85 protein-coding genes, 1 tRNA gene, 2 pseudogenes and 1 riboswitch (1 of these 89 running past the window's edge) are annotated in these 115,343 nt (G+C 46.6%); of the genes and pseudogenes, 33 read left to right on the top strand and 55 right to left on the bottom strand.

The window, feature by feature from the left end:
* The coding region (locus NDA03_RS14580; protein ID WP_348238395.1) for a hypothetical protein at nucleotides 1-249 on the top strand (249 nt) is incomplete at its 5' end.
* Between the two features lie 44 nt (nucleotides 250-293).
* On the opposite strand, the gene NDA03_RS14585 is transcribed toward NDA03_RS14580, so the two are convergent.
* The 7 genes from NDA03_RS14585 to NDA03_RS14615 all read right to left on the bottom strand — a co-directional run bounded on the left by NDA03_RS14585 (nucleotide 294) and on the right by NDA03_RS14615 (nucleotide 7,920).
* The gene (locus NDA03_RS14585; protein ID WP_190529036.1) at nucleotides 294-803 is read right to left on the bottom strand and encodes a TniQ family protein; all 510 of its coding nucleotides are present in this window, start codon (nucleotides 801-803) and stop codon (nucleotides 294-296) included.
* Nucleotides 803-1,639: a TniB family NTP-binding protein gene (locus NDA03_RS14590; protein ID WP_348233326.1), complete on the bottom strand. Its 837-nt coding sequence runs from the start codon at nucleotides 1,637-1,639 to the stop codon at nucleotides 803-805. The genes NDA03_RS14585 and NDA03_RS14590 overlap by 1 nt, the downstream gene beginning before the upstream one ends.
* A 2-nt stretch (nucleotides 1,640-1,641) precedes the next feature.
* Complete coding sequence (locus tag NDA03_RS14595; RefSeq protein WP_348238397.1) at nucleotides 1,642-3,303, bottom strand: Mu transposase C-terminal domain-containing protein; 1,662 nt, start codon at nucleotides 3,301-3,303, stop codon at nucleotides 1,642-1,644.
* A gap of 318 nt (nucleotides 3,304-3,621) precedes the next feature.
* Nucleotides 3,622-4,467 carry a class I SAM-dependent methyltransferase gene (locus NDA03_RS14600; RefSeq protein ID WP_190415939.1) on the bottom strand — a complete coding sequence of 282 codons (846 nt, stop codon included), beginning with the start codon at nucleotides 4,465-4,467 and terminating at the stop codon, nucleotides 3,622-3,624.
* 426 nt (nucleotides 4,468-4,893) lie between these two features.
* A complete protein-coding gene (gene kaiC / locus NDA03_RS14605; protein ID WP_190415940.1) occupies nucleotides 4,894-6,459 on the bottom strand; it encodes a circadian clock protein KaiC in 1,566 nt (521 codons plus the stop codon).
* A gap of 94 nt (nucleotides 6,460-6,553) precedes the next feature.
* Nucleotides 6,554-6,868: a circadian clock protein KaiB gene (gene kaiB / locus NDA03_RS14610; RefSeq protein ID WP_190415941.1), complete on the bottom strand. Its 315-nt coding sequence runs from the start codon at nucleotides 6,866-6,868 to the stop codon at nucleotides 6,554-6,556.
* A 104-nt stretch (nucleotides 6,869-6,972) separates the two neighbouring features.
* Entirely contained in the window at nucleotides 6,973-7,920 is a 948-nt protein-coding gene (locus NDA03_RS14615) for a circadian clock protein KaiA (RefSeq protein ID WP_190437320.1), read from the bottom strand.
* Between the two features lie 371 nt (nucleotides 7,921-8,291).
* On the opposite strand from NDA03_RS14615, the gene NDA03_RS14620 reads away from it, so the two are divergent.
* From NDA03_RS14620 to NDA03_RS14630, 3 genes are all read left to right on the top strand, one after another.
* On the top strand, nucleotides 8,292-11,681 hold the full coding sequence (locus tag NDA03_RS14620) for an ATP-binding protein (protein ID WP_348238399.1): 3,390 nt from the start codon (nucleotides 8,292-8,294) through the stop codon (nucleotides 11,679-11,681).
* A gap of 288 nt (nucleotides 11,682-11,969) precedes the next feature.
* Nucleotides 11,970-12,977 (top strand): hypothetical protein, encoded by a 1,008-nt coding sequence (locus tag NDA03_RS14625; RefSeq protein WP_348238401.1) that lies wholly within the window; start codon nucleotides 11,970-11,972, stop codon nucleotides 12,975-12,977.
* A 56-nt stretch (nucleotides 12,978-13,033) separates the two neighbouring features.
* Entirely contained in the window at nucleotides 13,034-14,110 is a 1,077-nt protein-coding gene (locus tag NDA03_RS14630; protein WP_190676543.1) for a hypothetical protein, read from the top strand.
* Between the two features lie 122 nt (nucleotides 14,111-14,232).
* Here NDA03_RS14630 and NDA03_RS14635 read toward each other — a convergent pair whose 3' ends face one another.
* From NDA03_RS14635 to NDA03_RS14645, 3 genes are read right to left on the bottom strand one after another with little or no spacing between them, the layout of a single operon-like run.
* Nucleotides 14,233-14,763: an isochorismatase family cysteine hydrolase gene (locus tag NDA03_RS14635; protein ID WP_190415946.1), complete on the bottom strand. Its 531-nt coding sequence runs from the start codon at nucleotides 14,761-14,763 to the stop codon at nucleotides 14,233-14,235.
* A gap of 33 nt (nucleotides 14,764-14,796) precedes the next feature.
* On the bottom strand, nucleotides 14,797-15,003 hold the full coding sequence (locus NDA03_RS14640) for a hypothetical protein (RefSeq protein WP_190415947.1): 207 nt from the start codon (nucleotides 15,001-15,003) through the stop codon (nucleotides 14,797-14,799).
* Nucleotides 15,004-15,013: 10 nt separating this feature from the next.
* On the bottom strand, nucleotides 15,014-15,151 hold the full coding sequence (locus tag NDA03_RS14645) for a hypothetical protein (protein WP_190415948.1): 138 nt from the start codon (nucleotides 15,149-15,151) through the stop codon (nucleotides 15,014-15,016).
* Between NDA03_RS14645 and NDA03_RS14650 the strand changes: the two genes are divergently transcribed.
* Nucleotides 15,150-15,740, top strand: a complete 591-nt coding sequence (locus tag NDA03_RS14650; RefSeq protein WP_190415949.1) for a Crp/Fnr family transcriptional regulator — start codon at nucleotides 15,150-15,152, stop codon at nucleotides 15,738-15,740. The genes NDA03_RS14645 and NDA03_RS14650 overlap by 2 nt on opposite strands.
* An 85-nt stretch (nucleotides 15,741-15,825) precedes the next feature.
* Nucleotides 15,826-16,017 (top strand): annotated as a pseudogene (locus NDA03_RS14655) (DUF202 domain-containing protein); the annotation flags it as partial.
* Nucleotides 16,018-16,063: 46 nt separating this feature from the next.
* Here the strand turns inward: NDA03_RS14655 and NDA03_RS14660 are convergent.
* Entirely contained in the window at nucleotides 16,064-17,080 is a 1,017-nt protein-coding gene (locus NDA03_RS14660; RefSeq protein ID WP_348238403.1) for a sulfate/molybdate ABC transporter ATP-binding protein, read from the bottom strand.
* A 328-nt stretch (nucleotides 17,081-17,408) separates the two neighbouring features.
* Here NDA03_RS14660 and NDA03_RS14665 point away from each other — a divergent pair, with 328 nt between their 5' ends.
* Nucleotides 17,409-17,723 (top strand): hypothetical protein, encoded by a 315-nt coding sequence (locus NDA03_RS14665; RefSeq protein ID WP_190415951.1) that lies wholly within the window; start codon nucleotides 17,409-17,411, stop codon nucleotides 17,721-17,723.
* Here NDA03_RS14665 and NDA03_RS14670 read toward each other — a convergent pair.
* From NDA03_RS14670 to cysK, 7 genes are all read right to left on the bottom strand, one after another.
* Nucleotides 17,702-18,865 (bottom strand): sulfate ABC transporter substrate-binding protein, encoded by a 1,164-nt coding sequence (locus tag NDA03_RS14670; protein ID WP_348238405.1) that lies wholly within the window; start codon nucleotides 18,863-18,865, stop codon nucleotides 17,702-17,704. The two genes, NDA03_RS14665 and NDA03_RS14670, sit on opposite strands and share 22 nt — an antisense overlap.
* Nucleotides 18,866-18,917: 52 nt before the next feature.
* Nucleotides 18,918-19,727, bottom strand: a complete 810-nt coding sequence (gene pstB / locus NDA03_RS14675; protein ID WP_190415953.1) for a phosphate ABC transporter ATP-binding protein PstB — start codon at nucleotides 19,725-19,727, stop codon at nucleotides 18,918-18,920.
* A 133-nt stretch (nucleotides 19,728-19,860) separates the two neighbouring features.
* Nucleotides 19,861-20,763, bottom strand: coding sequence for a phosphate ABC transporter permease PstA (pstA, locus tag NDA03_RS14680; protein WP_190415954.1), 903 nt, complete (start codon nucleotides 20,761-20,763; stop codon nucleotides 19,861-19,863).
* A gap of 5 nt (nucleotides 20,764-20,768) precedes the next feature.
* Nucleotides 20,769-21,710, bottom strand: a complete 942-nt coding sequence (gene pstC, locus NDA03_RS14685) for a phosphate ABC transporter permease subunit PstC (protein WP_190415955.1) — start codon at nucleotides 21,708-21,710, stop codon at nucleotides 20,769-20,771.
* Between the two features lie 76 nt (nucleotides 21,711-21,786).
* Nucleotides 21,787-22,773 carry a PstS family phosphate ABC transporter substrate-binding protein gene (locus NDA03_RS14690; RefSeq protein ID WP_190415956.1) on the bottom strand — a complete coding sequence of 329 codons (987 nt, stop codon included), beginning with the start codon at nucleotides 22,771-22,773 and terminating at the stop codon, nucleotides 21,787-21,789.
* Nucleotides 22,774-24,032: 1,259 nt separating this feature from the next.
* On the bottom strand, nucleotides 24,033-24,560 hold the full coding sequence (locus NDA03_RS14695) for an MgtC/SapB family protein (RefSeq protein WP_190415964.1): 528 nt from the start codon (nucleotides 24,558-24,560) through the stop codon (nucleotides 24,033-24,035).
* Nucleotides 24,561-24,965: 405 nt separating this feature from the next.
* Complete coding sequence (gene cysK / locus NDA03_RS14700; protein WP_348238407.1) at nucleotides 24,966-25,937, bottom strand: cysteine synthase A; 972 nt, start codon at nucleotides 25,935-25,937, stop codon at nucleotides 24,966-24,968.
* 32 nt (nucleotides 25,938-25,969) lie between these two features.
* Between cysK and NDA03_RS14705 the strand changes: the two genes are divergently transcribed.
* Complete coding sequence (locus NDA03_RS14705) at nucleotides 25,970-26,098, top strand: hypothetical protein (protein WP_348238409.1); 129 nt, start codon at nucleotides 25,970-25,972, stop codon at nucleotides 26,096-26,098.
* Between the two features lie 11 nt (nucleotides 26,099-26,109).
* On the opposite strand, the gene NDA03_RS14710 is transcribed toward NDA03_RS14705, so the two are convergent.
* Nucleotides 26,110-26,397 carry an Rrf2 family transcriptional regulator gene (locus tag NDA03_RS14710; RefSeq protein ID WP_348238411.1) on the bottom strand — a complete coding sequence of 96 codons (288 nt, stop codon included), beginning with the start codon at nucleotides 26,395-26,397 and terminating at the stop codon, nucleotides 26,110-26,112.
* Nucleotides 26,398-26,612: 215 nt separating this feature from the next.
* Between NDA03_RS14710 and cysE the strand changes: the two genes are divergently transcribed.
* Complete coding sequence (gene cysE / locus NDA03_RS14715; protein ID WP_190415958.1) at nucleotides 26,613-27,347, top strand: serine O-acetyltransferase; 735 nt, start codon at nucleotides 26,613-26,615, stop codon at nucleotides 27,345-27,347.
* 87 nt (nucleotides 27,348-27,434) lie between these two features.
* Here the strand turns inward: cysE and NDA03_RS14720 are convergent, their stop codons facing one another.
* Together NDA03_RS14720 and NDA03_RS14725 are read right to left on the bottom strand one after the other, a co-directional pair.
* Nucleotides 27,435-30,920: a GAF domain-containing protein gene (locus NDA03_RS14720; RefSeq protein ID WP_348238413.1), complete on the bottom strand. Its 3,486-nt coding sequence runs from the start codon at nucleotides 30,918-30,920 to the stop codon at nucleotides 27,435-27,437.
* Between the two features lie 151 nt (nucleotides 30,921-31,071).
* The gene (locus NDA03_RS14725; protein ID WP_348238415.1) at nucleotides 31,072-33,081 is read right to left on the bottom strand and encodes an AAA-like domain-containing protein; all 2,010 of its coding nucleotides are present in this window, start codon (nucleotides 33,079-33,081) and stop codon (nucleotides 31,072-31,074) included.
* Between the two features lie 1,264 nt (nucleotides 33,082-34,345).
* Here NDA03_RS14725 and NDA03_RS14730 point away from each other — a divergent pair.
* The 5 genes from NDA03_RS14730 to NDA03_RS14750 all read left to right on the top strand — a co-directional run bounded on the left by NDA03_RS14730 (nucleotide 34,346) and on the right by NDA03_RS14750 (nucleotide 46,342).
* Nucleotides 34,346-35,176 (top strand): Npun_R2479 family HD domain-containing metalloprotein, encoded by an 831-nt coding sequence (locus tag NDA03_RS14730; RefSeq protein ID WP_190533654.1) that lies wholly within the window; start codon nucleotides 34,346-34,348, stop codon nucleotides 35,174-35,176.
* A 472-nt stretch (nucleotides 35,177-35,648) separates the two neighbouring features.
* Nucleotides 35,649-42,404 (top strand): HAMP domain-containing protein, encoded by a 6,756-nt coding sequence (locus NDA03_RS14735; protein ID WP_348238417.1) that lies wholly within the window; start codon nucleotides 35,649-35,651, stop codon nucleotides 42,402-42,404.
* A 91-nt stretch (nucleotides 42,405-42,495) separates the two neighbouring features.
* Complete coding sequence (locus tag NDA03_RS14740) at nucleotides 42,496-43,332, top strand: protein-glutamate O-methyltransferase CheR (protein ID WP_190411949.1); 837 nt, start codon at nucleotides 42,496-42,498, stop codon at nucleotides 43,330-43,332.
* A gap of 164 nt (nucleotides 43,333-43,496) precedes the next feature.
* Nucleotides 43,497-44,111 (top strand): chemotaxis protein CheB, encoded by a 615-nt coding sequence (locus NDA03_RS14745; protein ID WP_190411999.1) that lies wholly within the window; start codon nucleotides 43,497-43,499, stop codon nucleotides 44,109-44,111.
* Nucleotides 44,112-44,293: 182 nt separating this feature from the next.
* Complete coding sequence (locus NDA03_RS14750) at nucleotides 44,294-46,342, top strand: response regulator (RefSeq protein ID WP_190533788.1); 2,049 nt, start codon at nucleotides 44,294-44,296, stop codon at nucleotides 46,340-46,342.
* A 409-nt stretch (nucleotides 46,343-46,751) separates the two neighbouring features.
* Here the strand turns inward: NDA03_RS14750 and NDA03_RS14755 are convergent, their stop codons facing one another.
* From NDA03_RS14755 to NDA03_RS14780, 6 genes are all read right to left on the bottom strand, one after another.
* Nucleotides 46,752-46,886, bottom strand: a complete 135-nt coding sequence (locus tag NDA03_RS14755; protein WP_277877538.1) for a hypothetical protein — start codon at nucleotides 46,884-46,886, stop codon at nucleotides 46,752-46,754.
* Between the two features lie 24 nt (nucleotides 46,887-46,910).
* Nucleotides 46,911-48,395, bottom strand: a complete 1,485-nt coding sequence (gene gatB / locus NDA03_RS14760; protein ID WP_190437282.1) for an Asp-tRNA(Asn)/Glu-tRNA(Gln) amidotransferase subunit GatB — start codon at nucleotides 48,393-48,395, stop codon at nucleotides 46,911-46,913.
* A 72-nt stretch (nucleotides 48,396-48,467) separates the two neighbouring features.
* Nucleotides 48,468-48,875 (bottom strand): hypothetical protein, encoded by a 408-nt coding sequence (locus tag NDA03_RS14765; RefSeq protein WP_348238419.1) that lies wholly within the window; start codon nucleotides 48,873-48,875, stop codon nucleotides 48,468-48,470.
* Nucleotides 48,876-48,933: 58 nt separating this feature from the next.
* The gene (locus NDA03_RS14770) at nucleotides 48,934-49,116 is read right to left on the bottom strand and encodes a hypothetical protein (RefSeq protein ID WP_348238421.1); all 183 of its coding nucleotides are present in this window, start codon (nucleotides 49,114-49,116) and stop codon (nucleotides 48,934-48,936) included.
* 463 nt (nucleotides 49,117-49,579) lie between these two features.
* On the bottom strand, nucleotides 49,580-52,231 hold the full coding sequence (locus NDA03_RS14775) for a M48 family metalloprotease (protein WP_348238423.1): 2,652 nt from the start codon (nucleotides 52,229-52,231) through the stop codon (nucleotides 49,580-49,582).
* Between the two features lie 102 nt (nucleotides 52,232-52,333).
* A complete protein-coding gene (locus NDA03_RS14780; protein ID WP_348238425.1) occupies nucleotides 52,334-58,438 on the bottom strand; it encodes a CHAT domain-containing protein in 6,105 nt (2,034 codons plus the stop codon).
* 211 nt (nucleotides 58,439-58,649) lie between these two features.
* On the opposite strand from NDA03_RS14780, the gene NDA03_RS14785 reads away from it, so the two are divergent.
* The 3 genes from NDA03_RS14785 to NDA03_RS14795 all read left to right on the top strand — a co-directional run bounded on the left by NDA03_RS14785 (nucleotide 58,650) and on the right by NDA03_RS14795 (nucleotide 62,584).
* Complete coding sequence (locus tag NDA03_RS14785) at nucleotides 58,650-60,728, top strand: prolyl oligopeptidase family serine peptidase (protein ID WP_348238427.1); 2,079 nt, start codon at nucleotides 58,650-58,652, stop codon at nucleotides 60,726-60,728.
* A gap of 138 nt (nucleotides 60,729-60,866) precedes the next feature.
* On the top strand, nucleotides 60,867-61,304 hold the full coding sequence (locus tag NDA03_RS14790) for an NUDIX hydrolase (RefSeq protein ID WP_190667546.1): 438 nt from the start codon (nucleotides 60,867-60,869) through the stop codon (nucleotides 61,302-61,304).
* A gap of 161 nt (nucleotides 61,305-61,465) precedes the next feature.
* The gene (locus NDA03_RS14795; RefSeq protein WP_348238429.1) at nucleotides 61,466-62,584 is read left to right on the top strand and encodes a phosphodiester glycosidase family protein; all 1,119 of its coding nucleotides are present in this window, start codon (nucleotides 61,466-61,468) and stop codon (nucleotides 62,582-62,584) included.
* 133 nt (nucleotides 62,585-62,717) lie between these two features.
* On the opposite strand, the gene NDA03_RS14800 is transcribed toward NDA03_RS14795, so the two are convergent.
* The 5 genes from NDA03_RS14800 to NDA03_RS14820 all read right to left on the bottom strand — a co-directional run bounded on the left by NDA03_RS14800 (nucleotide 62,718) and on the right by NDA03_RS14820 (nucleotide 67,324).
* Nucleotides 62,718-63,200 (bottom strand): hypothetical protein, encoded by a 483-nt coding sequence (locus NDA03_RS14800; protein WP_348238431.1) that lies wholly within the window; start codon nucleotides 63,198-63,200, stop codon nucleotides 62,718-62,720.
* An 85-nt stretch (nucleotides 63,201-63,285) separates the two neighbouring features.
* The gene (locus NDA03_RS14805) at nucleotides 63,286-64,635 is read right to left on the bottom strand and encodes a glycoside hydrolase family 3 N-terminal domain-containing protein (RefSeq protein WP_348238433.1); all 1,350 of its coding nucleotides are present in this window, start codon (nucleotides 64,633-64,635) and stop codon (nucleotides 63,286-63,288) included.
* A 36-nt stretch (nucleotides 64,636-64,671) separates the two neighbouring features.
* Nucleotides 64,672-65,769: an FAD-dependent oxidoreductase gene (locus NDA03_RS14810; protein ID WP_348238435.1), complete on the bottom strand. Its 1,098-nt coding sequence runs from the start codon at nucleotides 65,767-65,769 to the stop codon at nucleotides 64,672-64,674.
* A gap of 153 nt (nucleotides 65,770-65,922) precedes the next feature.
* The gene (gene psbQ / locus NDA03_RS14815) at nucleotides 65,923-66,393 is read right to left on the bottom strand and encodes a photosystem II protein PsbQ (RefSeq protein ID WP_242029085.1); all 471 of its coding nucleotides are present in this window, start codon (nucleotides 66,391-66,393) and stop codon (nucleotides 65,923-65,925) included.
* Between the two features lie 79 nt (nucleotides 66,394-66,472).
* Complete coding sequence (locus tag NDA03_RS14820; protein WP_348238491.1) at nucleotides 66,473-67,324, bottom strand: alpha/beta fold hydrolase; 852 nt, start codon at nucleotides 67,322-67,324, stop codon at nucleotides 66,473-66,475.
* 435 nt (nucleotides 67,325-67,759) lie between these two features.
* On the opposite strand from NDA03_RS14820, the gene NDA03_RS14825 reads away from it, so the two are divergent.
* A complete protein-coding gene (locus NDA03_RS14825) occupies nucleotides 67,760-68,191 on the top strand; it encodes a hypothetical protein (RefSeq protein WP_190411960.1) in 432 nt (143 codons plus the stop codon).
* Between the two features lie 24 nt (nucleotides 68,192-68,215).
* Here the strand turns inward: NDA03_RS14825 and NDA03_RS14830 are convergent, their stop codons facing one another.
* Nucleotides 68,216-68,716 carry a hypothetical protein gene (locus tag NDA03_RS14830; RefSeq protein WP_190429707.1) on the bottom strand — a complete coding sequence of 167 codons (501 nt, stop codon included), beginning with the start codon at nucleotides 68,714-68,716 and terminating at the stop codon, nucleotides 68,216-68,218.
* A gap of 332 nt (nucleotides 68,717-69,048) precedes the next feature.
* Nucleotides 69,049-69,465 carry a DCC1-like thiol-disulfide oxidoreductase family protein gene (locus tag NDA03_RS14835; protein ID WP_190986947.1) on the bottom strand — a complete coding sequence of 139 codons (417 nt, stop codon included), beginning with the start codon at nucleotides 69,463-69,465 and terminating at the stop codon, nucleotides 69,049-69,051.
* A gap of 615 nt (nucleotides 69,466-70,080) precedes the next feature.
* Here NDA03_RS14835 and NDA03_RS14840 point away from each other — a divergent pair.
* A complete protein-coding gene (locus NDA03_RS14840; protein WP_348238437.1) occupies nucleotides 70,081-71,769 on the top strand; it encodes an NAD(P)-binding protein in 1,689 nt (562 codons plus the stop codon).
* A 101-nt stretch (nucleotides 71,770-71,870) separates the two neighbouring features.
* On the opposite strand, the gene NDA03_RS14845 is transcribed toward NDA03_RS14840, so the two are convergent.
* The 6 genes from NDA03_RS14845 to NDA03_RS14870 all read right to left on the bottom strand — a co-directional run bounded on the left by NDA03_RS14845 (nucleotide 71,871) and on the right by NDA03_RS14870 (nucleotide 78,813).
* Nucleotides 71,871-73,004, bottom strand: a complete 1,134-nt coding sequence (locus NDA03_RS14845; protein WP_348238439.1) for a hypothetical protein — start codon at nucleotides 73,002-73,004, stop codon at nucleotides 71,871-71,873.
* Nucleotides 73,005-73,175: 171 nt separating this feature from the next.
* Nucleotides 73,176-75,206 carry an iron uptake porin gene (locus NDA03_RS14850; protein WP_348238441.1) on the bottom strand — a complete coding sequence of 677 codons (2,031 nt, stop codon included), beginning with the start codon at nucleotides 75,204-75,206 and terminating at the stop codon, nucleotides 73,176-73,178.
* 213 nt (nucleotides 75,207-75,419) lie between these two features.
* Complete coding sequence (locus NDA03_RS14855; protein ID WP_190676591.1) at nucleotides 75,420-76,292, bottom strand: MBL fold metallo-hydrolase; 873 nt, start codon at nucleotides 76,290-76,292, stop codon at nucleotides 75,420-75,422.
* A gap of 287 nt (nucleotides 76,293-76,579) precedes the next feature.
* Entirely contained in the window at nucleotides 76,580-77,290 is a 711-nt protein-coding gene (locus NDA03_RS14860; protein WP_190533717.1) for an SDR family oxidoreductase, read from the bottom strand.
* 210 nt (nucleotides 77,291-77,500) lie between these two features.
* Nucleotides 77,501-78,391, bottom strand: coding sequence for a hypothetical protein (locus NDA03_RS14865; RefSeq protein ID WP_348238443.1), 891 nt, complete (start codon nucleotides 78,389-78,391; stop codon nucleotides 77,501-77,503).
* Nucleotides 78,388-78,813, bottom strand: a complete 426-nt coding sequence (locus NDA03_RS14870) for a pirin family protein (protein WP_190429735.1) — start codon at nucleotides 78,811-78,813, stop codon at nucleotides 78,388-78,390. Before NDA03_RS14870 ends, NDA03_RS14865 begins: the two co-directional genes overlap by 4 nt.
* Before the next feature lie 343 nt (nucleotides 78,814-79,156).
* Here NDA03_RS14870 and NDA03_RS14875 point away from each other — a divergent pair, with 343 nt between their 5' ends.
* Nucleotides 79,157-79,717 carry an opioid growth factor receptor-related protein gene (locus NDA03_RS14875; protein ID WP_190676594.1) on the top strand — a complete coding sequence of 187 codons (561 nt, stop codon included), beginning with the start codon at nucleotides 79,157-79,159 and terminating at the stop codon, nucleotides 79,715-79,717.
* A 263-nt stretch (nucleotides 79,718-79,980) separates the two neighbouring features.
* Here the strand turns inward: NDA03_RS14875 and NDA03_RS14880 are convergent, their stop codons facing one another.
* Nucleotides 79,981-80,766 (bottom strand): DUF3891 family protein, encoded by a 786-nt coding sequence (locus NDA03_RS14880; RefSeq protein WP_190435943.1) that lies wholly within the window; start codon nucleotides 80,764-80,766, stop codon nucleotides 79,981-79,983.
* A 343-nt stretch (nucleotides 80,767-81,109) separates the two neighbouring features.
* Complete coding sequence (locus NDA03_RS14885) at nucleotides 81,110-82,006, bottom strand: alpha/beta fold hydrolase (RefSeq protein WP_190411973.1); 897 nt, start codon at nucleotides 82,004-82,006, stop codon at nucleotides 81,110-81,112.
* 132 nt (nucleotides 82,007-82,138) lie between these two features.
* Here NDA03_RS14885 and NDA03_RS14890 point away from each other — a divergent pair, with 132 nt between their 5' ends.
* Nucleotides 82,139-84,199, top strand: coding sequence for an S-layer homology domain-containing protein (locus NDA03_RS14890; RefSeq protein WP_348238446.1), 2,061 nt, complete (start codon nucleotides 82,139-82,141; stop codon nucleotides 84,197-84,199).
* 86 nt (nucleotides 84,200-84,285) lie between these two features.
* On the opposite strand, the gene NDA03_RS14895 is transcribed toward NDA03_RS14890, so the two are convergent.
* A complete protein-coding gene (locus NDA03_RS14895; protein WP_190411975.1) occupies nucleotides 84,286-85,326 on the bottom strand; it encodes a mechanosensitive ion channel family protein in 1,041 nt (346 codons plus the stop codon).
* A 164-nt stretch (nucleotides 85,327-85,490) separates the two neighbouring features.
* Nucleotides 85,491-86,021 carry a hypothetical protein gene (locus tag NDA03_RS14900; protein ID WP_190435928.1) on the bottom strand — a complete coding sequence of 177 codons (531 nt, stop codon included), beginning with the start codon at nucleotides 86,019-86,021 and terminating at the stop codon, nucleotides 85,491-85,493.
* Nucleotides 86,022-86,386: 365 nt separating this feature from the next.
* Between NDA03_RS14900 and NDA03_RS14905 the strand changes: the two genes are divergently transcribed.
* The 6 genes from NDA03_RS14905 to NDA03_RS14930 all read left to right on the top strand — a co-directional run bounded on the left by NDA03_RS14905 (nucleotide 86,387) and on the right by NDA03_RS14930 (nucleotide 94,371).
* A complete protein-coding gene (locus NDA03_RS14905) occupies nucleotides 86,387-87,748 on the top strand; it encodes a hypothetical protein (protein ID WP_348238448.1) in 1,362 nt (453 codons plus the stop codon).
* 59 nt (nucleotides 87,749-87,807) lie between these two features.
* Nucleotides 87,808-88,725: a histone deacetylase gene (locus NDA03_RS14910; protein WP_190429743.1), complete on the top strand. Its 918-nt coding sequence runs from the start codon at nucleotides 87,808-87,810 to the stop codon at nucleotides 88,723-88,725.
* 737 nt (nucleotides 88,726-89,462) lie between these two features.
* Nucleotides 89,463-89,547: riboswitch (cyclic di-GMP riboswitch) on the bottom strand.
* Entirely contained in the window at nucleotides 89,538-89,969 is a 432-nt protein-coding gene (locus tag NDA03_RS14915; RefSeq protein ID WP_190411979.1) for a hypothetical protein, read from the top strand. It overlaps the preceding riboswitch by 10 nt.
* 274 nt (nucleotides 89,970-90,243) lie before the next feature.
* Complete coding sequence (locus NDA03_RS14920; protein WP_190411980.1) at nucleotides 90,244-90,708, top strand: tRNA (cytidine(34)-2'-O)-methyltransferase; 465 nt, start codon at nucleotides 90,244-90,246, stop codon at nucleotides 90,706-90,708.
* Nucleotides 90,709-91,568: 860 nt separating this feature from the next.
* Nucleotides 91,569-94,172, top strand: a complete 2,604-nt coding sequence (locus NDA03_RS14925; RefSeq protein WP_348238450.1) for a peptidoglycan DD-metalloendopeptidase family protein — start codon at nucleotides 91,569-91,571, stop codon at nucleotides 94,170-94,172.
* A 126-nt stretch (nucleotides 94,173-94,298) separates the two neighbouring features.
* Nucleotides 94,299-94,371: transfer RNA gene (locus NDA03_RS14930), tRNA-Met, on the top strand.
* Between the two features lie 83 nt (nucleotides 94,372-94,454).
* On the opposite strand, the gene NDA03_RS14935 is transcribed toward NDA03_RS14930, so the two are convergent.
* Nucleotides 94,455-96,539, bottom strand: coding sequence for an amylo-alpha-1,6-glucosidase (locus NDA03_RS14935; protein ID WP_348238452.1), 2,085 nt, complete (start codon nucleotides 96,537-96,539; stop codon nucleotides 94,455-94,457).
* A gap of 145 nt (nucleotides 96,540-96,684) precedes the next feature.
* Here NDA03_RS14935 and NDA03_RS14940 point away from each other — a divergent pair, with 145 nt between their 5' ends.
* Nucleotides 96,685-97,290, top strand: coding sequence for a peroxiredoxin (locus NDA03_RS14940; protein ID WP_190411983.1), 606 nt, complete (start codon nucleotides 96,685-96,687; stop codon nucleotides 97,288-97,290).
* A gap of 83 nt (nucleotides 97,291-97,373) precedes the next feature.
* Here NDA03_RS14940 and NDA03_RS14945 read toward each other — a convergent pair.
* A pseudogene (locus NDA03_RS14945) lies at nucleotides 97,374-97,634 on the bottom strand (tetratricopeptide repeat protein); the annotation flags it as partial.
* A gap of 360 nt (nucleotides 97,635-97,994) precedes the next feature.
* Here NDA03_RS14945 and NDA03_RS14950 point away from each other — a divergent pair.
* Nucleotides 97,995-98,537, top strand: a complete 543-nt coding sequence (locus NDA03_RS14950) for a peroxiredoxin (RefSeq protein WP_190435908.1) — start codon at nucleotides 97,995-97,997, stop codon at nucleotides 98,535-98,537.
* 70 nt (nucleotides 98,538-98,607) lie between these two features.
* Here NDA03_RS14950 and NDA03_RS14955 read toward each other — a convergent pair whose 3' ends face one another.
* Complete coding sequence (locus NDA03_RS14955) at nucleotides 98,608-99,213, bottom strand: hypothetical protein (protein WP_190534850.1); 606 nt, start codon at nucleotides 99,211-99,213, stop codon at nucleotides 98,608-98,610.
* 296 nt (nucleotides 99,214-99,509) lie between these two features.
* On the opposite strand from NDA03_RS14955, the gene NDA03_RS14960 reads away from it, so the two are divergent.
* Together NDA03_RS14960 and NDA03_RS14965 are read left to right on the top strand one after the other, a co-directional pair.
* The gene (locus NDA03_RS14960) at nucleotides 99,510-100,943 is read left to right on the top strand and encodes an efflux RND transporter periplasmic adaptor subunit (protein WP_242033173.1); all 1,434 of its coding nucleotides are present in this window, start codon (nucleotides 99,510-99,512) and stop codon (nucleotides 100,941-100,943) included.
* 100 nt (nucleotides 100,944-101,043) lie between these two features.
* Nucleotides 101,044-104,292: an efflux RND transporter permease subunit gene (locus NDA03_RS14965; RefSeq protein WP_190676617.1), complete on the top strand. Its 3,249-nt coding sequence runs from the start codon at nucleotides 101,044-101,046 to the stop codon at nucleotides 104,290-104,292.
* Nucleotides 104,293-104,451: 159 nt separating this feature from the next.
* On the opposite strand, the gene NDA03_RS14970 is transcribed toward NDA03_RS14965, so the two are convergent.
* From NDA03_RS14970 to NDA03_RS14985, 4 genes are all read right to left on the bottom strand, one after another.
* Nucleotides 104,452-107,910 (bottom strand): GAF domain-containing protein, encoded by a 3,459-nt coding sequence (locus NDA03_RS14970; protein ID WP_348238455.1) that lies wholly within the window; start codon nucleotides 107,908-107,910, stop codon nucleotides 104,452-104,454.
* A gap of 266 nt (nucleotides 107,911-108,176) precedes the next feature.
* On the bottom strand, nucleotides 108,177-108,635 hold the full coding sequence (locus NDA03_RS14975; RefSeq protein ID WP_348238457.1) for an NADAR domain-containing protein: 459 nt from the start codon (nucleotides 108,633-108,635) through the stop codon (nucleotides 108,177-108,179).
* Between the two features lie 432 nt (nucleotides 108,636-109,067).
* Nucleotides 109,068-109,913 (bottom strand): tetratricopeptide repeat protein, encoded by an 846-nt coding sequence (locus tag NDA03_RS14980; protein ID WP_348238459.1) that lies wholly within the window; start codon nucleotides 109,911-109,913, stop codon nucleotides 109,068-109,070.
* 229 nt (nucleotides 109,914-110,142) lie between these two features.
* Nucleotides 110,143-111,276, bottom strand: a complete 1,134-nt coding sequence (locus NDA03_RS14985) for a geranylgeranyl reductase family protein (RefSeq protein WP_190411991.1) — start codon at nucleotides 111,274-111,276, stop codon at nucleotides 110,143-110,145.
* Nucleotides 111,277-111,704: 428 nt separating this feature from the next.
* On the opposite strand from NDA03_RS14985, the gene NDA03_RS14990 reads away from it, so the two are divergent.
* Nucleotides 111,705-111,881: a family 2 glycosyl transferase gene (locus NDA03_RS14990; protein ID WP_190411992.1), complete on the top strand. Its 177-nt coding sequence runs from the start codon at nucleotides 111,705-111,707 to the stop codon at nucleotides 111,879-111,881.
* A gap of 85 nt (nucleotides 111,882-111,966) precedes the next feature.
* Here NDA03_RS14990 and frr read toward each other — a convergent pair whose 3' ends face one another.
* From frr to speB, 4 genes are all read right to left on the bottom strand, one after another.
* Nucleotides 111,967-112,515: a ribosome recycling factor gene (gene frr / locus NDA03_RS14995; protein WP_190411993.1), complete on the bottom strand. Its 549-nt coding sequence runs from the start codon at nucleotides 112,513-112,515 to the stop codon at nucleotides 111,967-111,969.
* On the bottom strand, nucleotides 112,502-113,230 hold the full coding sequence (pyrH, locus tag NDA03_RS15000; protein WP_190411994.1) for a UMP kinase: 729 nt from the start codon (nucleotides 113,228-113,230) through the stop codon (nucleotides 112,502-112,504). Before pyrH ends, frr begins: the two co-directional genes overlap by 14 nt.
* Before the next feature lie 118 nt (nucleotides 113,231-113,348).
* Complete coding sequence (locus NDA03_RS15005; protein WP_190411995.1) at nucleotides 113,349-113,906, bottom strand: thioredoxin family protein; 558 nt, start codon at nucleotides 113,904-113,906, stop codon at nucleotides 113,349-113,351.
* A gap of 72 nt (nucleotides 113,907-113,978) precedes the next feature.
* Entirely contained in the window at nucleotides 113,979-114,893 is a 915-nt protein-coding gene (speB, locus tag NDA03_RS15010) for an agmatinase (protein ID WP_348238461.1), read from the bottom strand.
* Nucleotides 114,894-115,246: 353 nt separating this feature from the next.
* On the opposite strand from speB, the gene NDA03_RS15015 reads away from it, so the two are divergent.
* Nucleotides 115,247-115,343, top strand: partial view of an alpha/beta fold hydrolase gene (locus NDA03_RS15015; protein WP_348238492.1) — the 5' end (the start) only. 848 nt of this gene lie beyond the right edge of the window; 97 of the gene's 945 nt are visible here — the first part of the coding sequence; the start codon lies at nucleotides 115,247-115,249; the stop codon falls past the right edge of the window.

The raw sequence follows: 115,343 nt of genomic DNA on the forward strand, positions 1-115,343 counted from the left end.
ATTATTCGCCAACAATTAGCGAGTCAACCAAATTATTCGTCTCAACTGGATTGCGGTGCTATAGAGGCGCAGATACAGCGAATTGAAACGGCATTAGACTGTATTACCAAAATTAATACTTACCTAAATAATTTACGGACTAACGCTGACGCAATTCAGACGCAAGCCAAAGCACTCAAAGCTGAAATCCGTAGCGCCCTCGAATCAATCCAAGAAGCTATTCGTGTTGTCTCTGATGAAGGTAAGTGAGCTAAATTAGTTTTCTACAAAAATTATGCAGTTATGGTAAATCATCACAGACTGTTTCTTTTACCCTTTTGCATTTTTCCCATTTCTGCAAAAGTTGTAAAACAACGCTGACACCATCCATCTGCCCACAAAGCCGGAATTTTAAACCTTGCCCCACAGTTGGGACATTCTGAAAGTAAACTTAGCTGGTGGCGATCGCATCCCTGTGTTGTCTTAAACTGCCACTCAATCTTGTGACAAGGGGACTCACCATAACACGCCCCACACAAACGAATTGGTTCGTGCTTCATCCCCACCCCTTCAGGCGGTAACATCTCCCACAAGAGATCCGCATCCACCTGAACCACCTTCGCCAACGCTTCCAACTCCCTGCGCGATGGAAACGGATTGAGATAGAATTTTTCCCATCGTGCTACAACAGCACCGATTCCTGCCTCTTTCCCTAACCTTGAAGTAGATAAATTATTTTCCCGTCGAAAACGCCCTAGAAAATGACTTAAACTCTCGCCTTCTAGTGGTGCGATCGCAAACAACCAAGGTTGAATCTGATCCATCACTTATATTCCTGTGCTACCTGTTGCAAAGTTGCCTGATCGATCTTCATCAATCCCTTCTCTAAAGCTCTAATTCCCGCTTCCCGCAAAATCATATCCATCAACCCGATATAACCACCCGTTGCTTCGCCTAAAATCTTCAACATTTGCTTAGTACCCAGATTTGACGGTACAGGTAAACGCAATACATCTTGTTCCCAAATCTCTACAGTTTCTTGAAACTCATTCCCCTGCAACTTGCCAAAACGATAAGAAGCACGGAAACGGTTATGAACCTGTTCATCACGCTTAATCACGGTATCAAGGCGATCTGTTCCTACTAAAACCACAGAAATACCCAAATTATCAAAAATATCCCGCACATCAGCGAAAGTCTTGGGCTTTAACCGATCCGCCTCATCAATAATCAACATTTCTACACCGCAGCGTTTAAGAACCTGTAGCGTCCGACTACGAATTTCTCCCACCGTTCCCTTAACCATTTTGTATTTCAGATGCTCAATAATCACCCGAAATAATTCGCCTGAAGTACATTCTTGTGGAGGTTGAATATACACTACAGGCACAATCGGCGGTTTTCCTACTTCTTGAATTGGTCTGTGCCTTAATCTATAAGAATCACAAGCTACAGTTTTTCCTGTCCGCGACTCCCCGACAACTCTACAAGATTGACGCGATCGCCTTTTCCCTTCTAACCAATCATGGAGTTTGCTAACTTGCTCCAACTCCACAACGCTTTTGCCTCTTAATCGTTCAATTTCCGCTTGTAATTTGGCATCTAGCGACTTAATTTCTCCTAATTGTTCGGCGACAGATTGAGCTTTATTTTCTGCCATGATTACCACCCATAATCCTCTTTTAACTGGTCATAATTCAATACCCTTGGTTTCTTTTTCGGTACTGGCGTATCTTCAATCTCTGGTTCTGGTTCAACCTCAACAGGCTTGGATTTCAAGACAGCAGAGTGTAATTGTTTTTGTTCTTCCTTCTGTCGTTCCTTCTTGGTCTTTTTCTTGGCAACAAAAATATCTCTGTCTCTTACTTCCTCCAAAATCGAATGATTACTGATGGTTTTCCCTTTTTCCCGAATCTTCTGATTACTTGTCTTAACTTCTTCCAACGATATTTGTTCTGTCTCCAATCCAGTGGCATACGCCCTAGCTAAAAATATTTCTTTATCTTTTTGCCGTTGATAAACCAGCACACTGGTAATATCTCTAGGGTCATAGCGCAAAACCACCCGTTCCCCTGCATATCCTGCTAAATGCTCTCCTTGATACATCAAATTCTCAAAGCGGATATAGCCCTCTCGGTAAATTGAGCGATTGGTTTGCTTCATCAAACAAATATCTAAATCTCGCTCACCAATTAAATCTGGCGTTGCTAATAAACCTGCTTCCCAACGCTGATAGCGCGTCTGATCTCCCATGCGCTTATCTATCCGTTGGTTATAGCTATCTACGATGTAGCGGACAATTAACTTTTCCAATTCCCGCAGAGTTAAACAAGCTTCCTTTTCCGCTTGTTCCGGACGTTGCTGCACATTTGATCCAACGTATCCAGGTAATCCCGAAAATAACTCTGTATTCAGAGTCCCAAACGGACGCTCAACCACACCACCTTCACTAGGGCGATCGCGTAGAATACAACTAAAACCTAACTGTACGCCAATTTGCTTTAAGTGTTCCGAGCGAAAATCTTTGCCGCCATCTGTAAATAAGTATTCTGGTTTGCCATACGTTCCCCACTGGCAATGCAACCCATACTCAGCCCCATAGTTTTTGCGTAACATCGCATGACGCAACGCCAACGCTACTACTTGAGCACTTGGCGCATCAAACCCCACGCGAATGCCCAGAATGCAGCGTGAGTAAGTATCAATTACTGTCGTTAACCAGGGGCGACCTATAATTTCTCCCTCTATATCAACCACCAGCGCATCGACCCAAGTATGGTCACACTGCCACACATGGTTGGTGTACTCCACTGAAATATCCTCACCTGTGCGGGTTTTAACCGATAACTGTGAACCTCGCCACCCTGGACTACGAACCCCTTTCTTTTGCTCTTGCGCTTCAATCAAGGGCTGTAATACTCGATAAATCGTGCGGTAATTCGGATAATCCTCTTGTCCTAATTCCTTAGCTCTAACTTCAACCCTTAAAGCAACCTGCTTGCGGGACATCCGCTTACTACCCTTATTCCCCTCACGGTAGGTTTTGATAATAAAGTCTTGCCACTCTTGAGAAATGCGATGCTTGCCTTTATCTGCCCTCTCTGTGCCAGTTAAGGCTAGTAAACCTTCTGCTTGCCACTTTTCTACCAATCGCTGCACCGTTCTTACTGATTTGCTAAGTTTCTTGGCAGCTTCTTTGAGTCGTTGCCCGTAAGTTTGGCGATCGCACGGTTCCAGCAAACTCTCAATAATGTCTAGCTTCAGTTTCGCCTCATGCGAGAGTTCGGTCACAATTGCAGAGGCATCATGGTTATCTGCCGTCATCTTTCAACAATACTGTTTAATTGCAACATAGTACAATTATACTGATAGCGACAAACAATCTGTCAAAGATGATAAAAATCCTCATTTCCGAACTTGGACAACTAATTTGGCAATTTCCAGAGATTAGACACTTAATTTGTCAATTGACTCCAAATGAGGGTAAAGATAGTAAAATAGCCTGTAACCCTTGTATAGTGATGGTTACAGGCTTTGATTTAACTGCGACAAATAATTTGTCAAGATGACATTTAATTAGTCAATCGACAAAAGCCCTAAAAAGAAGAGGCGCGATCGCGTCTCTTCTTTAGCCTTTAAACTTTAACCTTTCGAGTAAACGCAATAACCACTCGCCAAAATCCCTTTTAAAAATTTGGAAGGATTCACTTCCCGCTCGATATCTGGCGAAGCAGAAATATCAACTCCCCTCAGTTGTTCTGGTAGCAGGGCAGATTTATGGGGTTTTATCGTGTATTGGGGGCATTTTTGCGAGAGTTGGGAATTTTTCAGCAGCCAGTTGATTTCCCGCAACGAGTATTGCTTTAAATCGGCTAAATTGAGTCCGGATTTCCTGACTTTCCTCAAAACGTTATCCAGAATATTTGCCGGACAGTATCGGTTGTAAAATAAATCCTCAAAAATAAAGACTCCCCCTGGCTTGATGACACGAGCAATTTCTGCCAGGTTCTTGCTGAGTTGTTGTTTTTCTAGGTGAAGAAAAACACTACTTGAGATTACAAATTCTATTGAATTGTCCTCAAAGGGCAACTGACCCATTGGCATACAAATCAAAGAAAAATCCGATGAAGAGAATAAATTGTATGCCTTATGAAAGGTCAACATCCGACGCAGCATATTTTCGGAAATATCTATTCCGTAATACTGATTGCAGGTAATTTTTTTTTGTTTTGAAAGATAGGCAGCATGTCTGCCATATCCACAACCCAGATCCAAAATCGAATCAAAATGTTTGCCTGTCGGAATATTCTCCCAAATTTCTTTAGGAGTTTTTTGAGAAAGGGTAGTTTGTTCCCATTGCAGTGAAGCTTTCTCCCAGATTTGCTTCAGATTCAATCTGGAATCAGCTTCATAGTTTTTCGGGAAAAATATCTCATTGAGCAGTTGAAAATTGTTTAACTGAAGTTGAGATTTTTTTAAGGTCGGCATTTGACTCAATCTCCTCCCCTAGGCTGTGGTTGGATGAAAGCGACTATTTTGTATTCTTCAGTACCCCAGCCTTAAAGATTCGGGTAACTCCGTAAATATCCGGACTGATGTTCTTTATATTTAATCTTTCCTTCAAAAATATTGCTATGGCTGAGAGCTTATCTTTACTTAAGCTTTAAATAAAAAGAGAGCTGACCGCAGAAGTATAAAGTTTCTGTAAAGAAGACTGAAATTCTCAAGACAATAAATTCTGGATTTTCTCGTAAAATCAAGGCTTCTAGGCGATTTAACCGTTTTCAATCTGTTTCCAAATTAGGAAAAATGACCGCACTCCGGGTTGTGGGTGAGAAAATGCTTATATCCGTATATCTTCGGATATAAGCCTAAAGATAGAGTCGTTACCGATTCCAGATGCTGAAAGCAGTATTAGATTTCTGTATCGTCAGTGTTTTCCCTCATCCCTCTGACAATTCGGGAGAGTTCGCTCTTTTCATCAACCGCAATCCGAGTAGGAGAACCACTGATAATTCGTTCGTAATTCCGGAACGAATCCTTAATTTCAGCTCCTGCATCACTAATCGTGTACTCGCGGATGCCTTTTTCATGCCACGAACCCCGCATTTTAAAGACATTGATAGCGCGGGACATTTCACCGCGAATTTCCACATATTGCAGCATCAAAATCGTGTCTGTAATGGTGGAAATATGGGAATCCGTAATCGAGTGGGAACCCATAAAGTGGTCTGTGGTATTGGTAAAAAAGCCAGTGATTTCCTCTTGCTTGGCATAACCTGTAACACCAATCACAAACTGCCGGAAGGCGTTGTTGCTGACGCCTCGAGCTAATGCCGAAAGCGAATCAATGGCAATGCGAGACGGCTTGAATTCAGCAATTTCCGACTTAATCATCTGCAAGTGGTCTTCTAACCCAGCCGACTCTGGATAGGTGCAAAGGATTCTCAGCAATCCTTTTTGTTCCATCTCCTCAAAATCAATGCCCCAAGAGTAGGCATTGCGAGACAGTTGGGCACGAGATTCTTCGTAGGCAAACAAAATGGCACGTTCGTTGTTCGTACAGGCAACTTGCAAAAATTTGCTGACTAAAAGCGTTTTGCCAGTACCCGTGGCACCCGTTGTCAGAATGATAGAATCTTTAAAAAATCCACCTCCACACATTTCGTCAAGGGTTTTAACACCCGAAGACACCCGGACATTAGAAGAACGCTGGGTGAGCCGCATCGCTCCTAGCGGGAAAATATTGATGCCATTATTGGTCATGGTGAAAGGGTATTCCCCTTTCATGTGAGTGGTGCCACGAAGTTTAAGAATTTCAATCGTGCGACGACGGCGTTCTCCTTCCAAAACGTTGCGGACAATTGCCACGTTATCGGAAACAAACTCTTCTACTCCGAACCGCGCCACCGGGCCATATTCTTCGAGCCGTTCCGTCGTCATCACCGTAGTGACGCCAATTTGTTTGAGGCGAGCTACTAAGCGAAAAATTTCTCTTCGTACCACAGAAGCAGCATCATATTGCTGAAAAACAGCGGTGACAGAATCGATAGAAACCCGCTTAGCTTTGTATTTACGAATGGCGTACTGAATCCGCTCAATTAGGGCGGAAAGGTCAAAGTTCCCGACGACTTCCTGCCCTTCCGGATCGGGTGAAGCATCCAGAATAAATAACTTTCCTTCATCAATTAAGCGTTGCAGATCCCAACCAAAACTGGAGGCATTTTTGATAATATCGGTAGGAGATTCTTCAAAGGTAACAAATACCCCAGGCTCATCAAAATAGGCAATTCCATGATAAAGAAATTGAACGGCAAATAATGTCTTGCCAGTTCCAGAAGTACCACTGAATAAGGTAGTTCTCCCTAAAGGTAAGCCTCCATGACTAATATCATCGAAGCCTTCAATCATCGTCCGGATTTTTTGTACTCCCACCGGAGCCAATTCGGCTTGTGGCTCAATCGGATTAGTTTTACTCATCGCTCTTCAGTCGCAAAAATTGGCTCTACTTGCAAAAACGGGCTAGGAAACCTACAACAGTTTAAAGTCTAAAGTCTCCAGTCCGAATTAAAGTTTATAAATCCGCTTCGGCTTCAGCAAGTTCTTCATAGAGAATATCTAGCCCTACCAAGACTTTTTCCCGATCTGAAAGATCCCCAATGATTTTGCGGACTGGAGGCGGTAATACTTTTGCTAAGGTGGGTGTGGCTAATATTTTATCTTCCTCTGCCAGTTGCGGATTTTTGAGAACATCGATCACTTTAAGAGCGTAGACACCTTGAAACTCGTGTTCGAGGATATTTTTGAGTGTTGTCAAAGCTCGTACAGAATTGCTAGTATTTCCAGCAACGTAGAGCTTGAGAACATAAGTTTTCTTTAGCGCACTCATAGCTTAGGGATTAGGGTAAGAGTTTTGGAGTGGGAAATCGGGATTGTCTAAAGTCTAAGGTTTTTTTCGGAGTCTGCTTTAAATGAATCGCTTAAAGCGTAGGCTCATGACTCTCTAGGAATGGAACGGCGATACATTTCGCACAAGTGAGCAATGACATCAATTAAAGTCAATCGATAGTCCAGTAAGACTTCTTCACTCCGCCCCTCTAATTTCAGTTTTTTGGAAAAATCATCCATTAATTCCATGTGAATTTCAACAATTTGAGAAACAGAGAGATCGGCAAAAAAAGCCGTTGTCACAAATTGGTCGATTATTTGATTGAGTGTACTCTCTGTGGAAAAGTAACTGAGAACAATTTTGCGGTATTCTGCTCGTAGTTGCTGTAAAAGTTCTTGCTTCTCCGTTCGGGATAGATAGCGGAAAAAAGACTGTGGATTTCGCTTATAGTACACACCCAAGTATCCTAATCGCTCCTTAAGTTTTTCAGACAGCCGTCGCTGCTGTAGCATGAGAAAATTTTGAGTATGCAACTCGGTGATGGGATCGACGGTGATGGAGCGATCTGGCAGGAGACAGGTGGGAGCAAGAGTAAGAAACTGAGCGATCGCCCGTTCAATCAACCGCGCGATCTTGTCCGCTTCGGTTGCAGCTACATAAACTTCCCCAGGGTGGTAGATGTAAGTCTCCAAGGCTTGGGTAGAATTCGGGGCGGTACGGGGGGGATTTTGCCCCTCTAGGGTGGTCGATCCCTGACTGGCTTCGTCTGCTACCCCAGATAAAATCACAACTGGCAGCAGTATGCCTTGTTCGTACAAACGATTGACGAGGGGGCGCAACGATGAGTCTTCTTGTAAAACCAAACAATCAATTTGTTGCTTGTACTGCTCAACCCAGTCAAACAACTCCGGTAAGGACGATATCTGGTTTAGAAGATAGCGATGTTCAACGGCGATCGCTTCTTTGGGGGATTCGCTGCACAATGAATCGCGTAAGGACTGTGCCAGCGACTCCGAGCGCACAAAAGTACAAATAGACAGCGGATGATGCAAAACTTTAACTATTCTAGAGTAGAAATTAAATTACTGTTTGTCTGGAGACATCGCTCAGGAGGAGGATCTCTCACTGGCATTCTTCATTAACTACGTAATATTAATTTAATCATTAATCCAATTGTTATTAATTGTAATTAGTAGGCTCAAGAAGCCCCCTCGACCGAGGCATAATTGAGCAGTACCTTGTTTTTGCTTTTTTAAAACTAGCTCTACGAAATTCAACCTTTGTCAACTCCTTTTTAAATACCTATAGGCTGTAGGCAGGGAAAAACCCAAGCGATCTCCGCACCTACTGAGCCTCAGCGATGAATTCGAGCGGCGACGTACTGCGTGCGTTCTTGTTGCACTTTCCCCTAGCCAGGTTGGTCATGTCCATATCCACTCCCAGTTTAAAGGAATTTATCGAGCCAGTTCCCGTTTGCGAACAAACAGTGGCATTGGTGAGGGTGCTGGAGATTTTTAGCTCTGGTAGTTGCGATCGCCTGGTGGTGGTCAGCGAACAACAACATCCACTGGGAGTCATCAATCTGCGGGCAATGATGCCTCATCTTCTAGTAACAAATTCGTTCAGCCAAAAAAATTATTTAGTTGCTCCTTTGACGCTGGATTTACAGCAACCCCTGTGTCATCTAAATTTTCCGCTGATTGAACGGTTGACAACGTTACCGAGTCAGCTGTCTCTGAAGGAATTTCGCCTGTATTTGCGCTCATGCAATTCCCAAACACCGCAACATTGGGCTGTGGTCGATCCCACTCATCAATTCTTGGGTTTGTTAGATAGCCAGCGGATCTTGAAATTCATGGCAACCGCCGAAGGCAGCGAGGAATGGGGCATCGGCAGTAGTCAGAAGAGAGCTTCCCAAGCCTATACCCCAGGAGAACTCCAAGAAGACGCGATCGCCTTGCGGGAAGCAACCCCGCTCCGAGAAGCCGCCCTCCAGGCATCCGGACATCTACGCAAACCGCCCTTCCCTTGGTCAGTCGCAACAAACACAGTTCAACGCCCTGCTGCGGAGAAGCCGACAGGGGGACAAGTGGGGCAATCGCACGGCGGGCACAGAACCTTAGTGCAACTGTTGGAACAACTGCCATTGCCTTTAAGGTTGCAAACAAGTTCTGGACAAGCGATCGCCCAGAACCTAACTTGGCGTCAGCAGATTGGGGAAAGCTTTAACCCACCCGTAGTACAGCAAGAGGCACCTGCCAGATTAGATTCCTTGCCCTCGGTGTGGAGTGAGATATTCGCCGGAAGTTCTAGCGCCCAGGAAATTCAGCCTGCTCGGCGATGGGAGCCTTCAAAGCAAAGCAACCGATCCGATTTGGGTGCAGATGAAGCCTCTGTTAGCGGTGATTCTGCCAGCGTGATGTCAGCGACAGAAGCCACCCTGACTCTAAATAACCCTCTCGATAATTCCTCAGCAACCCAACCTTCTAGAACCTGGAAAAAGAGCAACGAGCGCATTTGGCAGTTTGTCAAAATTCCCCTGTGGCAGAACGGGGCTGAGTTAGAACTTCTCGAAACCTTAGGCAAAACCCCAGTACAGGAGTTCCGAGGAAATCCTTATCTTCCCGCTTCTTCCTCTTCACTGAATCCTGACCCGCAATCTTCAGCACTCGGCACTGACTTATGGCTGGTGATGGCAACTGATATCACGGAACAGCAGCAGGTTGCCAAGGAACTAACGGCTAAAAATGCGGATTTGGTGCAACTCAACCGGATGAAAGATGAGTTTTTAGCCTGTATCAGCCACGAACTGAAGACTCCCCTAACTTCCGTGCTGGGTTTATCCAGCTTGCTCAAGGATCGGGTACTGGGACAGCTGAACGAGCGACAGGAACGCTATGCAAAGCTGATTCATCAGAGTGGGCGTCAGTTGATGACGGTGGTCAACGATATTTTAGATTTGACCCGCATGGAGACGGGGCAGTTGGAACTGTCGCCAGAACCCGTGAATCTTCTGACAGTGTGCGATCGCGCCTTATCTCAAGCGAGACAACTCCAGACCTTAAAAGACCAACCGGCAACGGGGCATGAACCAGTCAGCAACGCCAAAGAGGAACTGGGTTTTACGCTCAGTATCGAACCTGGATTAGAAACGATTGTGGCGGACGATTTGCGTCTGCGCCAGATGCTCACTCACCTGCTTTCCAACGCCCTCAAATTTACCGAAGCGGGCGGCGAAATTGGACTGAAAGTTAGTCGGTGGGAAGGCTGGATTGCTTTTACTGTTTGGGACACTGGCATTGGTATCCCAGAGGCAAAACAACATTTAATTTTTCAAAAATTTCAACAGCTAGAAGACCCGATGACCCGCCGCTTTGACGGGACGGGGTTGGGGCTGGTTTTAACCCAAGGTTTGGCTCGTCTGCACGGTGGGGATGTTTCCTTTATCTCCAAACCCGGTGAGGGAAGCCAGTTTACCCTGCTACTTCCTCCGATTCCCCCGACGCGCAAGGAGGAAGGAAGCCGGATGAAGGCTCAAAAAAATCGGGATGCATCCTTCACTCCCCATCGTTCATCCTTGAACCGCAATCGGTTGATTTTGATCGTTGAAGCCGCACCCCAGTACATCGACCATCTCACTCAGCAACTCACCAGTTTAGGCTATCGAGCTGCGATCGCTCGTTCCGGGACAGAAGCCCTCGAAAAAGCACGGCGATTTCAGCCACAAGCCATACTGCTCAACCCGTGCTTGCCCCTGCTTTCCGGCTGGGACGTGCTGACTCTGCTCAAATCAGACGACCAAACCTGCCACATTCCAGTCATCGTGACAGCCGCTAACGCCGAAAAAGAGCAAGCCGCCTCCAACCGAGCAGATGGCTTTTTAACGCTGCCAGTCCAGGCGGAAACTTTACGCCACAGCCTGACTTGTTTAACCAAGCCAAAGCAATGCACCAACGTCAGCCTGACGATTTTACATCTCACTTCTCTTGAGCAAGCCGCGATAGAATTTTCGCCCACCGCATTGGGACTCTCGCCAAATCACCGGGTTCTAGAAGCCGACGATCTAGAGCAGGCAGAACTTCTGGCTCGCGTTTGGCAGCCGGATGTCGTTATCCTCGATGGTGGGGGTCTAGAAGATCCGCTTGCCTATCTCCAACAACTTGCCTCACAGACGACCCTAGCTTCTCTACCTTTAGTAACGCTAGATCGCCCGACGACTGAGGCGGCAAATCAAGTGAGCAGTCTTTGTGTCTTTCCCTGTTTGGCAGGAGATGGGAACGATCACACCGCCGCCTTATTGCAGGTGATTCAGATTGCCGTCGGGATGAGCTGTAAGCCAAGCATTTTAGTCGTCGATGCGCGATCGCTGATGGATTTGTCGGCAAGCGTCAATCGCTACCCGACCACCGAAGCCTTCGACCCTCGATTGTTCGCGAAACCCCAGCGGGGCAGCTCGAAGGCATCGCCTCTGATTCACTACCTACAAAAAGCCGGGTTTAGAAGTATACTTTCGCGCTCTTGGACTGAAGTATTGCGGCAACTTCAACAGCAAAACGTTGATTTATTGCTGATCGATCTGGCAGACATGGAGCTAAATCCAGCCTTGATGGAGGCGCTGGCTTCCTTGAGACAGATGCCTTTTCTGCCGCCGATTTTGGTGCTTGAGCATCAAAATGATGGGGTCGATGAACCTACCTTAGAGTTGCCGGAAATCCTCAGCGCGATCGCTACCAAAATTCTGCGCGTGCCCACCCTATCGATGGCAGAAGTGTTAGACCAAATTCACCAAACCCTTACCCAATCAACCTACTAACTCTCATCCCTACCTCACCTTCTCGTTCCCCGGTGCAGGGGTACGGCATTGCCGTGCCTGCTGAAATGTTGGCATGGGCGACTACCTGCTCAGGCCATCTACAGGAAGTAACTTTTTATACACCTGTCTCCCGGCGTATTTTCCCTTGACAATGCCATAATTCCTTGAGTATATTGCACTAAAAATAGAACATTTGTTCTATTTAAAGGCTGTGTTCCCGGTTAGATTGCGACACTCTGCTGTAGGAAATTTACCTACAACCGAGCAACTTTTTTATGGAGAGAAAGCATGAATAAAGTGGCATCCAAAGACAGCAAAGAACAGATTCTAGAAGCCTTCAAACAACTAATTGCAGACAAGAAAAGAATCGAGTCAAAAATCGCAACTAAGGAACAAGAAGCAGAAAAAGAAAAGAACAAAGAAGTTCTTCAAGCAGCTTCCACTTATACCATCGACCGTATTGTCAAAGGTTTAGCCGAGCTGCAATTAGAGTTTGGCAGTATTGTCTCTGGATTGTCCTCAAAATTAACAGGTGAAACTTCAAAGTTAGACGAACTCAAACGAGCGTTAGATATTGAAACGCAGCATTTACAAGAACTTCAGCAAGTCAGAGTCGTCGCAGATGCGCTACACATCTTGACGCAAGAACACCAAGAAAACCTAAAATCCCTTGAACAAAAAACCGCCAGCGAACGGGAAGCACTGGAAAAACAACAGTCTACCATCCGCAAATCTTGGCAAAAAGAGCAGGAAGAATTTGAAACGACACTCCAAGAACAAAATGCTCTATTAACTGCCGAACGCCAGCGGGAAGTTGAAGAATATCAATACGATTTAGAACGTACTCGGAAAATAGAGACGGATGAGTACGAAGAAATTAAGCGGAACCTGGAACGGGAATTGCAACAATCTGAAAAAGAGAAAGAAAAACAGTGGTCAGAGCGAGAAAGTAATCTAACAAAGCGCCAAGCAGAATTTAAAGAGCATCAACAGAAAATAGAAGGATTTCCTAAAGAATTGGAGGACGCTGTTAAAAAAGCTAGGGAAGAGGCAATTAAAGACGTTCAGCAAGATGCTAAAGTGCAAGCTGATTTGTATGAAAAAGAGTGGGAAGCGACTAAACAGGCGAATGAATTTAAAATTCAATCCCTAGAGCAGACAATTCAAAAACAATCGGAACAAATAGCAGAAATGACTGCCCAACTTCAAGCCGCCTTGAAGCAAGCACAAGATATTGCCATGAGAGCCTTTGAAAATTCCTCCGCTAAATTGACAGGTACCGAAAAGAGAAATTAGAAATTCGCTTCTAGCTGGCTCCATAAATAGCGGTTCTCAAAAATAGGAGATTATCAATGGCAAGAAAGCCCAACGACAAAAACACCAAGGCTGAAATCTTAGCGGCGTATGAGGAATTAAGTAAAGAGAAAGCAGCGTTAGACTCGCAACTGAAGCAACTGAATCAAAGTAACCTGCCAGCGATTAAAGATAAACAACCATTGGAATCGAGGATAACAATGAATCAGGCTGCTGCGGATCAACAAAAAATGGATCGAGTAATTGAAAGTCTAGCGAAGCTGCAATTAGGATTCGGGAGTGCTGTCAGCGAGTTGTCAGAGAAACTGACGTTAGAAGCTTCTAAGCTGCAAGAACTCAGGGGTTCTGTCGCTACAGAGGTTCAAGAATTAGAAGAACTGCATAATTTAGAAATCGCAGAAGGAATGTTGGATACGCTCATCCAACAGTATGAAGAAAGTTCCAAAACTTTTGAAGAGGAACTTAGCCAAAGACGTGAAAATTTAGAACAAGAAACACTAGAGCAAAAAAACGCTTGGTTCAAAGAGCAAGAAGAACGTAAACGCTCGATAAAGGAGCGCAATGAGACGCAAGCTAAAACAAGACAGCGGGATGCTAAAGAGTATAAGTACGATCTAGAACTCCAACGCAACATCAACCAAGACGAGTACGATCAAACCAAGAAAGGTTTGTATAAGCAACTGGAAGAATTTCAGCAAGAAAAAGAGAAACAGTGGGATGAGCGGGAGAAAGCGATCGCTGAACGCGAAAAACAATATGATGAGGCAAAAGCTAAGGTAGAAGTATTTCCTAAGGAACTGGAAGCGGCTATCAAAAAAGCCAAGGAAGAAGGCAAAGGCATTGCCCATTACCAAACCAAAATTAAGTCTGATTTGTATGCTAAAGATGTGGAGATGCAAAAGCGTTTGCACGAACAGAGAATTCAGTCTTTAGAGGAGACGATTCGCAATCAGGATGCGCGAATTCTCAGTCTCTCGAAACAACTCGATTCTGCCCTCAAGCAGGTTCAGGATCTGGCTGTTAAAGCGATTGAAGGGGCATCAAATGCTAGTTCCTATCAGTCATTGAAAGAAATCACGCTGGAGCAAGCGAAAACCCTCCAGAAAAATAAATAAGATGATTCGTTCGGTTGCATAGATTGTAGAGACGCGAAGCGGTGCTGCTTCGCGTCTCTCGCGTCTCTATAGAGGGAAAATTCTCGCGTCTTTTTACTAACCGAACTATTTATCTGCTGCTTCTACGGCGCAGCTAGCATGCCTCCTCCAAGACCCGCATCGTGCAACCTTTGGGCACCAATATTGCGGCTGAGTACCGCTAGTCCCGCCAAATGCGCTTGCAAACCGGCTGTACTGGCGCAGCAATCAGTCAGTACAAGTGGTTCAATGCCGATATCGAACAGATCCATTGCAATCTTCAACACGCACATATCGGTATCGATACCGACAACAGAAATCCGCTCAATCGAATTTTCGCGCAGGTAGTTCACCAGTTCTTCTGGCATTCCGCACAGTCCCGACTTTGAGAACACAAGTTCTGGTTTGGCAAAGGATTCGAGTTCCGAGACAAGGCTTGTTTCTGCGTCGCTATCGCAGCCGTGCCAGTTCAGAAAGCGATAGTACGGTCCGTCGGACACATTGATAAAGCGTGTAAACAGAATTGGCGCGTACTCGTGACGCTGGAGAAGGCGGACAACACGCTCCGGGATATGATGCGTGAAGTCGTTGATAAAACCAGATTGCACATCGACGATGAGTAATGGCTCGGACATCTAAACGCTTCCCTTCAACAGCCTTGCTTTCTACTATGAGCCGATTATCTCGTAACCGCCCCCTGTAGCCGCATCGTACATTAGAGCGATCGCGTCATCATCTTTTGACTGCACAGCTTTTGACTGCACAGAGTCAATCAATACAATTGCACCCAAATAATCGGGCAATTCCAGCGAGTCAAGCAATTCTTGTTCGCATACCGTGCTATCAATTGCCGCACAATTTCGGGAATGCGACAATTTTGTTTTTTTAATCCACAGTTTTCCTAGCGGAATATAGTATATTTGGTGAAACCTCTTCAACGCATCCCCGCAACCAGCGTTCGGCAACTGTAATTGCGATCGCTCTGGATTTTCGTAGCTGTTTTAAAATTGGATGACTATCCATGACTGCTTCCCCGTTTTTATTACCTAGCTCTGCTCACCTGAAGCGACGTACATTTTCTCGGCGCTCTCTATTACCCTTAGAGCAGAATTATCTCTGGCAAATTGAGACTGGGGTAGTTCGCACCGTAACCTGGCTCGAAGACGGCACAACCATCACGCTCGGTTTATGGGGACCAGGAGATATTGTTGGCAGAGTGCTATCCAAGGCTAACCCTTATCAAATTGAATGCCTAACGCTGGTAGAGGTAAAAGTTCTGCCGGTTAGCAAGTGTCACGAAGCCACCGAGTCTATGATTCTGCATATTCAGCAATTTCAAGAATTCATAGAGATTCTGCATTGCAAATCGGTGGACGCTTCCCTCCTGCGACTGTTAACTTGGCTGGCGAAAAGGTTTGGGCGTGAAATCGAGCAAGGAAAACAGATCGATTTGCGCTTGACACACCAGGAAATTGCCGAACTCATCGGTTCTACCAGAGTCACGGTGACGCGACTGCTCAATGAATTTGAGAAGCGGGGAATTATTCAGCGCCTGCCTCATCGCTTCATTGTTCTGCAAGAGCAACAACCGTTCTGGCACTACGAAATTTAATCCGATTAAACTACATCCCTTTCAGGGGTATAGAGCGTGAATGGTGAGCGATACAAAAAGTAAAGGGCGGTAGAATTCATCGCGGGTGCGCGATCGCTTGGCAAACGAGCGCACCTATCTGGGGTGGATGCGGACAGCGATCGCTTTGATGGGTTTTGGCGTCGTCATCGTCCGCCTTCGCAACTTCTTTCCGCCCCAGGCGCACCGTCCAGGCAATGGCTGGAAGTTGGGTTTAGCCTTCTCTCTAGTGGGTCTGGTAACGGTGCTACTTTGTACTTGAGTCATTGCAGCACCTAACAGTAACGTTGTTTCTACTTAATTGCTCAATTTAAAGAGTATGCGGGGAAGGTCTTGGCGTGTTGGGGTTTGACATAAACTAGCTGCTGGGGTTGCAGTTGCAACTGGTTTAAGCGATCGCGCGTAATATAAGCTGTGACTTCCTGACCATCCTTAAAACGCAACTCAATTTGAACTTCCCAACCTAGATGCACGATGCGGTTGACCTTGGCTGGGGCAGCATTTTCTTCAGGCACCGTATGGATCGCGACATCGTGGGGACGCAAAAACACATGAGAAGTTGGCGACTCCAAGTTCGACAAGCGAAAAATACCAGCAGAACTTGGTAGAACATTCACTGGACCAACGAAACTCATCACAAACGGGGTTGCTGGATGGTCATAAATCTCTGCGGCAGTCCCTACCTGTTCCACCCGACCTTTGTTAAACACCACAATTTGATCGGCAAGTTCCATTGCTTCTTCTTGATCGTGGGTAACAAACACAGTGGTGACATTTACCCGTTCGTGTAAATGTCGCAGCGAAGCTCGCAGTTCTTTCCGCACTTTCGCATCCAACGCTCCAAACGGTTCATCCAACAGCAAGACTTCAGGATCGACAGCCAAAGTTCTCGCCAAAGCCACCCGTTGCCGCTGTCCCCCAGAAAGCTGAGAGGGGTAGCGATCGCCAAAGCCATTGAGCTGCACTAAGTCTAAAAGTTCCTCTACCCGGTGTCGAATTCTGACTTTGGGCGCTTTGCGTAACTCTAGACTAAAGGCAATGTTTTGGCGAACAGTCATGTGTTTAAACAGCGCATAGTGTTGAAACACAAAGCCGATGCCGCGCGATCGCACGCTTTGCTGAGTCACATCCCGATCGGCAATTCTGATTCTGCCGCTGTCTGGAGCCTCTAAGCCAGCAATCAGCCGCAATAAAGTGGATTTCCCCGATCCAGAAGGTCCCAAAAGCGCCACTAAAGAGCCACTTTTAATATCTAAATTCACCTCTGAAACCGCCTGGAAGGAGCCAAATCGTTTAGATACGTCTTGAATCAAAATACTCATAGCGACTCTTTCCCCATTTTCCTTAAGTACTGGTTCCCTTGATAAACAAACCGAATTAGGTTTAGATGAATACCTTGAATCTACGGTTAATCGCTCAAGTTACTGTACATTTAATACCATAAAACTAAGAACACTTCTACCTGAGGGATGAGGCTGGCTGGTTCGATGGGAAACTCCACTCGGAAAATAACTCACGAGAGCCTAGCTACGCATTGATTACAAGGCACTAAGGAGCAGAGGAAAGATTGCCATGTACAGGCGCTCTTGTCCAATTCCCAAGAGCTGTAAAATTTAGGCAATTAATCTACAGTTGATGTGTCGAGATTAAATGGTTGATGGTCAGAATCTTTCTCAAGCCATCTTTTCCAGGCTGGGTAGACAAACTCAGCTAAGTGGGATGACGAGGGGAAAAAGTAGCGATCGCGTCCTGACATCCGTACATCCCATTTTTGAAAATTTATCATCTGTAGGAGCGCCCGGATGTGCGCCTAACCACGCGAACCTGCAATCGGGAGAAGGCTGCCTAGGCAGCCTTCGTTTGTATCGCCTAGAGTTTACTCGTCAGGCGTTTTACAAAAGTGGGATGCACGCGCTGGACTCGCCCTTGTGTAATCAGCAGGCTCATATCTTGCCAGCAACCTGAATTTGGTCAAAAATTGCCCCCTCAGCAAAGAATTTCTTCTGGACATCATCCCAACCCCCCAAATCTTGAACGGTGAAGAGGGTTTTGAGTTGGGGATAATTCTGAGCTACTTCTGCTACCACGCTAGGATTAACGGGACGATATCCTAACTTTGCAAATTCTTGTTGGGCTTCAGTTGTGTAAAGAAAATCGACAAATGCTTGTGCAATTTGTCTGGTGCCGTGTTTATCTACGTTTCTGTCTACAAGAGCGACAGGGTTGTCGATCGAAATGTTAACGTCGGGTACCACAGAAGGTAGTTTCTCACCATTCTGCTGAGCCAAAATTACCTCGTCTTCGTAGTTGAGTAAGACATCTCCCTTACCTTGCTTAAAAAATATATCGCTCGCCTGACGCGCATTGTTGGTTAGCACGGGGACGTTTTTATAGACTTTGGTTGCAAACTCCCGGGCTTGAGCTTCATCGCCCCCTTTTTGAGTCACAGAACCCCACAAAGCCAGGAAATTCCAAATAGCAATACCAGATGTTTTGGGGTTAGCGGTAATGATACTCAGACCATCTTTTGTCAAGTCTTCCCAAGTGTTGATGCCTCTCGGGTTGCCAGGGCGGGTAACAATAGCGACGACGGAACGGGTAACAATGCCACCTCTGGGAGATTTTCTTTCCCAACCGGGTTCAATTAAACCGGCTTCCTCAATTTTATGGGTGTCAAGGGCAAGTGAGAGATGGACGATATCTGCTTCTTGCGAGCCATCAATGACAGCACGAGCTTGGGAACCAGATCCGCCATAACTCTGCTCGATAGTGACGTTTTGATTATGTTCTTTTTGCCACTTTTCTACAAATTTCGGTACGATCTTCTCGTAAGCTGCTTGAGTAACCGAATAGGAGACAAGGGATAATTTTACGTCTCCACCCTTAGAAGCTGAGTTAGCGTTGCTGCCACAAGCAGCGATCGCCATGCTCAAGCCAACTCCTACCAAAAACACGGATACAAAGCGCCATAGAGAACGTCCGTTCCACCAACTTCTTATCGGTTGTTGGCACCATTGTCCAATAGCTTGCAAAGCATTAACAAGATAATGCTGAACTTGCGCGATCGCCTGCATCCCTTGCTTGGGAGTATATTGCCACTTGCTCATCAAAATCCTCACTAAGACTTGCTGCAATAACGGGCATTTTTACTGTCATGACTCAACCAAACTTACCGCTGATGTAAGCCTTAGCTTCTTGAGTACGAGGAGAATCGAAAATTTCTTCGGTAGGACTGAACTCGACTAATTTTCCTCTCCGCTTGCCACTCGCATCTGTTTCTGTATTGAAAAAGCCAGTTAAATCTGAGATTCGCGAGGCTTGCTGCATATTGTGAGTCACCATAATCATGGTGTAGTGTTCTTTAAGTTCGCGACAAAGTTCTTCAACCTGCTGAGTTGAAATTGGGTCGAGAGCAGAACAGGGTTCATCCATCAATAAAACATCTGGCTTCATGGCGATCGCTCGTGCAATGCACAGCCGCTGCTGCTGTCCTCCAGATAAAGCTGTACCCTTTTCTTTTAACTTGTCTTTCACCTCATCCCAAAGCGCAGCTCGTCGCAGCGATTGCTCTACCAGTTCATCCATATTTCCCTTATAACCATTGGCACGAGGGCCAAAGGCTATATTTTCGTAAATTGACTTTGGAAAAGGGTTCGGTCTCTGGAATACCATTCCCACTTGACGGCGGATTTTTACCGGATTAATCTTGCCATCATAAATGTTTTTACCCTGGTAATTAATCTGGCCTTCTACCCTTGCTCCAGGTATTAGATCGTTCATCCGGTTGAAGCATCGCAAGAAGGTGCTTTTTCCACATCCTGAAGGGCCAATAAAGGCGACGATTTTTCTTTCAGGAATTTCCATATCGACTTCCTGAAGCGCCAGAAAATCACCGTAGTAAACTTTAACACCTTGGGCGTTAAGAACTGGGCTAGTTTGCGTGCTTTGAGATTTTTTTGGTGAGCGCATATTGTGTAGTTTCCAGTATTTATTACATTCAAGCTTTGAACGTTGAGTTTTGAGTTTACGCCACGAAATAATTACGAGGCATCTGAGCCATTTTTTAAATTAAAGCTAGAAACTCATAACTTTAATTGAGACCCTATTTAAAGGTAGAGAAGCGTTGTCGAAGGTATATTGCAGTACCATTTAAGACCAAAATCAATAACAGTAAAACAATGATTGACGCTGCTGCGGCATTAGCAAAACCAGGCTCAGGGCGAGTGATATAGGTATAAATTTGAATGGGCAGAGCCATAAAGCGCTGAAACAACCCAGGATTAAATGTGAGAAAACTCACAGCTCCGACAACAATTAAAGAAGCCGCATCGCCAATCGCACGGGAGATGGAAATAATCACCCCTGTTAAGATGCCTGGAATCGCATAAGGTAAGACGTGACTCCACACCGTTTGCCATTTGGTTGTACCTAAGCCATAAGAAGCTTGCCGTAAAGAATCGGGAACAGCTCGAATTGCTTCTCTGGCTGTCACAATAATTACTGGTAAAGACAGCAACGATAACGTTAGTGCCCCTGAAAGTAAAGCTGGCCCGAAATTCAAAAGATAATTGAAAACCCCTAATCCCAGTAGACCGTAAACAATTGAAGGGACTCCAGCGAGATTACTAACGTTAATCTCGATAATATCCGTCCACCAAGCTTTCGGTGCATATTCTTCCAGATACAAAGCCGCTCCTACACCGATAGGGACGGAAATTAACATGACTAATCCACCTAGAAGCATACTGCCAAAAATAGCAGGGCGTATGCCACCTCTATCGGGGAACCGGGAAGGAGTTTCGGTCAGAAAGCCAGGACTCAACAGCCGCCCTAACCCATCCTTAAAGACATCAAAAACTAGGACGGCAAGCACCACTAAACCAATAGATAGACCAAGCAAAAAGATAATTTCAAATATTTTGCCTGTGCTTTCTCTCTGCTCTACATTCGCAGAAAATTCTCCTTGTGGTTCCTGGGATTTGTTTCGGGAAATAGAACTACTCATGTTTATTAATCGTATTTCTCTCTGAAGCGATTAGAAATCCAATGGCTGACAACATTCAACCCAAGCGTTATTAAAAACAAAACGGCTCCCACAGCATATAAAGTGTTGTAATTAACACTGCCACGAGGGCTATCTCCCCCTGAAATCTGAGCCATATAAGCTGTCATTGTTTCCACTGATTGGAAGGGATTAAGGCTTATTCGTGGCTCTTGCCCAGCAGCAATTAGAACCGTCATCGTTTCACCAACGGCTCTAGAAATGCCTAGAATAATCGAGGCAGCAATTCCAGAAAGAGCGGCAGGAAGGACAACTTTGATGATAGTTTCCAATTTAGTTACGCCGATTGCGTAAGCTCCTTCGCGCAAAGAGCGAGGCACAGATTGTATGGCATCTAAGCTGATGGAACCCACTGTAGGGCTAATCATTATTCCCATCATTAGCCCAGCGCTTAAGGCATTAAAAATTTCTAGGGGAAGGAATAAGCGTAGAACAGGTGTAACAAATAAAAGTGCAAAGTAGCCATAGACAACAGTAGGTACTCCCCCTAACAGTTCTACCGCCGGGCGTAAAATTCTTGCTACCTTGGGTGAAGCATATTCGGCTAAATAGATAGCTGAACATAAACCCAGAGGAATGGCAACGAGCATGGCAATAGCCGTAGTCATTAGAGTGCCATTGATCAAAGGCCAAATTCCAAAATGTTTCTCTGCAAATAAAGGTGTCCACTTAGTATCGAGAAAGAACTGAGCAAACGAAACCTCTTGGAAAAAATCAAACGTTACCCGGAAGATGATAAAAACAATTCCAAACGTAGTGAGGACAGAAATCAAGGCGCAACAAAATAAGATCGCCTCGATAATTTTTTCCTGGATATCGTCAGACGCTTGCTTTTCAAGCGATCGCCTGGATGCGCCATTAAATTGATTGCTAAAGTTTGTATTTTGCATAAATAAAGTTCAGCTAAAAATGCTGTTACTAATTGAGTAATCTTCTTCAAGCTTTGTTGTAGATTTTATGTTCCTCTTAAAGAAGATTTGCGATCGGCTCGCCAGGTTTTGCATCTTTAAATTTAGAACCCGTTTGCCCAGAGGCAAGTTTTTGTTTTACCTTGTGGTAAGCCTCGTCGGGTAGCGCTACATAACCAACTTGATCGACCCATTTCCACGAATTCTCTAGATAGAACTCAGCAAACTCTCTTACCGAAGGTTTGTTATCTAGGGCAGTCTTGCTGACATAGATAAAGAGGGGACGCGATAAAGGTAGATAAATGTTTCTAACAACATTGTCTAGCGGAACTGGTTTTTCACACTCTCCTTTTGGACTTTCCACACCAACCAAGTTCAGCTTGTCTTGGTTTTCCATATAGTAAGATATCCCCACGTAACCTATAGCATTTGTGTCGCCCGCAATTCCTTGGACAAGAACGTTTTGATTGTGACTAGGAGTGTAGTCTGTGCGGCTATTTTTTGCTTTGCCAGTGACAGCTTGTGTGAAATAATCAAACGTTCCAGTATCAGAAGCAGGAGCATAAAGCTTGAGCCGCTGGTCGGGGAACTTTGAATTAATTTGATTCCAGTTGGTTATTTTGCGGTCTGATTTGGAATTCCAAATTTTGTTAAGTTCCTCGATAGTCAAGCATTTAGCAAAGTTATTTTGACGATTGACAATCACGGCAATTCCGTCTAAAGCAACAGGCAGTTCTACAAAATCAATGCCCTTCTTTTTACATCTTTTGATTTCTTCATCCCTAATGGAACGTGAAGCACCAACGATATCAATTTCTCCAGCACAAAACTTGCTCATGCCGCCGCCAGTACCGCTTGAAGCTACACTAACCTGAGCATCAGGTTTAACCTTTTGAAATTCTTCAGCCACCGATTGATGGATAGGAAAGCCTACTGCTCCACCATCAATACTCACCTGAGCCTTTTTTTCCTCTTCTCTACTACAAGAGGTTATCCCGAAGGTGAGAACTATCAGAGATGTTAATAAAAACCGATATTTTAACATGATTACGAAAGAGAATTGTAATTAAATTTACTCAGATTCAAAGAGCTCGATAGGATTGAGATGATCTGTAAAGAATAAATAGATAACCTCCATCTGTCACGAACTGTCACGAACGTCAAAACGAGGCTGAAGAGTTGTAACTAGCGGAGCGGTGAGATGGTTCATAGGTATCCTTATAAATGTCTCAAGGAAACGAAAATTAGTACCCGATGGAGAATCACACCCTCATCAACCCAGTTAAAGAGAAGGTAAACTCAATTTCCATCTGTTGACTGGATTGTGAGCCTGGAGCGGGTGGAAGATGCGAAGGCGCACGATAACAACATCAGTCATTCTCCAGCTAAGTTGTTACTTGTAGCGGTTTGCAGCTTTTATTAAATAAGCTCGATTGTTCATGATGCATTTTTGATTGCCATGAACGATGGTTCTGAATCCAGATAGTTATGCTTTATTTAGTTGTAACTTGGTGTTAACTCCGGCTTTTCGGTGGGGTTACTGTACTTTAAGACTTATAGATATATTTATACAGAAAATCTTTACTGAATATCAGTCTTTGGATATATATTACGGTATTCCGACCGAATTGGCGTAGAATTGTTTAAATAAACGACTAATCTCTCAGGAGCTAGTGTCCAATCTATCCCTGAACTTGTTTGATTGAACAAGTGATACAGCTAATACTCATAACCATTTACAGGGGTACAGACCGAGAATCCGCTGAGCATCGGTTGACTTCTATCAGTGCATGAAAATTTAGTAGCAACAGATCCAACGGTCGAGACAAGTGATTCAAATTTTGTTACAAAGCATCTGTCGAAGTTGTAGGGTCTTGTTCTTGATAGGCTAGGAGAAACTGAGGATTCATCAGTGAATTCTGACGTTTTATCTGGCCTAAAAGTAGCGAGTCTGTTACCAGTCGCCACGCACAGATGGAAATGCTTACTATGTAAGCACCTAGGGAAATCATTAATTTTGACTCTGAAAAGAAGTTTTGATAGGCTTTCATCGGATGGCGATCGCTGTCCTAATAAAACTATTGGATTTTTGTAACCTGAAAACCTTGTGGTTAGGTTACTAAACTTTGTTCTAATTAAAGTTACGCGATGGGTAACTAAGCTCATCAGTCAGCAAACTCTCACAATCAGATGCAAGAATTCCATAGCTGTTTTCTATGGGTAGTGTCTGTTTCACCAACCAAGCCTTAAGAAATATCGCAGCGATCGCTCTTAAAAGTCCTACCAGTCCTACCAATGAAGTTATTACTTCGCTGCATCTTGATTCGATGCAGCGTCTTTTTCCGGTATTTTTGTCCGATTGTCATCGTAAAGACGAATCAAGGGAGACTTCTTGAGTTTCTTCACTCCACTAAGAACCACCAATGCAAATAGCGTTCCAATCAGACTCATTCGCCATAATCCACAGCCTGCGGCTGCTCCCAATCCAGCCGCCAACCAAATAGTTGCGGCGGAAGTTAGCCCCTTGACTTCGGCTTTTCTAAGTTTTTGATGAGATTGTTGCAGAATCATTCCTGCACCCAGAAACCCGACTCCCGTAGCAACGCCTTGGATGGTACGACTCAGAGCATTGGAAGAAGAAAAGGTATTGTCACCATCCACCTGCAAGGGAATCATTACAAATGCGGCAGCACCTAAGCTAACTATCATGAAAGTTCTCAAGCCAGCAGGTCTACCAGGCTGTTGGCGGTTCATGCCAATCGCGCCACCAACCAGTAGTGCAGTGGTAAGCCTAAAAGTTACGCTCTGCCAATCGCTTGGACTGAAAAACATCGAACTCATTGGTGGAACTCCCAGAATAACTAGAACACTTATCCCTCAGTCCCCCAATGTACTGATGAAAAACTGGGCTACTCTAGCCCAGTTATTTATGACTAGCTAGGCGATATTTTCTCTATCTCACAGTAACTACAGTAATTCGCTGGCTTTACTGGGGTTTAGAAATTAGTTTAGGTTAAGAATAGGTTAAAAGCAACAATAAAACTAACCTGGCAATCGCTATCTTCGTTTGCAGAGAATGTTGGGGCACCTCTGGTAGGTGCCCTGCCTAGAGTGATTTCACCTACCAGAGGTGCCAGGAATGTGTTTACTGCGCGATCGCAAACAAAATAAATGCGATCGCGTCTTGCCTCAAAGTATTGGCACTAATGCAGCGATACAACCACTCCAGCCGTGGGTTTAAACCAGAATTGGAGCAGCCTGAGCTTCCTGAGGTTCCAGTTCTCGAAATAACGGTGTACTTAGATAACGTTCGCCAAAACTGGGTTGCACCATAACAATCAAACGACCTGCATTCTCTTCACGTTTAGCAATCCGAATTGCAGCACCTAAAGCTGCTCCGGCAGAGATACCCGACAACAATCCTTCTTCTCGACCCAAGCGGCGACCGTAATAAATCGACTCCTCATCCGTAACAGCAATCACTTCATCGATCAGCTCAGTTCGGAGAACATCTGGGATGAATCCAGCACCAATCCCTTGAATTTTATGCGCTCCCGCCTGACCGCCAGAGAGGACTGGACTGCTGACGGGTTCTACAGCGATCGCTTTAAAACTCGGTTTTCGTGCCTTGATGACCTCAGCCACTCCCGTCAGCGTGCCACCCGTCCCAATTCCCGCAACCAAGAAATCTACTTCACCGTCAGTATCAGCCCAAATTTCCTCGGCTGTCGTTTCCCGATGGATTTGGGGATTGGCTGGGTTGCGAAACTGTTGCGGTACAAAAGCATTCGGAGTTGTCGCCGCAATTTGTTCGGCTCTGGCGATCGCTCCCTTCATGCCTTCAGCTCCAGGCGTCAGTTCCAGTTGGGCACCATAAGCTTTGAGCATCGCTTGCCGTTCTTGGCTCATCGTCTCTGGCATCGTCAAAATCAAGGCGTAGCCTTTCGCTGCCGCTACCATCGCCAGCGCAATGCCAGTGTTTCCAGAAGTAGGCTCAATGATAATCGTTTTTCCCGGCTGAATGCGACCCGCCTCCTCAGCAGCTTGAATCATGCTGACACCAATGCGGTCTTTTACTGAAGCGGTCGGGTTCATCCCCTCCAACTTCGCAACAATTCGCGCTACACAGCCTTCAGATTGCGGAATCCGATTCAGCTCAACCAGAGGCGTATGACCAACTAATTCCGTGACATTATGAGCAATTCGCATCTTTACTACTCCGCCAAAGTTAGATGTAAAACATGGACTCAACTGTTGACTCTCATCCCATTTCGAGAGCAGATCCTGTAACGTCTCGCACTGCAAGACGGCGTGAAGCGATCGCCCGTGGCGAATCCTATCTGTCGTTGCTTCCTGTCAAATTTCCTTAATCGCAAAGTCTTCAAGGGTTTGCGAAGCAGTTAGACTCAAGGGTTCCAGTTTCTCTGTCCCCTCTAAACAAGCCAGCACCTGTCACACCGTAATTCGCTGGGGTTCCTCCGCCAACACATAACCTGATCAAAGCGCCTCGTTGACTGAGGACTAAACCGCAGCGCCACAACATCATCAACACCTGCGCTAAATAGCGGTCTGGTATTTGTTGACCGGCAGCGATGTGGTCTATTTGCAGGAAGTCTCGCGGCTTGTGGTGGCTGGCTAGTTCTAGGAGAGCCAGGAAAGCGTACCTCACCTTACAGGACAGTCCATCGCATGGGATTATCTCCAGCCAAGAACGTTTTCCACTATACTACGGTTCGCCGATAGGAATTATGCAGTTTTAGGATTGTTTTTGTAGATAGGCTATGGCATACTCCTACTTAGGAGCAAAATTACGGTATCCCTACCAAATTACGGGGGATTCGATTTGCTTGCTGTCCATCTCACACTTGAAGGGAGAAGCGCCTCTTGCTGAAAACTGCGATCGCTGATTTCCAAATAATTTTTCAGCGCGACCCAGCGGCACGCAATTGGCTGGAGGTGCTGTTCTGCTATCCAGGCTTACAGGCACTTTTCTTTCATCGGGTGGCGCACTGGCTTTATTGCCTTGGGTTTCCCTTCATTCCTCGCTTGATTTCCCACTTGGCTCGTTTCTTCACGGGAATTGAAATTCATCCGGGAGCTAAAATTGGCAAAGGCGTTTTCATCGATCACGGCATTGGCGTTGTGATTGGAGAAACTGCAATTGTGGGAGACAACGCCCTGATTTACCAAGGCGTAACGCTCGGTGGTACTGGCAAAGAAATAGGCAAACGCCACCCAACCTTAGGAGAAAATGTCGTAGTGGGAGCGGGTGCGAAGGTATTAGGAAATATTCACATTGGAAATAGCGTCCGTATCGGTGCCGGTTCCGTTGTTTTGCGGGATATTCCGTCTCATTCCACGGTAGTTGGCGTTCCGGGTCGAATTGTCCGCCGCAAAGATAATTTGGATGCTTCCGTTAACAATGAAAGCCTGCAAGATCCAGAAGCGGAAGTAATACGGGCTTTGTTTGACCGGATTCAATTTTTAGAGGAGGAAATTGAATCGTTAAAAATTCAAAGAAAGGTACCCGTTGCCATGCACGCTAGCCTTCAGAAGGCGATCATTTCAAATGCTTCTAATCGGCTGATTACGGAGTTCCTCGACGGGGCAGGCATTTAGATAATTTTAGATAATTTAAAACTTCAACACTGTTTCTTAGTAAGACGGGATGGGGTTATTCCCAAAGTACTGAACCAACGCTTAAATTTACAATTCACTCAGGTTGTCTCGAAGCGATCGCTCTTGTTTTTTAACGGCTGCCAAAAGTTCGGCATTTTGGAGGATGACTCCAGCTTGATTATTAAAAATTTGCATATATTTTTGATCGCTGTCATCAAAACTAGCCCTAAAATATTCCGGAGCTTCCTCTTGTAGAAATGCCAACTGATCGGGACTTTCATATTCTGGAAAGTCTCCTTGCTTTCTTTTATTCACTAATTGAGTCACGCCAATCAAATCACCATCGGGGCTAAAAACTGGCATACATAGTAAGCTACAAGTGCGATAACCTGTCTGAAGATCGGTTTTTTTGGCTGTCTCCGAATCTGGGCGAGAATATAAATCAAAAGGAATATTCAAAGGCTCTCCAGATTCGGCAACTTTGCCAGCATAACCTTGTCCTACTTTCACCCGCAATTCTTTTACCGAGCCATCGTCAAAGGGAATCTGCGTCCACAATTCACCAGGCTTTTGATCTAAAATCCATAAAGTACTGCGGTCGGCATTCATCAGTTTCTTAGCTGCTTCCATCACCCGTTTGAGAATTTCTTGAAGATCCAAACTGCTTTGATTCACTGAACGAGCTGCTGCCATTAATGCGGCTGCCACTCGTTGCCCTCTAGCCGTTTTATGATAAGAGCGGAAGCTTTCTAAAATCATTTGAACCATTGGGGCATTTTCCGCAAATCGTTCTTCATCTGCTTTGGTAAAGCCCTGTCGATCGATTCTTTCTGCTAAGGATGCAGTCCGGTCGCCAAATCGCTTTAATTTGTTGAGTAACTGAATAACTGCGACTAAATTTCCCTGCTCATTTAAGAGTGGCAACGCCAACATTGTATAAGTGCGATAGCCGTTTTTTTTGTCTTGCTCTTTTGCTGCATCAGAGCGAGGATCGTCATAGAAATCGAAGGGAATATTGATAACTTCTTTGCGGGCTGCCACTTCGCCCACAATTCCTTTATTAGCAGGTATCCGAATTTCTAAAGAACCATCTCCATCGGCTTCGGCGATAATTGACCAAAATTCATGTTTGTCTTCATCTAATAAAAAGATACTCGTACGGTCGGCACTCAAAGATTTGCCCATTTTTAGAGTAATCGAACGCAAGGTGCTATCTAAAATATCATCAAAACCCTGGTTATCCATGACACTATTGAGCATCGCCAGAGTTTGACTGACCACATTTTTTTGTTGAGATTCTGCCTCTTGTTTGACGCTGGCAAATTTCTGGGCATTTTGCAGAGCCACCCCCGCTTGAGAGTTAAAAATCTGCATATATTTTTCACTATTCCCATCAAAACTAGCCTTGAAGCATTCGGGGGCTTCGGGCCAATGATCTGGGTTATATTCTGGAAAAACACCCGGTTTCTTTTTATTCACTAATTGGGTAACACCCAGTAATTCACCATCAGGGCTGAAAACGGGCATACACAGTAAACTACAAGTTCGATAACCCGTCTTCTGATCTGTTTTCTTAGCTGTCTCCGAATCAGGATGCTCGTACAGATCGAAGGGAATATTTAAAGTTTCTCCCGATGCAGCCACTTTGCCAGCGAAACCTTGCCCTACTTTGACTCGCAAGTCTCGAACAGAACCGTCCTCAAAAGGAATTTTAGTCCATAGTTCATTTGCCTCTCGATCGATTAGCCAAAGCGTGCTGCGATCGGCATTCATCAGTTTTTTTGCCGCATCCATGACGCGACCCAAGACTTCTTCAGAATCGAGGCTGCTTTGAGAGAGCGATCGCGTTGCTTCTGTCAGTGCTTCTGAGGCTTGTAGTCTTTGGGTTAATTTATAGCAATACTGGCATCTTTCTAGAATTCGTCGAATTGCCGGAGCATAGTCAGCAAACTGTTTTTGATCGGCTTCTGTGAAACCGTATTTATCAATTCTTTCTGAATAGCGAGCTTGTGGATTATTCGGCTGCTTTAACTTATTCAGTAATTGAACAACAGCAACTAAATCTCCCTGCTCATTTAATATTGGTAAAATCAACTCGTTGTAGGTGCGATATCCCTTATTTGTATCTGATTCCTCCGCTTCCAACTCAGCGGGATCGTCGCAAAAACTAAAGGGAGTGCTGACAAATTTTTTGAAATAAGTTAATCGTCCTTTAGTTTCTTTATTTGACAAAATCTGAAGTTCGGGATGATTTCCGTCTTCATGCCTAGCAATAATTGACCAAAGTTCACTTTTTTCTTCATCTATAAAGAAAACTGTTGTGCGATCTACACTCAGTAGTTCGCCCATTTTTAAAGTAATAGAACCTAATATTTCTGAAAGAATATCATCAAATGTTTTGCCTTCCATCACGCTAAGCATCGATAGAAGTTTTTGTTCTTGGGTAGCAACAACTTGCATGAAGTCGGCGTGCATATCCGCTAAGGCCTTGTTTACCCACCTCTCGTTAAATACAGAGGCATAAATGCGGTTACATACCTTTAACTTCCCTTGCCGCTTGACAATTACTCCTGATAGTAGTAAATCGATTTGTTCGGGACTTTCGTCAAATGCTAATTCATCTTGTTGCAAAATTAACTGATAGAGATCCAGTAGCGTACGGCTGCGCTGTCCAATTCGGAGAATGCGATCGCGTATCGTCTTTAGATGCGGTGGTTCATCCATTGCTTCCCAACTCTCGATGATCCGCGAGCGCACTAATCTCTCAACCCAATCTGGGATTTGGCTAATGGGTAATAAGTTTTGCTCTGCTTGTTGAAGGACTAATTTACAAAGTTTTTGGGTAAGAAACGGCTGTCCTCCCGTCCAATCTAATACCGCTTTTAGCATTTCTTGAGGATTGCTAATTTTCCCTGCTAACCCCCCTGCTAAAAGCTGCGCTTCGTGTAATTGAAAGCCATATAATTCAACCGCCCGACCGATATTAAAAGGAGTCCGGTTTTTGTCTTGCATCAAATCAGAGGGACTCGCTACTCCTAGCAAGGCAAAAGTCAGACGTTCGTATTCATTGCAAGCACGAATAAACGCAAAAAAGTCATCAGTCTTAAAATTTAAGCTAAGGACGTTATCAATTTCGTCGATAAAAATAACAATTTTCTGGCTGACTGATGTTAGCAGCTCTTGTTCGATAAATTCACTCAAGCGCTGCACCGGAGGTAAAAAAGCGCGATCGCGCAACCAACTCTGTAAGTTAATCTTGTCTGAAAGCTGGAAACTCGTCACCAACCGCCGCATCACTCCGGCATACCACTGATCCGGCGTAATATCTTGGCTACCAATTTTCGTCAAGTCTATCGCTGCACAGGCAAATCCTTCCGCTTGCAACTTGTGCATCGTTCGCACCCGCAAGCTAGTTTTCCCCATCTGCCGAGAATTTAACACATAACAAAACTCTCCTGCCTTCAACCCTTCGTAAAGGTCAAAATCTGCCTGTCGCACTACATAAGTAGGAGCATCAAGAGGCAAATGTCCACCGACTTTATAGTTATAGCCTGGGTTTGGCTGTTGACTCATAAGGGCTTCTGATTGGGTAGAAAACACCATGCTTCTGACAAATGAGTTTTTTGTGAGTAATGAATAACTGCTCTATACTTTTAGCTAACAGTTATCTAAAATTTGCCTAAGAGATAGCTCAACTATTAACTCAACTAATCCCTATTAATTTTTAGTTTTTAATTGACAAGCGCTCGCTAAAATATTGCCGATATAAATCGAAGCGCGGCGTGACATAATTGCCCTGCAACTGTACCAGCCCCATACTATGCAATTTAAATGCTGGCACCGACTCTAATTCGATGGGTGTGTCCGCCATCACTACTTTAGCGAAAGCATCTGCTAACTCTGGATGTTGTTGCAGATTCCATAAATGTCTTCGCAAATGGTCATCGTAAAGTCCCGCCTCTGTGGGTGCAGTTTCTAACAGTTGATCCAGCGTAATCGTTTGCTGCGCGATATGATAAAGCGCCAATCGGACTAAATAAGGATGTCCACCAACTAGCCTCATTAATTGCTCAACCTGCGTTGCATTCAAATTCAGTCCATGCCGCTGAGTTAAATCTTGCACCTGTTCCGGGCTAAAGTCCGGTAACTCAATCGGCAACCCTACATTAAACGGGGATTGATTGACATTCAGAGGGATATAAACTTCCGTTGAGTGTACCACCACCAGCCGGAGTTGTTGCCAGCGATCGCTATCGCCATTCCCATAGCCAGCTTCCTCATACCAAGCCCGCAACAACCCAAAAAAATCGTCAGCAATTTTGGGATATTGAAAAACCCGATCCACTTCATCTAACCCTAATACTAACGGACTGTCAGATGCTGACAGCAAACAATCCTCAAAATAAATCGTGCAATTATCTTTACTACCAAAAGTATCCGTCCAATAATCATCTAATTGATGAGGAAGGCGCAGCTTTCGAGAAATTCGGGCACAAAACCACCGCAAAAGTTGATTTAAATCTGTAAAAACTGCCGTATCCGCGTGCTGAAAACTCAACGGTACCGTCCGATAACCTTGCTCGTTTGCTCGATAAAGAATCCTCGCCATCAGCGAAGTTTTCCCCATCTGTCTCGGTGCCTTGATCCGAATCAAAGCGCCTGGTTGCAAAATCTCCTTGTAACACTGAGTTTCATAAGGAACTCGCTCTACATAAAACGCAGAAGCCAGACGCACCTGACCATTGGGTAACTCTGGTTCTGCTACTGGCAGGGGTGCATCTGAAGAATGCAGGATGACGGATGTCCCTTCATCCTCCTGGGAAATTAAAGGAGTTAGGCTTTCAGGCTTCTCTAGAGATGAATCGATTGATTCCTCAGGTATCCCCACGGATATCCTAGTTAAATCTGCCTCTACAACGCCGGACTCCACGCTTCTTGCCAGTAAACTCAGAATTTTTTGCACAATACTTGGAGTGTCAGCAGGCGAGTTCCACTCAAATTGTTCATTTCCATCAAGATAGCTGCGTAAATCGTGATTTAGCGGAGTATTCGAGGGACAATTAACGCGAATTGTTAGCACGGCTGGCTTATTCTGAATAGAGCGCAATTCCTTCGCTCGTCGCAACTCTTCGATCGCCATTTCACTTACCGCCGTCTGGGGAGAAATTAGCAGCAAAAAGTAGTCGCATTGCTGTAACTCTGTATCAATTTGAGAAAGAAGAGGCGGCGCTGACCATCCGATTTTTTCTGAGGAATGTCTCTGACCCTCGCCTTTCTGGACATCCCTTGTAGGTGCGCCTACACTCGCCATAAAGGCTGTGTATCCAGAAGCATTCAGGGTTTCGTAAAATTGATTTGCTAGTCCCCTATCTGGCTCCTGTGCGCGGTGCGAGATAAAGATTCTCTTCGTAAATCCCTCTACTTCTTTTTGGGAATGGCTCTGGTCCTTTAGGGGTGGCACTTCTGCTGAGTGCGACTCCTGCTTCTGAGCGCGTTCTATGGCTCCTTTGAAATTTTTTTTGCTAACTCTTTCCTCCAAAACTACCGAAAGCTTCTTCCATAATTTATAGCCAACATCTTTTTCTACATATTGAGGATTCAAAGGATAAATATCTTCATAAGTTTTTCCTTCCCAAGATCCTAGAAATATTTCCCTTTCCAGATCGTTTAAGTGCTTTCCTGTTTTAACAAAAATTAAATCGTCTATAAATCTTAATGCTTCGTTAATTTCCATGCTTGCTTGAAAGGGCTATTTAATAACAACTTTAGGTGTTCAGAAACTTCTTTTTTATCGTTTTCTTTTTGCTCTAGCGAAGAAAGTGTATAGCTCAATTAAGGCTAGTGCGTCTTTCGCGGTTTCTTAAAAACATATTAAATATCGAGCAAATTTGCTATATTTAACATTTAATAAATTTTGCAACCTGATTCACATAGGAAGGTTCATTTTAAGAGATCGATCGATTAAGTTTACATAGCGTTCTCACCTCTTGCCAATAAAAATCTTGATCAGTCTTTATCTGAAAATAGAAACTGATGGAATCAAGGGCCTATTTAAAATTGCACCTTGCGTATATTTGATAACTTTTTATAAGTGCAACCAAACAGTAAGCCTAGGATTACTTCCTATTATAAAAATGTAGCTGCCACAGCCCGTCGATGGCAATAAAGCGGACAAAACTCCCCTGAGCCAGGGACTCCTTCTTTCTAAGCTCTAAGGGAATCCTGATGGCTGAGTCTAAAGCGTGACGGTCTCCTGCTATTAATCTTCTTACACCTATTAGAGAATGTCTGAAAAGTCCTAATTGAGACGCTTAAACGGTAGAGATATCCCTTGCATCCCCGCGAAGCAGCGCGGATGCGCGAAAGGGATGTGCGATCGCGCATCCCTTTCCCACATCCGTGCCGCTACACGAACGCTAACGCTAGAAAAAAGGGCAACTTTTGACACTTCTCAGAGATTTTATTAGCTTTACTGGCACTATACTGGCGATTTTCTCTTTCTCCTCCTTGTTACTAGAGTAGCGGCGCTCCCATCGCAGCAATTCGTCGGCTCTGTTGCAGGCAATTACTGAAATGGTATTACACCATCTTGAGAAACCTTGGGAAAGTGCAAGCAAAAACAATCTCCTATAGCAGATAACAGAGGAAAGACTAGAGATTTCCTGAACTTTCCTGGGGTTTCCTGAATTAATTAGGTCTGATGTGTAACAGGGGTTAGCCAAACTGAATGCTCTCGTGTCTTCAGTTTTGCTGTAGCCTGAAAAACACTCAGAACTTCTGAGCTTTCCTGGTTGCGGTCTGCATAAAGGTAAGTGAAACTACTGATAGAAGTAGCAAGTAAGCGTGTTTTAATTTAGAAAATGAATAAAATTAAACGCCCTAGAAGAGTAGTTTTAGGCCAATCAGTAGACGCTTCAAAATTTTAATCAATTTATAACAATTGATTTTCTTTAATTGAATTTTCTAAATGCGCTCTCAATTTTATCAGGGGACTAGAGATGTTTAATCCCACAATGGTGATGATCGATACCTTCGTTGAACGCCTGCGAGCTGCCTATTGCCGCACTTACGGCGGTCTTAAACCAGACTACCCTGATATCATCGTCTGGGCTGGAAACATGGCTCTAGAAAATATTGCTAACAGCGACGCCCTTTATCACAACGTCGAACACACCATCTTTGTCACCTTAGTGGGACAAGCAATTCTGCGAGGCAAACATATCCGCTTTGGGGGAGTGTATTGCGAAGATTGGTTGCACTGTATCATTTCTTTGTTGTGCCATGATATTGGCTACGTGAAAGGAGTTTGCCTGCAAGATCGACCTAGTGAAAGGGTGTATGCCACAGGTATCGACAACTTGCTCATTTCGCTGCCAACCGGATTAACCGATGCTAGCCTTACACCTTATCATGTAGATCGCGGAAAACTGTTTATTGAGGAGCGTTTTGGCGGTCACAAACTGATAGATACAGAAACAATCAAGAACAATATCGAGTTAACTCGTTTTCCTGTGCCAGCAGATGCAGATCATCAAGATACTAATAACTTTCCAGGCTTAATTCGTGCCGCCGATTTAATTGGTCAACTTAGCGATCCGCGCTACTTGCAAAAAATTAGTGGATTGTTCTACGAATTTGAAGAAACTGGGGTGAATAAAACCTTGGGTTACAAAAATCCTGGAGATTTGCGGAGAAACTACCCGAAGTTTTACTGGAATGTCGTATATCCTTACATCCAGGATGGATTACGCTACTTAGAGATGACGCAAGAGGGAAAGCAAATATTAGCAAACCTCTATGCAAATATATTTGTGGTAGAACACGAATAGATTTTATGCTCAAAATTCATGCTCAAAGTTTAGCGTTGCTGACAATTGAATGACCATTAAAATTGTGTAGTAGCACCTCTTGTGGGTACTACTACACAATTTGCTTTGTTTTTGGGATACTCTGCTGGGAGAGAGGATGCGATCGCATCCTCTCTCCCTTGCCCTTAGCGCCTACCCCTCAACTCAACTGATTCTTGATATATTAATGACTGACACAGCGACCTTGTACTCATAAACTCAAACAAGTCTCCGAACACAAGCATCTACGCACCACTGGTTAGCGACAACGCGGCTGTTGAATGATAAGTAGCAATGCTCAGCCTGCGTCTTGTAACGAGAAGTTAACACGTTTGAGTCGCCCAAAAGTATTCAAAAAGGGTCGCAGTGCGTCAGAATCATCATTGATATGACAGAATTTTGAACCCGTTACTCAGGCTGCGACAAAAAGTAACCATCCTCGAAGGATAAAGCTATGCCCACTGCACCGGCAACCCCCGATACCGATAATCTCGATGCCAAACAGCTCCTGAGAACGCTCGTAGCTGTTAAAAAAGGTGACTTTTCTGTCCGGATGCCGATTGACCAGACTGGCATGGCGGGGAAAATTGCCGATACGCTCAACGACATCATTGAGATGAATCAGAGGATGGCGACTGAGCTAGAACGGATCAGCACGGTTGTTGGGAAAGAAGGAAAAATCGCCCAGCGTGCTTCGATTGGAACGGCAGGGGGTTCCTGGTCAGCAAGTGTAGATTCTGTCAATACCCTAATTACAGATTTAGTTCAACCGACCGCTGAAACTGCTCGCGTGATCCGGGCAGTTGCCAATGGCGACCTATCTCAGAGAATCGCACCGGAGATTGAAGGGAGAGCCTTGCAAGGGGAATTCCTCCAAACCGCACAGGTCGTCAACACGATGGTGGATCAGCTTTCCTCCTTTGCCTCAGAAGTCACACGGGTAGCCCGTGAAGTGGGCACGGAAGGCAAGCTGGGCGTGCAAGCAGAAGTGAAGGGCGTCGCAGGCACCTGGAAAGATTTGACCGATAACGTCAACTTGATGGCAGGAAATTTGACCGCGCAGGTGCGGAACATCGCCGAAGTGACGACTGCGGTAGCAAATGGCGACCTTTCTAAGAAAATCACCGTCGATGTCAAAGGCGAGATTTTAGAACTGAAAAACACCGTCAACGTCATGGTGGATCAGCTGAACTCCTTTGCCTCAGAAGTCACGCGGGTTGCCCGCGAAGTGGGTACAGAAGGTAAACTGGGCGGTCAAGCAGAAGTTCGCGGCGTTGCCGGAACCTGGAAGGATCTCACCGATTCGGTGAACTTGATGGCGGGGAACTTGACAGCGCAGGTGCGGAACATTGCAGAAGTAACGACGGCAGTAGCAAATGGCGACCTTTCCAAGAAAATCACGGTTGATGTCAAAGGCGAAATTTTAGATTTGAAGGACACCATCAACGTGATGGTGGATCAGCTGAACTCGTTTGCCTCGGAAGTCACACGGGTGGCGCGTGAGGTGGGTGCAGATGGGAAGTTGGGCGGTCAGGCAGAAGTGAAGGGAGTTGCCGGAACTTGGAAGGATCTCACTGATTCGGTGAACTTCATGGCGGGAAGTTTAACCTCCCAGGTGAGGAACATCGCAGAAGTGACGACGGCGGTGGCAAATGGCGACTTGTCGAAGAAAATTACCGTCGATGTGCGCGGGGAAATTTTAGAACTAAAAAACACCGTCAACACGATGGTGGATCAGTTGAACTCCTTCGCCTCGGAAGTGACGCGGGTGGCGCGAGAGGTGGGTACGGAAGGGAAACTGGGCGTACAAGCAGAAGTTGGTGGAGTTGCCGGAACCTGGAAGGATCTCACCGATTCGGTGAACTTGATGGCGGGGAATCTAACCGCGCAGGTGCGGAACATCGCGGAAGTGACGACGGCGGTAGCAAATGGCGACTTGTCGAAGAAAATTACTGTCGATGTCAAAGGGGAAATTTTCGAGCTGAAAAACACCGTCAATATCATGGTGGATCAGCTTTCTTCCTTCGCTTCGGAAGTAACGCGGGTGGCGCGAGAGGTAGGCGCAGATGGGAAGCTGGGTGGTCAGGCGGAGGTGCGGGGCGTTGCCGGAACTTGGAAGGATCTCACCGATTCGGTGAACTTCATGGCGGGTTCTTTGACCGCACAGGTGCGGAACATCGCGGAAGTGACGACGGCGGTTGCCAATGGCGACCTTTCTAAGAAAATTACCGTCGATGTTAAGGGCGAGATTTTAGAGCTAAAAAACACCGTCAATACGATGGTGGATCAGCTCAATTCTTTTGCCTCAGAAGTGACGCGGGTGGCGCGAGAGGTGGGAACGGAAGGGAAACTGGGCGTGCAAGCAGAAGTGCGAGGCGTTGCCGGAACCTGGAAGGATCTCACCGATTCGGTGAACTCGATGGCGGGGAATCTAACCGCACAGGTGCGGAACATCGCGGAAGTGACGACGGCGGTAGCGAACGGCGACCTTTCTAAGAAAATCACGGTTGATGTCAAAGGCGAAATTTTAGAGCTGAAAAAGACGATCAACACGATGGTGGATCAGCTTTCGTCCTTCGCCTCAGAGGTGACGCGGGTGGCGCGAGAGGTGGGTTCGGAAGGGAAACTCGGCGTGCAAGCAGAAGTGCGCGGCGTTGCGGGTACGTGGAAGGATCTCACCGACTCGGTGAACTCGATGGCGGGGAACCTCACCGAACAAGTGCGAAACATTGCGGAAGTGGCAACTGCGATCGCAAATGGCGACTTATCCAAGAAAATTACCGTCCAAGTTAAAGGCGAAATTTTAGAGCTGAAAAACACGATCAATATCATGGTGGATCAGCTTTCGTCCTTTGCCTCAGAGGTAACGCGGGTAGCGCGAGAGGTGGGTTCGGAAGGAAAACTCGGCGTGCAAGCAGATGTACGAGGGGTTGCCGGAACCTGGAAGGATCTCACCGATTCGGTGAACTTCATGGCGGGTTCTTTGACTGCACAGGTGCGAAACATTGCCGCCGTGACGACGGCGGTGGCGAATGGCGACTTATCCAAGAAAATTACCGTCGATGTCAAAGGGGAAATTTTAGAGCTGAAAAACACCGTTAACACGATGGTGGATCAGCTCAACTCGTTTGCCTCGGAGGTGACGCGGGTGGCGCGCGAGGTAGGCACGGAAGGAAAACTCGGCGTACAGGCGGAGGTGCGCGGCGTTGCCGGAACCTGGAAGGATCTCACCGATTCGGTGAACTTCATGGCGGGAAGCTTGACCGCGCAGGTGCGGAACATCGCCGAAGTGACGACGGCGGTGGCGAATGGCGACTTATCCAAGAAAATTACCGTCGATGTTAAAGGCGAGATTTTAGAGCTGAAAAACACGATCAACACGATGGTGGATCAGCTCAACTCGTTTGCCTCGGAGGTAACGCGGGTAGCGAGAGAGGTGGGAACGGAAGGGAAACTGGGCGTACAAGCGTATGTCCGGGGGGTTGCTGGAACCTGGAAAGATTTGACCGATAACGTCAACTTGATGGCGGGGAATCTAACCGCACAGGTGCGGAACATCGCCGAAGTGACGAAGGCGGTAGCAAATGGCGACCTTTCTAAGAAAATCACGGTTGATGTCAAAGGCGAGATTTTGGATCTCAAAGACACGATCAACGTGATGGTGGATCAGCTTTCCTCCTTCGCCTCAGAAGTCACGCGGGTGGCGCGAGAGGTAGGAACCGAAGGGAAATTGGGCGGTCAAGCGGAGGTGCGCGGCGTTGCCGGAACCTGGAAAGATTTGACCGACAACGTGAACTCAATGGCGGGGAACTTAACCGCGCAAGTGCGAGGCATCGCCAAAGTGGTGACGGCAGTTGCCAATGGTGACTTGAAGCGAAAACTGATGCTGGAGGCGAAGGGAGAAATTGAAACCTTAGCCGATACGATCAACGAGATGATCGACACGCTGGCAACGTTTGCCGATCAAGTCACGACAGTGGCGCGAGAGGTCGGAATTGAAGGGAAGCTGGGAGGACAGGCGAAGGTGCCTGGTGCTGCCGGAACCTGGAGAGCGCTAACCGACAACGTGAACGAACTGGCAGCGAATTTAACTACGCAGGTACGAGCGATCGCAGAAGTCGCGATCGCTGTAACCAGAGGCGACCTCACCCGGTCGATTTCCGTCGCTGCACAAGGCGAAGTCGCCATCCTCAAAGACAACATCAACCAGATGATTGCCAACCTGCGGGAAACAACGCAGAAGAATACCGAGCAAGACTGGTTAAAAACCAACCTCGCCAAATTTACCCGGATGCTTCAGGGACAGCGAGATTTGGAAACCGTCTCCAAACTCATTCTCTCGGAACTCGCTCCTCTGGTTTCCGCGCAACACGGTGTGTTTTACCTGATGGAAAGTGGCGAGCAACATCAGGCATTCCTGAAACTCCTGAGTACCTATGCCTACCGCGAGCGCAAGCATCTCGCCAACCACTTCCATTTAGGAGAAGGCTTGGTGGGACAATGCGCCCTGGAAAAAGAACGGATTCTGCTCAGCGAGGTGCCGGACAACTATATCAAGATCAGCTCTGGCTTAGGGGAATCGACTCCGCTGAATGTTGTTGTGTTGCCCGTCCTCTTTGAAGGACAAGTGACTGCGGTGATTGAACTGGCTTCTTTCCGACGATTTAGCGAGATTCACCTCACCTTCTTCGATCAACTCACCGAAAGCATTGCCATCGTTCTGAATACGATCGCGGCTTCGATGCGTACCGAAGAATTGCTCAAGCAATCTACCGCCCTGGCAGAAGAACTCCAAACCCAGCAGAAAGAACTCACAGAAACGAATAAGCGACTGGAACAACAAGCCAAATCACTCCAGGCATCCGAGGAACTGCTCAAGAATCAACAGGAACAGTTGCAGCAAACCAACGAAGAACTGGAAGAGCGATCGCGCTTACTCGCGATGCAAAACCGCGAAGTCGAGCGCAAGAATCGAGAAATCGAACAGGCAAGACAGTCGGTGGAGGAAAAAGCCGAGCAGCTGGCACTCACCTCGAAGTACAAGTCGGAATTCTTGGCGAATATGTCCCACGAACTGCGGACGCCGCTAAATAGCTTGTTGATTTTGGCTCGTCTACTTTCTGATAATCCAGAAGGGAACCTGACGCCGAAGCAAGTCGAATACACCCGCACCATTCATTCCGCAGGCACCGATCTGTTGGGACTGATTAACGACATCTTGGATCTGGCAAAAATTGAATCGGGAACGATGTCGGTTGACATCGATCAGATGTTATTTACCGATTTGCGGAGCCAGATGGAGCGAACGTTCCAGCAAGTGGCGCACGACAAAGGACTCGCCTTTACTGTCGAATCCGACGAAAGACTGCCCAAGGGAATGTATACCGACTCGAAACGGTTACAACAAGTCCTGAAGAATCTGCTCTCGAATGCCTTTAAATTTACGGATCAGGGTGCAGTCCGATTACGAGTCGAGCTAGCCACAGGCGGCTGGAGTTCCGAACAGGGGAGTTTAAATCGCGCCCAGACCGTCATTGCTTTTGCCGTCAGCGACACAGGGATTGGGATTGCACCAGATAAGCAGAGAATTATTTTTGAGGCTTTTCAGCAGGCGGATGGAACAACCAGCCGCAAATACGGCGGCACGGGTTTGGGCTTGTCAATCAGTCGAGAAATTGCCCGACTGCTGGGCGGAGAAATTCGTCTGGTGAGCAGTCCGGGACAGGGAAGCACGTTTACCCTCTATTTGCCGCAAGCTTATCAAGATGGGGCAGCAGGAATGAGTCCGGAAGTGCGAAGTATCCTTCCAGGAGCGCGGAGTCCCGTCGCCCCCAGTACCCTCGCACCCAGTATCCCTCAGACCCTTGATGTTCGACCGGCAACTCTACCAGCAACTCCACTGGCGACTCCACCGGCGAATCGAAACGACGGCGTTCGTTCCTCCAGTCTCGGAGAGGCAAGTGTCGCCGCGAGTCCCTACCCGCGTTCTGCACACATGGCTGACATTAGCGATGACCGGGACGATATCCAAGCGGGCGATCGCGTGTTGCTAATTGTGGAGGACGATATCAATTTTGCCCGGATCTTGTTGGACATGGCACGACAACAAGGCTTCAAAGGGCTGGTGGCGTTGCGAAGCGATACAGCTCTGGCAATGGTGCGAGAATATCAGCCGGATGCGATTACGCTAGATATTCGGTTGCCGGTGATGGATGGCTGGACGGTGTTAGACCGTTTGAAGCACGACCCAGGCACTCGTCACATCCCCGTGCATATCATCTCCGTCGAAGAAGTCCAGCAGCGCAGCTTGCAACAAGGAGCGATCGCTTATCTACAAAAACCTGTCAGCAGCGAAGCCTTAGCGCAGGCGCTATCTGACATTAAGGGATTTGTCGAGCGCCCCGTGAAGAACTTGCTGGTCGTAGAAGATGATGAAACTCAACGCCACAGCATTGTCGAGCTAATCGGTAATAGCGACGTGCAGACGACGGCTGTAGGCACTGGAACAGAGGCACTCGAAGAGCTGAGAACCGGGCACTATGATTGCCTGGTACTAGATTTGGGACTGCCGGATATGACTGGATTTGAGTTGATGGAGCAAATAAAACAGGAGCCTAGCCTGACGACACTCCCGATTATTGTTTATACCGGCAGGGAATTAACCAAGCAACAAGAAACCGAACTCAAGCGCATTGCCGAGACGATTATCATCAAAGACGTGCGATCGCCAGAACGTCTTCTGGATGAAACCGCCTTGTTCCTCCACCGAGTGCAGGCAAATTTACCCCGCCCGAAACAACAAATTCTGGAACAATTGCATCAAACCGATCCGGTTCTGACTGGCAAGAAAGTTTTGATTGTTGATGACGATGTGCGGAATATCTTTGCCCTCACCAGTATGCTGGAACTCCATCAAATGGAAGTGTTGTATGCCGAAAATGGCAGAGATGGCATTGCGAAGTTGCAAGAACGCCCCGACATTGATATTGTCCTGATGGACGTGATGATGCCGGAAATGGACGGTTACGAAACCATGCAAGCCATTCGCCAACTCGATTCATTCGCAACACTACCGATGATCGCTCTCACCGCCAAAGCCATGAAAGGCGATCGCGAAAAGTGTATTGAAGCGGGTGCGTCCGACTACATCACCAAACCTGTGGATACCGAGCAATTGCTCTCCCTGCTTCGCGTCTGGCTCTATCGATAAGGCAAAAGAAAAAAGGCAAAGAAGCAGCAAAAGTTCTTGCTGTTTCTTTGTCTCTGTTTCTTTTACCTTTCTACTTTTTACTTTTTACTGTATGAACACGCCCAAAAATAGCAGCGAACTTGAAGATATTGAAATTCAGTTGCTATTGGAGGGCGTGTATCGTTACTACGGATTTGATTTCCGAAATTATGCTCCCGCTTCACTCAAGCGCCGCATCTGGAATGCGATTCGTGCGGAGCATTTAAGCAGTGTATCCGCGCTTCAGGAAAGAGTCCTCCACGATGCAAACGCGATGGAGCGATTTCTGCTCGGTCTCTCCGTCAACGTGACCGCCATGTTCCGCGATCCGACCTTTTATTTAACATTTAGAAATAAAGTTGTTCCCTTATTGCGAACATATCCATTTATTCGGATCTGGTGTGCAGGTTGTTCAACTGGAGAGGAAGTTTATTCAATCGCAATTTTGTTGCAAGAAGAAGAGCTTTATCACCGTTGCCGCATCTATGCAACCGACATGAATGAGATGGTATTAAGAAAAGCCAAAAGTGGCATTTTTCCCCTCCATTTAATGCAGGAATATACTCAGCATTATCTCAAAGCAGGCGGGATTAAGTCTTTTTCGGAGTATTATACCGCTGCTTATGATAGCGCTATTTTTCGGGCGTCACTCAAAGAAAACATTATTTTTTCTCAACATAATCTAGCGATTGATGGTTCTTTTAATGAATTTAATGTCATCTTATGTCGCAACGTCCTAATCTATTTCAATCCATTTCTTCAGGAACGGGTTCACAATCTTTTGTACGATAGCCTTTGTAGATTTGGGATTTTAGGATTAGGTCGTCAGGAATCCCTGAAAACCACTCTATACGAAAAACACTATGAGGAGTTAGAAAATCATGAAAAGATTTACCGAAAATTGGCTTAATTAAAACTTTCCAATTACAAGTTACATATAAATGCAAGATTTCCCAAATCAATGGAATAAAAAGAAGGTGAATATTTTTTAGGTCAAGAGTAGTAGGTAATTGGAAATCCTTCACTACCCACCCGTTTTATTGAGTTTTGCCCATCTACTGATTCATGGTGAGTATGACTTTTGATATTGTTGTTGTCGGCACATCATTAGGTGGGTTACAAGCTTTAACCGTAATGCTCGCAGGTCTACCAAATACTTTCCCAGCGGCTGTGGTTGTCGTCCAACACCGTCACAAAGCCTCTGATAACACGCTGAGCTTCTTTCTCCAGCAGTACAGCACTTTGCCGGTGGCGGAAGCGGAAGATAAAGAAGAAATTCTGCCTCGACGGGTATACCTAGCTCCCGCTGATTATCACTTACTGGTGGAACCCCGACAGGCATGGGGACACCGCCAAGGTCGGTACGGAGGCATCGCCACATTAGCACTCTCCACTGAGGCTCCTGTATGCAATGCCCGACCGTCGATTGATGTGCTGTTTGAATCGGCAGCTGATGCTTATGCACAGAGAGTTATCGGGGTGATTTTAACCGGAGCAAGTCAGGATGGAGCGAAAGGCTTGGCAAAAATTAAAGCACGCGGCGGACGGGCTATAGTACAAGAGCCTGCAACAGCAGAAAGCCGGATTATGCCGGAAGCCGCGATCGCATCTGTAACGGTAGACTGGATTGTGCAGCTCCAAGACATTGCCCCTCTTTTAGTCAACCTTTGTCAATCGGCTGTGAGGTGAAAAAATCAGATATGTGACGCCAAAGCCCTAGTAGCTCAACAGCCGAATCTAGACACATCAAATCTTCATCTAAAAACCCTGGATTCTGGTTTCTAAAATTTGTAACTTTGGATAGTGGTATCAATCGCTAAACAGTGACAGGCTCGACAAAGCCGCTCAAACAAATCCCGACCTTCCAGAAAATGCAGCCCGAAGAAATAGTTAACGTCCTCCTTGTGGACGATCACCCAGAAAATTTACTGGCTTTGGAGGCAATCCTGGGCAGCCTCGGTCAAAATTTGGTCAGAGCTACATCGGGCGAACAAGCCTTGCGATGTCTGCTGGAGCGCGATTTTGCCGTGATTTTGCTTGATGTCCAGATGCCCGGTCTAGATGGATTTGAGACGGCAAAGCTGATTCGACAACGACAGCGATCGCGCCACACGCCGATTATTTTCCTGACCGCTTTTAGCAGCAGCGACTCTCTGGTTTTCAAAGGTTATTCCCTGGGTGCAGTAGATTACCTGCTCAAACCACTGGAACCGGAAATATTAACCTCCAAGGTGGGGGTGTTTGTTGACTTGTTCAAGAAAACCGCAGAGGTGAAACGACAAGCGGCACAACTGACTGCTGTTAACTTAGAACTTAAGCAAAGTGAAGAGCGTTTTCGCTCGTTAAGTGCCTGCTCGCCCCTAGGCATTTTTATGACCGATATTGAAGGGCGCTGTACATACGCAAATCCGCGCTGCCAAGCGATTTGTGGCTTAACGCCTAATGTAGAAACGGGAACTTTAGCCTCGCTCTACGAAGAAGGCTGGTTGCAGTCGGTACATCCAGAAGACCGCGATCGCGTCTATAGACATTGGTCTACTTGCATGAGCATTGGTCAGGAATGCTCCAACGAGTTTCGCTGCCAGACTCCGGAGGACATTGTGCGTTGGGTTTACCTGCGCTCCTCCCCGATGCTGACCGATACCGGCGAACTTATCGGTCATGTCGGCACCCTAGAAGACATCACCGAGCGCAAAGCCGCAGAGGAAGCCCGCGCTCAGATGATTCGCGAACAGGTGGCACGACAGGAAGCCGAGGCGGCAAACCGAATTAAAGATGAGTTCCTTGCAACCCTGTCTCACGAACTCCGCACTCCCCTCAACTCGATGCTGGGTTGGACTCAACTGCTCCGCAGTCGCAAGTATGATGAAAAGACGACAGCCCGTGCCCTGGAAACGATTGAGCGTAACGCCAAGTTACAGGCGCAACTGATTGAGGATATTCTCGATGTCTCGCGGATTATTCGCGGGAAGCTACGGTTAAATATCTGTCAAGTTAATCTTGTCCCCGTGATTGAGGCGGCGCTGGATGCGGTTCGTCCGGCGGCTGAGGATAAAGGGATTCAATTGGAAAGCGTACTCGATCGCGCCGTGGAACTGGTTCCTGGCGATCCTAACCGCTTGCAGCAAGTTGTTTGGAATCTACTCTCCAATTCGATCAAGTTCACGTCTTCAGGGGGAAAGGTGCAGGTGCGCCTTTTCAAGGATGGCGATCGCGCTCAAATTAGCATCAGCGACACCGGCGTGGGCATCAGCCCAGATTTTCTCCCCTATATTTTCGATCGCTTCCGTCAAGCAGATAGCACCACAACCAGGCGCTATGGTGGCTTGGGACTTGGTTTAGCAATTGTCCACAACTTAGTGGAACTGCAAGGCGGCACGATTGAGGCAAGAAGTGAGGGAGAAGGGAAAGGGTCAACATTTATCGTGAAGCTGCCAGTAGTATCCGATCAGCTCAAGACTTGCGATTTGGAGTCTATCTCCTCAGGTAAAAAAGTCGCGATCGCGTCTCCTCCCTCTCTAGAAACGTTGCAGGTGCTGGTGGTGGATGACGATACAGATACCCGCGATTTTTTGAGGGCGGCGCTAGAACAATACCACGCTCAGGTGACGGCTGTGGCATCGGTTCAGGAAGCGATGCAAGCTCTGGAACACTTAAAACCCGATGTACTGGTGAGCGACATCGGAATGCCGAATGAGGACGGTTATGGCTTGATCCGTAAAGTCAGAGCTTTGGAATCTCAGCGAGGAGAAACGAGCATTCCCGCGATCGCGCTGACTGCTTATGCCAGGGGTGAGGAGCGATCGCAGGCACTCGAAGCAGGTTTCCAGGTACACCTGCCTAAACCCGTTGAGGCAATCAAATTAATTGCTTCTGTGGCAAACTTAGCGGGGCTGAGTACAAAGCTCGCAGACGTGTAGCAATCTCTAAACCAATCATTCTTTCAATCAGGTGATTTCTATAACGACATTGCTTGCTAGCCGCACGGCTGTAAGCGTTGGTTAGGCGATAGATATCCCGCGATGGGAGCAGGACTATCTGTTCGCGCCGATCGTCTTGTCGAAGAAGTCGAACGTCCGGTACAGCGCCTTGAGCGACGCTTCGCGTGTCTGCTTGTAGGTCGATCCGATGAAGCTGTGACCCATTCCCATACAAAAAAAGGCATAAAAAAAAGGAGAGCCACTTGGGCGACTCTCCCGATCATCAGGGTGCATCTACTAAACAAAATATATCACTTGGGGATGAGGGGTGTCACCCCTTATTTTGTTTTTTTCGTGAAGTTTCCTCGCTTTTATGTGAAGTGAAGACGAAGATAATTGTCAACATAAATCAGGCAAAGGGTTGTGCGGCAAATGTAGCAGATACGTATTTCTGCGAGCGATCGCCTGCACATCCGCTACATTTTCTACCAGCACCCGTTGCCTGGGCTTCAGCCTTGCGGAGTAGGTTTTGACGACTCCGCAAGGCGGTATATTTTGGCTTGTCTAACTAACTGTTCAACTTCTGAGCCATCATTTGGTTCGTGAGTTTCGGGTCAGCTTGACCTCCTGTTTGCTTCATCACCTGCCCCACAAAGAAACCCAACAGCTTAGTTTTACCGCTGCGATACTGTTCCAGCTCTTTGGGATTTGCCGCTATAACTTCATTGATGATTTTTTCCAGCTCACCCTTGTCAGAGATTTGCTTGACTCCTTTGCTCTCTACCAGTTCTTTCGCAGAACCCCCTTTAGACAGCAACTCTGGCAGAATCTCTTTAGCGATTTTGCCGCTGATAGTTCCGTCTTCAATTAAGGAGATGAGTTCCGCGAGGATCTGGGGTTTGAGGGCAATTTCAGCGATATTCAGTTTAGCGGTGTTGAGATAGGCAGAAATATCACCCATCACCCAGTTAGCCGCTTGCTTGGGATTCGCCTTGGCAGAAACCGCCGCTTCAAAATACTCCGACACCGATCTATCGTCGGTTAGGACGCGGGCATCGTAAGCAGACAAACCCAATTCACTTTCGTAACGATGACGTTTTTGCGCTGGCAGTTCCGGCAGTTCCGACTTCCACTTAGATAATTGCTCAGCGGAGACTTGTATGGGAGTTAGGTCGGGTTCTGGGAAGTAGCGGTAATCGCTAGAGCCTTCCTTCTTCCGCATACTCACTGTGCGTTGGCTACCTTCCTCCCAAAGCCTGGTTTCTTGAATAATTCGCTCGCCGGATTGGATGGCTTCAATTTGCCGGTCGATTTCGTACTCAATCGCCCGTTGGATGGCGTTGAAGGAGTTCATATTTTTGATTTCGACCTTCGTGCCAAACTCCTTCTGACCAACCGGACGCACGGAGATATTCACGTCGCAGCGCAGCGAACCTTCTTGCATATTGCCGTCACTGACGCCCAGATAGCGGACAATCCGGCGCAGTTCTTGGGCATATTCAGCAGCTTCAACCCCCGAACGGATATCCGGTTCGGAGACAATTTCTACCAAGGGAATGCCGGTGCGGTTGTAGTCTACTAAAGAATAGGTAGAACCAGAGAGTCTTTCACTACCCGCATGAACCAATTTTCCAGCATCTTCTTCCATGTGCAGGCGAGTGATGCCAATCTTTTTGCGGATGGGATTGCCATCTGCGTCAGTTAGCTCAATCTCCAGCCAACCATGTTCGGCAATGGGCAAATCGTACTGAGAAACTTGATAATTTTTGGGCAGATCGGGATAAAAATATTGCTTACGGTCAAATTTGCTATAAGGAGCGATCGCGCAGTTGAGAGCCAAACCGGCTTTAACCGCGTACTCCAGCACCTTTTGATTCAGCACCGGCAATACTCCAGGCATTCCCATACACACTGGACAGACATTCTGATTGGGCGTCGCACCAAATTCGGTGGAGCAATTACAGAAAATCTTGGTTTCGGTACTGAGTTGACAGTGAGTTTCCAGACCGATAATAGCTTCGTACTGAGTTTTAACCGGAGCAGCAGTCGTCATGAGCTTACAGAGTGCAGATAATTGCAACACTTCGGCTCTATTTTAGCTTTGTCTTAACCTCGCAGCCCTTAATTAATCAAAAACGACTTCTGGATTCATGTCTGCTGGTGATTTCCAATCGATTCCGTACTCTGCTTTTAAAATACGTTTCTTCTCAGCCCAGAATCGCTCGGCAAAGGCTGCGTCTCTTGGTTCGTTCGCCAGGTTTTCGTCTGCTTTTCGACCGGCGTCTGCAATCAGTTGTTCATATTTCGGAGCAAATTCTTTTAAATCGTGCTTGATTTCCCCTGGATTCTTCCCCAGGTTCAGCCTTATTTGAACTTCCCGAACTAGCTTAGGCAGAACAAAGGCAACATAGCGATCGCGATACTTCTCACCTTGACTGACATCATCTGGCGTTTTTTGGAGTCCTAGTCTCGCCCCGACTCCTAATAAGGTTAAGCTTAATAAAATTCCTAGAATAACCTTTGAGGATTTCATCAACCAACTCTCCTAAATTAGGGAATGCCCAACATCTTAGCATCAGAACTAAAGATGTCTATCCGCTCATTTTCATCTGGATAAAGTAGAGGAGGCACGCTTGCGATCGCGCGGTTCTAGTCCGGTTTAAATCTTGCAGCGAGAGATTAAAAATTGCGAACCGCCACAATTCGGCGCTATCGGGATTACTCTCAAATAATTTAGCTTCCGTTAGATAGTCAGAAGCCGAGTTGACTTCCAAAATGAGTCTATAAAAGCGAAATAATTTAGCAATATAAATTTTGAAAGTATTACTAATCTAATGAGTGTCGATTTTATTTTTAGGGATATAACATTAGTCGTTGCTTCGCAGGCGACGCCGAGAAAACAAAGGAACAGAAATAGATGAATTCACGACGGATCTAAATCTTTTGACGATTCAGGTTGAAGAAGCGCGATCGCTGAAATTCTCTCTTTTTGTATACGCCTTTTGGCTTGTGAATATGCTAAAAAAAACCAGCCACTCGCGGCGACTGGTCAAGCTTGCTGTGTTGGGAGGAGGAAAACCTGATGCCAAGACGAAAAAGCTATGCAATTATCCCGTAGATAGCCAACCTGCGTCTCGATACACTAAGTCGTCCCTTGTTAAGGAATGTAACACATTTTTTTCAAAAGCTGCAATATTTATTTACAAACAGTCATTTGTGCGTGTGCCAACTTGTGCATTAAATGCCGAACAAGATAATGTAAGTTCCCCAAGCCGCAGCTAAACAGGCAATAATCGTTGACCAGATAGGGTGCCGACTAAGACTGGTGATGCCGCCTTGGGTTCGTAGGGTTTCTAAGTCAATCCAGGGGGTCGCGCCTTGCCGAAACCATCCAGTTGCGGTGACTTGCCGATTTACGAAGTCGCTGGGACGAGTGGACAAGGGTAAAAGATTACCAATAGAACCCAGTTGAGAGCAATAATGTAACTTAACCAAGCCGGTGTCGGTTTGTAGGATTAAATCCTGTCCCAGCCAGTTGCTAATCCCTTGACGCCCCAAGAGTTTTCCTTGCAGACGCACCGGCTGACTATCCACAGGTAAAGCATCGATTCGAGTCGATAAATCGGATAGGTTGGGGTTCGTTTGCAGAGTGGAAGCTTTGATATCTGGAAAGAAGGAATTGATCCGCAAAAAGGTGCCAATGCTAAAACCTATCGGCAGGCAACCGACAAGGATCGTCCAGTAATCGTCGAGTATCCATGCAAGTTGCCGGATTCCCAGCCAGCTGCCAATCCACCCCAACAGCCAGAACAAGCACCCCAAGGCTAAACCAGACAAAATGCCAAAGAAGGGGGCACCTTGTAACCAAAGTTTTGACTTTTTAGTTTTAAGCGAAGATGCTCGAATCCGCTGTTCGGACATTTGAGTGAAGTCAAGTTCTGTCTCTAGCTTCCAGTGGCGGGCGTAGAGGCATAACAAGTACAGGCGATCGCCCATTAAAGGATGGCTGTTGTTGATGACCATCCACTGGCGATGGGGGTTGAGATAGCCCCATTGCAACAGGGATTCCCAAGGCGTCTGGGAGGGAAAGCTGCCCAAGCTGATGGCTTGCCGATATCCCACTGGCGTCAGTAAATCAAAGCCTTCCAAAAGCCAGCGGGTAGACTGGTGTTTTTGGATATCAGCAGCAATGCCACGGGTAACTTTCAATAAAGCGCGGGAGAAGGCATTTGGGTTGCCAGTGATATCTGCCGCTATGCGATCGCTATAGATAATTCGCAGCCGCGACAGCCACAAACCGATAAAGCAAACTAGCCAAAATAAGCCGTAACTCAAAGCCGAAACAACCACCGCTGGAATCTTTAGCAGGGGGCTTTGTAAGCGGTCTCCCCACTGCGCGACTTGTCGGTACAAGGTGTAAGGAATCTGGGCGATTAGCATGATGAGGGACATCACTGCCAAATTCAATCCCAACGGTAAACAAGCCAGGGCAATCCACCAACAAGTCCAAGCCCAGTCTGAGTTCCTCAACAGGCTAAAAAAGCCTCCAATCAGGAACATTATGGTTGCCATCACCAAACCGACCAACTTGTTTTGGACAATGTGCCCCAACTCGCTGGCATAGACTGTGGCGATTTCATCCTCTGCCAGTTGATCTAAGAGTCCTTGACTGACCACAATTCGGGCAGTGCGAGGCAGATTTCCATAAGTGAGTGCGACTGGGGCGCTGATGGGTAAGATCCGCAAAGTCGGCACGGGCAAACGGCGCTGTCCGCAATAGCGGGGTAGCATCTTGGCGGCTTCTGGGCTGGATTTAGACAGCGCTGACAGCGACAGCGGTTGCATCTTCTCAAATTGCTTGAGGAAGAAGTCTAGTAGCCAGGGAGACAGACACGCTAGCAGCACCAACACGGTCACGATAGGCCAAGTCGGGTCTTCGTAAAAAGCTGGGATAGGCTGCAAAAACGGCAGGTTGATGAGGAAGTTGTTCGTCGTCGTCATCAAGAACTGCACGAGAACGCGAATTACCCAGAAAAGCGCGATCGCAGTCCCTGCTTGAAGCAACCACAGACGTTCTGGTTTCACTGCTGGCATTGCTCGCCATCCTTTGGCGCGTCCTGCTTGACGCCAGCCAATAATACTGGTCGATTCTAGAATTTTCTCATCTGTTGGGGTCTCAGATGGCGTCTCAGAAATGACCCCTGTGTCTGCTGCTGTATCTGGCGCAATCGGTGCTTCTGTCGGGGCGGCTACTTCTGCCTCTAGGTTGCTTTCCGCTTCTTTCCCTTTGCCCTGTACTAAGGGTGAGTTGGAGGGTGTTACCTTTTGTACTGGCTTAGTGCTGTTCGCCCTGACGCTTTCAGAGGCAGGTTGAGCGGCTTTTGCCCCTTGTGCGGGTGAAGTAGCAGGCGTTTGCAAGGGGACAAACCCGGTCGTGTCTAGAGCAGGCGACACGGATGGTTGAGGCTTTTGGGGCGGTTGGTCTAAGGGAATAAATCCGGTGACATCTGACGTAGACGCAGCCCCCGGTGCGGGTGACGTGGCGGGCGTTTGCAAGGGGACAAACCCGGTCGCCTCTGAAGTTCGTGGAGGAGAAGGCGTTTTTTGAAGTTGAGGATAACGATTGACCAAATTAGCCAAATTCCGCTCTCCCCAGTCCTTCACCTTGGGGTATTTGCTTTGACTGAGGGTTTGGCAAAGCGATCGCGCTTTCTCGATTTCGCCAGTGCGTTCATAGGCAACCACCAGCCCCATCTGAGCGCGGAGGACTGTCTTTTGACTCAACTCAAACTCGCAAACGCCTTCTAGGTGAGCGATCGCATCTGGATAATTTCCCTGTTTCAGGGCTGCTAGACCAGCTTCCAGAGAGGGATTGGGAACAGAAGCCATAAAAATTCAACAGCACTCGGCTTCCTTCCAAGATACCCTCACTTCAGCGATCGCCTATCATTCAGCCAATTTTCAATTTTCAACCGCAGATGGCTACCCGTTTCAGTTAGATTCACCAATTAAAGTAAAAGCCGCCCAGTCTCTAGGGTCGGGGTGTTGTTTCATGGTTGTTAGCATCGCTTGCCGCAATGCTTGGGAGCGATCGGGGTTGAGCTGGAGATTTTTGTAAAACTCGGTCATTAAAGAGGCTGTTGGTGCATCGGGAACCGACCACAAAGAGACAATGATGCTGGGGACACCCGCACTAATAAATGAACGTGATAAGCCAATCACGCCATCCCCGGTAATTTTGCCTCGTCCGGTGTCACAAGCACTCAAAACGACTAATTCTGCATTGAGCTTCAGGTCGAGGATTTCAGAAGCCGTGAGTAAACCTTCATCTGAACCGGATGGAGCCAAAGCGATCGCACTGTTCAATCCCTGGATATCATCGAATATCCCATGTGTTGCCAGATGAATAATTCCGGCAGAAGGCAATGCTTGCGCGATCGCGGCTTTAGTCGCTTGCTTCCCTGTAATCGCCTGAGTCTTGAGTAGTTTAGCAATCTCTTTAGCTTCCTGTTCCGCTCCCGACAAGTTCGATAACTGCTCTGCGGGTTCTCCAGGTTTCAGCACCACCTTAGGCATTGTGGGATTGCCGACTATCAGCGCATTCTTGCTAGAAAAAGTCCGTGTATCCCCATTCAAAACCCGTTTTGTGCCCTGATGGGTTAAATCCAGCAATTGAATCGAAGGAGCCGTCAGAATGGTATGTTTTTCTATCAGGTATTTGCCAGAAGCATCTTGGAAAGCTGGAAATGGCGCGAGGAACAGCGCATCTTGCGGAATAAAAATTACACGAGCATTTGGATCAACAGGTAGCTCTTCCGCAATGGGTTTAATCAGCAGTTGATGGAGTTGCTGTAATCGTTTAGTCGGGCTTTCTTCCTCTATCAGTTCCGCTACAATACCGCCAGCGCGACCCCTGACCCCTATAGATTCACGGGTGTTGGCAACGAGGTCTTGTAGAGAAAGATTCTGTTTCTGCCACAGTGGTTTGAGATCGGCTGTCCGAAACGTCACTTCACCTGTAGGCTTGATGACCCAAATATAGAGTTCTGATTCCTTTGTTTGTTCTTTCCCTTGAACTTTGAAATTATCGTAAATAACCGAATATTCAACAAGAGTTGCATTTTGTTTCTTGGCAACTTGTTTAATCAGCTCGATATTGGGCGTAGTAATGCTAGATTGCTCTTTTGGTTTAGGTTCTAATCGAGAAGCCAGTAACTCCACAAAAGCACGCGCCCTTCCTCGTTCGGCAATTTCCAAGGCTTCATTAGTTTTATTCTGAGCAATTAAAACTTCCTGCAACAGGCGGTAAGTCCGAGCTTGCCTTTCAAAAATAGAAACTTTATTAGCATCTTCTAATTTAACTCGTAAATCTTCCCAAATCTTGATAGCATCGCGGAGGTATTTTTCAGCTTCCGGTAGATTACCTTTTTTGCGATAAGCATTAGCTAAATTATTCAAGGCATTGCCTTCTGCTTCCTTATCTTCTTTTTGTTGTGCAATAGCTAAGGTTTGTTTGTAGTAATCAATTGCTTTCGTAGCATCTCCTTGGGCTAAGTAAATATTTGCCAAACCTGCCAAACCTTCGTATCTGCTGAATTGTAATGTTTCTGTATAATATTGAATTGCTTTGGCATAATCGCTTGAATAATAATAAATATTCGCCAAGTTAACTTTATTTTTAGCGATGCCAAAGACGTTTTCTTGTTCCTCGTCAATACTTAATGCTTGCAAATAATCTTTAATTGCTTTTTCAGTTTTCCCCTGTTGATTATAACTATAGCCTCGACTTCGTAAAATCTCTGCTTTAATTTGAGGATTAGAGTAATTTTCGACAAGTATTAAAGCATCCTTGTAAAACTGAATAGCTTTGTCATAAGCAGCTAAAGAGTTATAAACGTTTCCCAGATTTGAGAGAATATTTATTTGTCTTTCTAAGTAATTATATTGTTTGGCTAGGTTGAAGGCTTCAGTGTAGTAATTAATTGTCTTGGTGTATTCGCCTATGCAATAGTAAGCATTACCCAGTTTTTCACGCATAAAGCTTTCATTTTCTTTATCTCCAATTTCTTTGTAAACTTTAAGCGCTTTTTCCCAAGGCTCAAATGCTAAGGCACAATTAGGTGGAGGAAATTCCAGATTTCTCAGTGTGTCTGCTTTGGCTAGCAAAGAAGAAGGTGTTTCAGGCAAAGTCAAAGTTGCTAGAAGCTTGCCTGACAAGTTCCACAAACGGATAGTGCCGTCATCAGATGCAGTAGCAATCAATTTTCCATCAGAGCTAAAGTTAGCGCTGTTGATATCAAACTCATGTCCTTTTAGTTCGGCTATTAATTTGCCAGAAATATCCCAAACACGAGCTGTCTTCCGAGAGATTGTAAGGATAAATTTTCCATCAATGCTAAAACTGGCACTGTTGACTCTATCCTCATGCTTTGTTTCTACTAACTGCTTGCCAAAGGTATCCCAGATACGAGCTGTACCATCAGCCGATGTAGTAACAATTAGCTTTCCGTCAGGGCTAAAGCCAGCACTGTTTACTCTTTGTTGATGTCCTTTGAGTTCCACTAATAGGTTAAGAGAAGTATTCCACAAACGAGCAACCCCATCTTCAGAGGCGGTTATAATTTGCTTACCATCTGGACTAAAACTCGCACTTGTAACATAATTTTCAAGCTCCGCAAGCAATCTCCCGGCAATATCCCAAAGGCGCACTTCATTAAATAAGCCTGTAGTGATAATCAGCTTACTATCAGGGCTAAAACTTGCACCGTATATACCACTCCACTTATTGCCTTGAAGTACTGTTAGTAACTTACCAGAAGTATCCCAAATACGAGCTGTTTCGTCTGAAGATGCAGTGACAATCAAGTTCCCATTTGGGCTAAAACTAGCACTCCAAACTTCATCCTGATGCCCTTTGAGTACCGCCCATGGATTTCCGGACTTGTCCCAAAGTCGGGCTGTTTTGTCCTTAGATGCAGTAACAATAAACTTACCATTCGGGCTGAAACTTACCGTGTTAACTTGATGTTCATGACCTTTAAGTTCAGCTAACAGTTTGCCTGAAACTTTCCAAATACGAGTAGTCCCGTCTTTAAAAGTACCAACAATACGTTGTCCATCGGGACTAAAAATAGCGCTTATTGCTAGGTTCAGATTGATAGCGATTTCGGTTAGCAGCTTACCGGAAGTATCCCAAATACGGCTCGTACCATCCCAAGATGCAGTAGCTATCCGCTTGCCATCAGGACTGAAACTGGCATTTACAACCTGTTCTCGATGCCCCTTAAGTTCGACTAGCTGCTTACCTGACAAGTCCCAAATACGGGCAGTTTTGTCCCAAGATGTGGTGACTATTCGATTTCCATCAGGACTGAAACTGGCACTATCGACATTTTCTTCGTGACCTTTGAGGATAGCTAGCTGCTTGCCTGATAAGTCCCACACACGGGCTGTTTCATCCCAGGATGCAGTAACAATGAGTTTACCATCTGGGCTAAATTTTGCATTTCTGACAGAACTTTCATGACCTTTGAGTTCCACGAGCTGCTTGCCTGACAAATCCCACACACGGCCGGTTTTATCACCAGATGCAGTAACAATTAGCTTGCCATCAGGACTAAAACTAGCACTGTTAACCTCATCCTCGTGTCCTGTTATGAGCAATAGCTGTTTACCTTTTGTATCCCATAAACGGACAGTTTCATCTTTGGATGTGGTAACAATTAGTTTGCCATCCGGGCTAAAACTCGCAGTGTTGACGCAACAGTTATGTCCTCTCAGTTCTGCTAAGAACTTACCGGAAATATCCCAGACACGAGCCGTTTCATCATCGGATGCAGTGACAATCAGTTTACCATTGGGGCTAAAATTGGCATCTAAAACACAACACTTATGTCCTCTGAGAATCGCCTGTAATTGACCCGAAGAACTCCAAATACGAGAGATACCATCATCCGATGCGGTTACAATTAACTGACCATCGCCACTAAAACTCGCACTTCTAACTCTTCCTGGAGATTTTCGTTCAGATGATCGTTGTGGAGATTTTGGTTCCAGCGCCTTAAATTGAGCAAGCGATTTATCGGATAAATACCACACATGAGCTATGCCACCCCTATAAGTAGTAACGATGTATTTGCCATCTGCACTGAAGCGGGCATTATCCCCATTTCCTAGTGCTGCTAGCCGCTTGCCGGAAGTATCCCAGAGGTAAATATCAACACCTTCAGTAACAATCAGCTTACCATCGGGGCTAAAAGCAGCGCTGTTGCCTCCTTGGAGTTCAGCTAGCTGCTCACCAGAGATATTCCAGATTCGGGTTGTACGGTCTTTACTTGATGCCGTAAGAATTAGCTTGCCATTTGGACTAAAACTTGCTGCGTTTACTTCTTTTTGATGTCCTTTGAGTTCTGCTAGCAAATTGCCTGAAGTATCCCACACACGGGAAGTTTCATCGTCAGATGCTGTGACAATCAATTTGCCATCTGGGCTAAAACTGACACTATTAATGTCTCCCTCATGTCCTTTGAGTTCTGCTAGCTGTTTACCAGAAATATCCCAGACACGAGCAGTTTTATCTCTAGATGCAGTGACAATCAATTTACCATCCGGACTAACACTTACAGCAGCTTGGCGTAAGCTAGCGTTGAAGCTCAAGGAAACTTTGAGTTCGGTTAATACCTTGCCAGCGGTGTTCCACAATTGAACTGCATCGAATGAATTGGTAATAATATACTTTCCATTTTCGCTAAAGTCTGCTCTGTAAACATCTTTGAGTTCTGCTAACAACTTGCCTGAGGTATCCCACAAACGGGCTATTTTGTCTTCTGATACAGTAATAATCTGCTGCGTCTGTGGGCTAAAAGTAGCATAAATATTTTTTTTCTGATTTCCTTTAAGTTCTACTCGCTGCCGATTTGACAAATCCCATACGAAGAGGGTTTCCTCTTGCCAATCCTTACTGGAAGCAATGACAACCAATTTACCCTCTGGGCTAACGCCACCATCCTTAAAAATGGCCTGTTCCGTTCGTAGTTCTGTTAGCAACTTTTTGGAGGTGTTCCAGACACGCGCTGTACCGTCAACAGATGCAGTAACTATAAGTTTCCCATCCGGACTAAATTTGCCACTGTTAACACTACCCTGATGCCCTGTCAAAAAAGCTAGTATTCTACCCGAAGAGTCCCAAAAAGCTGCTGTTTGGCGAACTGAACCTGTAACAATCCGTTGCCCATCAGGACTAAAAGTTGCACTGTATACACCTTCACTATGCCCTCTCAGTTCTGCCAATTGTTTCCCCAACAAATCCCACACCCGTGCCGTTTTATCATCCGATGCTGTAACTATTCGCTTGCCATCGGGACTAAAAGTTGCACTCCATACTGTGTCAGTATGCCCAGTCAGTTCCGCCAACAGCTTGCCAGACAAATCCCAGACACGGGCAGTTTTGTCAGCAGATGCGGTGACTAGACGTTTGCCATCTGGACTAAAACTCGCACTGTAGACACTGCCTGAATGTCCTTTGATTTGCAGCAGTAACTTGCCCGAAGTGTCCCACACGCGAGCAGTTTTGTCAGCACCTGCGGTGACGATACGTCCTCCATCGGGACTAAAACTGGCACTATAAACATTGCCTTGATGCCCAGTAAGTTCCGCTAGCTGTTTGCCCGACAAATCCCACACACGGGCAGTACCGTCAAACGATGCGGTGACAATGCGATCGCCATCGGGACTAAAATTGGCACTCCGGACACTAGCCGAATGCCCCCGCAGTTCTACTACCACCTTGCCAGAGGTATCCCACACCCACGCAGTACCGTCAGTTCCGGCGGTGACAATTAGCTTGCCATCTGGGCTAAAACTGGCGCTGTTGACACTCCCCTGATGCCCTTTGAGTTCAGCTTCTTGTGCGATGTAATCAATAAAGCTGCCTGATACAGCCGGTTTGGCGGCGGGATTTTGGTCTAATTTCTGGTTATGGGGGGTTTGCGCGATCGCCTTCATATCGAATATGACTGGAAAATAAACAGGCAAGGGGGTTGAGATACCGAAGGCGAACCAAGGTAGAAAAAGTAGACCAATTCTTGGGAGACGCATAAATCTCAATGAGGGCAGCGCGATCGCGATTATCTACTGGAATACTTATCTCTCACAATTTGGCACTTATGTAATTCGATCTATAGTTTTTTGCCAGAAACTGGGTTTCTCGAAGAATTGCTCCTGCAAACTGGATTGGGAAGGGAGCGATCGCCCTCTTCTCAACCAAATCTGGCGCTAGACTGGACAGTGTTACCAAGAGTCCAACCCTATGCAGTATCGAGATAAAGCCCTCACTTATCCAACTAGCCAAAAAGTCGATCAAGTTGATGACTATCACGGGACAAAGGTATCTGACCCTTACCGTTGGCTGGAAGATCCGGACTCGGATGAAACCAAGGCTTGGGTTGAGGCTCAAAATCAAGTTACTTTTAGCTATTTAAATGAAATTCCGGTTCGGGAAAAAATTAAGCAACGGCTAACCGAACTGTGGGACTACGAAAAATACAGTCTTCCGTTTAAAGAAGGCGATCGCTACTTCTATTTCAAAAACAACGGCTTGCAAAATCAAAGCGTTCTCTATACATTAACGTCCTTGGATGCCGAGCCAAAAGTTTTGCTAGATCCCAACAAACTTTCAGAAGATGGCACCATTGCTCTGTCGGGGATTGCGATTAGCGAAGATGGGAATTTGATGGCGTATGGTTTATCCACTTCTGGTTCAGATTGGCAAGAATGGAAGGTACGCAATGTTGAGACGGGCGAAGACCTTTCCGATCATCTCAAATGGATTAAATTCTCTGGCGCGTCTTGGACTAAGGACAACCAAGGCTTTTTCTATAGCCGCTACGATGAACCGAATGAAACAACCAAATTAGAAGACGTTAATTACTATCAAAAACTTTTCTACCATCAGCTGGGTAAGCCACAGTCCGAGGATGTCCTAGTTTATCAGCGCCCTGACCAAAAAGAATGGGGATTTAGCGGTGGCGTTACCGAAGATGGACGTTATCTGATTATCAGCATTTGGAAGGGCAGTGACCCCAAAAATCTGGTTTTCTATAAAGATTTAACCGATCCAAACGCTGAAGTTATAGAACTCATTAGTGAGTTTGAAGCTAGCTATAGTTTTATCGACAATGATGGCTCAATCTTCTGGTTTCGCACTGACTTAGATGCGCCTCGCGGTCGCGCGATCGCAATTGATACCTTCAATCTTCCCTCCTCTCCAGTAAGTAAGGAGGAATGGCAAGAAATCATCCCGCAGGCGGAAGAAGTCCTCGAAGGCGTGGGTCTACTCAATAATCAGTTTGTGACTGAATATCTAAAAGATGCCCGGACTCAGATTAAAATCTTTGAGCTGAACGGCTCCTTTGTGCGGGAAGTTGAGTTACCGGGAATTGGTTCGGCTGGAGGTTTTGGCGGTAAACGCTACGATACGGAAACTTTCTATAGCTTCACCAGTTTTACCACACCTGCCACTATTTACCGCTACGACATGGTTAGTGGTGAAAGTACAATTTTTCGTCAACCGAAAGTTGATTTCAACCCTGATGATTACAAGACAAAGCAGATATTTTATCGCAGCAAAGATGGCACCCATCTGCCTATGTTTATCACCTACAAAAAAGGGCTGCAACTAGATGGAAGTAACCCTACTTATCTCTATGGCTACGGCGGTTTTAACGTCTCCCTGACGCCTAGTTTCTCGGTTGGCAATCTGGTGTGGATGGAGATGGGCGGGGTCTATGCTGTCCCCAATTTGCGCGGCGGCGGCGAGTATGGAGAGGAGTGGCACCAGGGCGGCACGAAGCTAAATAAGCAAAATGTCTTTGATGATTTCATCGCGGCGGCGGAGTGGCTAATTGCTAACGGCTATACAACCCCGGAAAAACTTGCTATCGGCGGCGGCAGTAATGGGGGATTGTTGGTGGGTGCGTGTATGACTCAGCGCCCGGATTTATTCGGTGCGGCGTTGCCAGCGGTGGGAGTGATGGATATGCTGCGCTTCCATAAATTCACGATTGGCTGGGCTTGGACTTCGGATTATGGTTCTCCGGAAAACCCGGAGGAGTTCAACGCGCTTTATGCCTATTCGCCGCTGCACAACCTCAAACCTGGGACCTCTTATCCAGCCACGATGATTACAACAGCGGATCATGACGATCGGGTGGTGCCTGCCCACAGTTTCAAGTTTGCTGCCGCTTTGCAAGCAGCTCATACAGGTGTTGCACCCGTATTAATTAGAATTGAGACTAAAGCGGGACATGGGGCTGGGAAGCCAACGACTAAGATTATTGAGGAAGTTGCGGATCGGTGGGCTTTCCTGGTGCGGGAGGTGTTCGCGTAGCGGCGCGGATGCGCGAGAGCGATCGCTCAACTCAAATCGATTGCTATCTCACTCAATCATCAGTCATTATCTGCCCGGTTTGAAGAGCAAATCCAAGGAGCAATCCCCTATCAAACATCGCCAAAAAAGATAAGTTCCATGAATCTAAAATCAGCCCAGCGTTATCAGCAATCGGCGGTCATCCCCTATCGCATCAAAAACGGAAAAATCGAAGTTTTGTTGATCACTTCCTCAACAGGAAAACGCTGGGTGATTCCTAAAGGAATGATTGAGCCGTTTATGACCCCGCAAACTTCGGCAGCCAAAGAAGCCTGGGAAGAGGCGGGAATCATCGGTCAGGTGCTACCGACTTTGATGGGGACTTACGAGTATCAAAAAGGGGGAGGCACCTGCCAGGTTGAGGTATTTTTAATGCAGGTGAAAACGGTGCTGGAAGTTTGGCCCGAAGCTAGCTTTAGAAAGCGACAGTGGGTGAGTGTGAAACAAGCGGTTAAGCGCGTTGAGGAAGCCGAACTCAAACGCATTTTCATGACTTTCGCCGATACCTTATTCACTCTACAATCACCTCTCGAATAGCCTGAATCGTTGATGGGGCTAAGGTGTAGGTATTTTTCAGGAATCTTTGAAAATCGCGGCTTCTGCTAAAACTGAGTAGAGCGATCGCTCTTGTTGATGCACGCGATCGCTCTACTCCAACCGCTCAATATTTAGTCGCTAGACGAGAAGTAAGCGAAGTTATGCCAGATCGAAAACAACCCAATGGTTGCCGTAAAATACTGCGGCGCACTTTTTTATTTTTAGTAGGTTTGGCACTTGCTCAATTTTTAACCGAATTCTTCTCAATTCCCCAAAACCGCTCCAATTTTGCTAGTCTCGTTCGTCAGTCATGGGAGAAAGCGATCGCTTTCTGGGAGTCTCAAAACGGGGTCGCTCAAAAACCTCTACCCAGTAGTACGCCAACCCCAATAAGCAGCGTTTCTCCTAAACCTTTACCTTCGCCAACTCCAAAAACCAGCACCACTCCTAAACCATCTCAACCGTCTTCCAAAACCAAAGTAAATCCCGCTGTTGCCAAAGGAAAACCCGTACAAGTTACCCAAAAAACAGTGGCTGGGGTGTCTTTTTATCAAACCACGATTGACCTCTCTGACCCAGAAACTTTCATCACTCTGGGATTAGCAAATAATGCAACTTATGCAAACGGGCCAACGGTGAGCAATGGTGATGAACCTTTTGCCAAGTTGGTAGCGCGTCAGAAGGCTGCTGTGGTAGCCAATGGCACCTTTTTTGATAAAAGTAACCAGAAGTGGGTGATGGGTAACATGGTGGCGGCTGGCAGATTTCTTAAATACAGTCGCTGGGAAAATTATGGGACTACCTTGGGGATTAAAGCAGGTAATCAATTAGAAATGATTACCGCCCGAACAGAAGGACAGCCGAATTGGGATCAACACTGGTTTTCAATTACTTGCGGACCAAGACTGATTAAACAAGGAAAAATTTCTATCTCGCCGCAATCAGAAGGCTTTGCCGATCCTCATGTTCTCGGTGTAGGATATCGGACTGCGATTGGGTTTCCAGCGAATCGAAAACAGTTATTTTTAATTTCTTTTCTTGCTAGTCTATCTTTACAACAAGAAGCCAACATTATGAAAGCGATTGGCTGTATTGAAGCAATGAATTTGGATGGCGGTGCTTCAGAAGCTTTAGCTCATAATGGAAGAATTTTACTTCCCGCAGGACGGAACCTGACGAATGTAATTGTTGTTTATGACACTAATTATCCTGCTCCTTCAGCTTTGAAAACATCTTGGCAACGCTTTCAAGCAGGCGATCGCCCCTCGATTCCTTTATAGCCGTCCCAAATGATTCGTGACGGCGAGATTACCCGACTTCTCCAGGAAGTCGGGGATCTGAAGCGCTAGCATCTCACCCCTAAAATAGGATTGCTGTATCAGCTTCCTCTTTAGATTTATCTTTTGTACAGCGTTAAGCATTCGCAGAGAGAAGAGGAATACTCTCAGCAAGCGGATCGTTAACACTTATCCCTTGTTTACTTGCCCAATACTCACTTAAAAAGTGAATTTGTCTCAAGCCAACAATTAGATTTAAACCTGGTACAAAAATCCACCAGACAATCAGTGGTTCTTTCATCCCAGCTTCGCTGTAGAGTTCGTTTACAGTTTTATACAGTCTGAACTGCACAATGTAAATCCAGGCAATTCCCAGCAAGGAAAACCAACCAAACCAGCCAGGAACATCAGGATCGAATATACGCAACAATTGGGGAACTGCTATCCCCAAAACAAAAGGCGCTAAGCATAAAGTTCCTGACCAACCATAACCTTTGTAGCGACGTAATTCTTCTTGGATTATCCACTTATACCAGCCGTAATACAGCATCAGGGTAATAATCGATAAAAGAATCACTTGCCAGAGGGGACGGGGTTTTCCTAGAGGCTTGCTAGACATATTGACGGCTGAAGTGCTAAAGTTTTGCTCTATTATTTACATTTATTAATATACAGCAAACACCTCGCTAACGCCGCCTCTAATCTCACCCGTTTGTTCCACTTATCGGCAAAACTTTGGGCAATCCATAGAGAGCCTTTTTGGTTTGCTCTAACCTGTTGCTACTTTTTATTAGCAGTTCATTCTCTAATTGTCGCTTATTATCAGCTTTGATTAAAGCATCCATCGCTTCATAATATAAATCGTGATCGTAAGCAATCAATATCAAATCGGCTCCGGCATTCAGCGCCTTGACGGTAGCATTTCTCAAACCATCTTGACTGTTGTAAACTGCATACATACAAAAATCGTCAGTGATTAAAACCCCATCCTGTTGCCAATCATTTCTAATCATGCTAATTACTTTCTGGGAAAAGGAGACGGGATGTTTAGCATCTACCGCCATCAATTTAGCATGACCCAACATTGTAAAAGCCTGAGAATTACTCATTAATGTCCGGAAAGGTACCCAGTCATCCTGCGCTAATTCATTCACTGAAGTATGCAATTCTGCACTTTCAAGATGGGTGTCGGTCTCTACTCTTCCCAATCCCGGAAAATGCTTAATTGTACATCTAACCCCATTAGCTTCTAACGTCTGACAATATAACAAAGCAAATTTTTCAACGACTTTTTTATCAGATGAAATAGCTCGCTTATAAATTTTAGAAAATTTATCGTTTGGATTAATCACTCCTTTGTTTAAATCCAACACAGGGGCAAAATTTAGATTGATTCCAATTGTAGATAGCTCACTTGCCTGAGTTTTGGCATACTTGATGACTTTATCTTTTGCTTGTTCTATATTTGCCGACTCAGAAATAACTTTTGATAATTGAGGTAATTGGGTTAGAGGGGGAGATAATCGAGATACTACACCCCCTTCTTGATCGGTCGCTATCCATAAAGGAGATAAACCTTGACTGCGGCGAATCTCCTGCAAAGCACTAATTTCTTGCTTGATATCTTCTTGGGTTTTATTTTTAATATTTCTGGTTGTAAGAAATATACCGCCTATGGCTTTTTTAGAAACTAGTTTCTTGACTTCATTCGAGTCTCGGTAGCCAATAATAAAGTGCTGACCCAGCTTTTCTATTTGGGATGGTTTGGCATGGAATAGACTTTGTTTCAGTAAGTTAAATCTTATTTCAACTGTTAAAGCTGTAAGAAGACTTAGGCAAGCAATCACGAGGATTGTTTTATTCAGGAATTTTTTTTTAAGCTTCGAGGGAGTAAAGGCTTTGATTTCAGTGAAAATTAAAGCTAAATCGATTGCAAGTAAACATAAAAAGAAATAAAATTTTATGCTTGGGAGGAAAGGCGCTCTTAAATTAAAGGCAAGGAATAGAAGTGCGATCGCTAAAAATACTTTAAGTATTTTAAGTAAATTAACCATTTAAACAGAAAAGAAAAACTAGACATAGTTTGACGATTATTTATCTTGATTGAGCGATCGCTCAATCAGTTCCCGAATCGCTTGGGCGGTGGCGGGTGCGAGTAAAACGCCGTTGCGATAATGACCTGTGGCGAGAAGAACATTGCTGTAACCGGGCAGAAGACCGATAACAGGGGCGGGGCGTCCTTCGGGGCGGGGACGCAACCCCGACCAAGTTTTAAGGATTGTGGCTTCTTCTAGACTTGGGCAAAAAGCGATCGCTTGCGCCATGACTTCATCCAGATGGGCGGCATCTGCCACTATCTCATCCCCATTATTGGGAAACTCCACCGTCGCACCGACCCAGTATTCTGTGTCCGTGACGGGCACAATGTGAACATCATTGCCTGTAATTGTCGGCTGGAAATCTGCGCGCCCCATTGGCTGCGCTAGGCGCAAGTGCAACGCTTGTCCCAATACCGGGCGGATATCAATCGGTTGTTTTAAAGACGCTGTGAGTGGGGTGGAACCAAGCCCTGCTGCCACAATTAACCAATCAACATCAACTTGCCCTGCGGTTGTTTGAATGTGGCGAATGTCCGCATTTGTTGCTTCCTCTTCTAAGACGGTGACGCCAAATTTAAAGGTAACGCCGTTGAGTTGGGCAGCATCAACCAGCGCTAAAGTCAGAGCAACCGGGTCGAGTTGCCTGTCTTGGGGAGAATAAATCGCGCCGATTATCTCATGACTCAACTGAGGACAGCGAGACTGGAGTTGGGCGGCGTCCCAAATTTCCAGGTGCCAGCCTTGAGTGTGGCGAATTTCTACCAGTTTTTCCCAACGAGATAAATCTTCACCAGCAAAGCAGAGCATCAGAATTCCCTGGCGGTTGAAGGGGATCTGACGGTCTAAAAGCGCTTCTAGCTCTGGAATCAGGGTTTCATAGCGCTGGATGCTAGCCTGCCGCATTTTCCAGGCATTGCCCTTAATTTTGTGACTGATCGCGCCCATCAAGACGCCCAATGCAGCGCCAGTGGCGGCTTGTGCGGGTGGTTGCTTGTCCAAGACTGTAATTGTTAGCCCTGGAATTAAACTGAGTTCATAAGCGATCGCAGCCCCAACAACGCCGCATCCAATAATTACAACCTGACTCATCTGAGAGCGCATCAGAAAGAGCGCATGAGAAATGGGTAATCGGTAACGGGGTAATCGGTAATGACGATCAGCCCTGAATTCTGAGTCAGTAGCAACGAACTCATGACAAATGACCCAGGACTAATAACTTTTTCCCAATTACCCCTTAATTGGCTATGCCTTCGGAATCAAATTCATAAAGGCGTCGAACTCTTGCAATACAGAGCGGAAATTTGTCACCGCTTGCTGATAATCCGCCTCTTTCGCAGCCTGATCGATTCTGACCAGATCGCTGAACAAATCTTTTGCTGCTTGACGCGCCGCCTGTTTGTCCTTAGGAGCCAAGCTATCCGCCACACGGTTCATATTCCGTCGCAAATCTCCTAGTGGCCCGTGAATAAATGTACCCACATCTACCCATCGCCGTTGTTGGATGAAGGTTTGCAATGTGTTAAGGCGATCGCGCTGTTCTTGAATTCCCGGAAGCGATTGCTGAATCTGCTCAATCTGAGCCGCCGTGTAAGTAGGAGCCGATTTCGTTGCCGCAGTTGCACTACCGCAACTAATCATAAATGTGGCTACCACTGCCAAAATTAAACCCAAAATAGACCGATAACGTGCCATCATGCTATTTTTTGAAACCATGAATCAAATTTCCCCTGTTATTTTAGAGAAAAATCGGGAAAACGCGAGAGGAGAAGAGAAAAAGAGATGATATCACCCATTATCCAATTGCCTGACGACGCAGAAACCCTTGAATCGCATCGCTGACTTTGTCCGACCAATGGTCTTGAGGATAATGCCCGACTTCTTCCATCTTCATGATTTCTGCCTTCTGGATGGAACTCGCCAGCTGTTGCGCTTGAGTGAAGGGAAGCCAGGGGTCTTTCATCCCCCAGGCAATTAAAGTTGGCTGCGTCCAGCTTTGAAAACCGGATTCTATTTCTGCCATCGACTGCTGAAGCTGGAGATTCCGCACGGTGTACAGGAGACTTCGCCCCGCATCCGAACTTTTGAGGTAGGGACGGCGGTAAACGTCTAAATCCTTATCTGGGATGACGTAGCGGCTACCACCTTCTAAGGTTCTGTCCACCAAGAGCGGGTCTTGCGTCATCATATCGCCGACAAAAGGCAGACCCAGTTGTTGAATCTTCCAAGGCAGCTTGGCAGTCGTTGCCACAGGTGTATTGAGGATAACCAAGCGCTCGATTTGGTCTGGATGACGCAGGGCGTACTGGAGTCCCACAGAACCCAAAAATCCCTGAACAACCAGATAGAATCGCTCGATTTCCAGGTGTTGGATGAATTCTGCTAGTGCGTTGATGAAGGTATCGGGTGTATACGCAAAGTCCCGCCGCTCTGGTTTCGCCGAGAAGCCAAAACCAATCCAGTCAGGCGCGATCGCTCTATACCCTTTCTCTGCTAATCCGGGCATTACCCCGCTCCAGCTATAACTCTGCGACGGCAACCCGTGCAGCAGCAGAACTGGCAGGTTATCACTTCTACCAATCGGATTCTCTTCCCGGTAAAACCATTCCAAGGAACCGATCTTGATTAATTGCTCATTGGTTGACACTATCTTTGCCTGCACATCTCCCGGTTGCTTGAGCTTACCGCAAAAGCGGGAATCTCCGGCAAAGCAAGTCAAGTTTTAATTTGAGTATTCTGGTTAAAATTGCATCTAAAATTGGGCTGTTGAAATATTAGAAGTTCAAGGATTTCATGATGATTTAGCAATTTTTACTGGTATATTATTAGTAGTTTATCTTTATTTTATATTTATTTTTTATAATGGGAATCTAACCGCAAATTTGAGAAATGCACATCTTCCCATTATTTAAATATACCTTAAAAAATTGCCCTTGTATAGTATCCAGATTTACCATTCTTATCGCGTCAATGAATAAACTTAAAGAAGGATGCTCTACCAAGTTGCGAAATAGAGAACATCCTGTTATATTTAAACGCCAAAACAACTGAAAACGCGCAAGTTTAGGGGAACCCAAGCGAAGTGAATGCAGCTGAACAGGCCACAAACATACAAGTCGCTAGTAAGATTGCTGCTGTTGTCAATCTCTACAAATCTGAGTTTCCTGATGCAAGAGCAGATTTAAAACCTTGGGCAAACGACCCGGATACTAGAGAGTTAGTCGATCCGGATTCAATTGATATCGGCTTCCATTTTCCTGGCAGAAGTCGCTTATTTCAAAGCCGCAGCATCTTGGTACAGATTCGCTTTTACGAAGACCCTGTGACTGGGATTCGCCGTGCTATCGGTGTCGAATTAGCAGGTTTTGACCATAAAGGCAAACAGTGGTTACTCTCGACCGTAGAGGAGTGGCAGTTTGTCGGGGAATCCCAGCCAGTGCCTGAAGTAGGAGAAAAGCTGAAGCACTTTTGTCGGCAAATATTTGAACTGTTCAACAGCGAAGAAATCGCTTAAGTCGAATGGGTAATCCCTAGGGAATTACTCGATGACTTGGGTTGTCTGAGCAATGACTACCGGCTTGCCTTCAAATTCGGCTTCCATTTTCTTCTTGACATTTAAATCATTCGTTAAGTTGTACTCTTTCTCAAAATCAGCCAGGACGAATTTACGAACTTGCCCTGTCACCGTAACATTCTTACCTTCAGCGATCGGAACTGTGGCAGAAACTGCATTCAAAACCAACACTTTTTCGCCACTGAATATTTTGTCGTCTTCTAACTGAAACGCTTTGGGACCAATAATTTCTTCAACTTCGCCACTGACCGTTACTGTTTGACCGATCAGTTGATCCGTGTTTTGAGCAACTTTTTCAACGGCTGTGGTAGGTTCAGGGGCAGCCGCTTCTTTCTGGACAGCTACGCAACCAGGAAGAAGCATGGCAAGCAGCGCTAATGCGATCGCGCCGCCACTGTTCCAAAATCCTTCGGAAAAGCTCTTTGTTCTATCGGCAACCCGATTATTCGTAAATCTCTTGTTCATTGCCCAAATCTCCTAAATCTACTTCGCAGCTAGCCGCTACAGCAGTAGATAACCCCCCGATCAAACCTTGATAAAGCTTTTTTCCCGCCCTTGTTAAATCACCGCCCCCAGCCAGCAATTGTAAAACCAAGCCACCAACTTTTAAGCGGCGACTTTTCGCAACAGGACAGCGATAGCTAACTATTATTTTAAAAACGAAAACTACTGCCTAGCGTCTACCTGGGGAAGGAAAGCCTTTGGCGAGAGTATCCCAATGCTTCCCCTCTACTTTTAGGGTGTTGCCTTGTTTGGGCGATCGCTTTCAGTTTCCCACCAAATGTTTTTGTGAGTTCTTATTCAGTAACACATCCCGTAGAACAAAAACTAGCTGGGTAACTAGATTGATAAGTAGAAGAACGTTTGCCAAAGATGGTGTAACGGTTATCGCGGATTTGTTCGTAAGTGCGATCGCCCATCCACTTCACCCCCGGTAAAGCTCGATATGCATCCACAAATACGCTCCCCATTGGCAACAATCGCCCAATTTCTTCTGCTGCATCACTTCCCTGCCACCGTCTCTCAGGCGTATCGGCATCAATCAAGATCATTCCCATTTCACAATCTTGGGATGTAATTCCAAAGTGCTTGAGGGCTTCTGGATCTTGCATCGGAATGTACTGAAACATCTGCCCTTTATCTAAACCTTCCAGCAGTTGCACAAGGGTGACGCAGAGATTGCAATTGCCATCATAAATTACATGGTAAGTCATTGAGTTAACAGCTTTTTTTATAATTAATTCGAGGCATACTTTCGGAGCGTATATCTAAGGTGTAGAGTTGATTTAACCTCAATGACTCAACATCTGAATAAGGAAGATACATCCTTTGATATCCACTAACTTGACGGTATCGGCTACGACGCAGTCGAGCCAATTTCTAGACAATTACTAGGATAACCTAATCTACTAGTTTGCTAATTCTCTCGAAGGGCAGACCTAGTCTTGAAACTAACCCATAAATAGTCCACAGAGCTAAAGTTTCCAAGTAAAAGCAGAAAAAAACAGGTAGCAGTACCCAGCAATCCACACGCACAACAGTGCAAAAAAGAAGTGAGTTTGACATCTTGCACTGTTCTCAATTAGCTCCAAAACCCACGATAAAATCGATTCATTGGCGGATTTTATTGGCGGATTATTACAACTGGTGCAAGATGTGAGCGAAACGATCTCGCACTCACAACGCGATCGTCTGCATGGTGTATTCAGCGATCGTTCCAACCGCCTGAAGACAAGCAATGTCTTAGCGGTGTATACGGCTACAGTCCTTTGAGCGGAACTCAGTAAGAATGTTCAATTGCACGAATATTTAGGCAGTGATTAGGCGGGATGAAACCCAAAATTATTGTCTGCGGCTTAGGTTTGACTGGGTATAAAATATTTTCCTTGCTAAGACAGCAGGGAGCGAGCGTGATTGGCATCCATGCCGAATCGATTCCGGGTGAAGATTATGATGTCGTAATTGGAGAATTACGGGCAGCTTCTACCCTAAAAGCAGCGGGGATTCAGGAAGCCCAAACGTTAGTGCTGGCTGGGGAAGACGAGGCGCTGAACTTAGCGATTCTCACTCAGGCACGAGTTCTCAATCCTCGGATTCGGATTATCAACAGATTATTTAATACGAGCTTGGGCGATCGCCTTAACCAGACGCTTGCAGATCACGTCACCATGAGCGTTGCTGCCCTAGCCGCGCCCGTGTTTGCCTTTGCCGCTTTGGGGAGTCAAGCGATTGGGCAGTTGCGGCTGTTTAACCAAACTTGGCCGATCCACGAAGAATATATTAATGAAATGCATCCTTGGATCGGTCGTAAGTTAAGTGACTTGTGGGATGACCGTTCTCGGATGCTGATTTACTACTTGCCGGTGGACGGTCAGATGGATCTCATTTCTGCCGTCGTGTATGGGCAACCGTTACAAGCAGGCGATCGCTTAATTGTTGGCACCCAACCCAGCGTCCGCACCTCCGGCAAACCCGTACTTCCGAAACTTTTCAAAGTCCTGACCAACTTCCAACAGTTTCCGCAATACGGTCAACCGATAGCAGTTGTTACCCTAGTCCTCTTGATCACCGTTTTTGTTGCCACCCTCACTTATGTTTGTGTCGATGCAAAAATATCTGTCGTTGACTCCCTTTATTTTTCGGTTGGCATGATTACGGGTGCTGGTGGTAACGAGAAAGTCGCAGAACACGCACCCGACAGCATTAAAATCTTTACCGCAATGATGATGCTGCTCGGTGCTGGTGTAATCGGGATTTGCTATGCTCTCCTCAACGATTTTGTTTTAGGTACCCGGTTCAAACAATTTTGGGACGCCGCACGAGTTCCAGGGCGAAATCACTACATTGTGTGCGGACTCGGCGGTATTGGAGTTCAAATCGTCAACCAACTCCATACTCACGGACATGAGGTAGTTGTCATCGAACGGGACGCCAACAATCGCTTTCTCAACACCGTCCGCGCTTTGAAAGTGCCCGTGATTCAAGGAGATGCCAGTTTAGCTACTACTCTAAAAGCTGCCAATGTAGACAAGGCAGACGCCCTCTTAGCTGTCACCAGCGACGATATGGCGAATTTAGAGATTGCCCTTAGCGCTAAAGGGATTGCACCCAAGTTAGCCGTCGTGGTGCGGAATCAAGACCCCCACTTTGCATCCCAAGCGCAAAAGGTATTTGAATTTGATGCCGTACTGAGTCCGACTGAGTTAGCCGCACCTTCCTTTGCAGCAGCGGCTTTAGGAGGACGAATTTTAGGTAATGGGATCACTGGCGATAGTCTTTGGATCGCCTTAGCCACCATGATTACACCAGGGCATCCGTTTTGTGGCAAGCGCGTTCAAGAATCGGCAATGGACGCCGACTTTGTGCCTTTGTATATCGAAACCAACTGTCAAACAATTCACGGCTGGGATGTTTTGGAAACTTCCCTTAGTGCTGGCGATATTTTGTATTTGACGATGCCAGCAAATCGGCTAGAGCAATTGTGGCGCGTAACGCCTTCTCAACTTCTAGCCAGTTGAGGATTCTGTACTGGCTAGAAGCGTTTAGTCAATTAGCTTTGTAGGGGCGAAAGGCTGTGCGTCTCTACTGCTTAAATTAATTAACGCTGGCAGACCCTCCATTAACGCAGCAGCACTCGACTCCGAGGCCCAATGGGTTGCTCAGATGTCGTCAGCTCAATCGAGCATCCTGCCGTCTGCTCGTTGGCAGAAGATGAGACACTTGTTGAGTTGCTGCCTTGATTAGGCGTACAACTGGTTGTTGCTGTCGCGGAAGACTCCAAAACTACATGATTAACCTCAGTAGAGTCATTGCGGCTGAAGAGTGAGGGAGGCACATTTGCCCCGGATGGGGATGGAGATGGGGATGGGGTTCCTCCACTGGCTGGACTACCGCCACTGCTAATGGGTACTGGAGCAGGTACTGGGGTGGTTATTGGGGTGGTTATTGGAGGCGGTGTTGAGGACGTGGGTGCTGGGGCGGGTGCTGGCGCTGGGACAGGTGTTGGCACTGGGGCAGGTGCTGGGGCGGGTGCTGGCGCTGGAACAGGTGTTGGAGTAATTAAGACGGCATCGGCAGGCACTTTCACCTGTAATTTCACCGGCATACCACCGGCAGGGATAGTAAACGTAGGCAGCGGTTTCGGCACGGTAGGTGGCAAGTTGTTGCCGAAATTGTATTCAGATCCAAAATCAAATACCGTGGGACTGGTGCCTCCGTTGGCATCGCTATATCTAGGCCCCTGACCCCTAATTTCAAATACACCTTGATACTGCTGCCCGGTTTTTGGATCGGTGACAACGCCTTCCCAGAAGCCTCTGGCGACAAATTCATCCTGAATTGTTCCAAATAAGGTGGTTCCTTCTTGCCCGGTTTGCTTTTTGGGTTGAAGATTGCCGCTAGTCAGAACCGGAGAGGTAATGGTTCCATTGGTGGAGACAACAGGAATCCCGCGAAAGTCTACATAATGAGTGCCATCCGCTTTGGTTCCTACATAGCCAGGATTGGGTGCAGTGTAGACGAGGACGCTGTTGCGGAAATATTGCCCTGCGGCATTAGTATCAACTCTAGTCGTGCTTTGGTTGAAATTTGGGTTGGCAGGGGGAAGGGTAAAGGTACCTGTGACTGTGCCAGTGCTATTGATGGTTACTTGGGCAAAAGCACCATCTGCTCCCAAGGCGACGATCGTCGCGGTTAAACTACTGCTAATCAGTAAGCTCAAGCTCAGCTGAGTTTTTGAAGATAGCGATCGCATAAATATTCTTTCCGATTGGTATTAGCCAAAAAATAGAGCGATCGCATCATGGCAAAGCAAAGCTTCCGCCAGTTTGTGCCTCACTCAATCACATATACTGGGGAATTTTGCCGAAACCGCAACGGGTTATTTCATTTATCAGAGCTTTTTCGCTTTTACTAGCTTTTCTCCTTAAAACCGGAAAGTTGCTCTCATCGTTCCCACGACTAACGTGTCATTTGCCGCATTATGGTCGGGGTTGAAAACGACTAAAACTCCCGGCGTCAGGAAAATGTTATCCGTCAATCTGGCTCGGTAAAACAGTTCTAAGTGCAAAGCAGTGTCGCGACGCCCTCCCGGCGTCCCACTCAAATTGGTCAAAAAGTTGGGAAGATTGAAGCCATCCGGCAAGGTACTGGAAGTAATTTTCGGCGGCTGTCCAAACAAAATTCCCCCCAAATTTCCTCTACCAAACAAGTCAGGAAACGCAGAAAATAACATCCAATTCGTAGTTTCCACAGAACCCGAAAGATTGACCGGATCTGAAGAAGTCCACCCTCCCCAAGTCCCTAAAGTCAATCTAGAATTGACGCGCCAAGCCAAAGTCCCTCCCACGGCGTGAGTATTAAAGGCAAAAGAAGTCGATGGCGAAATAATCGGTGCCAAGGGCGAAATGAGTTGATTGTCGCCGGTGCCGATACCCAGCAAACCATCGGGAGAGTGTGAATAGATATAGTGCAACCCAATATCCAGATTATTTGTAGGTGCAATGGTTAACTGCACGCCCGCGCTGGTTCTACCGCCAAATAGTCCACCTTGGCTGCTATTACTGGTAAAGCTAGGAAGTTCAGCGCTGTAGACGGCTTGTAAACTCAGGCGTTTGTTAATTTGCCAGTCAAATCCAATGCCGCCCGTGCCGTTGCCAATTGACAGAATGGGGTTGCGCTGACCTAATAAGGAAATCGAACCATCTCCCGAACCTTCCAAAGGATTGATACCGCGAAATGTATTGGCAGGGTTAACACCAGCCGGACCAACAATAACGCCGAAGTTATCCGTGACTGGAAACCGATAGGAAAGGTCGCTCAAAACCAGGTCGTTGTTAGTTTCTAACTCAGTCGATAATCGACCCATATTGGTAAAGACAAAGGGTGCAGAAGAGGCGAGATTTCCACCCTGAAGCCCCGTCAGCAGTAAATCCTGTCCTGTAAACGAGGTTGCCAGAGACAGTTGAACGTTACTTGCTAGAGTCAACTGAGCCTGACCAGAACGTTCCGGCACCCCATCTCTGGGGAACAAATCCACATCTACTTGATTGCTTCCCTGCAAGCCAACAATTGCTTGCCCAAATAGTCGAGTATTGGTAGAAAATTGGTGATTTTCGAGCTGTGCTGTCCGACTTTCTAAGTTATCGACTCGACCTTTCACTTCCGCTAGTTCCGTGGCATAGTCTTGTTGAAGCCGTTGCAGGGTTGCTAAATCATCTTGAGGAATGCCTTGGGGTTGCGTGAAAATTTTTTCCAGGGCAGCATTGAGGGCGGCGGCAAATTCGTAGCGGCTAAGAGAACGGTTGCCGCGAAAGCTGCCATCCGGGTAGCCGGAGATGACTCCATACCGTTCTGTTAGGTTTTTTAGGGCTTGGTAACTCCAATCTTCCGGAGTAACATCTGTCAGTTGATCGACTGATGTTAATTGACTCATCGGATCGGCTGATTCATCGCCGTCAGCGATATTTTCTAAGCCAGCATCGTTCGGCTGAGTTGCTGCGGGTATCTCTTGGGAGGCATTCGGAGAACTCATTTGGGCTAACAAACCTCTCTCCCGACTCCTCTCCTGCAAGGCGAGGGGAGTAATATTATTCCCCCTTCCCTTACCCCCCTCATTCCCCCCGCTTGCGGCTATCGTGTACGATTTTTGGTTAAGTGGCAAAACGTTGATCGATCCCCCTAAATCCCCCTTAAAAAGGGGGACTTTGACTGGATTTCCCCCCTTTTTAAGGGGGGTTGGGGGGATCAAAACGGGACTGGTTTGAGAAGTCAGGCGATTGGAGGTTGAGAATTCTGGCTGCGTGACTTCAACCGTGACGGAAGGCTTTAAAACGGGTTGAGGCTCAGTTGCATCGAGCGATCGCTCGGATGGCTGAGGCATTACGGCTGAGGGTGGCAAAGTTGAGTTTTTCCCAGCAGTTAACAGTCCGACAACTACCAGGCTGAAGTCGCTCATGAGATTCTAGTCATTCTGGATACATAGCCGTTACCTTTGACAGCCGAAATTGCTAACTTCAGGAAATCAACTAAAAAAAACGGCACCCCACTTAGGAATGCCGTTGCCATATCAGTTTTTGGCGTCACAAGTTACGCATTGAGGCGCTATCCTTCTGACGCGGTGTGCTTCTAACCCCCTTGTTCAAGAGGCGTTGAGAAAATCAAAAAGACTTTAACGCGCTTCCATCCAGGCGATACACTGCTGCATCTGCTGGCGCATCGTCTCATTGTCAGCATGGTATCGGCGTCCGTGACCGGGTAGCACCCACTCAAACGAGTAATTAGCCAGCTTTCGCATTGATTTAAGCAATTCAGGCCAGGAATACCAACAGACATCGGGGAAGGCAAACAAGTGATTTAAACTTGGCGACCAAGCCAGATGATCTCCCGTGAACAGAAATTTATTTTTGTACAGTAAAACCGTGTGACCTTTTGTATGACCGGGCACTGGAATAATTAACAAATCTGGCTCCAACTGTACTGGCTCTAAGCCAGTTAGCTGAATTTCCACATTGCGAGTACCCGAAGAGATTTCGTCGGTGTGGAGAATTCGCTGACACCCAAAATGCTCGGCATACTTTTGATGATCCGCTACATCATCTCGGTGCGTCAGATACATATAGCAAATCTCTCCCATTTCCTCTAGCCGCTTCACCAGAGGAGGCGTAAAGCGAGGAGAATCAACTAACACATTGCCTTCCGGTCGCACAATTAAATAGCTAGCAGCGCCATAGGAATTTTCTGCATGATAGCCGCAATGATAGACATTTTCAGCGACTAAAATCGGAAAACTGTGCTGAGCATCTTTAACGTCTTTTGGCTTCTCCACAGTCCCAATGGAAGCCGTAGGACAAGACAAAAGAGCCTGCATTGCTTTTAATCTTTCAGCCTCATTTTCTGGCTGATGATAAACTGCTGACTGCTCATCGGTGCGATAAAACACCTCTGGAGTCATCCAACGACAAGTATCGCAATCAATACAAGTCGTATCAACGTAAAAATCGCCACTAATATTTTCAGGGTGACGCTGATTTAAGTGAGCCATAATCTAACCTAATTGGTTGTTTAAAAAAAATCTTGTGCAAAATAAATGCCTTAAAGTGGAAGCTCGAAAAAGGGAGATAGAAAAGGCTCAATTTGCAGATCAATTTGCCGACATTGTTCAACTTCCTGTACTTGAGTCCATTAGTTCAAAAAACCTAACTTTAGAGAGATGATAAAAATAAGCTACTCATCCCTTTTAAAGGTGGGACTACAAAAATTGTAGGAACGCACTTGCTCGCGTCTGTCTAACCTAAAGCAAATAGATATAGAAATGGGATGCGATTGTGCTTACCAATCAATGGGTTGGCGATCGCGGAAAAAACCACTCGTGGGGCCATCATCTGGAAGAGTAGCCAGCCACACAATTGTTTCAACCCCTTGCTCTACAGACCGGGTAGCATTTGGGCCACCCATATCGGTTCTTACCCAGCCAGGACACACAGAATTCACTAAAATATTGGTGCCTTCCAACTCATTTGCAAAAATCCGGGTAAGGGCATTTAATGCGGTTTTGGACATTCGATAAGCGGGAAATCCAGTGTTCATGTCGGATAACTGTCCTGCACCCGATGATACGTTCACAACACGCCCATACTGATGCTCTTTCATCAGCGGAATTAATGCTTGGCAAAGCAGTAATGGGCCGTGTAAATTCGTCTCCATCGTTTCGTGGATGGTACTAACCTTGGTGTTGAAGATACTACTCTCTGGATCTCCTAAAGGATCTCTAGCAATTCCAGCATTGTTCACTAGAATATCTAATCGCCCGAATTGATTGCGGATGAACTGAGCAAGATGCTCAATACTCTCTGCACTGGTGACATCAAGCAGATGAGAAACTACATCTAAGCCTTCAGCTTGCAATTTCTCAACGGCTGCTTTCCCCTGTGCTTCGTCACGACTGGTCAGAATCACTTGGATATCTTGCTTTGCGAGTTGTCGGCAAGTTTCAAAACCCAGCCCCCGATTGGCACCCGTGACAATTGCGACTTTCTTCATCGGATTTTCTATACTTCCACTGCTCCCTCCGTTTCTACTCTAGACTTTTTTGCTTTTATTGAGTGTTCTGCAAAAATTTCAGGACTGATTTATCAATGAAGTCTCAGCAGATTCTTTGGGAAGTTGCTCAGAATCTGGTTAATTTCTTGTCATGGGTGGATGAACGTACAGAAGCAAAATTAGCAACGCGGGTACAGTTTCCTGTACGCATTAGGGCGCAAGCCACAAAGCAACATTACGCACATAAGTCTTGATATTTTCTAGGGCGCGTGGCTCTTGGTTCATGCCATCGCCGGGAGCCTCATCCACAAAGCTAGGACAACCTTTTTCGATGTCCCAGTTGTAATCGACAAAATGGTGAAAACTCGATGCAGCAACTGCACGCCCTAGGGTATTGCCGTCAGTGTCTTTTTCACTTTCGATAACAACAGCCAGATTAAAGGGACGACCTGTAATTAAGCTTTTGCCCATTGCAATCACACGAGCATTCTTTGCGCCTGTGGGAACTCCGATTGCACCCTCGTGGGGATGAGTTGGAAAATATTCGACTAATCCAGAAGGTGAATTGGGATTGCGTAGAAGTTCGTGAATGGGTTCGGTGGGGGTTATTTTTTGATAGTCGCCATTGCGCCCAGAATGATAGTTAGGCCAGGAAATATAGGTTGTGTAGGGGTCGTCAATGCACCAGCGAGATTCGTCGGGGTCTGGATTTTTGGTGTTGAAAAAGTGGATCGCGCCGATGTCACCCAGACCGTACATGGAGCAACCCATATCTTGATGATCGCGGGTGGTGAGGATACCTCCACCGCGTCGGCGAAATGCATTAATTCCCGCACAATCTTTTTCCGTCAGACCTTCGCCAGTATCTAATGCAAATAGCCATAGCTGGTCAAAATCCGAGCGGTCGAGGGTACTTAAAATCGGGTCGTTGCCGTCTGCATCTGACACGCGATCGCGTTCTGTCACTTCAAACAGGAGATTCCCCGCTTCATCTGTAACAGATGCGAGATAGTCGCGTAACATCGAGAAGCGCCAAATGCTCCAGTCATCTTCTGTTGTCGGGATGGTTGTCTGGAGCAAAATGCGAATGGGTTGTGTCATCGTTTTTTACCTAATTCTTCTGGATCGGAAATCATCCAAATTTGGGGAAAGTAGACGGGATTAGTTTCAGAGAAATTAAATTCACGGTGGGTGATGCCAGCGCCCGCACTCATCATCTGTGCTTCTCTTGGATAAGTACCTGTCCGATTCCCCATCCCCAACCTATCTTGATGCTCTTCTATAGCACCTTCTAGGGCGTCTAGGGCGTAGGTGAGGATTTCCATGTCATGATGACTGTGGGTACCGAAACCAGAACCGGGTAAGACTCTATCATCGTGAATCAGCCTGAGAGTGCAAAATCTCATTGGCTCTGGGTCAAACAAACCCCCCAAGGAAAAGGTGCGATCGCTATCCAGCCAACCTAGCTTGGTATAACCGCGATTTTGCCTGTCGTGGATTAAATTGAGCGTATCTTGACTCATCGCTTGCACCTCGGTTTGAGTAGTCAGACACGGATGTCAGTTCATGCGATCGCCTAACGCTAGCAGCTACATTGGCATTGTTGAAATTATCAACGGTTATTGTAATGAAGGCAACAGTTAATAACTGTTGTTAGCGCTACTAGGCACTGTAGCTTTTGTGAGGAAAGCGAGATAGTTCCATAACGAGGAATGCTAAATACTCTAGTTATCTCCTCGGATCTAAAGGGTCGTTTGCAACAAAAGTACTCATAGACTTTTCTATCGCCCTGCCAGCTTTAGAATGAGCGTGAATCTAGCTGATTTCCCAGATTGTTAACATTTGATTAATTGCAGAGGAACACTTATGGCAAAATCATCTGACAAAGAATTGGTTGCTAAAGCATCCCCGGCTCTTGTGGCTTTCTATCTTAGTCAACAGCCTGATTCAGAAGGACGGATGATCGACGAGATTTGGTCATGGAATTACGAAAAGCTTGAACGGATTCATGACTATGTTCAGTGGCTTTTCCCCCTGAAAGATAAAAGTGGTTACAACCCTAATGCACTGATTCTAAATGATGAAATTGTTCAAGCTTTTCGGACAGATCCCTTACTTAAAACACGTCTGCAAAAGTCATTTAAAATAATGCTCAGGTTTTACGGATTCAAATGCAACGAAGGAAACATCAATAATATTCAAATAACCAAATCTGACCAATATCAAGATAGAAAAAGGGCTTGGATTCAGCCTCTTAATCATAATTACCTCCGGATTACCAGGATTTTAAAATGTTTGACAACTCTGGGATTAGAAAATTATGCCCAAGCTTTTTTAAAATGTTTAGATGATATCTATTCAGAAGATAGTCAAAAAATTGGAAGTGACACTTATGCTTTTTGGAAAAGGGCAGTTGAAATGAGTTGATTTTTCGGGGTTTATTGCCTAAACGAGCGTCGCAATGAACCCCGAAGATTCTCTTGAAAAACGACGATAAAATTACCTACTCTTGGATAAGAGAGCAGGCGCTCTTCATCTCTCTTGAAAGCAAGTCTAGTAGGAATATTGGGTAAAAAAAGCAAAATATAGAGTCAGCAGAGGCAAAGCATTTGCCCCTACTGACTTCTTTATGGGTAAGCACAATATGTTGCTTTGATGAATACCGATTAATTACATAATCCAGTCGGTGCTTACACGGGATGCAGGTGAGTTTTAATCGTCACCCAAGGTGCTTTCGCGATCGCGTTCCGCATCGTCTCCTCGTCTGGGAAGGTTTCCGATAGATAGCGTCCTTCACAAACCAGCGTCACCGCGTTCTCTGAAAAAGGCCAAGGACTTACCGCTACCTGGGTTGGATCGCCTGCTAGTGGCGTCAGCTTCAGGGTAATTTCACCCTCAGCGGTGGGAACCTTCTCTACCGAACGCTCTTTACTTAACTTCATGCACAAGATCAGCGATAAGCAATCCCAGATTCCCACTAACTGCCGATTTCGGGCGATCGCTTCTGGTGTGCTGTAGGGTGCGTAATCCGGATCGTTGCGGAGGGAGTCAATTAATTCCTTCTGGAAAGCCTGTTCGTGCCCTAGGAAGTCCTGCACAAGCTGGATATCTTCTGGGGAGTCATTACTAGAGTCGTAATGCTCGTAGAGGCGCGTACCGTGCAGCGAAGCTAGCAGCGCTGGATATCTTCCTTGGGCGATCGCTAATTCTCCGGCTTTTGACCAAATATCTATATGGATTTTTCTCGGTAATTCCGTGAAACTGTGCGGCAAACCAGTTTTTGGGTTGAAGGTAGGCGTCTTTTCCCAGGACAGCCAGCCAATATCATGTTGCTGGGCACCTAAGCAAACCTCTTTTCTAGGTTCCAGCTTCCCAAAATACTCATTTCCCCAAGCTTGTGCCAATTGACCCGATACCCATGCATGGGCAAGCTGCGCGATCGCTATCAGCCCCTCTGGTTCTTTGCGATATAGCATTTATGGTTCCTACCGCATCTTCCTAACTATAGTCGTGATGAGTTGGATGCTCCTCATCACAGCAAGCCGTGCTTTATCCATTTAAACCGCTCGCGCCCCACGAGTCTGTCCGCTCCGAGATTGATTTCCGTGAACGGGATCGGCGGTGAATGGAGTAATCCTAATTTCCTTTTTTTTCAAGGAAGGCAAGAAAGGATCGGAGAGGTTGGATGTAACTTTAGGTGAATCAGACGCGAGGGGACGCGATCTCGAAGCGAGTGCGATCGCGTTCCCTCAAATTCAGAACCTCAAATGCACAAGTCGGTGCAACGACAGTTGAACCGAAACTTTTACTGACTAAGTTTTATTGACTGCTCAGCTGCGCCAACCAATCCAATATCAAAGGATTCACCACGTCCGGACGTTCATCATGGGGACAGTGACCCGTTTTGGGAATGCCGACAACCTTCACGGGTTGCCCATTCTCACTTAGCTCTTTATAAATCGTCGCACCCTTAATCGGCGTCCAGGGGTCATCTTCTCCCCAAAGTACCAGCAGCGGGTGTTGTATTTTTGGCAACAACTCAGCTGGGCTAGGGCCAGGGGGTGCCGTGAGAATTGAGGCAAAAACCTGCTGAGCGCCCGTGTCACAAGAAGGATCGTAAAGCATATCCACCAGTTCATCCGTGATAGCTTCAGGGTTCACGTAGACCTGTCTGAGCGTGCGACGGAGACGATCTTTGTGGCGGATGCGGTTAAATAGGAACGGGCCAGCGACTTTGGAACTGACCAGCTTCGTGAAGGCTCCCATCACCAGTCGCAGGGGGAAATTCAGCTCATCGGGGCGATGATTCAAGCCCCCGGCACAGTTAATCAGCACGCCACCAGCGGAAATTTCTGGAGAATTCACCACTACCATCAAGCTGAGTAATGCCCCAATCGAGTTGCCGACAAAGACGGTCGGTTCCTGAATATGAGTTTCCCAGAAATCCTTGAGTAGTTCTTCCCACAATTCGAGAGTGTAATCGAGGGCTGGCTTGTCCGAACCGCCGAATCCGAGTAAATCTAGGGCAAATACTCGGTAGCCCTCAGCGGCGAGGACTGGCATATTCTTGCGCCAGTGTCCAATGGAAGCGCCAAAGCCGTGAATCAGCACTAGAGGGCGACCTGTGCCCATGACTGTGTACTGAATCCGGTAGCCGCGCCAAGTCCAGTTGAGTTTTTCAAAAGTGCTTCCTGTTTTTAGCTGCTGAGTCGTCACGATAATTATTAAGATTCCTTAACTATTTTTCTATCGTAATAGTCTCTATCATTAAAAAGAGATAAACCAGGGAACATCTAACCGACTTGAAAAGTCACGCTACCCGTTTTGTTTAGGTGTGAGAAGAGATTAATGAAGCGAAGTTCCTTGGTATTTTTAGGCAGCCTGGTTTTTGCTGCTGCCGGTTTAAGTATGACAACGGTTGCCCCTGCGATCGCGCAAGTTGGACAAACAATGGGCAATCTGCCCTTATCGGGTCGAAATCTGCTCAGCCAAGCAGAAGACGATACCGCCCAGCTGCCAACAGCGGTTGCTGAAGCTGTTTTAAAGGATGCTGCCCAACGGACAGGAATGCAAAGTTCTGACTTAACCATCCTTCAGGTGGCGAAGCAAACTTGGTCAAATGGTTGCTTGGAGTTAGCAGAAGCAGGTGTTGCCTGCACCGAGGCACTGGTTCCCGGCTGGCTGGTACTGGTCGGTAGCGCCAAAGAACAGGGATTTTGGGTTTATCGCACCAACGAATCTGGAACGCTCGTGAAGTGGGATGAAACAGCAACCCAAACCTTGACGGCTCGACTCCGGTCGGAAAGTACCACCACTGGGCAACAGACAACAACCCGTCGCACGGAAACCACCGAGCAAAGGAGTACCGTCCGCACAGAACAGCGGTCTACGGTGGCAATGACCGAATCCGCAGGCAACTTTAGTCTTGCCGTTCTGCAACCCGCAGGCAGCCTCACAGAGGTGATTACTCGCGTATCGGTGAAGTCGAAACAAGGCAACAGCTATTCCCAAGAGCAGTATCTTGGCGACTTCAGATACAAAATCAAGCAAAAAGCGAAGTTTGTCAAAGGTGTGAATCCGGGCGATCGCGTGGTCGTGCGTCTATACGACCAAAATCGCTTGATTGGCTACAGCGAGTTTGAATGCTTGTCTGAAAACGCCGCCGTTAACCTAATTTTGTCAGAAAATCCGTCTGAAACCCGTGTAGTGCGGACTGTGTACGGCATTGATGCCGACATGGATGGCAACATCGACAGCGGTACCACCGCCTACAACTACTACACCCAAATCGACTCTCAGGAACGGGTAACATTCCTGAGCAGCGTCGAGCAAATTAACGTCAGCCAGTTCCAATCGAGCGAGATTTCGACTTCGGCGGCGACTAGCGTTTATTCCAGCTCATTTACCAGCGGTGAATCAATGCTGGCGGGTGAGACGATGAGCGTTTACAGTTCAGGAATGGCTGCCTTATTGACATCAGCTCCCGGTCAGTTGGTGCAGGTGATTGGGGTAGAAGCCGAGAACGCGACCTACGAAGTCAGCCAGCTGCTGGCAAGATATGCAAACGTGGGAGTCACTCGAAACATCCAGACGAGTTTTCCCGATGTTCCGCAGGGATACTGGGCAAAAGATTTTATCGCCCAACTGGCGGAGTTAGAAATTATCGAAGGCTTCCCCGATGGTCGCTTCCGACCGGATCAGCCGGTGACTCGCGCCCAGTTTGCGGCGATGCTGCGGAAAGCGTTTGAGATGAATAAAGTGCGGAATGCGATCGCCTTCCGGGATGTATCCTCGGATTACTGGGCGTACAGTGCTATCCAAGAAGCCTATGAAATGGGCTTTTTAGGCGCTGTTTCCAGCAATGCATTCAACCCCACCCAAAAGCTTTCTCGTCTGGATATCTTAGTGGCATTGGCAAAGGGAATGAACTACTCTTCTGCCAGTACCACTACCCAGACGCTACTGCAAGTTTACAGCGATGCCGCTAGCATCCCTAGCGACGTCCGCAGTTTGGTTGCAGCAGCGACAGAACGGGGTCTGGTGGTGAACTATCCCAATGTCCAGTCACTCAAACCCAATCAAGTCGCCACCCGTGCAGAGGTGTGTGCTTTCCTCTACCAAGCTTTAGTCAGCACTGGGAAGGCTCAGAACATCGCCTCGCCATACGTGGCGGGAGAAGGTGCGAAACCCCCCACAGTGCGCGAAGTTGATACTCCCAAGCCAGAAAACGTCCCTGGCGATAACCGTGAGGTAGAGGGGAGCGAACGCACGAATCAGCGTCAGAATTGCAACCAAGGGGTCGGTAATGGGCCAGAAGGTTGCGATCCAGGCAATTCCAATCGGAACCAGCCCAGTAACGACGAAGGAGCAGGCGCAGCGCCTGGCAGTCCGGGTCGTCAGGGTCGGTAATCGTCGGTAATCGTTAGTCTGAGAACTAAGAAAGCCGCAGCTATCCAAATTAAATAGCTGCGGCTTCTATTTTTTCGACGTTTATATTAGTCATTAGCAATATTATTTCCCTTTTGGTTTACATAAACTTCTCTACTTGGGAAAGGGATAGTAATTCCTTCTTGCTGATAGCGTCGGTGCAATTTCTTGATGAATTTATGCTTTGCAATTCGTTGGTTCAGAAATTCATTAACTCTAAGAAATACTGTAAAGTTGACACTAAATTCGCCAAAATTTTGATATAAAATAAAAGGCTCAAAATCAGAAATCTCTGCTGCTAATTCTTGCATAACTTCTTTAGCAACTTCAACCGTTATTTCTTCAACGTGTTCCAAGTCGCTATCGTAACTGACACCTACTTGAATCGGTAAAGTTATTTCTTTCACAGGTAAATGGTAATTCGTAAAAATGGCAGAAGCCAGCTTTGTATTGGGTACAACGACTAGATTATTTGGCAGTTCTCTAATCACGGTATTCCGCCAAGTGATATCGGTAACGTAACCTTCTTGTCCCGTCTCTAGTTTTACATAGTCGCCAGTTCTGACTTGTCCAGAAATAATCAAATATAATCCTGAAAATAAGTTAGATAGGGTATCCTGAAATGCCAAAGCAACTGCCAAACCGCCAATTCCCAAGGTTGCCAAAATAGGTGTAATGGAAATCCCTAGCGTTTGCAAGATCATCAAGATTCCCAAAACCAGAACGACAATTTTGGCTAGGTTAGATAGTAATGAAGCTGAAACTCCGGGTGTTCTTTGACCAAATATCGTAACAAAACTCGCCGTCAGTCTGGCTAAAACTAAGGTGACAGAATAGAGGAAAATAACAGTCAGAATATTCTGAAAAATGCCAGAAATCCGGTCAGGAATAACCTGATTTAGTTGAAGGGTAAAAATGGCTCCGTAAAAGCCAGCAACAATAAACCAAATTTTGGGGATGCCACGCAGGGAATGAAAAACGATTTCATTCCCTGGCAACCGAGTTTTAACAGCTATTCTTTTGAGTCTAGGAAGAAAAAATTTATCAAAAATTATCCCAACGAGAAATCCGCTAAGAATAAAGGCAATCGGGACAATCCATTGCTTCATGTTGATAGTTTTATCTCAAATCTATTTGTATATGTTATGAGACTGACGATAGGGGCAACCTCCAGAGTTGCCCCTATCGCGGCTACACATAGCAGCGAGACAATTGTAGAGACACGATTTATCTCATCTGCTGGCGCGACCTCTAGAAAAAAGATACAGCGTAGTTACGACAATTGTTGCTTCAACTGATCAATTAACTGTCTCAAATTTTCTGGACTGAGAATGGCTTTCACTTCCAACTGTTGCTGAGTATCTCGCAGAGTCAGGATGTGGTTTTCACCTTCCTTAGCAGCAAATTGCAATTGGGGAGATTTAAATTCAATCTTTTGATAGATGGTTTCTGGTATCCCTACCCGAATGACCAGTTCTTTTTGAGATTGGGGATAGATATAAAGTTGCTGGCGAAGGGTATCGAGTTCGAGTTTGGTAGGCGTAGTGCTGCGTTCTCGATCTTCGTTGATTTTGCGCCAGTAGAGAGTGATACCGCGAATCTCAGGGATTTGAATCTCAAATACTTCGTCAAAGCGTTGGGGTTCCCAATCGAGTTCGGTAGCATCGCCCGTCTGGGGAATGATTCGCTGTCGCCACGTGATTTTATTGTCGATGAGACTTGCCCACCATTCGCGGATGGTTGCGAAGTTGTTGGTATTGTCAGGATTATTGCTGCCCTGTTCCCAGACGATTTTGTGTTGCATTTTCTCTCCTTCCTCCCCATCGCTTGCTGATTTCTCTTCTCTCCATCCAGTTTAAACTTCCTCCCTTGCTGGGAGTTGCTGTGACACGAAGATGTCGAGGTGTTGTATACGGCGTATCTACAGCGATCGCTCGTTTGCCCTATCTTCAAGTCTAAAACTGGCTGAATCCTGCGCGGGTAAGAGATGCTATGCAAAATTTTGCGATCGCTTCTAAATCTACCTTGAGCAGGTTTCGTCATACACTTTATATTGGTTCTCAGTCCGCGCCAGCGGGCTTTGTTTAAAAGTTCTCGCAACTTCTACTTCCTTGCTTCTAAAGTAGGGTTGGCATAGCTGTGATTTAAATCGCCAGGTATGGTAGCAATATGTTTACTCTTCCGATGAACCTGTTATTTCTTCCTAACCTGGATCTATTTGTTTACCACCTGAGAAACGGCTTGGGAGACGATGCAGAGCAAATCAACCAGAACCAGCTCACGTTTTGGGATAACTTCCCGTTAGAATTGCAAAGAATTCTTGTCGGTGCTGACGATTCAAATTATAACGATCCAGAATATTTAGAATTATTGCGCCTGGCGGGGGAAACTGAAGCTTATTATACTTTTCAAGCTCGCACTGAAGGATATCCAGTCAAAGGCTTTTATTATCCCGTGCGATTTAGCGATAGTTATGGGCTTTTGTTTAATTGCCATATTAACGATCGAGACTATCTGCAATCTTTTAAATGCTTTCCTACCCTCAAACATCTAGCTACTGATAAACAAGGCAATCTTGGAAAAACCTGGCTCGTGTCTGGGATTTTGCCTCGTAACTGTGAAACCCCTTTAGAATGTCTCGTCCAAGAAGCTTACGAAACTTTGAAGTTTGGGAGATGGAAACAACAAAAGCCAAACAAAGGAAAGTTTTTAGGGGCAACCGTTTTTGAAGTGTGGCTATCTCCCCAGCGTTGGGACATGGAAGAGAATCACCATGTTTTGGTTATCTTTTATCCCGATGTAGCCGCCGAAACTGAAGCTGCTAAATATTCTGAGGTCTGGATGCAGTTGTTTTACTACCGCAATAAAATTATTTGGTCTTATTGTGAAGCTCAGAAACTCAGACAGCAATTGCAAGAGAATTTCGGCTATATTTTTCAAGCGGGTGAAATGCTCAAGCAGCTACCGTTAAAAGAATTGCAGAGGATTTTAGAAGTCAATATAAAAATATTGTCCCAGTATGCTTCAGACTTAAATCATCTAGAAATTCAATTGCACGCGATTGAAACCTATCAGAAAAAATACCAAGAACATTTAAATTACCTGCTTCAAGAAGCTAGCAAATATGGAGAAACCGAGCTGCATTTTTTGGCACAATTCAACCAAATAGTCAAGCAATACGAAATCCAAATCCAACAAGATCGTGCCAGCTTTAGCCCTGCATTGAGAGTGCTAGAAGATGTGATTAACACGATTCGAGGCATCGTCGAGATTGAACAAGCTAAGCGCGATCGCAATCTGGAAAATATTATTGCCGCTGCCAGTCTGGGAGTGGGAACCGCCTCAGTCGCCGCCTCTGCTTCCTCGGCGTTGGTAAAAGATTTTACCCAGCCTTACCCTAACCAAATCGATAACCAACTATCCGCAGTCATCCCCTTGGCGAATCTGGTTATTGTCATCTTGTTCAGTATTGGTTTAGGTTGCCTGGTTAGTGGGTTTGCCTGGAAAATTTTGCGATCGCGTAGCGTCTGAGGAAAATTGCCTCGGAAATCCTCTCTTCCTTTGCCGCTTGGCAGTTCAAAATTTTAAATATGGACTTGCCAATTATTTACCACCCGGATTATGTCGTACCTCTCCCAGAAGGGCATCGCTTCCCCATGCCCAAATTCAGCAAACTCTACGAAATGCTCTTAAGCGATCGCGTAGCGCATCCAGAGCAAATTCATCCGCCCGAACCTCCTCCACTAGCGTGGATAGAACTCGTTCACACCCCAGAATATGTCCGAGCATACTGTGAAGGCACCCTCGATGCCAAAGCCCAGCGAAGAATCGGATTGCCCTGGAGTCCCGCATTAGCAAATCGTACCTGCGTGGCAGTAGGCGGTACGATTCTCACCGCTAAACTGGCACTCAGTCACGGTTTAGCTTGCAATACTGCGGGGGGTACTCATCACGCCTTTCCCGGTTATGGTTCTGGTTTCTGTATTTTCAACGATTTAGCCATTGCTGCCCGCGTGCTTCAACATCTGGGACTGGTGCGTCAAATCCTGATCGTGGATTTAGATGTCCATCAAGGAGACGGTACCGCCGTGATTTTCCAAGAAGATAGCAGCGTCTTCACCTTCTCGATGCACTGCGAAGTTAACTTTCCCGGAACCAAACAACAAAGTGACTTAGATGTTCCTCTCCCGATTGGGATGGAAGATGACGCCTATCTGCAAACCTTGGCAAAATATCTCCCAGATTTGCTCTCACAAGTCAAGCCGGATCTCGTTTTATACGATGCTGGCGTCGATCCTCATGCTGGCGATCGCTTGGGCAAACTCGCCCTCACAGACACCGGAATCTTCCGCCGGGAAATGCAAGTTTTGAGTACCTGTGTGGCACTCGGCTACCCAGTCGCCTGTGTGATTGGCGGGGGTTATGCTGACGATCTTGACTCCCTCGTTTATCGGCACTCCTTGCTACACCGAGCCGCCACCACTGTCTATCATCAGTACCAACTTTGATGCCAGACTAAGGGCAGAGGAGCCATTTCGTCTTCCTCGATACACTTTTTAACGGTAGCGGTATCCCGTGTCCGTACTTCGTACTCACTCATCTGAGGAAAAACCCCTTGCTATCAAAAGGCTTTGAAATTGAAATGTATACCGGCACCCCCAATGGTGACATTGTGGGTTTATCCGATCGGATTGTGGCAGACCTAGACGGGTTCATGCGGGAGCCGGATAGCCGCAACGTGGAATATATCACAGAACCCTTTTATTGTTACGACCGATTATTGTGTGCCTTGCTACGCCCTAGACGGCAACTCCGAGAGTATCTAAAACGCCTGGGAAATTACACCCTGATTCCGGGGAGTACGCTGTCTTTAGGCGGCAGCGATCGCTTCTGGCGATCTGACCCTAGCAATCCTTACCACGACTACATTGAGAACACTTACGGCACCAAAGTTGTCACCGCCAGCGTCCACATCAACATTGGCATCAGCGATCCCGAAACCCTGATGCGGGCGATTCGCCTTGTCCGCCTAGAAGCACCCTTATACCTCGCTCTCAGTGCTTCTTCCCCGTTTTTGGATGGGAAAGCCACTGGCTATCACTCGACTCGCTGGGGACTGTTTCCAAAAACCCCAGCCCACGTTCCCTTATTTGAAAGCCACGCCCACTTTATCCAGTGGACGAAAGCCCAATTAGCCGCCGGGACAATGCAAAATGTCCGCCACCTTTGGTCATCCGTGCGACCAAATGGCAACCAGCGCCCCTACGACCTTAATCGCCTAGAACTGAGAATTTGCGACCTAATCATCGATCCGGTTGCCTTGTTGGCGGTTACAGCCTTGCTAGAAGCCCGACTTTTGCAGTTGATTGATGACCCTAGCCTCGATCCCCTGGAAATGAGTCAATTGTCTTCACAAGACTTAATTACCCTGACTGACGCCAACGAAGACGCCGCCGCCCGTCAAAGTTTGGATGCAACTCTGAGACATTGGCAAGACGGCAGACCGATTCTGGCGCGAGATTGGATTGAAGAAATAACCGGCGAAGTTTGGGATCTGTCTAAACAGATGGGCTTTCGCTGTTTCTTGTCACCCCTGAAAAAGATTCTCCGGGAAGGAAATTCGGCTCAGCGATGGTTAAATCTCCAAAACCAAGGTTTTGACACTTCCAGCGTGATGATTGACGCCATTCAAGCGGTGGCAGACCAAGAGCGCGAACTGGAAGACAAATTGTGCGAGAGCCTAGTTGCCTGAAGCACTTGAAGGATCGAGAATGAAGCTTGAAGGCAGAGAATTATCCTAAAGCCTTCATTCTTTATCTTCGATCCTTCCTAGCCCCTGATTTCTTTTTTTGCCTTTTTATGGCTTAATTTATTGGCTAAAAAGAATCATTCGGGAATTAGAATATTTAATCAATTTGATCTGGGTGAGTCATATAACAAATATGTATAGGTTCATGTCTCTTTGGGTATAATTTGAGTTTCCAGCGTGGATTTTAGTGTTAGAGCCAGAGTAATTAGTAAGTCTCATGCCGTTTGTTGTTCTCTACAAGCCGCAAATTCCGCCCAACACCGGCAATATTGCCCGTACCTGTGCTGCCACTGGGACGGAATTGCATTTAGTCGGGCCGTTGGGTTTTGACATTAGCGATCGCTATCTGAAACGTGCCGGTCTGGATTACTGGCCCTACGTCAATCTGCACCACCACATTGGTTTAGAGGATTTTCAGGCATTCCATCAGCAGCGAGGGGGACGATGGATTGGCTTCAGCGTTTCGGGAAGGGATAACTACTTGAAGTTCGAGTTTCGGGCAGATGACTGGCTATTATTTGGTAGCGAAACAACTGGATTACCTCCAGAAGTTCTCGCCCTTTGTGCCAATACTGTCTATATTCCAATGTCACAGCCGCACGTTCGGAGCCTGAACCTTTCTGTCAGTGCCGCAGTCGGTTTGTTTGAAGCGCGTCGCCAACTGGGGATTTTGTCCTCCTGAAGGAGGCAAACAAGTCCTTTGCTCATTGCGTGTTATCAATCTTTAGTCAGGTGTTCGCAGATTGAGTTAAAGGTTAGAAATTTGGTTTGACCTTTTCTCTAGGAATCTCAAACGTGTTAACCGGCAACTGTTTGTGACCATTTCTGGCTGAGCTTTCCCTATGACTTCTTGCTCAACACTCGGTGACGAATGACTCTTTTCCCTTTCTTGAGAGAGTTTCTTTTGCGTCCTTCAGCTATCTAGAATACCGAATGAGCGCGGCTTAGATAAGAAATTTCTATGAACAACAGAGTAACAACGGGAAATTGATTGATAGATTTTTTTATCCAAAATCTTTCAGTGCTGAGCCTCTAAAACAACCTCGAATCAATCTTTAGGAAGATTTTTAGTAAATATGCGTCGGTATGCTCTATGCCATTTGTCAGAGTTTTCTCCATGATTCTACGGTTGTTATTCAAGGCAAAATCAGCTTAAAGTCTCATGTTGTAATCGATCAACAGCAGGATGCCAACAACGAAAAAGTTGTTTTCTCAGTCTTCCGGAGTAAAGCAAGTCAAGCAAGTATGTTCCAATATGCACGCCTTAGAAAGGAATACACCATTGACTTGCCAGCTCTTGACAAAAGGCTCCTGATTAACGCAATGATGAAGTCTTCAGCAGGGTGGGTCAAATGTAGGTCGTGCATGATTAAATTTTCCCAGTCATGTAAACTTGTCTAAATCAAAAAAGCAGGGTAATCTTGCCTAGGTATGATTACCGGCAGTGATCCTAATCACTTTTTGATGTGATTTGTCCCATTGACTGGTAAAAAACAATCATTCAGGGACAGTTAAGCGCTCGTCATAAGTAGGAGGTCGTGTTTGAAACGCCCATTCACGCACAAGATTAAATCAGTTCCTTCCTGTGCAGCAGACAAAGATGCGAAAGCGAATCTGTCCGCAGGAAAGCTTTCCGGGGGAGAGTCAGGTTTATTGAAGCCAATTTCTCCAGAGGTTAACCGTCGGGCTCGCACCTCTGCCGCCATGATTGGATTGGCAATCTCAATGGGCACCTCCAGCCTATTGCTGCCGCAACAAGGCGATGAAGCAAAGGCAGCCGATCCGGTCGCCACAGAGCCGACTGTTACCAACGCTCCTGCTGCAACAGATATTGCTGTTGCCGCTCCTGCCTCAAAAGTGGAGCCAGAAACAACTGCTTCAGTCGCAGCAATAAAGCCGGAATCCAAATCTGTCGCTGCTTCCCCAAAGGTAGTAGAGCCAGAATTCACATCTGAGGCCGTTTCCCCGAAGGTGGAGCTGGACGGTAAAGCAGAATCGAAACCAGCACCGCGCGTTATCGAACACAAGGTGCAGCAGGCACAGACAATTTGGCAATCGTCGAAGAACTATGGGGTAGAACCTGCCGCGATCGCCACTTCCAACAACATCAAATCCAGCTCAGCTCTTCCAGCTGGACAAGTGGTGAAAATTCCTTCAGTGAACGGTATTGTTCACGAAGTTAAGCTGGGCGATACCGTCGAAAAGCTATCTGAGTCTTATGGTGTTCGCCCGATACAGGTGCAGCAATCATCTGGAGCGACAACATCGGATGGACTGCCGGTGGGTCAATCAGTCACGATTCCCGGCAACGTAAATGAGCTATTAAAAGCAAGACAAGACGCTGCCATGAGCCGCTTAAAGGAGCAGCGGAGCCGCTTGCAGAGCAGTCTGGCGGAGTTGCGGTCTGAGGAGACGACAAAAGCATCTGCTGGTCAATTAGAAGTCACTGAACCAGCCCAAATTGATAGCTCTGAAGCTGCTGAGGTAGAAATAGCTGCTCCTAGAGTGCAAATTCCGGTCGCAGTGCAGATGCCAGGGGAAAACGCCCCCAATCAGGTAATCAACCAAGTACCGTCCGTACCACGCAATATCGCGGTGCAGATGCCAGGGGAAAACGCCCCCAATCAGGTAATCAACCAAGTACCGTCCGTGCCACGCAATATCGCGGTGCAGATGCCAGGAGAAAACGCCTCCAATCGGGTGATTAACCACCTCCCATCGGCACAGGCACGGGAATCGCTAGAAGCATCCCCGCAGCCGATAGGGGTGAATGAAAGCGTACCAATCCTAGTACCGACCGCGACTAACCAAGCGCTGCCAATCCAGACAGTGGCACCCGTACCGATTGCCGTCGTCGAACCTAATGGGGTAACGGCAGATGTTTACCAGGTCAAGGCGGGAGATACGGTGGATGCGATCGCTCGCATTCACGGCGTTTCCAGAGGAGAACTGCTGCGGATAAATCAGTTAGATAACCCGAACATGATTCGAGTGAATCAAGCACTGAAAATCCCGAAAAAACAGACTGTAACTGTAATTCCTGGTTTGAACGCTGCACTTAGACAATCCAAGTCTAATGTTGCTGTACCGAATCTCTCCGTTCCTACTTTGCCAACGGCTGTTCCCTTACCCGTCGCAGCAACACAGGTACGGGTGCAAAGTAGTGCTAACGTACCTATCGTCAAACCAATGTTAGTAGCGGGTAATCCGTTACCCATTGCCACACCCGCTGCCACACCGATTGCCGAGAGGAACCAAACTCAGTCTGCTGGCTTGAAGCAAAACTCTGAGTACAGCACCCAGATTGAGAAACTACGGGAAGACATCATCAAACTACGGCAGCAGTATCGTACCCAGCAAAACGGGGATACCGCTAACTCACAGAACGTTCCGGTTGCTAACATCTCGGTGCCAGTGACTCCCGCATTCGAGCCGGTTGCACCTGTCGTCAACAAACCGTTGCAACGTTCTGAATACTCGACTCCGATCAATCCAGAATTCAGCCCAAATCGTTATAACGAAGCCGTACAAGCAGAAATGCAAAAGCGGCAACGGCAACAACAGCGATCGCAGGCGGCAATCGAAATCAAAGTGCCCCCACCTGCTGCACCACGGGCTAGAACCCAGAAGCCATTGGTGGCAGCAGCGCCCTCCGGAGCGGACACTTATAACCCGACACTCCGGCCCCCCTTCGGGCAACAAGTTGCTCCAGAGTTACCGCCCCTCCCTGGTCCAAATCCCTACCTGCCGGATAGCCAAATCCAATTCAATGGCTACATCTGGCCCTCAAAGGGCGTTTTGACCTCTGGTTATGGTCGGCGCTGGGGACGGATGCACAAGGGGATTGATATTGCGGCTCCAGTTGGCACACCCGTCGTGGCGGCAGCTCCTGGTGTCGTAGTCTATGCACGCTGGAATTCAGGTGGTTATGGAAATCTGGTGGACATTCAGCATCCGGATGGCAGTTTGACTCGCTATGCCCACAACAACCGGCTCCTGGTTCGCGAAGGCGAAGCAGTTGAGCAAGGTCAGCAGATTTCTGAGATGGGCAGCACCGGACGCAGCACTGGACCTCACCTTCACTTTGAGTTACATCCATCTGGAAAAGGAGCTATCAACCCAATAGCTTTGCTACCTCGACGCTAAAAAAAGGCAAAAGACAAAGCAAAAGACAAAAGAAAATATATTCTTTTGTCTTTTTTCTTTTCTTGCGTGAGGGATAGCAATAATCACGCCAGTATGCTAGGATGATAAGGTTGTTCAAGAAAACTTGGCTCTGTAGCTCAGTGGTTAGAGCAGGGGACTCATAAGCCCAAGGTCGCAGGTTCAAATCCCGCCAGAGCCATTTTAAAAGTTATGAAAAGCCAGGACTGAAGAATGAGTAGGCTTGTGATGGTACTCATTCCTCCATGCTAGTAAGGGTGCTAATCAGTCAGAGTAGTGCCGGATGAGTTCGGCAACAGACCAAGCTTGAGCGATCGCTCCTTGAGCTGCATGAGGCGGATCGCCATCAAAAATTTCCGAAACCGAACCCAGGCAGGCTGAGGACTGCAAGTGTTCAATCATCGGCTGCCAATCAAAAGGGACGGGTTCTGAATCGTAGAGGCGCTTCCAGGCTCGGATAAAGGGGCCAATCAGCCAACTCCAAACCGTACCTTGGTGGTAGGCGCGATCGCGATATTGAGAATTCCCAGCATACGTCCCCACATAGCGGGGATCGGCGGGGTCGAGACTGCGGAGACCGTAGGGTGTCACTAAGCGATCGCCTGCTACCTTGAGGACAGACCGCCCTTGCTCGGTAGGAAACCCGCAATGATAGAGCGAGAGCGCCAAAACTGCATTCGGACGAATTGTGGGGTCTCGCACATCATCCGGTGCGATCGTATCGTAGAAATATCCCAGCGTCGGATTCCAGAACTTTTGCAGCGATCTCTTCACCTGTTGCGCCTGCTGAATATAGCGTTCTCGCTGGTTAATCCGCCTCTGTGAATTCGCGCCTCCTTCCCTTAATAACAATTCTGCCCATCGGCTAGCCCAGCACAAAGCAGAGTACCAGAGGGCATTAATTTCTATAGGTTTACCCCGACGAGGCGTTACCGGCTGACCATCAACCACCGCATCCATCCAGGTAAGCGCCACTCCTGGCGCATCCCAGGTAACTAGCCCATCCGTGGCATCAATCCGGACATTGTACAGGGTGCCAGCCATAAAGCTTTTGTAAATCTGCCGCACCACAGGATATTGCTGAGCCAGAAAATCCCAATCCTGCGTTGCTTCTAGGTAAAGACCCAAAGTTTCAATCCACCACAGCGCAGCATCAATACTGTTGTAAAATGGCTCAGCTCCAGTATCTGGAAACGCATTCGGAATCAAACCATTCCGACAATAGCGCCCAAAAGTTTCCAGCAGTCCCTTCGCTAACTCATAGCGCCCAGTCGCTAAAGCTAGTCCTGGTAGAGCAATTAGCGTATCGCGTCCCCAGTCATTAAACCAGGGGTAGCCAGCAATCACAGTCGGGCCAGCAATGGAAGCGCGGTAGACAATAAATTGATCGCCTGCTCGCAACAGCTGCTGCCAAATATCAATGACAATGTCATTGACAATGTCATTGTCAATGGTTGAGGGTTCGTTGCCATGAACCCTCAACAAGGGACGGCGAAGCGCTTTCAGTCGTTGTTGCTCAACCTGCACTGCTTGCTCAAAGTCTAGGGAACTGAGCTGTGATTGTTTGGAGTTACATAATCCCACTTTCGCTTCTAGGGTGAGGGAGTCTCCCGGTTGTAGGGGTACTGTCAGGTATCCAGGGCTGTAGAGGTCTTCCTTGTCCCCCAATCCCCGCCGCTTCTCTTCTGGATAGTAATAATGCCAATACCAAACGGTGTCTGGTTGATAGCGACCCTTACTCCAGCGCAATTGCCAGGGAGTCCCAGTCCAGTCAGGACGCATCCCTTGCAAGCAAATTTGCTTTTGACCGACTAATTGCGAGAAGGACAATCCGGAAGCGCCGGATTGCTGGTGGTGAAAGTCGCGATCGCCAATTACCGGGCGTAACCTCAGCGTAGCCAACTCAGTGCCTTCATAGCGGTACTGAATCAAAATCCGGTGACAAAACTGGGGAGTACCTACTTGCTCAGTCTCCTTCCCGCTACTTACGCTCTGTGAGCTACTTTCTACTAAGCCATAGGGCATCACCAGCTGCCTGCTTAGCTGCCAGTTATCTTCACCCCAAACCCAACGGGGAAAGGGGTCAATGTCAAAAGAACGCAATAACTCGTAGCCCAAAGGGTCAATTTTTCCATCTATCCAGAAATTTGTCCCTAGTGCAAATACCCGTCCTCCTACATCCAAACTGGCATCCAGGTGAGACAGTAATAAAGTGCGCTGACTCGGCGGATCGAGGGCGGCAATTAACCAACCGTGATAAGTCCGAGTCCGAGCATCACAAACCGTTCCACTGGCAAAACTTCCTAACCCGTTGGTCAGCAGCCACTCGCGCGTATCCAAATTCTTCATTCCTACTCAAACTCGTTATGAGTATGATATAGTTGTTACAGTTCGTAAATTAGCTGTCGTTGCGTCTAGGGTAGACCTCAACTAGATTACCCTTGACTCAGCACGAGTCAATGCAAAATCTATTCCATTTAAGGAGAATCTATTCATGACCCACCACACAGAAGGCTGTCTTCGGGTTGGACAAACCGCCCCGGACTTTACCGCAACCGCTGTGGTCGATCAGGAATTCAAGACCATCAAACTGTCTGACTATCGTGGCAAATATGTAGTCTTGTTCTTCTATCCTCTTGACTTTACATTCGTTTGTCCTACAGAGATTACAGCTTTTAGCGACGCTTATTCAAAATTTCAGGATCTCAACACTGAAATCCTTGGTGTCTCTGTAGACAGTGAATTTTCCCACTTGGCATGGATTCAGACAGACCGCAAGTCCGGCGGCGTCGGCGACCTAAACTATCCCCTCGTTTCCGATATTAAGAAAGAGATTAGTGCTGCTTTCAATGTCCTCGATCCAGAGGCAGGCATTGCACTCCGGGGGCTGTTCATCATTGATAAAGAAGGCGTGATTCAGCACGCTACGATTAACAACCTGGCTTTTGGTCGCAACGTCGATGAGACTCTGCGGACGCTGCAAGCAATCCAGTACGTACAAACTAACCCCGATGAAGTTTGCCCCGCTGGTTGGCAACCGGGTGACAAGACAATGGTTCCCGACCCCGTCAAGTCAAAGGTCTTCTTTTCTGCCGTCTAAATTTCTGGTGTCGAGTTAGTTTCAGAACTGATTCAGTCGTCAATTAATCAAAAACCTCAATACATTTGATGAGATTTTTCCTATCAGATGTATTGGGGTTTAGTTTTTGATGCTGGCGATCGCGTTAACTCCTGTAACGCTGCTTGCACGATATCTAGATGCTGGTGATTGTATGCGATCGCTTTTTCATAGTCTCCCAAGGCACGGTAAGCCTTTTCCAGATTGTCCAAAGTAAGGGCTTCAGACTGTTGATTGCTGATTTGCCTCCAAATGTCCAAAGCTTTTTCGTAAAACTCAATCGTTTGCTTATATTCTTCTAAGGAAAAGAAAACTACGCCCAAATTTCCTAAAACTGTCCCTTCTCCCTGAACAAAGGAATTTTCTTTGCAATTACCAAAGCCTCCTTATAACACATAGCCAAGATTTGTAAGAGAGGCTACTTGTCCCTCAGGCTCGCCAGTTTTCTGTGAATCTGCGAGTAAATCCTGATACGTGGGTCTTGCGCCCAGTGATGTTACAACAAAATTCAGGGACTTCTAATAAGAAGAAGTAATCCGTCAGTTAGTTAATCGCATTCCTGAAATGGAGAGGCGACTTTTTGAGGGATGAAGGATGCGATCGCTTTCTCGTCCACGATTCGCCCCGGTTCGCAAAAAAGTAAAGAACTATTACAATTACAGCAATAAGACCAAAATGATATACCGATGCTGACATCTACTGACTTTAGCGGACTGTTAAATCAACGCTTCTTTGAGAATTTCTTGCCGATTCCAGCAACCAGCCGTTTAGACCTGGGTGAAACGACTCCAGCATTTGAACTGCCGGACATTACTAATGGGGGTAAAGTCAAGTTATCGAATTACAAGGGAAAGCAACCTGTCATCCTTGCCTTCACCCGCATCTTCACCGAAAAGCAATATTGTCCTTTTTGCTTTCCTCACATCAAAGCGCTGAATGAAAACTACGAGCGCTTTACCAGTTTGGGCGTCGAGGTTTTGATGATTACCAGTACCGACGAACAGCAGAGCAAAACGGTTGTCAAAGACCTGGGGTTAAAGATGCCCTTGCTCAGCGACCCCAGTTGTCGGACTTTTCGAGCTTACTCTACGGGTCAAGCTTTGGGTGCGCCTCTGCCAGCCCAATTCGTACTGGATAAACAGGGAATTCTGCGCTATAAACATTTGTTCTCCTTCCTCGACCATAATGCTGAAGTGGAGAAGCTGCTAGAGACGCTCAGCGGATTGTAGATTACTGGAATTAATACTAATAAGTTGCGTTCAAGACTCTACTCTGTCTGAACGCAACTTGGGATGAGTATCAGGGAAGTGGACGAGAAAACCTGCGGAAAAGCGGCACATCGTTAGCCATTGAATTAGCCATCAAGAGAATATTTGACCGTTCTATGGTGGGAAAACTAACGCGATAAATAAAGTCATCCTGCTGCCACATTACGGAAGAAAATTCATAAGATGGCTTTTGCTTTTTTCCTTCCAATAGATATCCTCTAATATCTTTCCTTAAGGTGATGCGGTCGCCTGCTTTTTTATGTTTTTCTAATTCTCGTATCGCATTGAGAGAATTCTTTTTCTCAACCGAAAAACTTCCGACTAAGCACGGTTGGGGATTACTGTAGCAGGTAAAAAGGCTAACAGTATAAGCTAACGGAGTTTCTGAGGGGAAGACGCGGACAATCAACTCAGAAGGATCTACATCGGTGGGGCCACTGAGGAGAATTTGGGACGGCAAGCGCATAATCAACCCAGGCGGTACGCTGCTTTGAATTGTCTCTAAATGGCGTGTAAATACAGGAGCGGGACGAGCCTGTACGGGTACGTTCTCGGATGCCCTAATGACTACAGTCCCAGCCACCGCCAGGACGACTGACAGAAATAGATTTTTAACCCGCAAGAATTGGTAACGCAAGGATTTGAGAGTTTGTCAAGGGTTTTAAAAAAAGCATAGCAGCTGGAATGTTGCTCAGGGCGAGCGATCGCCCAAAACCAGAAGGCAAATGCCAAAATCCGACCTTAAGGCTGACCAAGAGAACTGCCTTCGCACTTTATGATTTGTAAAGTGAACGTTTGTAAACTATCAGCAGTCTAAATAGACAGGCAGGCACAGAGCTAACCTGTTGCCTTTGCATCTCACCGCTGGACAGCCCCGCCCAAGGCGAGTCCGAACCGTCTCCTGAGTGGAACACCCAAGTGCAACTTAAGCGTATGTCTCCTGATATATCTGCTGCTCAAGCCTCTCGGCAGCAAACGAGTCAAAAATCAACAAGCCAACGGCAAAATCAAAAAATTCCCCTATTTATATTGATATTTGCTGTTTTAGGGATGCCTGGGTTGACCAGTTGTGGCATTCTGCCGAAAGCAGAAGCGGAGGCTCAATCTCCCAGAGGGCAAGAAGGGGGGCAAGGAAAACCTACACCAGTGGATGTGGCGATCGCTCGCAGCGAATCGCTTCAAGAAGATGTAAAATTTATCGGCACGACTCGCCCACTCAGAGAAGTCTCGGTGCAACCCCAAGTGGAAGGACGGCTGCTCTCTCTTAAAGCAGATGTGGGAGATCGGGTGGCGCAGGGTCAAATTGTTGCCCAGTTAGATGACACCACCTTGTTGACTAGCGTGAATCAGGCGCAAGCAGAACTCGCAACGCTTCAAGCAGAAGTTGCCCGCGCCCGAACTCAGGTAGCGAATGCCCGGACACAGGTGGAACAGGCAAAAGTTGAATTGCAGCAAACACAGCGGGATGCGGCGCGACTGGCTGGCTTGGCGAGACAGGGTGCGATCGCGCAGCAACAAGCAGAATTAGCTCAAACCGAAGCTCAAACGGCTCAACAAGCTTTGCTCTCTGCTCAGGCACAGGTGAGTACAGAACAGCAAGCAGTCGTAGCGGCTCAAGGCAGAGTCAAGGCGCAACAATCTGTACTGGCTCAAAATCGCGAACGCCAATCTTATTCAGTATTAACTTCCCCCATTAGCGGCGTTGTCGTTGCTAAAGGGTTAGAACCGGGGGATTTAGCGAATCCAGGTAGTGAAATCTTAAAAATTGGAGATTTCAGCCGCGTCACAGTAGTGGTGCCAGTTTCAGAATTGGAATTGTCAAATATCCGGGCTGGACAATCGGTGCGGGTGCAATTAGATGCCTTCAAGAACAGGGAATTTCTTGGACAAGTAGCTCGCATTTCTCCGGCGGCGAATGTAGCGGCTCGTCAAGTGCCGGTAGAAGTCACGATTGCCAACCCCAAGGGTGAGATCGGCAGCGGACTATTGGCACGGGTCAGCTTTGCCTCAAATGCATCCCCACGGGTCGTGGTGCCGCAAACGGCGCTGCAAGAAGCAGGAGGGAGAGGGGGACAGACACAAGGGAGGCAGGCACAAGGGGGACAGGCAAGGAGCGAGGGAGAGAGCGCTTCCAACTCCCAAGAAAATGCCAAATCTAGCAAAGCGACGGTGTTTGTTGTGACTCGTGAAGGGCAACAGCCAAGAGTGCAGGCTCGATCGGTGACAGTGGGCGATCGCGTAAATGGAAAAGTAGAAATTATGTCGGGATTAAAGCCGGGAGAGCGATTTGTCAGCCGCGCTGGTAAGCCGCTCAAGGATGGCGAACTTGTAAGCTTAAGTGTTTTATCAGAAACCGCAAAGCCCTAGAGTTTTGAGTTTTGAGCTTTGAATTCTTAATTCAAAACTCACTCATGCACTCAAAATTCCGAATTCACTCAAAATTCAGAACTCAAAATTCAAAATTATTATGTCTGGATTTAGCCTAAGCGCGATCGCCATCCGCCGTCACATCGGCACACTCATGCTCACATTATCTGTGTTGGTGATGGGAGTGTTCTTTCTCTCCCAACTCCAAGTCGATTTGTTGCCATCTATCACATATCCGCGAATTGGCGTGCGGGTAGAAGCGCCTGGAATTTCCCCCGAAGTGGGAGTTGATGAAATTACCAAGCCGCTAGAAGAAACTCTAAGTACCACACAAGGAGTGGTGCAAGTTTACTCCCAAACCCGCGAAGGGCAGGTGAGTTTAGACTTATTCTTTGAACCGGGAGGCAACATTGACCAAGCGCTCAACGATGCCACTGCTGCCTTTAACCGGGGTCGCAGCAGACTCCCCAGCACCATCGAAGATGCGCGTTTGTTTAAAGTTGACCCCTCCCAGCTACCCGTTTACGAAATGGCGCTGCAATCCTCTTCCCTGGGGGATGCGGATTTGCGGGTATTTGCCGATGAAGAATTATCCCGCGAACTCAGTGTAGTCAATGGTGTCGCCGCCGTCGATGTTGCGGGTGGGGTGGAAGAACAAGTGCGGGTGCAAATTGACCTGAATCGCTTACAGGCGCTGGGGGTGAGTTTGGTAGATGTGTTGAATGCTTTAGGCGATCGCAATCAGGACATCTCTGGGGGTCGCTTGCAAGGCAACGACTCCCAAACGCTAACCCGTACCGTCGGACGCTTTCAGGATGCACAGGAAATTAGCAATCTCTCCTTTGAAGTTGCTTCCTCAACTCCCAGCCCAGTAGGAGCGCAAAGCCCTACACTTTTACCACAATCTCGCGTTTATCTAAGAGATTTTGCCGAAGTCATTGATGGTACAGAAGACCAGCGGGTATTTGTCTATCTTAATGGGCAACCAGCGGTAAAACTCAGCATTCAAAAGCAACCAGATGCCAATACTATCGAGGTGGTGGAAGGAGTTAAAAAACGCATCGAAGAACTCCGCCAATCGGGTGTAATTCCCGCAGACATGAAACTGCTACCCACCTTAGATGAGTCAAAATTTATTCGCAACTCCCTGAATGATGTCATCGTTTCTGCCATCTCCGGAGCATTACTTGCAGCCGTAGCAGTTTTATTCTTTTTAGGGTCACTGCGACAAACTTTGATTATTTCCCTGACGATTCCCCTTTGTACTCTGACGGCTATCGTCTTGATGAAGTTTTTTGACTTGTCTTTGAATGTGTTCAGTTTGGGAGGTCTGGCGTTGGGGATTGGTCAGGCGATTGACACCAGCGTCGTGATCATGGAGAACATTGCGGAAAGCATTGGCATGACTCCAGGCACTCGGACAAAGCAACGGTTAAACAAACAAGAGATAATTGATCAGTCGATTGTCAGTTCCCAGGAAGTAGAATCAGCAATGGTTGCTGCTACAGGCGCTAACCTGGTATCTGTAGTGCCATTCTTGCTAATTGGTGGCTTTTTCTCACTACTATTTAATGAATTAATTCTGACGATTTGCTTTGCAGTCGCAGCTTCACTTTTAGTAGCTCTGACCGTTGTACCTGTTCTCACATCTCGGCTATTGGCTATCCGCTGGTCGAGTCGGGTAGGTGAGTTTCAGTTGTTGCGGCAATTTAACCGTTCTTTTGAGGCGGCAACTGGCAGCTATACTCGCACTTTAACGAGGGCGCTGCCTTATCGAATACTGATAATTGCGATTTCGGTTCTGGTTTTGGGAGGCGGTAGCTTGTGGATGGCAGGGCAAATTCCTCAAGAAATTCTGCCTCGTATTAGCACTGGTCAAGCAAATTTATCTGCCCAGTTTCCTCCGGGAACTAGCGTGGAAACTAACCGGAAAGTGATGGCAATGGTTGACGAAATCCTCACAAAACAGCCCGAAACTGACTATGTATTTAGCACAGCCGGAGGTTCTCTTTTCGGCAGTAGCACCAGTGCAAATCCCCTCCGAGGTTCCAGCTCCATCACCCTCAAATCCGGTACAGATGTCGAGAAGTTTGTCGAAAAAGTTACCCAAGAGTTAAATAAACTGAATTTAGCGGGGATTCGTCTGCGGCTCAATCCCGGTCAGGTGCGAGGTATCATCCTAACGAACTCGCCAGTGCGGGGAGCGGATGTTGATATCATCCTCCAAGGAAACGAAGATCGACCGCTGCAACAGGCAGGGCGGCAAGTGGTGCAAGCCTTGGATGAGCAAGTAAAAAGTGCAACGTTTCGACCGGATGCTGACCCTCGGCAACCAGAAGTGCAGATTCGACCGGATTGGGAGCGTGCAGAGGAGTTGGGGTTGACGACGCAAGACATTGGGCAAACGATTCAGACAGCAATCGAGGGGTCGGTACCAACGCAGTTGCAAAGAGGCAATCGCTTAGTAGATGTGCGCGTACAATTCAATGAAGAATCGGTGCAACGCGCTTCGCAATTAGAGGAGCTGCCCTTATTTGTCAATAACAACAGCTTAGTTCGGCTGGGTGATGTCGCGACCATTTCCGAAGGGCAAGCGCCTGGAGAAGTGCAACGGATTAACCAACGACAGGTTTTTATCATTGCTGGGAGTCTCAGCGAAGGAGCTAACCTCAGCGATGCCTTTGCAGAGGTAGATCGGGTGTTAGAAAATTTGCAGTTACCTGAAGGCGTGACTGTACTTCCTAGTTCCGCAGCCGAAACCAATCAGCAGTTGCAAAATTCTCTGAAAACTTTGGGGGCGCTATCAGCCTTCTTAGTGTTCGTGGTCATGGCGGTGCAGTACAACTCGTTAATTGACCCCCTAGCCATTATTCTGACTTTGCCATTAGCTTTAGCTGGGGGAATTATCGGGCTTTACGTCACTAAAACCGCCATCGGTGCTACTGTTCTAGTCGGTGCCGTTCTGCTGGTGGGCATTGTGGTGAATATCGCTATCATCATGATCGAGCTAGCGAACCAGATTCGGGAACGAGAAGGATGCGATCGCCAAACTGCCATCATTAAAGCCGCTCCCCAACGTCTGCGACCGATTATGATGACTACCATCACGACGGTTTTGGGCTTACTGCCGCTAGCCCTGGGCATCGGGGAAGGCTCGGAATTCCTACAACCTTTGGGCATCGTCGTCTTTTTTGGGATGTCTATCGCCACCATCCTCGCCCTGTTTATTATTCCCTGTTTGTATGTGCTGCTGCACGAAGTACCCGGAAGCCAGCAGGTACTGAAATGGCAGCGATCGCTATCGAGAAAATTTGCCCGTAAAACTTTTTCGAGCGATCGGAAGTTCTAATTTGTGCTGTCTTTAGCACTCAGAGTTTAGCCCCACCCCTGTCCCTCCCGGTCAACGGGAAGGAGTTCAATATTCCCACTCCGTCAACGCAGAGGGGTTGGGGGTGAGGTTCCGAGTGTGTAGAGAGTTCGTTTTTTGCCCCAGCATCAATTGCTGCTTTCAATTTTGTGGGCGAACGGGAATTTCAATCCAGAACTCAGTGCCCTTGTCTGGTTGAGAAGAACACTTAAAGACGCCGCCGTGTTTTTCTACCACAATTTGATAGCTGATCGACAGTCCCAAACCTGTGCCTTTACCAACCGGCTTTGTCGTGAAAAAAGGATCGAAGATTTGCGCCTGCACCGCCTCTGGCATACCAGAGCCATTATCAATAATTTGAATCACCACGTTAGCAGGATGAGGAACGAAAGGATGAATAAGTGAATCTGTTTCATGCTTTATCCTTCCTTCTTGCTCCTGTATTTTTTCACCTTTTATTCTTTCTGCTTCCTCCTTCAAAAAGGTGCGGATAGTAATCTGCGCGGGTGAAGTTTTAACGTCTGATGATGTTAGGGCAGTATCTGTGTCACTTGCGTGGTGCAAATAACCAGCAGCTTCTCCCCTTTCCATCGGGTGGTTCGATCGATCCCAGTTGTTTTGCTGCTCCAGCGCGTCAATCGCATTGCTAAGGACATTCATAAACACTTGATTGAGCTGACCGGCATAACACTCAACTAAGGGCAGATCGCCATAAGCCTTTACAACTTCAATCGTAGGAGTATTACCCTTCCCTTTGAGTCGATGTTGCAAAATTAACAGCGTGCTGTCTAAACCCTCATGGATATCCACCCGTTTCATCTCGGCTTGGTCAAGGCGAGAGAAATTCCGGAGAGACAGCACCAGTTGACGGATTCTGTCGGCTCCCACCTTCATTGACGACAGCATTTTAGGCAGATCATCAGCAATGAATTCCAAATCGATTGCTTCTGCGTGTTTGACAACCTCTCGATCGGGATGGGGATAACGCTCTTGGTATAAATGCAACAGATCGATCAAATCTTTTACGTACTCGCCAACGTGAATGAGATTGCCGTAAATAAAATTAACCGGATTGTTGACTTCGTGAGCCACACCTGCGACTAGCTGTCCCAAACTCGACATTTTTTCTGTCTGAATCAGCTGGGTTTGGGTTTGTTGTAATTCTTGGAGGGCACAAGCGAGTTGTTCTGCTTGATGCTGGGTTTGAGCGAGTAATTCTGCTTGCTGTATTGCAACTCCCAGCTGAACAGCAGTCTGGGTGACGAACTCAATTTCCGAGACATCCCAATGTCTCTTTTGCGAGCATTGATGGATACAGAGCAATCCCCAAAGGATATCCCCTTTTAGCAGTGGCACCACGAGTTGAGCTTGAACTTGAAATTGCTCCAGCAGCTCGATATGGCAATCAGTTAAGCCTGCGTTGTAGATGTCATCAACTACTTGAATCCGACCCTGTTGATAAAGTACAGCATAGTTTTGGGAAAAGTGGCGGTCGTAAACTTTGGTTCCTAAAATCGGCTTTAAAGCTGGTAATACGTCTTCTGAGACAAATTCATCATCCAGCGAGCCAGAGGCGGAATATAAGCGAAATACTGCCACTCGGTCAGCCCCTAGCAGTTGTCGGACTTCAGTGGTCGTTGCTTTGAAGATTGTATTTAGATCGAGGGATTCTCGAATCTTCGTAATTACTCCAAACAATGCTTGCTGTTGTTCGGCAGCTTGTTCTAACTGTTGTGCTTGAGCGGTAGCAGTCGCAGCGGCAGTACGGCTTTGTTCGTACAGTTCGGCTTGCTGAATTGCGATCGCGGCTTCATTTGCCAGCTGTTGCAGCAAATCAATTTCAGCAGTCTTCCATTCCCTAGGAGCTTGGCACTCATGGGCAATTAGTAGCCCCCATAGCTGTTCCCCCATGTTAATCGGGACAACTAAGTTGGCTTGAACCTGAATTTTCAGTAAAAACTCTATATGACAGGGATGCAAATCTGACTCAGCTACGTTATGAACTGCTCGAATCCTTCCTTGCTGGTAAGCAGAGGCGTACTCCTGAGGAAAGCATTCATCTTCGTATATCTCTCCCAGAATTGAGTTCCATCTGCCTGTCACTGCTTCTACAACCACCTCCCCTTGCCAACTTCTAGTAAACTGGTAAATTACCACTCGGTCTGTGCTTAGCAGTTTCCTGACTTCCTGCACAATGCTTTGTAGGATCTTCTCTAAATCCAGAGTGCTGCGAATTTGGTCTGTGACTTGCTTGAGGACTTTGGCAAACTCTAAGGACTGTTCTAGCTGGACAGTTCGCTCTTGAATTTGATGCTCCAGGTTGCTATTGAGAGACTGCACCTGTGTGTACAGGAGATACTGCTCAATCGCCATTGAGAAGTGATGACCCAAGGCTTGAGCGAGTTCAATTTCTCCCGGCGTCCACGCTTGTGCTTGACCTCGTTTCAGTTCCCTCCATGCCTCAAAGGAATTACGAGGTTGCAGTTGTCTCCGATCCGGGTCGAAATTTCCAGCCCACAAAGTTTCCGTATCAATTTCATTACGAAAAATGCACAAGTATCCCAGAAACTGCTGACGATACTGGAGGGGGACAATCAGGATGCCCCGAATTCGAGTCGTGCGGAACGCTGGCGCGATGACTCGCAGATGAGGTTCTTTATAGAGATCCGTCACTGCCTTGATGGGATTGCAGGCAGTGTCTTGTAATTTTAAATATTCCTGCCAAACGGGATGCTCTTCAAGCGGACGATCTTTCCCGATGGCTCCTAGCATCGGTTGATCGCCGCAGGCAAATAGGATTGCTTGACTTGGATTTTCTGCCGCTATGTAAATTCTGCCCCCACAACCTTTAAAGGCTGCAACCGTTTCCGTAAGGGCTTCAGAAAGCTGAATCGTTGGTAGTGCATGGAGCAGGGTGGCGACTCGGTTAATCCGCGCTTCCCGCGTTGCTTGGGCGCAGGCGAGTTCGAGTAAGGTAGATTGAGCGATCGCAATTGAAACTTGATCTGCCACTAACTGGACGATTTGCAGTTCTTGTTCCGAAACCGAACGCGATTCAGCGTGATGAGAGACTAATAAACCCCATAGTTCCGGCTGGGTCTCCTGCGTGCGGGCATCATGATATAGAATCGGCACCACGAGGGAAGATGTGACTCCCATTGCCGTGAGATATTCAATATGGCAGGAATCTACTGGGCGATAGCGAACATCTTCCGCCTTCAAAGCAGTACCTGTCTGGGCGCAATCCAAGGAACTCAGACCAATCAACCCTGAGGAAACATCGACAATTGAGCGCTGGCGAGCTTTCAGAAACATCTCGCGGGCGTGGGGAGGAATGTCATCAGCCGGAAAATTTAGTCCCATCAAAGATGGCAGGCGATTGTTATCAATTGCCTCGGCAATCACTTCTCCACTGCCATCGGCATGAAACCGATAAATCATCACGCGGTCGGTTTCAAGCAATGAGCGAATTTCAGCGACTGTCGATGTCAAAATTTCTGGCAATTCTAGCGATCGCCGAATCCGATTGGTAATTCCGTGTAATAAGCTTGCTTGGTCTATTTCGTGCTGCATTGTTTGCGTATTATCACTTAAGCTCATTCCCTCTATCCACCACTTTTATAAATTCAGGCATGAATGTTTTTGTATATTTCTATTCTGTAACTGAAAAGTCATACTGGGTATTCGTAAAACTATTGATCTTATAAAAGTTTTAAAATTATTGTTAACTTTAATATTTTTAAGGAAAAATAACTCAAAAATATTGACAGTTTATGTAAGACATGCTATGAAAAGCTAAAAATATTTTCCCTAAAAAAATCGCTAATTCAGATTAGCTAAATATATAAATTCACAAAGGAGTAACGCTACTTTTTTCCTAACCGTTGCCGAATTTCTTGACGGACACTCATCAGGATTTTTCCCAAATGATTTTGTCCAGTTTTTTCTACACCGCAACCCCAGTAATAATCAGTGGGAGAATCCTCCACGATTGGGCGATCGCCGGTCGAAAGCAAAATGGATTGAATCTCTAAGTGAGTTAGAAACTTGATTAGCACGGCTTCGCGCATAATTTGGGTTTTCACTTGTTCCCAGTCCGGACGGATGCGGCGGGTGCGATCGCGTCCCCGTATTGCGGCTTCCATTGGCGTCTTCGCGCTAGCGATCGCTGGGATTAACGCTTCATCCTCGGTGCCAACAAATTTTTGCGCTTGATAATAATGCTCCACCGTCATCCAATCTTGACCCAGCAGATAGATGTTATGAGGAGAAAAGTTGGAAAAACATCCGTAGGGATCTTCAAATTTATAAAAGTAAATCGTCATGTCGAAACTATAAAAGTGCTTGTCCCAGTTCTACCATGCTTGTTGCTGCAAGGGATGCAGTCGAGTCGGCGACTTTCAGCCGCTCGAGTATTCAGCATTATCAAAGTTGAGGATGGTAAGTACCTGTTGCCAACATCCCAACCCAGCTTTGGGTCTGTCTCCCCAATATGGTTCGGTGAAAATTATTGTTTGTTGGGTAGAGAAACGAAATCCAACAAATGCGAACTTTGGTATTTTTCGCCCTACCAAACCGTATTCAGTGTTTCCCTGGGGCTGGTTGCCTGGTTACAGAACTTTCAGAAAACCTTATCGCTCAACCATTATAGGGGCACAGCATTGCCGTGCCCCTACTTTTTAAATCAACAATCGTGCCCCTACTCCTGGGAGTAAAAACTCTATCCTGTTTTCAGGGAACGGGAGTGTTAAAACTGGTTACTGTTTCCCTAAAGCCTTTAATCCCTGATCGATCTGGTCAGCTTGCTGAGTTTGACCTTGCTCTTTAAACAAGTCTCTGGCTTTTTTCATCGCTTCGATTGACTCAGACTTTTTACCTTGTTGATTTAGAGCTACCCCTAGGCCAAAGTAAGCAGGTGCTGCTTTCGGAGCAATTTCAGTGGTCTTTTTGAGAGCTGCTACTCCCTCATTTAACTTTCCTTGTTTGACCAAGGCAACCCCTAAGAAATAGTGTGCATCTGCACTTTTCGGGTCAATTTCAATTGCCTTCTTGAAAGCCTCAGTCGCTTCGGGTAATAATTTCGGGTTGTCTTGGGCACCTAAAGCAACTCCCAAATCATTGTAGGATCTGGCGTTTTTCGGGTCAATTTCAATTGATTTTTTGAAGTTGGCAACCGCTTCAGGTAATTTTCTTTGATTGACCTGAATGAATCCTAAGTCATTATAAGATTTGGCATTTTTGGGATCGACTTCAATTGCTTTTTTGAAAGTAGCAGCTGCTTCTTCCAGTTTCTTTTCTTGAACCTGAACAAATCCTAATTTCTGATAAAATTCTACGTTTTTAGGATTACTTGCAATTGCTTTTTTAAAAGCATCACTTGCTTCAGGAAATTTTTTCTGGCTGACCAGAATAGTTCCTAATTTATTGTAACTTTCTGCATCCTTGGGATTAATTTCAACGGCTTTGTTGTAGTCAGCGATCGCTTCGTTTAATTTGCCTTGTTGAGCTAGAGTATTTCCTGAGTCAACGTACTTTTTAGCGTCAGCCTCTGATTTTTGACAACCTAGCGTCAGGAAGCTTAAGCATCCCGCTGCTAAAATCATCAGTCCGAACCTGGATAACTTTGCAGTCCTAGAAGACATAACCTAGCAAGTTTCTGGATGAAAGCCCCAATATAACACATGAGGAAATTGCACCACTGACGATTTAAAAGGGGGTTGCACTCTCAAAAATTTAATTTTGTAGAGTGAGGAATACCTACCAAATCTTATCTGGGTGGGCTTTTGCCCACCCAAAAGAAATCAGCCCAAGCTAACTAAATGCTCAATCGTTTTACCCACCCATTCCCGGTATCATGCTCTTACTGAGGCGTTTGATAGCACTCTCTGCGACTTCAGAGTAACGACTTTCTCCGCACAGAATCTTGCCCATGCGCTCAGTGGCACCAGGGCGCTTAACACCGACTCGATAAGCAATCTTAGGAACTCTGTAGAACACTCCTGCTAAGCGTTGTGCCCACTGCATATCCGATCCCCATTCTTCGGCGATCGTGCTGGTATATCTTTCCAGAGCATTGCCATCCCCGGAGAGTGATTTGTCAATCGCTTCCGCTGCCTTCAAGCCGCTAAACATTGAGGGACGAATTCCCTCAGCAGTAAACGGATCGACGACACAGGCGGCTTCTCCGGCTAAAACTGCATTTTGCGTATGCAGCCTTTGATTGCCATCCCATAGAGAAAGGGGATGACCATATTGCTTGCTCTGATTGACCTCTACGCCGAAAGATTTGGCGTACTCAGCCAAAATTTTCTTAAAGTCTTGGGGTTCACCGCCGATGAACGTGCCAACGCCGATAGAATATCCGTCTGCTTTAGGAAAGTTCCAAATATAGCCATTTTTGACCATCCCAAATTCAAAATGAATCTTTTGTTGGTTGGTATTTTGGGCAGGTATTTCTGCTTCTAAGGCTCCAGCCAGACGCCGTTTGCGCTCTTTAAAGTCTAACCACTTAGCCATTGGCCCTTTGGCTCCGTCTGCGGCAATCAGATAGCGACCTTCAACGGGTCCATTGGCGGTGTTGACTTGCCAGCGATCGCTCTTAAACTCAATCCCCGTTACTTCAGTGTTGTCTCGCAGTTCTGCGCCTTGTTGCTGCGCCTGCTGCATCAGGAAGTTGTCGAAAACGTCTCGCCTTACCATCCAAATCGGTTGTCCTGTTTCCAGCCCTACTTCCACTGGATCGCCCATTTTCCAGGTGTAGCGGAGTGATTTGAGTTTTAAGGAAATCGCTGGAGAAAAATCAAAATCAAACCACTCTTGTATCGCTGGTGATACTCCACCCCCACACGGTTTGTAACGCGGCATTGCGTCTTTTTCTAAGACTAAAACCGAACGTCCTCCCTTAGCTAGATGATAAGCTGCGGTTCCACCTGCTGGGCCAGCACCGACAATAATGCAGTCAAACATCGTGTTAATTTTTGCTTCTGAACACACTTGCAATTTAAGCTTGTTAAGCGAAGAATTTACATCCTCACGCTTGACACTCACTGGTAATTAAGCTTAATTGCTTTCCCTACCAGCTAGCTATTTGCGTAATTATGCTTATCTCGGTAAAACGTATACAATTTCAGGCTTTCAGGATTTTTAAGATAAATATTATTCGCCTTGATTTAGATTTTCTCTTGACTTCTAGAAGACAAACCGTGTTTTCCAGTACGTAGTCGTTCAGCTTTTTCTTCCAGACAACTAGAGAGCGCGATCGCGATATTTATTCAATTCATCAATTTTACTGAGTGCAAAGTTTATATAAAGCTTATAGGATAGGTTCATGAAAGTTTTATAAAGTCGCTGACCGACTATTTGGTGTTTCTACTATTTTCATAAGGGGAAAAGCGATGTTCTGGGAATTACGCATCCAATACGCCAACGGCAACGAGAAAGTTTTACGCACCTGCAAAAATCGAGAAACAGCCCTGCGGTACATCGATGCGATCTACTCCCAGGGCTATCCTATGCACGTTGCTTTCCTGGTTCGCCCTGCTTTAGATGGACAAGCGCTTCAACCTGCCTAGTATCCGTTTTTAGCCTTTTGTCCTAAGTCCTTAGCTCTAGCGCGATCGCTTTTGACGAGCGACCCATGACGAGTGACTAATGACTTTAAACGGTCGTGATATCTTTTTCTTTCTCGGCTAACAGCTCATCAACCTTGGCAACGTACTTGTCAGTTAGCTTTTGAATTTTTTCCTGCAAGTCTCGCGCTTCATCCTCAGAGATTTCACTATTTTTTTCTTGCTTGCGAATTGAGTCTACGGCGTCGCGGCGGATATTGCGAACAGAAACTCTTCCTTCTTCAGCATACTTGGCAGCGATTTTTGCCAGTTCTTTACGACGCTCGGTCGTTAGGGGTGGAATATTCAATCGAATGACTGAGCCATCATTGCTCGGAGTTAAACCGACATCTGATAAAGAAATCGCTTTTTCGATCAGATTCATGCTGCCGCGGTCAAACGGCTGAATGGTAATCGTACTAGAATCTGGTGTATTAATACTTGCCAGAGATTTTAGAGGGGTTGGGGAACCATAGTATTCCACCGACACCCGGTCGAGGAGAGAGGCGTTTGCCCGTCCCGTCCGAATCGTATTAAAAGACCGTTGAGTTGCCTCAATTGTCTTTTGCATATGATTTTCAACATCAGCTAATTTCACAAGATCCTCCTACAATTGTTCCCACCGCTTCTCCCGTAACGGCGCGGTGGATATTGCCCCGCACCGAGAGGTCGAACACAACGATGGGGATGTTGTTGTCTTTGCACAGGGCGATCGCGGTACTATCCATCACCCGCAGATCGTGAGTGAGGACGTGTCCGTAGGTCAGGCTCTGATAGCGACGCGCCCCTGGGTTGAGATGGGGATCTGAATCATAGATCCCGTCTACTTTGGTTGCTTTAAAAATTACATTCGCATCAATTTCCGCCGCTCGCAAGGCAGCGGTCGTATCAGTGGTGAAGAAGGGGTTTCCCGATCCAGCCCCAAAAATTACGACCCGTCCTTTTTCTAAGTGGCGAATGGCGCGACGCCGGATGTAAGGCTCCGCTACTTCCTGCATGGCGATCGCTGTTTGGACTCGTGTCGGTACTCCGATTTGCTCCAAGGAGTCTTGCAAGGTCATCGCATTCATCACCGTTGCAATCATCCCGATGTAGTCGGCTGTCGCCCGATCCATGCCAGCCGAAGCTGCCTTGACACCGCGAAAGATATTGCCGCCACCGACGACAATTGCCATCTGAATGCCACTTGCCACGACATCTGCGACTTCCTGCGCGATTTCCTGAACCACCATTGGATCGATTCCATAGCCCAGGTTGCCCATTAAAGCTTCACCGCTCAGCTTTAGTAAAACCCGCCGATAAGTTATCCCCATGCCCAGACTATTGTCTCACTCAAAATACCTCCACCATAAGATAACAGTAGAGGAGTAAGTTTTGTGATATTATCCGCAAATTCAGTTACTAAAGTGTGGAGAGCCTTGAGACTACGTGTTAAGGACGCCAGTTTATCGGGGTGCCTACCGCCTCAGTTGAGGCGGTTGTAATCGCCGTTTTTCCTTGCAGTAAAGAAGCGATCGCATCCCGTAAATAATGCACCTTCACCGCTGCTGGATCTTGGGAATTATCATCAATCCGTCCCCTGTAGCGGAGTATCCCAGAATTATCTAATAAGAAAACCTCTGGCGTTGTCTGTCCCCCAAAGCAACGAGCGACATCCTGTGTGGTATCTCTCAGATAAGGAAAATTTAGACCGTGAGTTGCTACCAAATTTTGCATATTCTCGAAGCTGTCTTCAGGCGACTGAACCGCATCATTGGCGTTGATGCCAATCAGGGTAAATCCCTGGCTTTGGAACTCGCTTTGAATCTGGATTAGCCGACCCATATAGGACTGCACGTATGGGCAATGATTGCACATAAAAACAACGCCCACAGCTCGATACTTTTCTAAATACCGAGCCAGGTGGTGGACTTGATTATCGATTCCCGGTAATTCAAAATCTGGAGCATAACTACCAATAGGAGTGCCGGTCTTTTCCATTACACTCATTTACTTATCCCTGGGTAATTACAACAAAGTACGAGGGGGCTACAGTCGTAAAGAACAAAGCAATTACGGTTTCTATTTGCCTTGGAGGAACGCCTGATAACCGATTAGTTTGTAGACTAATTTTGCAGCAGTAAATTCTGATACTACGGAATCTACAATCGGTGCCAATTCCATGACATCACAACCAATCACTTCGTGATTTTGAAACACTTGCCGCAAAAAAGAGAGTAGGGAGTACCAATTTAATCCACCGGGTTCTGGGGTGCCGACACCAGGTATCAGGGTGGGGTCAATCCCGTCGAGGTCAATGGTGAGGAAAACGCGTCTGGTGGGGATACTTGCGATCGCCCTTTCCATCCAATCCGGTTGCGTTGCAATTTCTCTCGCCCGGAACACCGTCAAATTTTTCTCTTTGATCAAGTCAGCTTCTTCTTTGCAAATGGCGCGGATGCCGATTTGCACAGTTGGCAATCCCATTTCCACAATCCGCCGCATCACGCAACCATGGTTGTGAATCGAGCCTTCGTACTCATAGCGCAAATCGCCGTGAGCATCTATTTGCACGACCGTAAAGGGTTCATCGGGGTAAGCTTTTTGGTATGCCTCTACAAGACCAGTTGTAATACTGTGTTCGCCACCCAGACCAATCACAAACTTGCCGTCAGCTATCATCTGAGATACCGTTTCGCGGGTAACTTGCAGCATTTCCTCAGATGAAACTGAACGACCGTTGCGGGTGTCTGCAATCGATTCAGCCGTATAAATTCCAATGTCTTTGCCAGTTTCCCAATCTAGCTCCTCATCATAATATTCCACCTGCCCAGAGGCTTCTAGAATCGCATCTGGCCCATTTTCGCAGCCATTTCGATACGTTGTCGTCGCCTCATAAGGAATCGGCAAAATCACCACTCGCGCGGCATCGTAGGTAGAAGCTAAATCAGGACCAAGGAATGGCAGAACAGAAGTAGGAGTTTGCACCGTAGTCATCACCAACTAAATTTCATGAGGGAGTCACCAATCTAGATACTGACATACTCCCCGCTTTGAGTGCTACGCACAGATGAAAAACTAAGGTTTTGAAATTGGAAATTGAAAATTGGAATTCTCCGTGTCACTTTCCGCTTCTTGTGAGAGTCTTCACCTGTGTACCAGGCTTATCTACACTTGGCATCAGAGTTTTTACGGGATTTTCGATTCAGTTGCTCAAAATTATTGGAATTAGTGTTTTCCAGAGTTGAAGAATTGTAAAATTAGGAAAGCATAAGTCTACCCGTGGCGTTGAGAGCGCATTCAAGGTGCGACGGGATAGAAATCAAAGAGATGTGATCGCTATCTATGCCATGACTCCATCTTCCTCCACCACTCCAAGCGCACCCACCGCTGCCCACATTGTCACGAAAACTTGGACTTGGCAGGGTTTTCCCATCTGCTACCAGA

Origin of the sequence: Trichocoleus sp. Lan, from assembly GCF_039961855.1 — a bacterium.
Taxonomy (GTDB): domain Bacteria; phylum Cyanobacteriota; class Cyanobacteriia; order Cyanobacteriales; family FACHB-T130; genus FACHB-T130.

What these genes read in the sequence shown, in the direction of transcription:
- NDA03_RS14585 (WP_190529036.1), bottom strand. Translation starts at nt 803, where the DNA reads ATGGATCAGATTCAACCTTGGTTGTTTGCGATCGCACCACTAGAAGGC.
- NDA03_RS14590 (WP_348233326.1), bottom strand. Translation starts at nt 1,639, where the DNA reads ATGGCAGAAAATAAAGCTCAATCTGTCGCCGAACAATTAGGAGAAATT.
- NDA03_RS14595 (WP_348238397.1), bottom strand. Translation starts at nt 3,303, where the DNA reads ATGACGGCAGATAACCATGATGCCTCTGCAATTGTGACCGAACTCTCG.
- NDA03_RS14600 (WP_190415939.1), bottom strand. Translation starts at nt 4,467, where the DNA reads ATGCCGACCTTAAAAAAATCTCAACTTCAGTTAAACAATTTTCAACTG.
- kaiC (WP_190415940.1), bottom strand. Translation starts at nt 6,459, where the DNA reads ATGAGTAAAACTAATCCGATTGAGCCACAAGCCGAATTGGCTCCGGTG.
- kaiB (WP_190415941.1), bottom strand. Translation starts at nt 6,868, where the DNA reads ATGAGTGCGCTAAAGAAAACTTATGTTCTCAAGCTCTACGTTGCTGGA.
- NDA03_RS14620 (WP_348238399.1), top strand. Translation starts at nt 8,292, where the DNA reads ATGTCCATATCCACTCCCAGTTTAAAGGAATTTATCGAGCCAGTTCCC.
- NDA03_RS14625 (WP_348238401.1), top strand. Translation starts at nt 11,970, where the DNA reads ATGAATAAAGTGGCATCCAAAGACAGCAAAGAACAGATTCTAGAAGCC.
- NDA03_RS14630 (WP_190676543.1), top strand. Translation starts at nt 13,034, where the DNA reads ATGGCAAGAAAGCCCAACGACAAAAACACCAAGGCTGAAATCTTAGCG.
- NDA03_RS14635 (WP_190415946.1), bottom strand. Translation starts at nt 14,763, where the DNA reads ATGTCCGAGCCATTACTCATCGTCGATGTGCAATCTGGTTTTATCAAC.
- NDA03_RS14650 (WP_190415949.1), top strand. Translation starts at nt 15,150, where the DNA reads ATGACTGCTTCCCCGTTTTTATTACCTAGCTCTGCTCACCTGAAGCGA.
- NDA03_RS14645 (WP_190415948.1), bottom strand. Translation starts at nt 15,151, where the DNA reads ATGGATAGTCATCCAATTTTAAAACAGCTACGAAAATCCAGAGCGATC.
- NDA03_RS14660 (WP_348238403.1), bottom strand. Translation starts at nt 17,080, where the DNA reads ATGAGTATTTTGATTCAAGACGTATCTAAACGATTTGGCTCCTTCCAG.
- NDA03_RS14665 (WP_190415951.1), top strand. Translation starts at nt 17,409, where the DNA reads ATGGTTGATGGTCAGAATCTTTCTCAAGCCATCTTTTCCAGGCTGGGT.
- NDA03_RS14670 (WP_348238405.1), bottom strand. Translation starts at nt 18,865, where the DNA reads ATGAGCAAGTGGCAATATACTCCCAAGCAAGGGATGCAGGCGATCGCG.
- pstB (WP_190415953.1), bottom strand. Translation starts at nt 19,727, where the DNA reads ATGCGCTCACCAAAAAAATCTCAAAGCACGCAAACTAGCCCAGTTCTT.
- pstA (WP_190415954.1), bottom strand. Translation starts at nt 20,763, where the DNA reads ATGAGTAGTTCTATTTCCCGAAACAAATCCCAGGAACCACAAGGAGAA.
- pstC (WP_190415955.1), bottom strand. Translation starts at nt 21,710, where the DNA reads ATGCAAAATACAAACTTTAGCAATCAATTTAATGGCGCATCCAGGCGA.
- NDA03_RS14690 (WP_190415956.1), bottom strand. Translation starts at nt 22,773, where the DNA reads ATGTTAAAATATCGGTTTTTATTAACATCTCTGATAGTTCTCACCTTC.
- NDA03_RS14695 (WP_190415964.1), bottom strand. Translation starts at nt 24,560, where the DNA reads ATGTTTTTCAGTCCAAGCGATTGGCAGAGCGTAACTTTTAGGCTTACC.
- cysK (WP_348238407.1), bottom strand. Translation starts at nt 25,937, where the DNA reads ATGCGAATTGCTCATAATGTCACGGAATTAGTTGGTCATACGCCTCTG.
- NDA03_RS14705 (WP_348238409.1), top strand. Translation starts at nt 25,970, where the DNA reads ATGGACTCAACTGTTGACTCTCATCCCATTTCGAGAGCAGATCCTGTA.
- NDA03_RS14720 (WP_348238413.1), bottom strand. Translation starts at nt 30,920, where the DNA reads ATGAGTCAACAGCCAAACCCAGGCTATAACTATAAAGTCGGTGGACAT.
- NDA03_RS14725 (WP_348238415.1), bottom strand. Translation starts at nt 33,081, where the DNA reads ATGGAAATTAACGAAGCATTAAGATTTATAGACGATTTAATTTTTGTT.
- NDA03_RS14730 (WP_190533654.1), top strand. Translation starts at nt 34,346, where the DNA reads ATGTTTAATCCCACAATGGTGATGATCGATACCTTCGTTGAACGCCTG.
- NDA03_RS14735 (WP_348238417.1), top strand. Translation starts at nt 35,649, where the DNA reads ATGCCCACTGCACCGGCAACCCCCGATACCGATAATCTCGATGCCAAA.
- NDA03_RS14740 (WP_190411949.1), top strand. Translation starts at nt 42,496, where the DNA reads ATGAACACGCCCAAAAATAGCAGCGAACTTGAAGATATTGAAATTCAG.
- NDA03_RS14745 (WP_190411999.1), top strand. Translation starts at nt 43,497, where the DNA reads ATGACTTTTGATATTGTTGTTGTCGGCACATCATTAGGTGGGTTACAA.
- NDA03_RS14750 (WP_190533788.1), top strand. Translation starts at nt 44,294, where the DNA reads ATGCAGCCCGAAGAAATAGTTAACGTCCTCCTTGTGGACGATCACCCA.
- gatB (WP_190437282.1), bottom strand. Translation starts at nt 48,395, where the DNA reads ATGACGACTGCTGCTCCGGTTAAAACTCAGTACGAAGCTATTATCGGT.
- NDA03_RS14765 (WP_348238419.1), bottom strand. Translation starts at nt 48,875, where the DNA reads ATGAAATCCTCAAAGGTTATTCTAGGAATTTTATTAAGCTTAACCTTA.
- NDA03_RS14775 (WP_348238423.1), bottom strand. Translation starts at nt 52,231, where the DNA reads ATGGCTTCTGTTCCCAATCCCTCTCTGGAAGCTGGTCTAGCAGCCCTG.
- NDA03_RS14780 (WP_348238425.1), bottom strand. Translation starts at nt 58,438, where the DNA reads ATGCGTCTCCCAAGAATTGGTCTACTTTTTCTACCTTGGTTCGCCTTC.
- NDA03_RS14785 (WP_348238427.1), top strand. Translation starts at nt 58,650, where the DNA reads ATGCAGTATCGAGATAAAGCCCTCACTTATCCAACTAGCCAAAAAGTC.
- NDA03_RS14790 (WP_190667546.1), top strand. Translation starts at nt 60,867, where the DNA reads ATGAATCTAAAATCAGCCCAGCGTTATCAGCAATCGGCGGTCATCCCC.
- NDA03_RS14795 (WP_348238429.1), top strand. Translation starts at nt 61,466, where the DNA reads ATGCCAGATCGAAAACAACCCAATGGTTGCCGTAAAATACTGCGGCGC.
- NDA03_RS14800 (WP_348238431.1), bottom strand. Translation starts at nt 63,200, where the DNA reads ATGTCTAGCAAGCCTCTAGGAAAACCCCGTCCCCTCTGGCAAGTGATT.
- NDA03_RS14805 (WP_348238433.1), bottom strand. Translation starts at nt 64,635, where the DNA reads ATGGTTAATTTACTTAAAATACTTAAAGTATTTTTAGCGATCGCACTT.
- NDA03_RS14810 (WP_348238435.1), bottom strand. Translation starts at nt 65,769, where the DNA reads ATGAGTCAGGTTGTAATTATTGGATGCGGCGTTGTTGGGGCTGCGATC.
- psbQ (WP_242029085.1), bottom strand. Translation starts at nt 66,393, where the DNA reads ATGGTTTCAAAAAATAGCATGATGGCACGTTATCGGTCTATTTTGGGT.
- NDA03_RS14830 (WP_190429707.1), bottom strand. Translation starts at nt 68,716, where the DNA reads ATGAACAAGAGATTTACGAATAATCGGGTTGCCGATAGAACAAAGAGC.
- NDA03_RS14835 (WP_190986947.1), bottom strand. Translation starts at nt 69,465, where the DNA reads ATGACTTACCATGTAATTTATGATGGCAATTGCAATCTCTGCGTCACC.
- NDA03_RS14840 (WP_348238437.1), top strand. Translation starts at nt 70,081, where the DNA reads ATGAAACCCAAAATTATTGTCTGCGGCTTAGGTTTGACTGGGTATAAA.
- NDA03_RS14845 (WP_348238439.1), bottom strand. Translation starts at nt 73,004, where the DNA reads ATGCGATCGCTATCTTCAAAAACTCAGCTGAGCTTGAGCTTACTGATT.
- NDA03_RS14850 (WP_348238441.1), bottom strand. Translation starts at nt 75,206, where the DNA reads ATGAGCGACTTCAGCCTGGTAGTTGTCGGACTGTTAACTGCTGGGAAA.
- NDA03_RS14855 (WP_190676591.1), bottom strand. Translation starts at nt 76,292, where the DNA reads ATGGCTCACTTAAATCAGCGTCACCCTGAAAATATTAGTGGCGATTTT.
- NDA03_RS14860 (WP_190533717.1), bottom strand. Translation starts at nt 77,290, where the DNA reads ATGAAGAAAGTCGCAATTGTCACGGGTGCCAATCGGGGGCTGGGTTTT.
- NDA03_RS14865 (WP_348238443.1), bottom strand. Translation starts at nt 78,391, where the DNA reads ATGACACAACCCATTCGCATTTTGCTCCAGACAACCATCCCGACAACA.
- NDA03_RS14870 (WP_190429735.1), bottom strand. Translation starts at nt 78,813, where the DNA reads ATGAGTCAAGATACGCTCAATTTAATCCACGACAGGCAAAATCGCGGT.
- NDA03_RS14875 (WP_190676594.1), top strand. Translation starts at nt 79,157, where the DNA reads ATGGCAAAATCATCTGACAAAGAATTGGTTGCTAAAGCATCCCCGGCT.
- NDA03_RS14880 (WP_190435943.1), bottom strand. Translation starts at nt 80,766, where the DNA reads ATGCTATATCGCAAAGAACCAGAGGGGCTGATAGCGATCGCGCAGCTT.
- NDA03_RS14890 (WP_348238446.1), top strand. Translation starts at nt 82,139, where the DNA reads ATGAAGCGAAGTTCCTTGGTATTTTTAGGCAGCCTGGTTTTTGCTGCT.
- NDA03_RS14895 (WP_190411975.1), bottom strand. Translation starts at nt 85,326, where the DNA reads ATGAAGCAATGGATTGTCCCGATTGCCTTTATTCTTAGCGGATTTCTC.
- NDA03_RS14900 (WP_190435928.1), bottom strand. Translation starts at nt 86,021, where the DNA reads ATGCAACACAAAATCGTCTGGGAACAGGGCAGCAATAATCCTGACAAT.
- NDA03_RS14905 (WP_348238448.1), top strand. Translation starts at nt 86,387, where the DNA reads ATGTTTACTCTTCCGATGAACCTGTTATTTCTTCCTAACCTGGATCTA.
- NDA03_RS14910 (WP_190429743.1), top strand. Translation starts at nt 87,808, where the DNA reads ATGGACTTGCCAATTATTTACCACCCGGATTATGTCGTACCTCTCCCA.
- NDA03_RS14920 (WP_190411980.1), top strand. Translation starts at nt 90,244, where the DNA reads ATGCCGTTTGTTGTTCTCTACAAGCCGCAAATTCCGCCCAACACCGGC.
- NDA03_RS14935 (WP_348238452.1), bottom strand. Translation starts at nt 96,539, where the DNA reads ATGAAGAATTTGGATACGCGCGAGTGGCTGCTGACCAACGGGTTAGGA.
- NDA03_RS14940 (WP_190411983.1), top strand. Translation starts at nt 96,685, where the DNA reads ATGACCCACCACACAGAAGGCTGTCTTCGGGTTGGACAAACCGCCCCG.
- NDA03_RS14950 (WP_190435908.1), top strand. Translation starts at nt 97,995, where the DNA reads ATGCTGACATCTACTGACTTTAGCGGACTGTTAAATCAACGCTTCTTT.
- NDA03_RS14960 (WP_242033173.1), top strand. Translation starts at nt 99,510, where the DNA reads ATGTCTCCTGATATATCTGCTGCTCAAGCCTCTCGGCAGCAAACGAGT.
- NDA03_RS14965 (WP_190676617.1), top strand. Translation starts at nt 101,044, where the DNA reads ATGTCTGGATTTAGCCTAAGCGCGATCGCCATCCGCCGTCACATCGGC.
- NDA03_RS14970 (WP_348238455.1), bottom strand. Translation starts at nt 107,910, where the DNA reads ATGAGCTTAAGTGATAATACGCAAACAATGCAGCACGAAATAGACCAA.
- NDA03_RS14975 (WP_348238457.1), bottom strand. Translation starts at nt 108,635, where the DNA reads ATGACGATTTACTTTTATAAATTTGAAGATCCCTACGGATGTTTTTCC.
- NDA03_RS14980 (WP_348238459.1), bottom strand. Translation starts at nt 109,913, where the DNA reads ATGATTTTAGCAGCGGGATGCTTAAGCTTCCTGACGCTAGGTTGTCAA.
- NDA03_RS14985 (WP_190411991.1), bottom strand. Translation starts at nt 111,276, where the DNA reads ATGTTTGACTGCATTATTGTCGGTGCTGGCCCAGCAGGTGGAACCGCA.
- NDA03_RS14990 (WP_190411992.1), top strand. Translation starts at nt 111,705, where the DNA reads ATGTTCTGGGAATTACGCATCCAATACGCCAACGGCAACGAGAAAGTT.
- pyrH (WP_190411994.1), bottom strand. Translation starts at nt 113,230, where the DNA reads ATGGGGATAACTTATCGGCGGGTTTTACTAAAGCTGAGCGGTGAAGCT.
- NDA03_RS15005 (WP_190411995.1), bottom strand. Translation starts at nt 113,906, where the DNA reads ATGAGTGTAATGGAAAAGACCGGCACTCCTATTGGTAGTTATGCTCCA.
- speB (WP_348238461.1), bottom strand. Translation starts at nt 114,893, where the DNA reads ATGACTACGGTGCAAACTCCTACTTCTGTTCTGCCATTCCTTGGTCCT.